65 protein-coding genes and 1 pseudogene are annotated in these 88,731 nt (G+C 67.1%); 29 read left to right on the forward strand and 37 right to left on the reverse strand.

Annotated features, from left to right (window positions below; all coding sequences use genetic code 11):
• Positions 1-33: 33 nt before the first annotated feature.
• Positions 34-120 (forward strand): annotated as a pseudogene (locus tag A5645_RS29475) (hypothetical protein); the annotation flags it as partial.
• On the opposite strand, the gene A5645_RS22865 reads toward A5645_RS29475, so the two are convergent.
• On the reverse strand, positions 106-921 hold the full coding sequence (locus tag A5645_RS22865; RefSeq protein ID WP_065131137.1) for an FAD-dependent oxidoreductase: 816 nt from the start codon (positions 919-921) through the stop codon (positions 106-108). The pseudogene A5645_RS29475 and the gene A5645_RS22865 sit on opposite strands and share 15 nt — an antisense overlap.
• A 106-nt stretch (positions 922-1,027) precedes the next feature.
• Between A5645_RS22865 and A5645_RS22870 the strand changes: the two genes are divergently transcribed.
• Together A5645_RS22870 and A5645_RS22875 are read left to right on the forward strand one after the other, a co-directional pair.
• Entirely contained in the window at positions 1,028-3,778 is a 2,751-nt protein-coding gene (locus A5645_RS22870) for a helix-turn-helix transcriptional regulator (protein ID WP_065131138.1), read from the forward strand.
• Positions 3,775-4,701: an antibiotic biosynthesis monooxygenase gene (locus tag A5645_RS22875; protein ID WP_081288513.1), complete on the forward strand. Its 927-nt coding sequence runs from the start codon at positions 3,775-3,777 to the stop codon at positions 4,699-4,701. The genes A5645_RS22870 and A5645_RS22875 overlap by 4 nt, the downstream gene beginning before the upstream one ends.
• On the opposite strand, the gene A5645_RS22880 is transcribed toward A5645_RS22875, so the two are convergent.
• Both A5645_RS22880 and A5645_RS22885 read right to left on the reverse strand, forming a co-directional pair.
• Complete coding sequence (locus A5645_RS22880; protein WP_065131139.1) at positions 4,702-5,577, reverse strand: SDR family NAD(P)-dependent oxidoreductase; 876 nt, start codon at positions 5,575-5,577, stop codon at positions 4,702-4,704.
• Positions 5,574-8,402 carry an MMPL/RND family transporter gene (locus A5645_RS22885; RefSeq protein WP_065131140.1) on the reverse strand — a complete coding sequence of 943 codons (2,829 nt, stop codon included), beginning with the start codon at positions 8,400-8,402 and terminating at the stop codon, positions 5,574-5,576. Before A5645_RS22885 ends, A5645_RS22880 begins: the two co-directional genes overlap by 4 nt.
• 258 nt (positions 8,403-8,660) lie before the next feature.
• Here A5645_RS22885 and A5645_RS22890 point away from each other — a divergent pair, with 258 nt between their 5' ends.
• From A5645_RS22890 to A5645_RS22920, 7 genes are all read left to right on the forward strand, one after another.
• Entirely contained in the window at positions 8,661-9,731 is a 1,071-nt protein-coding gene (locus tag A5645_RS22890; RefSeq protein ID WP_065131141.1) for a hypothetical protein, read from the forward strand.
• Positions 9,732-9,837: 106 nt separating this feature from the next.
• Positions 9,838-10,707: a DUF4344 domain-containing metallopeptidase gene (locus A5645_RS22895; RefSeq protein ID WP_065131142.1), complete on the forward strand. Its 870-nt coding sequence runs from the start codon at positions 9,838-9,840 to the stop codon at positions 10,705-10,707.
• Between the two features lie 78 nt (positions 10,708-10,785).
• A complete protein-coding gene (locus A5645_RS22900) occupies positions 10,786-11,892 on the forward strand; it encodes a glycosyltransferase (RefSeq protein WP_065035684.1) in 1,107 nt (368 codons plus the stop codon).
• Positions 11,893-12,301: 409 nt separating this feature from the next.
• Positions 12,302-12,964 (forward strand): TetR/AcrR family transcriptional regulator, encoded by a 663-nt coding sequence (locus tag A5645_RS22905; RefSeq protein ID WP_065131144.1) that lies wholly within the window; start codon positions 12,302-12,304, stop codon positions 12,962-12,964.
• Between the two features lie 21 nt (positions 12,965-12,985).
• A complete protein-coding gene (locus tag A5645_RS22910) occupies positions 12,986-14,209 on the forward strand; it encodes a cytochrome P450 (RefSeq protein WP_065131145.1) in 1,224 nt (407 codons plus the stop codon).
• Between the two features lie 78 nt (positions 14,210-14,287).
• Positions 14,288-15,457 carry a M24 family metallopeptidase gene (locus A5645_RS22915; RefSeq protein ID WP_436405518.1) on the forward strand — a complete coding sequence of 390 codons (1,170 nt, stop codon included), beginning with the start codon at positions 14,288-14,290 and terminating at the stop codon, positions 15,455-15,457.
• Positions 15,447-16,619, forward strand: coding sequence for a M24 family metallopeptidase (locus A5645_RS22920; RefSeq protein ID WP_065131148.1), 1,173 nt, complete (start codon positions 15,447-15,449; stop codon positions 16,617-16,619). Before A5645_RS22915 ends, A5645_RS22920 begins: the two co-directional genes overlap by 11 nt.
• Here A5645_RS22920 and A5645_RS22925 read toward each other — a convergent pair.
• The 10 genes from A5645_RS22925 to A5645_RS22970 form a co-directional block, all read right to left on the reverse strand.
• The gene (locus A5645_RS22925) at positions 16,562-17,869 is read right to left on the reverse strand and encodes a hypothetical protein (protein WP_065131150.1); all 1,308 of its coding nucleotides are present in this window, start codon (positions 17,867-17,869) and stop codon (positions 16,562-16,564) included. The two genes, A5645_RS22920 and A5645_RS22925, sit on opposite strands and share 58 nt — an antisense overlap.
• Positions 17,870-17,872: 3 nt before the next feature.
• Entirely contained in the window at positions 17,873-18,646 is a 774-nt protein-coding gene (locus A5645_RS22930; RefSeq protein ID WP_065035690.1) for an SDR family NAD(P)-dependent oxidoreductase, read from the reverse strand.
• The gene (locus A5645_RS22935; protein WP_065131151.1) at positions 18,643-20,997 is read right to left on the reverse strand and encodes a CaiB/BaiF CoA transferase family protein; all 2,355 of its coding nucleotides are present in this window, start codon (positions 20,995-20,997) and stop codon (positions 18,643-18,645) included. Before A5645_RS22935 ends, A5645_RS22930 begins: the two co-directional genes overlap by 4 nt.
• A gap of 13 nt (positions 20,998-21,010) precedes the next feature.
• Positions 21,011-21,982: an enoyl-CoA hydratase/isomerase family protein gene (locus A5645_RS22940; protein ID WP_065035731.1), complete on the reverse strand. Its 972-nt coding sequence runs from the start codon at positions 21,980-21,982 to the stop codon at positions 21,011-21,013.
• Positions 21,983-22,015: 33 nt separating this feature from the next.
• Complete coding sequence (locus A5645_RS22945; protein WP_065035692.1) at positions 22,016-22,870, reverse strand: mycofactocin-coupled SDR family oxidoreductase; 855 nt, start codon at positions 22,868-22,870, stop codon at positions 22,016-22,018.
• A complete protein-coding gene (locus tag A5645_RS22950; RefSeq protein WP_065131153.1) occupies positions 22,867-24,072 on the reverse strand; it encodes a cytochrome P450 in 1,206 nt (401 codons plus the stop codon). The genes A5645_RS22945 and A5645_RS22950 overlap by 4 nt, the downstream gene beginning before the upstream one ends.
• Before the next feature lie 182 nt (positions 24,073-24,254).
• Positions 24,255-24,932: a TetR/AcrR family transcriptional regulator gene (locus A5645_RS22955; protein WP_065131154.1), complete on the reverse strand. Its 678-nt coding sequence runs from the start codon at positions 24,930-24,932 to the stop codon at positions 24,255-24,257.
• Between the two features lie 142 nt (positions 24,933-25,074).
• Positions 25,075-25,335, reverse strand: a complete 261-nt coding sequence (locus tag A5645_RS22960; protein WP_065035695.1) for a hypothetical protein — start codon at positions 25,333-25,335, stop codon at positions 25,075-25,077.
• A 242-nt stretch (positions 25,336-25,577) separates the two neighbouring features.
• Positions 25,578-26,555, reverse strand: a complete 978-nt coding sequence (locus tag A5645_RS22965; RefSeq protein ID WP_065131156.1) for a Gfo/Idh/MocA family protein — start codon at positions 26,553-26,555, stop codon at positions 25,578-25,580.
• A 35-nt stretch (positions 26,556-26,590) separates the two neighbouring features.
• Positions 26,591-27,805: an FAD-dependent oxidoreductase gene (locus A5645_RS22970; RefSeq protein WP_081288514.1), complete on the reverse strand. Its 1,215-nt coding sequence runs from the start codon at positions 27,803-27,805 to the stop codon at positions 26,591-26,593.
• Positions 27,806-27,951: 146 nt separating this feature from the next.
• On the opposite strand from A5645_RS22970, the gene A5645_RS22975 reads away from it, so the two are divergent.
• From A5645_RS22975 to A5645_RS22985, 3 genes are read left to right on the forward strand one after another with little or no spacing between them, the layout of a single operon-like run.
• Positions 27,952-28,596: a TetR/AcrR family transcriptional regulator gene (locus A5645_RS22975; RefSeq protein WP_065131180.1), complete on the forward strand. Its 645-nt coding sequence runs from the start codon at positions 27,952-27,954 to the stop codon at positions 28,594-28,596.
• On the forward strand, positions 28,593-30,179 hold the full coding sequence (fadD1, locus tag A5645_RS22980; protein ID WP_065131157.1) for a fatty-acid--CoA ligase FadD1: 1,587 nt from the start codon (positions 28,593-28,595) through the stop codon (positions 30,177-30,179). Before A5645_RS22975 ends, fadD1 begins: the two co-directional genes overlap by 4 nt.
• A gap of 4 nt (positions 30,180-30,183) precedes the next feature.
• Positions 30,184-31,053: an NYN domain-containing protein gene (locus A5645_RS22985; RefSeq protein ID WP_065035698.1), complete on the forward strand. Its 870-nt coding sequence runs from the start codon at positions 30,184-30,186 to the stop codon at positions 31,051-31,053.
• Here the strand turns inward: A5645_RS22985 and A5645_RS22990 are convergent.
• From A5645_RS22990 to A5645_RS23005, 4 genes are read right to left on the reverse strand one after another with little or no spacing between them, the layout of a single operon-like run.
• Positions 31,050-31,727, reverse strand: coding sequence for a hypothetical protein (locus A5645_RS22990; RefSeq protein WP_065035699.1), 678 nt, complete (start codon positions 31,725-31,727; stop codon positions 31,050-31,052). The two genes, A5645_RS22985 and A5645_RS22990, sit on opposite strands and share 4 nt — an antisense overlap.
• A gap of 23 nt (positions 31,728-31,750) precedes the next feature.
• On the reverse strand, positions 31,751-32,548 hold the full coding sequence (locus tag A5645_RS22995) for an SDR family NAD(P)-dependent oxidoreductase (RefSeq protein ID WP_065131159.1): 798 nt from the start codon (positions 32,546-32,548) through the stop codon (positions 31,751-31,753).
• 10 nt (positions 32,549-32,558) lie between these two features.
• Entirely contained in the window at positions 32,559-33,416 is an 858-nt protein-coding gene (locus tag A5645_RS23000) for a class I SAM-dependent methyltransferase (RefSeq protein ID WP_065131160.1), read from the reverse strand.
• Positions 33,417-33,439: 23 nt separating this feature from the next.
• A complete protein-coding gene (locus tag A5645_RS23005) occupies positions 33,440-34,381 on the reverse strand; it encodes an alpha/beta fold hydrolase (RefSeq protein ID WP_253867117.1) in 942 nt (313 codons plus the stop codon).
• A gap of 191 nt (positions 34,382-34,572) precedes the next feature.
• Here A5645_RS23005 and A5645_RS23010 point away from each other — a divergent pair, with 191 nt between their 5' ends.
• Positions 34,573-35,355, forward strand: coding sequence for an SDR family oxidoreductase (locus A5645_RS23010; RefSeq protein ID WP_065035703.1), 783 nt, complete (start codon positions 34,573-34,575; stop codon positions 35,353-35,355).
• A gap of 3 nt (positions 35,356-35,358) precedes the next feature.
• Here A5645_RS23010 and A5645_RS23015 read toward each other — a convergent pair whose 3' ends face one another.
• The 3 genes from A5645_RS23015 to A5645_RS23025 form a co-directional block, all read right to left on the reverse strand.
• Positions 35,359-36,627 carry an amidohydrolase family protein gene (locus A5645_RS23015; RefSeq protein WP_065035704.1) on the reverse strand — a complete coding sequence of 423 codons (1,269 nt, stop codon included), beginning with the start codon at positions 36,625-36,627 and terminating at the stop codon, positions 35,359-35,361.
• An 84-nt stretch (positions 36,628-36,711) separates the two neighbouring features.
• The gene (locus A5645_RS23020) at positions 36,712-37,485 is read right to left on the reverse strand and encodes a class II aldolase/adducin family protein (protein WP_065131163.1); all 774 of its coding nucleotides are present in this window, start codon (positions 37,483-37,485) and stop codon (positions 36,712-36,714) included.
• The gene (locus A5645_RS23025; protein WP_065131181.1) at positions 37,472-39,112 is read right to left on the reverse strand and encodes a class I adenylate-forming enzyme family protein; all 1,641 of its coding nucleotides are present in this window, start codon (positions 39,110-39,112) and stop codon (positions 37,472-37,474) included. The genes A5645_RS23020 and A5645_RS23025 overlap by 14 nt, the downstream gene beginning before the upstream one ends.
• Before the next feature lie 273 nt (positions 39,113-39,385).
• Here A5645_RS23025 and A5645_RS23030 point away from each other — a divergent pair, with 273 nt between their 5' ends.
• Both A5645_RS23030 and A5645_RS23035 read left to right on the forward strand, forming a co-directional pair.
• Positions 39,386-40,255: a M48 family metallopeptidase gene (locus A5645_RS23030; protein WP_065131164.1), complete on the forward strand. Its 870-nt coding sequence runs from the start codon at positions 39,386-39,388 to the stop codon at positions 40,253-40,255.
• Positions 40,256-40,368: 113 nt separating this feature from the next.
• A complete protein-coding gene (locus A5645_RS23035) occupies positions 40,369-41,058 on the forward strand; it encodes a GAF and ANTAR domain-containing protein (protein WP_065131165.1) in 690 nt (229 codons plus the stop codon).
• 13 nt (positions 41,059-41,071) lie between these two features.
• Here A5645_RS23035 and A5645_RS23040 read toward each other — a convergent pair whose 3' ends face one another.
• On the reverse strand, positions 41,072-43,678 hold the full coding sequence (locus A5645_RS23040; RefSeq protein ID WP_414467403.1) for an FHA domain-containing protein: 2,607 nt from the start codon (positions 43,676-43,678) through the stop codon (positions 41,072-41,074).
• Between the two features lie 79 nt (positions 43,679-43,757).
• Entirely contained in the window at positions 43,758-45,155 is a 1,398-nt protein-coding gene (locus A5645_RS23045) for a protein kinase domain-containing protein (protein ID WP_065131182.1), read from the reverse strand.
• Between the two features lie 79 nt (positions 45,156-45,234).
• Here A5645_RS23045 and A5645_RS23050 point away from each other — a divergent pair, with 79 nt between their 5' ends.
• Entirely contained in the window at positions 45,235-45,465 is a 231-nt protein-coding gene (locus A5645_RS23050) for a hypothetical protein (protein WP_231123122.1), read from the forward strand.
• Positions 45,466-45,645: 180 nt separating this feature from the next.
• Positions 45,646-45,810, forward strand: a complete 165-nt coding sequence (locus tag A5645_RS28245; protein ID WP_172830595.1) for a hypothetical protein — start codon at positions 45,646-45,648, stop codon at positions 45,808-45,810.
• A gap of 10 nt (positions 45,811-45,820) precedes the next feature.
• On the opposite strand, the gene A5645_RS23055 is transcribed toward A5645_RS28245, so the two are convergent.
• From A5645_RS23055 to A5645_RS23065, 3 genes are read right to left on the reverse strand one after another with little or no spacing between them, the layout of a single operon-like run.
• Positions 45,821-48,037, reverse strand: a complete 2,217-nt coding sequence (locus A5645_RS23055) for a molybdopterin-dependent oxidoreductase (protein ID WP_081288516.1) — start codon at positions 48,035-48,037, stop codon at positions 45,821-45,823.
• A 38-nt stretch (positions 48,038-48,075) separates the two neighbouring features.
• Positions 48,076-48,579, reverse strand: coding sequence for an isoprenylcysteine carboxyl methyltransferase family protein (locus tag A5645_RS23060; RefSeq protein ID WP_065131167.1), 504 nt, complete (start codon positions 48,577-48,579; stop codon positions 48,076-48,078).
• Between the two features lie 11 nt (positions 48,580-48,590).
• Positions 48,591-49,697 (reverse strand): type III polyketide synthase, encoded by a 1,107-nt coding sequence (locus A5645_RS23065; protein WP_081288517.1) that lies wholly within the window; start codon positions 49,695-49,697, stop codon positions 48,591-48,593.
• Between the two features lie 545 nt (positions 49,698-50,242).
• Here A5645_RS23065 and A5645_RS23070 point away from each other — a divergent pair.
• Both A5645_RS23070 and A5645_RS23075 read left to right on the forward strand, forming a co-directional pair.
• Positions 50,243-51,340, forward strand: a complete 1,098-nt coding sequence (locus A5645_RS23070) for a ferredoxin reductase (protein ID WP_065035711.1) — start codon at positions 50,243-50,245, stop codon at positions 51,338-51,340.
• A gap of 16 nt (positions 51,341-51,356) precedes the next feature.
• Positions 51,357-52,757, forward strand: coding sequence for a fatty acid desaturase family protein (locus A5645_RS23075; protein WP_065035712.1), 1,401 nt, complete (start codon positions 51,357-51,359; stop codon positions 52,755-52,757).
• 22 nt (positions 52,758-52,779) lie between these two features.
• On the opposite strand, the gene A5645_RS23080 is transcribed toward A5645_RS23075, so the two are convergent.
• Positions 52,780-54,381, reverse strand: a complete 1,602-nt coding sequence (locus A5645_RS23080; protein WP_065035738.1) for an arylsulfatase — start codon at positions 54,379-54,381, stop codon at positions 52,780-52,782.
• A gap of 49 nt (positions 54,382-54,430) precedes the next feature.
• Here A5645_RS23080 and A5645_RS23085 point away from each other — a divergent pair, with 49 nt between their 5' ends.
• Positions 54,431-55,255 carry an SDR family NAD(P)-dependent oxidoreductase gene (locus A5645_RS23085; protein WP_065131168.1) on the forward strand — a complete coding sequence of 275 codons (825 nt, stop codon included), beginning with the start codon at positions 54,431-54,433 and terminating at the stop codon, positions 55,253-55,255.
• An 18-nt stretch (positions 55,256-55,273) separates the two neighbouring features.
• Here the strand turns inward: A5645_RS23085 and A5645_RS23090 are convergent, their stop codons facing one another.
• A complete protein-coding gene (locus tag A5645_RS23090; protein WP_065131169.1) occupies positions 55,274-56,773 on the reverse strand; it encodes a glycoside hydrolase family 183 protein in 1,500 nt (499 codons plus the stop codon).
• A 375-nt stretch (positions 56,774-57,148) separates the two neighbouring features.
• Between A5645_RS23090 and glgX the strand changes: the two genes are divergently transcribed.
• The 5 genes from glgX (at position 57,149) to A5645_RS23115 (ending at position 62,221) form a co-directional block, all read left to right on the forward strand.
• Entirely contained in the window at positions 57,149-59,317 is a 2,169-nt protein-coding gene (gene glgX, locus A5645_RS23095; protein WP_065131170.1) for a glycogen debranching protein GlgX, read from the forward strand.
• A gap of 22 nt (positions 59,318-59,339) precedes the next feature.
• Complete coding sequence (locus A5645_RS23100) at positions 59,340-59,615, forward strand: DUF4235 domain-containing protein (protein WP_065035716.1); 276 nt, start codon at positions 59,340-59,342, stop codon at positions 59,613-59,615.
• 141 nt (positions 59,616-59,756) lie between these two features.
• Entirely contained in the window at positions 59,757-60,650 is an 894-nt protein-coding gene (locus A5645_RS23105; protein ID WP_081288519.1) for a DUF1295 domain-containing protein, read from the forward strand.
• Positions 60,647-61,771 (forward strand): FAD-dependent oxidoreductase, encoded by a 1,125-nt coding sequence (locus A5645_RS23110; RefSeq protein WP_065131171.1) that lies wholly within the window; start codon positions 60,647-60,649, stop codon positions 61,769-61,771. Before A5645_RS23105 ends, A5645_RS23110 begins: the two co-directional genes overlap by 4 nt.
• Positions 61,772-61,783: 12 nt before the next feature.
• The gene (locus A5645_RS23115) at positions 61,784-62,221 is read left to right on the forward strand and encodes a nuclear transport factor 2 family protein (RefSeq protein ID WP_065131172.1); all 438 of its coding nucleotides are present in this window, start codon (positions 61,784-61,786) and stop codon (positions 62,219-62,221) included.
• On the opposite strand, the gene A5645_RS23120 is transcribed toward A5645_RS23115, so the two are convergent.
• The 6 genes from A5645_RS23120 to A5645_RS23145 form a co-directional block, all read right to left on the reverse strand.
• Complete coding sequence (locus tag A5645_RS23120; protein WP_065131173.1) at positions 62,160-63,509, reverse strand: acyltransferase family protein; 1,350 nt, start codon at positions 63,507-63,509, stop codon at positions 62,160-62,162. The two genes, A5645_RS23115 and A5645_RS23120, sit on opposite strands and share 62 nt — an antisense overlap.
• A 101-nt stretch (positions 63,510-63,610) precedes the next feature.
• Positions 63,611-65,941: a Tex family protein gene (locus tag A5645_RS23125; RefSeq protein ID WP_065131174.1), complete on the reverse strand. Its 2,331-nt coding sequence runs from the start codon at positions 65,939-65,941 to the stop codon at positions 63,611-63,613.
• Between the two features lie 61 nt (positions 65,942-66,002).
• A complete protein-coding gene (locus A5645_RS23130; RefSeq protein WP_065131175.1) occupies positions 66,003-66,488 on the reverse strand; it encodes an SRPBCC family protein in 486 nt (161 codons plus the stop codon).
• 6 nt (positions 66,489-66,494) lie between these two features.
• On the reverse strand, positions 66,495-68,306 hold the full coding sequence (locus A5645_RS23135) for a serine/threonine protein kinase PknE (RefSeq protein WP_065131184.1): 1,812 nt from the start codon (positions 68,304-68,306) through the stop codon (positions 66,495-66,497).
• A 178-nt stretch (positions 68,307-68,484) separates the two neighbouring features.
• Positions 68,485-71,121, reverse strand: a complete 2,637-nt coding sequence (locus tag A5645_RS23140; protein WP_065131185.1) for a PE family protein — start codon at positions 71,119-71,121, stop codon at positions 68,485-68,487.
• Positions 71,122-71,319: 198 nt separating this feature from the next.
• Positions 71,320-73,497 carry a glutamine synthetase III family protein gene (locus A5645_RS23145; protein WP_065035723.1) on the reverse strand — a complete coding sequence of 726 codons (2,178 nt, stop codon included), beginning with the start codon at positions 73,495-73,497 and terminating at the stop codon, positions 71,320-71,322.
• Positions 73,498-73,666: 169 nt separating this feature from the next.
• Here A5645_RS23145 and A5645_RS23150 point away from each other — a divergent pair, with 169 nt between their 5' ends.
• The 3 genes from A5645_RS23150 to A5645_RS23160 all read left to right on the forward strand — a co-directional run bounded on the left by A5645_RS23150 (position 73,667) and on the right by A5645_RS23160 (position 77,180).
• A complete protein-coding gene (locus A5645_RS23150; RefSeq protein WP_065035724.1) occupies positions 73,667-75,103 on the forward strand; it encodes a WS/DGAT/MGAT family O-acyltransferase in 1,437 nt (478 codons plus the stop codon).
• A gap of 17 nt (positions 75,104-75,120) precedes the next feature.
• The gene (locus A5645_RS23155) at positions 75,121-76,386 is read left to right on the forward strand and encodes an APC family permease (protein WP_301337001.1); all 1,266 of its coding nucleotides are present in this window, start codon (positions 75,121-75,123) and stop codon (positions 76,384-76,386) included.
• A gap of 125 nt (positions 76,387-76,511) precedes the next feature.
• Positions 76,512-77,180 carry a VIT1/CCC1 transporter family protein gene (locus tag A5645_RS23160; RefSeq protein WP_081288524.1) on the forward strand — a complete coding sequence of 223 codons (669 nt, stop codon included), beginning with the start codon at positions 76,512-76,514 and terminating at the stop codon, positions 77,178-77,180.
• 2 nt (positions 77,181-77,182) lie between these two features.
• Here A5645_RS23160 and A5645_RS23165 read toward each other — a convergent pair whose 3' ends face one another.
• The 4 genes from A5645_RS23165 to A5645_RS23180 form a co-directional block, all read right to left on the reverse strand.
• Positions 77,183-79,117 carry a serine/threonine-protein kinase gene (locus tag A5645_RS23165; RefSeq protein WP_065035726.1) on the reverse strand — a complete coding sequence of 645 codons (1,935 nt, stop codon included), beginning with the start codon at positions 79,115-79,117 and terminating at the stop codon, positions 77,183-77,185.
• A 118-nt stretch (positions 79,118-79,235) separates the two neighbouring features.
• Complete coding sequence (locus tag A5645_RS23170; protein WP_065131176.1) at positions 79,236-81,455, reverse strand: MMPL family transporter; 2,220 nt, start codon at positions 81,453-81,455, stop codon at positions 79,236-79,238.
• A gap of 15 nt (positions 81,456-81,470) precedes the next feature.
• On the reverse strand, positions 81,471-83,180 hold the full coding sequence (locus A5645_RS23175; RefSeq protein WP_065131177.1) for an ABC transporter ATP-binding protein: 1,710 nt from the start codon (positions 83,178-83,180) through the stop codon (positions 81,471-81,473).
• Positions 83,180-88,731 (reverse strand): non-ribosomal peptide synthetase (locus A5645_RS23180; protein WP_155768136.1); only part of this gene is annotated, 5,552 nt, incomplete at its 5' end. The genes A5645_RS23175 and A5645_RS23180, both read right to left, overlap by 1 nt.

Genomic DNA, 88,731 nt, shown 5'->3' on the forward strand with positions numbered 1-88,731 from the left:
CGGGAGCAGGAGCCACTCAGCACACCGGTGAGCATGGCCGACATCAATGACGCCTTGGGCCGGATCGCCGGCGAGGACTTCGGTGTTGGCGAGATGCGTTGGAGCTCAAGATTTCTCAGTGAGCGTCGGCAAGCCAGGCGGTACCGGGTCGGACGGGTCTTCCTCGCCGGCGATCCGGCCCAAGGCGTCATTGATGTCGGCCATGCTCACCGGTGTGCTGAGTGGCTCCTGCTCCCGCAGCCGGTCCCAGACGATCGCGCGATACCAACCGTCGCCGAACGGCAGCACCAGCACCACGCCCTCGTTATTGGTCCGGGCGAACATCAGCTCCTCGGGCGGCCTGGTCAGTCGCACGTCGGCCAGCATGATGTGCGTCGCGTATTGCTTGCCGACGAAGTCGATGTTGAGCAGGCGCCGCACCGCGCTGTGCGCGCCGTCGCACCCGACGACGTAGCCGGCCCGAACTCGCTCGCCGTTGCCAAGGGTGATGTCGACGCCGCCGTTGCGCTGGTTGAGGTCCTGCTCGAGCCCGGCGACTTCGGCGCCGCGGATCACCCGGACGCCGAGCCGTTCGGCCCGGGCGGCCAACACGTGTTCGGTGCCGCTCTGCGGAACCATCAGAATGAACGGGTAGCGCACCCGCAGTTCCTCGGCCAGCGACACCGTCGCGCCCGGCACCGGCGCCACCGAGCCCACCGCGAAACCCCTCTTCAGAACGTCGTCGACCAGCCCGCGGCTGTCGAGCAGTTCGAGGGTGCGTGCGTGGATGGCGAATGCTCGGGTGATGTTCGTCGATTCCTGGCGCCGTTCCAGCACGGACACGCGAACTCCGCGCATCGCCAGCTCACACGCCAGCATCAGGCCGGTCGGCCCGGCGCCGATGACGGCGACATCAAGGTTTGCAAGCTTGCTCTCAGGCATCGGTGGCTCCTTCGTCGTTGGTGCCCTCAGCTTCGCGCCGGCGCGGTGCCGTTCGAATCAGTGAAGTCACCAGTCCTGTTCGCCGGTCACCCCTACGATCAGTGCTGTGCTGCACGGCCGTGAGCGGGAATGCGCCCAGGTAGATCGCCTGCTGGCCGCCGCACGGGCCGGGCACAGCGGCACGCTGGTGTTGCATGGCGAGGCCGGCATTGGCAAGTCGGCGCTGCTGGAGTTCGCCGCCGCCAATGCCGCCGGCATGCGACTCTTACGCACCTGCGGCGTCCCCACCGAAGGGCAGTTGCCGTTCGCCGCGCTGCACACCCTGCTGCTGCCCGTGCTGGACCACAACGACGCCATTCCCGATCGGCAGCGCGCCGCGCTGCTCGGCGCGTTCGGCCTGGGCCCGGCCACCGACGAGGGCCGCTTCCTCACCTCGCTTGCCGTGTTGAGCCTGCTGGCCGAGACGGCCGAATCGGGTCCGGTGCTGTGCCTGGTAGACGATGCCCAATACCTCGACGGCCCGTCGGCGGATGCGCTGACATTCGCCGCCAGACGGGTGCACGCCGAAGGCATTGTCATGCTCTTCGCCGCACGGGACGATCCCGCGCGCCATTTCGCCGCCCCGGACCTGCCGGAGGTGCGGCTCGACGGGCTGGGTCCCGACGCGGCCTCGGCCATGCTGGCCGAACACGCAGGCGCCCCGGTAGCCGCGCCGGTCCGGGACCGCTTGGTTGCCGACACCCTGGGCAATCCGTTGGCGCTGACCGAACTGGCGCGATCGCTGTCCGCGGACCACATCGCGGGCCGCACTCCCCTGCCCGACCCGCTGCCGGTCAGCACCGATCTGGAGCGCTTCTATCTCGATCGGGCCGGGGACCTGCCCCCGGAAACCCAAACCATGCTGCTGGTGGCGGCAGCCCACGACAGCGGGCAACTCGACGGGATGCTGCGCGCCGCGCAAGCGCTGGATATCGGGCCGGGCACGCTCGATGAAGCCGAAGCGGCCGGGTTGTTGCGGGTGAAATCCGGAGTCGTGGCGTTCGCCCAGCCGTTGATGCGGTCGGCGATCTACCGCGGCGCCAGCGCGCAGCGGCGGCGCCAGGTCGAGCGCGCCCTGGCGGCCTGTCTGGACGACGACGCCGATGCGGACCGCAAGGCATGGCATCTTGCCAAGGCAGCGGCCGGACCGGACGCCGACGCGGCCGAGGCACTGTATGAGGCGGGCTGCCGAGCCGGCCTGCGGGGCGGACATGATGCGGCCGCCGCCGCATTCGAGCGGTCGGCGGCGCTCAGCGGTGCTCCCGCGCTGCGGGCGGCCCGACTAACCGATGCCGCCGCGGCCGCCTGGTCGGCGGGACAACCGCAACGCGCCCGGGGCTTGCTGGATCAAGCCCTGCCGTTGGCCGATTCGCCACAACTGCGGGGGCGCATCGCGCACCTGCACGGGCAGATCGAAGCGCACTGCGGAAGCCCATCGGCCGCATACGCCATCCTGGTGGGCGGGGCGGAGCTGGTCGCCGCGCTGGAACCGGCGCAGGCAGCGCAGATGCTCGGCGAGGCGGGTCAGCTCGCCTGGGCGGGTGGCGACCTGATGCGTCTCAACGAGGTCGGCGGCCGGCTTGCCGCGCTGCCCGCGGTGCAAGACACGAATTTCGTCGCCGCACACGTGATCCAAGGTTTGGCCGGATTACTTCGCGGCGACACCACAGCCACCGCGGCGAAGCTGCGCGCGGCAGTCGACATGGCCACCGTGAGCCGGGAGCCCCGCGTGCTGATGGGCGCCGCCGCGGGCGCGATGTTCCTCGGCGAGGATTCGCGGGCCATCGATCTGTTCAGCACTGCCGTCGCCAAGACCCGCGCCGCCGCCGAGTTGGCTCTGTTGCCTCTGTTGCTGGGTCCGTTAGCCATGGTCGAGATGTTGACCAGCCGGTACGCGACCGCCCTGGCGGACGCCACCGAGGGGCTGCGGCTGGCCGAGGAGACCAGCCAGCACAATCCCGCCGCACACCTGCACAGCGTGCTGGCCTTGATCGCGGCGGTGCAGGGCCGTGCCCAGGATTGCCGCGATCACGCCGGCGCCGCGCTGGCGCAGGCGATCTCCTTCCGCCTCGGACCGCACGCGGCCATCGCCTCCTGGGCGCTCGCGATGCTCGATCTGGGCGCCGGGCGCCCGGCCGAAGCGTTTGACCGGCTCGAGGCGCTGGCCGGCGCGGCACCCGGCGAGGGCAACCAGATGGTCAGTCTGATGGCAACTTCGGACCTGGTTGAGGCGGCGGTGCGAACCCAACGATCGGCGGTCGCGGCCACTCACCTGGACAGGCTGCAGATGTGGGCGCACGACACCGGCGCGCAGTGGGCGCAAGCGCTCGTCGCCCGCTGTCATGGCCTGCTGGCAACCGATGACGAGCAGGACCGGCAGTTCGGCGTCGCACTGAATTTGCATGCGCAGGGGGGACGGCCGCTCGACACCGCCCGAACGCAGTTGCTGTACGCCGAGCGCCTGCGGCGGCGCCGGCGCCGCAGCGAGGCGCGCAAGTTACTGAGTTCAGCACTCGAAACGTTCGACCGGCTCGGGGCCGCGCCGTGGGCCGAACAGGCCCACGGCGAGCTCCTGGCAACCGGGGCCACGGCACGCAAACGCGACCCGGGCACCACAGAGGAGCTGACACCGCAGGAGTTGCAGATTGCCCGGTTCGTCAGCGCGGGCGAGACCAACCGCTCGATCGCGACGCTGATGTTCCTCAGCCCCCGCACCGTGGACTACCACCTGCGCAAAATCTTCGTGAAGTTGGGGCTGTCGTCGCGCGCCGAGTTGATCCGCATGTCGTTGAGCGACGATGCTGGACAACTGACATGACCGCCAGCGGCAGCGCAATCACCATCTTCCACACTCCGACCGACCCAGGCCGATTCGATGCCTGGGTCGGCCGGTATGTTGCCGCCGCCGGCCGAGCCGCCGGTTTCGTCGGTGCCCGCCGGTCGGTGCACAGCGGCGGGCATCTCGATTGGGCGGTGGAGGTGCGTTTCACCGACATCGCATCGCTCGACTCGTGGCTCGACGGCGCCGAACGCCGAGCCGTCCTCGAAGACGGTGCGGCACAGGGTTTCTGGCCCGCCACGGTGGATCTGATCCTTGCCGAGGGTGAGCTGCCACCGGTCGAGGCGGGCGTCTTCCTGCACCAGGTCACACCCGGGAAGGAAGCGGAATTCATTGTTGCACAGCGTGATTTGACGTCGGTCAGTTCGACGTTCCCGGGATACGAAGGTACGGTGCTGTTGCCGGCCGACGACTCCGGGCAGTGGATGTCGATACTGCGCTTCCGCACCCCGCGGCAGCTCGCGGGCTGGATTCAATCCAGTGCCCGCCGAGAGGCCCTACCTCGCCTACGCGAAGAATTGACCAGAGACTTCGCCGAACTGCCCCGCAGCGCGCCGTTCGGGTCGACGGTCCGTGTCGCCGACGGACAGACGAAGATCACGCCGGCCTGGAAGTCGGCGATGCTGGTGGTGCTCTGTCTCTACCCGACGGTGGTGTTGCTGTCCAACTGGCTGTCACCCGAACTCAGCCGGCTCGGCATCAATCCGGCCGGTGAGATCTTCATCGGCAACGTCATCAGCGTCGCGTTGCTGCAGTGGGTGCTCGTCCCGGCCGCGTCGCGCCCGTTCCGGCGCTGGCTGGACCCCATCGACGGGGCATCGGCTCGCGTCAGCGTGGCCGGGTCGGCGGTGATCGTCGTCGGTTATGCGCTGCTGCTGGTGTTCTTCTCGCTGGTCGGTTAGTCACGCGCCGATCATCGTGTGCAGTTCGTCCACCGACCACGGTGGGCTGTCCCGGTGGTCCCGGTAACCCAGCAGCCGCGGCGCGGGCCGATCGAATCGGCCGACGAAACCGCCTGCGGCAACCAGGATCTGACCGGTGACATCGCGTGCCAGATCGCTGGCGAGGTAGGCGTACACCGGCGCCACGTAATGCGGCGGCGGAGCGTCGAGCGCGGCGCGCATGGTCATCTCGTCCAGCAGTCCGCGGCGATGCAGGTCCTCGATCTGCTGCCGGTAGTCCGGGCCGGTGGAGATCCGGGTCCGGGCCCCAGGGCAGACCACATTGGCCCGCACCCCATGCCCTTTGAGCTCCGCGGCGATGGCCATTGTCAGGCCGTTGACCGCGCCCTTGCCCGCGGGATAGCCGGTGCCGGCGTAATCGCCGAGGAAGGCCACCGAACTGGTGTTGATGATCGCGCCGCGGCCCTGGGCGGCCATCACCGGAGCCGCGACCCGGCAGGTGTGGAACACGGTGCCCAGATGCGCGCCGATGAGCGTGTCGAACTCCGCCGGCGAGATCTGCAGAATCGACGAACCGGACGGCTCAGCGATTCCCGCACAGTTGATCAGGATGTCCAACCGTCCGAAGGTATTGGTGCACTCGTCGATCAGGGCCGCCGCGACGCGTTCGTCGTCCGCGGCACCGGGCACACCGGTGGCTCGGGCTCCCGCGGCATGCAGCACGTCCACGGTCTCCTGGACGGCGGCCTCGTCTCGGCCGTTGACCACGACGGCGGCCCCTAGATTGCCGAGCAGTTCGGCGACCGCCCGGCCGATGCCGCGGCTACCGCCCACCACCACCGCGCTGCGGTCGGCCAGCAGAGCGTGCTCGCTCATGCGCCGGCGGTCACCGGTTCGCGCTCCGGTTCGTCACTGACCACTTCGCGCGGCCACCACAACCAGCGGTCTAACACGACTATCACGGCCGGCAGCATAAAAGTGCGCACGACGAGGGCATTCATCAACAGGGCCACGCCCACCGTTACGCCGATCTGCGCCAGGCTGAGCACGCTGCTGGCGGCGAGCGCCAGTGTCGTCAGCCCGACAACAATGCCCCCTCCGGTCACCACCACCCCCGTCGCGGCGAAGGCTCGGATGACGCTGGTGCGAACACCCGCGGCGTGTCCTTCGCGAATTCGCAACGGGAACAACAGGTTGCCGCCGGAGGCCACTCCCACCAACGACAGCAACGCGATAGGTGGAACCGACCAATGCAATTCGTGGTGCATCAAGCGCTGCCAGATGAGCGCGCTCGCACCGAGAGCGGCGAGATAAGAAACGCCGATGGTACCCAACACGATCAGACCGGCGATCGGACTTCGCAACAGCACCGCGGCGATCAGAAGAATGACACCGAGACTGATCAGCGCCACGAGGGCCAGGTCCCTACCCACGATGTCCTGTAGATCGCGAATTGCCGGTCCCACGCCCGCCATGTCGACCGTGGCCGGCTGCAATGTGCTGTTCTTGACGGCATCGGCTACAGCTGCGCTTATCTCACGAGCGCGGACAGCGCCATCGTTGCCCCACTCTTGTCCATCGCCGTAGACGAACAGCCGGGTGGCATGACCGTCAGGTGAGAACAGTTCGCCGAGGACCGGTCGGAACTTGGGATCGGTCAGGATCGTCCGGGATGCGTAGAGGGCCGAGCCCGGACCGTTCGCAGCGGATGCGGCGAGACCTTGCAAATACCCGGCGAGGTCCTGCGCGGGGACGGGACGCGCGCTGCGCAGAATGTCCTTGAAATTCGCCGCGATCGTTCGCGTCTGGGCGAGCTGCTCCCACACACTCTTCGTCATCGTGGGTAGGCCAGGACCCGCGGACGTGGCACCGTCAACCGTTGCCGCGATCAGTTGCTGCGCCGCACCGATCACCTTGTTAGCGCTGTCCACCACCGCATTGGCCCATTGCACCGCCTCCTGTGCGGCCGCGCACACCGGAGTAGTGGGACAGTCCGGGATCGCGCTGACGAAGCTGCGCAGCGAATCGAAAACTCCCGAAACATCCGCGGACCTGGCTTGAACCTTGTCCGTGGCTTCCTGGGTCAGATGCACTGCCAGGCTCACGCCGCCAATAGCAAAGGGTCCCGCTGACATGCCCGATTGGATGAGATCCACTTGGGAAAGCAGCTCATCTACCGCTGCGGCGAGATCGTTGAGCACGGGTCTGGAGCTGATCTGATCGGCGAACTCATCGAGGCGATCCCCGAAATTTCCGGCTGTGGCGGTCAGGGCAGCCTGCTTTGAGACCATCCCAGCCGGATGGCTCGCGGACTGCACCATACGCACGCCGGAAATCCCCATGATGGCGGCAGTGACCTGCTCGATGGCTCTGAGCCCAGCCGGGTTGCGTAGATCGTGACCGGTTTCGATCGTTACGACGTCCGGGTGCAGTTGGTTGGGGCCGAAATGCGCGTTGACCGCGCGATAACCACGGTTTGCTTCCGTCTCGGGCGAGGTGGCCGAGGTTTCGTCCCACCCGATCGGGATGCCGGGCAGGCCGATCGTCAAGACGAGCACGAAAACGCCGCTGGCTACCAATATCGGGGCCGGCCAGCGCGCCACGTTGATGCCCATGCGCCGCCAGCGCCGACTCTGGCTTCTGCCCGGGGGTGGCTCGAGCAGGCCGGCGCGGCTCGCGAGCGCCATCAACGCCGGTGTCAAGGTCAATGCGGACAAGCCGACCGCGAATGCACCGAGCGCGCACAGCACGCCGGTGGTGGCGAACATGCTTATCCGAGCGATGCTCAGCCACCCGACTGCGCCCAGGGGCGCCACGACAATGAGGGTCGACCCGATGATCACGGGTGCGACGGCTCGGTAGGCGTCAGCTAACGCGAGCGGCGGGGCCACGTCGTGGCTGCGCTGCTCGTGGTAACGCCCGATCAGGAATATGACGAAACCCGTCCCAGCGCCGACGATCACTGCGACGCTGACCGACAGCGAAAACAGCGATACATCCATCAGGTCGTGGGCGGCGAGTTCTGAGACCACCGGTCTGCAGACTGCGAGCGCCATCAGTACCGAGACCAGCGGCACCAGCGCGGTGATAAGCGAGCGGTAGAAGATCAACAACAGAAGCACCAGCACCGCAATGGCGAATACGGTGAATATCTGCACCTGCCGGTCCACCGCGCCGAACTCATCCATGATGGTCGCGCCGGCGCCGGTGATGTAGACGTGTAAGCCGTCCGGGGGTGCTATGTGTGCCGCGATGTTGCGGGCGGCAACGATCGAATCGGCCGCGTCGGAGGTGCCGACCATGCCGTTGAGTCGCATAGTCGCGGTGACAACGTGGTGATCACTACTCACGGCGGTGGAAGCAGGCGTCTGCCACCAGTCCATCAAGCCGAGGACATGCCGCGAGTCCGCCCTCAAGGCCGCGACCAATTGGGCGTAGAACTCTCGATCCTGGTTGTTCAGGCCTCCGTCGCCGGCACGTTCGAGCACCAGGTACGCGATGTTGTCGGTGGCCGGTTGGGAGAAGGCATCGGCCGACCGCTGCACGGCAAGCTCGGTCGAAGTTCCCGACAACAAGAACGGCTGGTCCTCGTTGGCGATCACCTGATCGACGGGCGGCGCAAAACTGTTGCCGACTATGGCCACAACCGCCCACGCAGCGACGATCAACAATGCGAACCGATAGATAAACCTACCAATCACTGCATGGGCCTCAGCTGCGCCGCGGGGGAGGTATCACGCGGTAGCCAGTCGCATCCAAGTGGCGTATCACCTTCTCAATCGACCTCAATCGACCTCAATTGACCTCAACCGACATATGTCGGGACCCCCGAACAAGTCGGCTAATTCAACCACCCCGACCGTGAGACCGACAGTGGTTTTCCCCGCGCCGGCGCACCGCCTCTGCCGTCAACGCCAAACGCTGGTCCCCGCATTCCTGAATCGCTGAGGTCTGCCGTCATGCGCCTGTTGCGGTTCCTTTGGGGCCGTGTGCTGGCATTCGACCGCATCGGCTCCCGCATCCCGCAGCTGATCCAGGTATGGCTGCTGGAATTGTTCTTCGCGATGCCGTTGACATTTTTCATCGCAAAAGTCATCGACATCCACGGCGCGTTCGGCGTGGCGGGCACCCGCGAGCGGCTCGACGGAGTGTTCTGGGGAGCTTTGGCGGTGGCGCTGTTCTTCGGGTTCCTATTCGTGCGGTCACTGCTGAAACCCCGCGTGGTCGAGGGGTCGTGGACTCCGGCCGTGCATGCCGACATCGGCTCGGTGTCGGTCTACGGCAGCAACAAGGCCTGGGCGGTGACCTATCCCTACCTGACCAGCCACCCGTCCTACGCATTGCTGTTGTTGCTGACGATGCCGATCCCGGCGGTGATGTTCGCGGCAACGCTCAACCAGGGCGACAGCACTTTCTATTTCCGCGTGTCCGGCATTGTCGGGTTGATCATCCTCGCGTGCATGGCATTGGCGCGCATCATCACCTGGTATGTCCTCGGGCGGCGCGCACTCCAGGCGCAGCTGCGCGGCTCGCCCACATCGCAACGACGGCTGGGCTGGGAGATGGCCTGGAAACCCGTGCTCGTCCTGGTCGTGCTGATCTATGCGATCGTCTGTCTCCCGTTCGGGCTGATGTGGCTGAAGGAGGAACGCACCATCGCCGCGCTGCCCGTCGTGACCGTCGCCGACGCCGAGCATCCCGGTGACTACCGCCGGGTGCAGGGGACGCTGGCGTCCGAAGCCGTCTACTGGGCGCCGCGCGGCACCGGCCGTGGGGGCAACAACTATGCCGGTGCCGGCGTACTGGTGTCGTTGCCCTCCGGCGGCGAAGCGCTGCTGCTCGCCGAAGCGCTGTCGGTCCCAGACTTCAAGGGCATGATGGCCGACGTCCATAACGGAGCGCTGAAAGCCAGCGGAAAGGTGATCGACGGCATCACCAGCGTGCAGCGCGAGTACTACGGCTTCGACGAAAAGGCCTTCGCGCAGCCCCCTTCTGGTGGCCGGGTGCTGCTGTTGCTGTCCAACCCGTAGGAACGCCGGGCCGGATTGCCGGATTCGGCCGTGCATGTGTCGTACCGTTCTCACCAGGTCCCGGGCAGACCTCGATGCGCCGCGCCGTCCTGAAGGGGGCTGACGAATGAGCAGGCCAGTCGTTGTGGTCATGGCATGCGCCGCGCTGCTGCTATCGGCCGGGTGTAGCAAGCCCAAGGCGCATGAGTCCGGGCACCGAACACCCGCGGCCGAGACATCGGCGGCGACCTCGCAATCCGAACCAAACGAACCGGCGGCGGTGGGCAAAATGACTTTCCGCTACGAGCCCGCGGACACGCCCGACGCGCAACGCGGTCGCCAGATGATGGTCGAAGCAAAGCTATTGGAGACCGTGGCCGGGCACGTCAACGACACGCTCAACTTGCCGCACGACGTGGCAGCTGTGGGCAAGCAGTGCGGCGAAGCCAATGACTACTGGGATCCCAACGTCAACGAGATTCAACTTTGCTACGAAGACATTCAGCAGAGTGAACAACGCTTCGCCAACAATGGAAATCAGGAGGCGGTGACGGCCGCCGTCAATGCGATGATCTCCGGCTTCTACCACGAACTCGGGCACGCCACGTTGAGCATCTACGAGCTGGCTTTCACCGGACGCGAGGAGGACGTGGCCGACCAGTTGTCCGCGTTCGAGCTGCTGGCCCCCGGCGCCGACGGGAAGCCCTATCCCAACGGTGTCCGGATCGCGATGGACACCGCCGCGGACTGGAAGTTGAGCGCCAAGGAGGCTGGTGACGCCAACGAACTTCCCTTCTGGGACGGGCATTCAATGGACATCACCCGGATGTACAACTGGGAGTGCTGGATCTACGGGTCGGACACCACGGCCAATGCCGGCATCGTCACATCCGGGGACCTGCCCGAAGACCGCGCCGGCAACTGCGAGGAGGAGTTCCAGAACATGTCCAGGGCGTGGCAGCAGATGCTCGGCCCGCACCTGAAGAAACCGAGCTGACCCGGAGTTCATGCAGTATTCAGGCATTCGTGGGACTGCGCTGGTGGATCGCACACACGTGCCGGATTTCCTCACGGTATGCGGGTGGTTCAGGTAGCCAACTTCTACGGGCCTCGTTCCGGAGGGCTGCGCACCGCGGTGGACCGACTCGGCGCCGAGTACCGTGCGGCCGGCCACGAGGTGTTTCTTGTGGTGCCGGGTCCCTGCGCCCAACGGGACCGACTGGACACCGGAGTCGTGCGAATCACCTTGCCCGCCAGGCTGCTTCCCTATACCGGGGGCTACCGGGCGATCATGCCGGGGCCGGTGCGGGCGCTGTTGGCCGTATTGCGGCCGGATGCCCTGGAGGTGTCCGACCGGCTCACCTTGCGGTCGCTGGGTCAGTGGGGCCGCGAGCACGGTGCCACGACGGTGATGATCTCTCATGAACGGCTGGATCGCCTTGCCGGACAGGTGCTTCCGGCTCGAAGCGCGCAGCGGCTCGCCGACTTCGCCAACCGCCGTACCGCTGCCGACTATGACACCGTTGTGTGTACCACCGAATTCGCCCGGCAGGAATTCGACCGGATCGGCGCGACCAATACCGTAACCGTGCCGCTGGGAGTCGACCTGCAGACCTTCCACCCGCGACGACGGTCCGCGGCGTTACGGCGCCGCTTCGCCGGCCCGGGGCAGGTGCTGCTGGTGCACTGTGGGCGGCTATCGGTGGAAAAGCGCGTTGACCGCAGCATTGACGCCCTGGCCGCGCTCTGCGCCGCGGGCGTCGATGCGCGGCTGGTCGTGGTGGGTGCGGGACCGTTGCGCACCAAGCTGGAGCGCCATGCCGCCGGCCTGCCGGTGGATTTCACCGGCTTCGTCGCGAATCGGCGGACCGTAGCCGGCCTGTTGGCCTCGGCGGATGTCGCGGTGGCGCCCGGGCCGCACGAGACATTCGGGTTGGCGGCCCTCGAGTCGCTGGCCTGCGGCACCCCCGCCGTGGTCTCGCGCACGTCGGCCATGACCGAGATCGTCACCACCGACAGCGGCGCGGTGGCCGACAACGATCCAGTGGCGATCGCCGACGCGGTCTGCGAGCTGGTGGGCCGACCCGAACAACACCGTCGCGGGTGTGCGCGACTGCGCGCGGAGATGTTCACCTGGCAGCGCTCGGCCACCGGCATGCTCAACATACTGGGTGCGGCTTGAGCCGGGCGCGTCGCTACGCACCAATCAGTTTGCCGCGGTGCAAGATTCGATCAACGCGGGCCCGTACGTGGCAGAGCCGCATTCACATTCCCAGCGGACATGTGGACCACAGGAACACGGGACGGTGACGACGATCATGTGTCCGGGCAGCAGCCAGTGACCACGCGAACAGCGCCGGGGTGGCCGGTCCATCCACTCGGCACGCAGCACGTGCGACAACTCGCCGACATCAGCACTCACGCCGCCCACCGTCGCATCCATCCCGCCGCGAAATCCAGCGCGCCAGCTGAATCGTTACTCTTCGTTGCCTCTCGTTGACCGTGTCGTTGTATCGCGGCCATTTCCCTCGCGGCGATGGCATCAAAATAAATGGCTTGATTTAAACCGGCGACGGTAGTTCACTGAAGCGATGGCCACGGCGCGAGCGGTACGGACCGACCGCTCGGCGGTCACTCGCGAAGCCATCCTTTCCGCCGCTGAATGGCTGCTCGCCGAGCGCGGCATGTACGCAGTCTCGAACCGGCAGATCAGTGAGGCCGCCGGACAGGGAAACAATGCCGCCGCCTGCTATCACTTCGGCAGCCGGATCGAGCTGTTGCGGGCGATCGACGGCAAACACCGGCTGGCCATCGAGGAGCTGCGCGCCCAAATGCTGGCCGGCATCGGTGAATCCACCGAACTGCGGGACTGGGTGGGCGCACTGGTGCGGCCGGTGACCGAGCACCTGGCGCAGCTCGGCAGCCCCAGCTGGTATGCGCGCTTCGCCGCACAAGCCATGGCCGACCCCACCTACCGGCAGGTTGTGACGAAGGACGCGCTTGCGTCGCCCACGCTGGTGCAGACCGTCGACGGGATCAACCGTTGTCTCCCCGACCTGCCGAAGCGGGTGCGTTCGGAACGAATTGTCATGGCCCGCAACCTGTTGATGCACACCTGCGCCGAACATGAAGGCGCACTGGCCGAGCATGGGCCGCACGCGCGGTCCGGCTGGCCGGTCGCGGGCGAAAACCTGATCGACGCCATCGTCGGGCTGTGGCGCGCACCGGTGCATCTGCGCGCGACCACCGGCTAGCCATCACGATCGAGGAGCAGGATGACCGAGGTAGCGATCACGACAGACCTCCCCGAGTTTCCGATGACCCGGGCCGTCGGCTGCCCCTTCGCGCCACCGCCGAAGGTGTTGGAGCTCAACGCCGACCGCCAGCTGAGCCGAGTGCGGATCTGGGACGGCAGCACGCCGTGGCTGATCACCGGCTACGAGGCGATCCGCTCGTTGTTCACCGATTCGCGAGTCAGCGTCGACGATCGCCTGCCGGGCTATCCGCACTGGAATGAAGGAATGCTGGCGACAGTGCACACCCGCCCGCGTTCGGTGTTCACCTCTGACGGTGAGGAGCACACCCGATACCGGCGAATGTTGTCGAAGCCGTTCACCTTCCGGCGGGTCGAAGCGCTGCGGCCGGCAGTGCAGCAGATCGCCGACGACCACATCGACGCGCTGCTGGCCGGACCCCAACCGGGCGACATCGTCGCCGGATTGGCCCTGCCGGTCCCCTCCCTGGTCATCAGCCAGCTGCTGGGAGTGCCCTACGAGGAGGCCGACTTCTTCCAGGAGCAAGCACAGCGCGGCATGGGCCGCTACGCAACCGAAGAAGACACCGCCCAGGGCGCCGCCTCCTTGGCCCGATATCTGGCCAAGCTGGTTCGGATCAAGATGGAAACCCCGTCCGAGGATTTGGTGTCCGATCTCGCCGAACGGGTGAACGCCGGGGAGCTCAGCGTGCGCGAGGCGGCGCAGCTGTCCACCGGCGTGCTCATCGCCGGTCACGAAACCACCGCGAACATGCTCAGTCTGAGCGTGGCGGCGCTGCTGGAACACCCCGATCAGCTGGCCCTGCTGCGCGACACCGAGGACCCAAAGGTCATCGCGACCGCCGTCGAGGAATTGATGCGGTACCTCAGCATCATCCAGACCGGCCAGCGGCGCATCGCCATTGCCGACATCGAGCTCGGCGGCGAGACGATCCGGGCCGGCGACGGCATCATTCTTGATGTGGCACCGGCGAATTGGGACAGCCGCCAGTTCCCGGCACCGGAACGGTTGGACCTGACCCGGGACGACGGCCCACACGTAGGTTTCGGCTATGGCCGCCACCAATGCGTCGGCCAGCAACTCGCCCGCATGGAGTTGCAGATCGTGCTGCCCACCCTCTTCCGGCGTATCCCGACGCTGCGGATGGCGGTACCGGTCGAGGAGTTGCCGTTCAAACACGATGCGCTGGCCTACGGCGTATACGAGCTGCCGGTGACCTGGTGAGGCGCTGAGATTGTGACGCCGCAACTCGCCGCCCGCGGTCCGGTGATCGAGATTCCCGACGAACCCGACCGGGCGCGGATGTATGCCGAGATCGGTGCACGGCTGCGCTCGGCGATGGTTGAGCACCATGTAGACGCGCTCATCCTGTTGCTGAACGGCTACGTCGGATACGCCAGCGGGGCGAGCTGGCCGCTGCTGGACGCGGGTCTGTCGCATGTTGAGCGCCCGGTGGCGGTGGTGCTGGCCGACGACGAGCACCCGCACCTGTTCATGCCGTTCCGCACCGGCGCTGCCGCGCACCATCAGGTGCCGCCGGATCACCTGCATGGCCCGGTCTATCTCGAATTCGACCAGGGCGTCCTGGATTTCGCGCGGGTGCTGGCCGAACTGATCCCGTCCGGCGCGCGGATCGCGGTGGATGAGCTGACCGGCGCCATGCGCCGTGCCGAACGGACGTTGTTTCCGTCGGGCCCGCCAACGGAAGCGGCGGTGGTGGTGGGCGCCGCGCAGCTGGTCAAGACGCGCGACGAGATCTCTTGTGTCCGGCGGGCGTCGCGCATCACCGAGCAATCGGTGGCCGAAGTCCAGCCGTTGTTGGCACCCGGAGTCCGCCAGATCGATCTGTCGGCAAAACTCGTGCGGCGCGCATTCGAACTGGGTGCCACCGCGAACATGCTGGAGGCCATCTGGCAGGTGATGCCGACGTCGCGGGCGACCGGGGTGTGGACCACGCACGGCGACCTGGCGTTACCGCTGCTGACCACCGATCGCCAATTGTCGGCCGGGGACGTGTTGTGGACCGACATCAGCATCAGTTATGCGGGCTACTGTTCGGATTTCGGCCGTACCTGGGTGGTTGGTGAACAACCCTCGGCGCGCCAGCAGGACCAATTCGCCCAGTGGCGGGCCATTCTCGATGCGGTGCTCGCGGTCACCAGGGCCGGCGCCACCTCCGGCGACCTGGCCCGCGCCGCGATTGCAGCCAACGGCGGGCGCAAGCCCTGGTTGCCGCACTTCTATCTCGGTCACGGCATCGGCACCTATCCCGCCGAAATGCCCATGATCGGAACGGATCTCGGGGAGGAGTTCGATGACAACTTCGTCTTTCCACCGGGCATGGTGCTGGTCTTGGAGCCAGTGGTCTGGGAGGACGGCACCGGCGGCTACCGCAGCGAGGAGATCGTGGTGATCACCGACAACGGCTACACGCCGATCACGGACTACCCGTACACGCCCTATGACGACTGACGTGTCGCCCGACCCGCGCCCGCTGCGGATCGCCCGGCGCGAGCGCGCGCTGGCTCAGATGGCGGCCGACCATCTCGATGTCCTGGTGCTGGGGCGCCAGGCCAATATCCGCTACGTGACCGGCGCCCCCCAACTGTGGATCGCGGGCACCCGGCCGTTCGGCCCGATGTGCGTCGTCGTGCGCGACACCGGCGAGATCTATCTCAACGCCACCGACGACGAGGGCGTCCCCGAGGAGATCGACCACGACCACCTCTACGGATTGGCCTGGAACCCGATGACCCTGATCGAGGTGATCAGAGGCATCGACGGGGCCGCCACGGCGCGGCGGGTTGGGACCGACGCGCTCACCCCCACTTTCGCCGCGCTGCTGCCACAGGCATTTCCTCTGGCAGAGATCGTGGACGGGGAGAACACCATGCGTGCGGCCCGCCGCATCAAGACGCCGGACGAGATCGGTGCGCTGGGCACCGCCTTGCGGGTGGCCGAGCGCGGCCTCGCCGCCGGTGTCGGCGAACTACGGCCGGGTGCGTCCGTACAGACGTTGACCGGCGCCGTGCTCGAGGCGATGGCGGCGGGCGGCGTCAGCACGCCGGCCACCCAGGACGCCGCGTGGGTGACCCCGCGGGATCGCCCCTCGGGTGCCGGCAGGCCGGTGGTCTGCGACGGCGACCTGGTCGCCTTTGCAGCGGGTGCATTGGCCGACGGGTATGTGGCCGAAGTTGGCCGCACCTGGCCCGCCGGAGAATCCGCGGGTGGCGCAGTTCGCCGGCTCTATGCCCGGCTGAACACGGTGTACGACAAGCTCATCGACGCATGCCGCCCCGGCGCCCCGGCCGAGCGGCTGCTTGCGGCATACGCCGCGGCCGGTGAACCGCTGCCACCCATGGCCGTCGCGCATGGCCTTGGCCTCGGTTTCGACCCACCGGTGATCTCCGGAACACTTCCGGCCGCCGGCGGCGAGTGCCTGGAGACCGGTATGGTGCTGGCCGTCACCGGGTATGTCTGGCAGCACGGGGTCGGCGGGGCACTCCGCCGGGACACCATCCATGTCGCCGAGCACGGTCCGGAGGTCTTGACCGCAAGTCCGTCCTGGGCGGCGGGTCAGGCGACCGCACCGGCCTCGCCCAGCGCCTCGTCGAGCAGGTCCCCTACTCGATGATGCGACCATAGCGACAGCACGTTGCACAGCATCTGCAGTGGCGCTCGCACGCTTTCGTCATCGCTGATCCGGTGATCGGTACGGTCGGCCGGCATGTCCGGCCCGAATCGCTTGTGCAGCAACGCCGGAACATCCATCAGCCAGGCGACCCCCATCGTCGCGGCGTAGAGCAGCGTGTGGCGGCGCAAGCGGTCGGGGTCGAGCGCAACACCGCCGTGCCGGTGAAATTCGGTCACGAAAAGGTCCAGCAGTTCACCGAAATGATCTCGCCAGAGCTGGGTTTCGGCCCCCGACATCGCACCCCAGAGCGCCATGCCCAGGTTCATTTGGCTGACACAGCCCCAGTCCAGCAGACCACAGTGCAGCGTTGCGGTGTCGTCTCGCCAGAACCAGGCGTTGTCCACGTTGGCATTCCAATGGCAGAGTGCCACGTAGCCGGTATCGGCGGCGAGTTGACTCAGGATGGTTTCCTCGTGCCGGGCCAATCGGGGCGCGTCGTGCCGTAACCGCGCGGCGAACCGCCGATCCGTCGCGAGCGCGGGCAACAGGCCCGGATGCTGTTCGGCGAACCCGGTCAGCTCGGCGATTCTGCGGCTGAGCTTCTCGGCGGTCCAAGGCGGGCGCTCCCCCACCGTCGCCGACCGCACGTCGAGCGGGAACCCGGCGGTCAGACCGGCCGGCAACAAGCCGGATCGATGCGCACCGGCCAGCCGGGCCAGGGCGGATACCAGTGCCCGGTAGTGCTCGACTGGTTGTGGCATCAGGAAATCCAGGCATTTGTGGTATTGCGGCTCGATTCCGTTGCAACCGAACGCGATTCGCTCGGTGATCAGCAGTCCCGTTCCGGTGTCCTGGTGATAGTCGGCAAAGAGAACGCGGGGTACCGCGATGGGGAATCCGGGCGTCCGGGACAGCCCCGCGAACCGCACCTCCGGCTCCATCTGCGTCTTGCCGCGATCCCGGACCGGGTTGTTCACATCCCGGGAGAACTTGACGAAAAGCTCCGTGGGCAAACCGTTTTCGCTGCGGCGATACCGCACGCTCAGGGCTGCCTTGCGTCCGGTGCTGCCGCCGGCGACCTCACCAAACGCATTGATGACGGCCACGAAGTCGTTCTCGGCCAAGGTGCCCGCTGCTCGGAAGGCAGCCGTCAAGAAGGTGGGGCCGCCGCGACGCAGCGCATCGGGATGCACCGGCATCTGTTGCCCTAGTGCGTCGCCGGTGACCCACTCGGCGTTGTCCTGGTGCATGATTCACCAAGTCTGTTCGGCCGCGCGCACCAGCATGTGGTTGACGGCGACCCGGCGGTCGCGGGTGACCATGTACAGCACGGCGTCGGCGATGTCCGCCGGGCGCAACTTCACCATGTCCGCGGTTTGCCGTTCGAAAGTCTCTCGTGCCGGTGCCGCCAGATGGCTGAAGATCTCGGTGTCGACGGTGCCGGGGCCGACGACGCCGACCCGGACCCGCTTGCCCAGCACCTCTTGCCGGATGCCTTCGCTGAATGCGTTCACTCCGAACTTGGTCAACGAGTACACCGCGGTGCCGGGTCGGGCCACCCACCCGGCCGTGGAGCTGATGGTGACCAGATCGGCCACCCCGCGCGGCGAGTCACCGGCCGCCTCGATCAGATGCGGCAGCGCGGCGCGGGTCACGTATAAGACACCCTTGATGTTGACCTCGATCAGGTCATCCCAATCCTGCAGGGCGGCTTCGCTGGCCGGCCCCATCCGCATCAGGCCGGCGTTGTTCACCACGACGTCCAGCCGGCCCAGCTCGCTGACCGCGTATTGCACCGCCGCGGCGACTTGTTCGGCGTCGGTGACATCTGCCGCCGTCACCACGGCCGTGCCACCCGCGGCGTCGATCTCGTCGCGCAGCTCGCGGAGCCGGTCCGTCCGCCGGGCCAGCAACGCCACCGCCGCACCGTGCGCGGCAAGAGCTTTGGCCGTGGCGGCGCCGATCCCGCTGCTGGCACCGCTGACCAGGGCGCCGGTGCCGGTCAGCGGCGGTGTCGCAGATGTCATGGTCGGGCTCCCGTGTTGCTCGCGTGCAGGACGTAGTCGTTGTGCTCACCCAGATCGGGGGCGCCCCGTGCGATTTCGGCCGGACAGTTCACCATTCGCCACGACGGCCCTACGATCGGGCGCTGGCCTTCGCGGTGATCGGTGACGAAGCGGTACAACTGGCGGTCCCACAACAGTGGGTCGCTGATCACGTCGAGAGACGTTGCGCTCTTGGCGGCCGGCACTCCGGCCAGCCGGAGGCGCTGGGCGAGTCCCTCCGCATCGTGGGGCCCGGTGAGCGCCGCCAGTGTGGAGTCCAGCGTGTCGCTGTGCCGGTGGCGCTCGCCGCCGGTCGCGTACCGCGGGTCGTAGGCCAGGTCGTCCGCTTCCAGCACGTCGCACAGCCGCCGCCACTGCTCGTCAGTACCGACGGCCAGGCTTATCCACGCGCCCTCGGCGCACGGGTAGCACCCGTGCGGGCATATGTCCGGATGACGGTTGCCCTCGGGCAGCAGTGCGCCGCCGGTGTAGCTCTGGTGCAGCAGGCAATCCCCGATCATCGAAGACAGGGTCTCGACGGCCGAGACGTCGACGAACTGACCCCCTCCGCCGGCTTCGCGATGCAGCAGCGCCACGACGGCAGCGTATGCGGCGGCGGCGCCCACGGTGGAATCTCCGTACCGCATGCTGGCGCCGAGCGGCGGGCCTCCGGGGTGACCGACCAGCGAGGCGAGCCCGGCCAGCGCGGCGAAACACGGCGCGTAGCCCGTCTGGTGCCCCAACGGTCCGTCATTGCCCCACATCTTGATCGACACCGAGATGATGTCGGGATTCAGGGCCTGCAGTTGCTCGTAGCCGAGTCCCTGCCGCTCCATCGCACCCGGTCGCAGATTGTTGATGACGATGTCGCTGTGCCGGATCAGCTCGTGCAGCCGGGCCATGCCCGCGGCCGATTTGATGTCGAGGTCGACGCTGAGGATCTCGGGGTTGATGCTCAGGAAGAACGGCGCGTGGTTGACGTCGGTGCCGCCGTAGGCCCGCATCTCCTCGGGAACCGCAGCGGATTCGACCTTGATCACCTCCGCGCCCAACAGCGCCAACAGTTTTCCGGCGTAGGGGCCGGCCCACACCTTGGTGAGTTCCACCACCCGCACGCCTGCCAGTGGGCCGCCGCGATGATTCATGGTCGTGCGCGTCGACCGTGCCCGGTGTCGAAGGCGTGCCCTGGCCGGCGCATTGAGTATCGACGCGGTGTGCTCCCCCAAACGAGGTGCGGCAGATGCCAATTCGGCCGGGGTGGCGCTGAGGGCGTAGGGCACGGTCGGATAGGCAGCGGTGCCCAGCACCGGGTGCCGTAGCTGGCGGAAGAACCGGCGGTGTAGGTATTGCGGGGAGCGGTGCAGGTCCTCGGCGCCGTTGACCGGGACCAGCGGTACCCCCAGTTGCTGAGCCCGGTCGGCGGCTGCTTCCCGCGGCAGGTCCTTGACCCACGCCGCGAAGCCGCGCTGGAAGGTGGCGACCTTCTGCGGGGTGACGGAGAACTCCAGCCAGTCGTCGTCGAATGCGTCCAGCCATTCCGGTTGTCCCAGCAGCTCCTTCACGCCGATCCAGTGCGCCCGGTTGGTCACATACAGGTAGACGAAACCGTCCGCGCAGGCGAAGAAGGACGCTGGACCCTGCTGGTCGTAGTCACTCCGCTCGCCGGTCGCGGGGGATTCTCCGGTGAGGAAGCGGCCGACGATGCAGTCACTGCGAGACACCAGCACGGCCTGCTGGGAGATGTCGATGGATTCACCCTGCCCGGTGCGTAATCGGCGCAGCAGCGCCGAGGTGACGCACAGAGCGGCCTCGAGTCCCGCCTCGTAGTCGGCCAGGAACCGGCCGGGACCCTGCAGTGGCGGCTCCGCCGGATCGGCGTGGCTGGGCGTGTGGTAACCCCAGCCGCTAGCGTGGAAAACGTTGATGCTCGCGGCGTTTTGATACTCGCGGGGCGCGCTTTGACCGAACGGGGTGATCGAGCAGAACACCACTTCCGGATGCCGTTCGGGCAGGCCGGGGATCTCCGCGCCGAGCACCGCGTCGGCGTTGCTCAACAGCTGATGCAGACGCTCCTGGCCGGCGTTGTCGGTGATGTCGAGCGCCACCGAGCGCTTGTTGGTGTTGAGGTACGCGAACAGCACGCTGCCTTCCGGTGCCGGGGCATACCCAGGTCGGCGGGCGAGTACCGGCGCCATCGCCCGGGTGCGGCTGCCGCACCCGGGCTTCTCGATCTTGACGACTTCGGCGCCGAAGTCCGACAACAACTTTCCGCAGTATTCGCCGGCCACCGAGTCGGCCAGCTCGACAACGCGGATCCCCGTCAGCGCCGACATCACGGCATCGTGGTCAGGGCTTTTGCCGACCCGAGCGGCTCAGCCGCCACTCCGGCGGGAAGTTCAGGTCGTTGTCCTTTACCACGTTGTTGAGGCCTTTGCTGAAGGTGCCTTCGGTCAGGTCGACGTCGTTGTCCTTGTCGTTGGCGATCATCGGCAGCATTCCCTCGACCATGCCGGTGAGCAGGCTGCCGAAGTACTCCCCCTTGTGCTGCTTGTACAGCTCCAGGAAGGTCTTCTGCACCGCGACGGTGTCCGTCGGACGGGATCGCGAGCAGGCCAGCGCGTACTTCGCAGTCTCCTCCTCAAGCTTGTCGCGGGGTACCACGCTGTTGACGAAGCCGCAGTCGTACATTTCTTTTGCGCTGAAGGGCCGCCCGGTGAACAGCATCTCCGAGAACTTGCGCAGGCCCATCGTCTCGGCCCACCACCACAGCCGCGGACCCCAGCCGACGTAGCGGAACGCCGGGTGCCCGAACAGGGCGTCGTCGGAGGAGATCACCAGGTCGGCGTCGCCGGCCTGATAGAAGTGCCAGCCGTAGCAGTAGCCTTTGGCCTCGATGATGCTGATCTTCCGAAGTTCCTGCAGCGGGCGGTTTCCCGCGCGCGCCTTGGCGTAGAAGTCGGTCACCGTGGACAGGTAGCGATACGAACCGCCCGGTGGGTATTTGACGTCGTCGTCGTTGATGGCGAGCTCGTGCAGCAGCGGCATGCCGGGGTTCTCCAGCATGCCCCGCTGTTCGGGCAGGTCACCGCCGCTGCCGAAGTCCTCGCCCTCGCCGCGGATCACGACGACCTTCACGTCGTCGTCCACGTTGCACTTGTGGATCAGGTCGGCGTAATTCTGCCGCATCCCGAGGGTGGTGGAATTCTGTGCGTCGGGGCGGTCGAAGGTGATGTAGGCGATTCTGTTCTTGACGTCCTTTTCGAACTTGATGTACTGCTCGGCTTCCTTCTTCATCTCTTCGTAGTCGTATTCGGGCATGTCTTTCTCCACTTCTGTTGCCTGGTTGAGTGTCTACTTGAGCAAAGCGCCCGCGTCGACGGGTAAGGAAACGCCTGTGACATAACGTGATTCGTCGGAGGCGAGGAACAGGACGGCATTGCTGATGTCGACGGCTTCCACCCACGGCACCGGCAAAGTGTGTGTCATCTGTGAGAACGGCGCGAAATCCTCCGGACCCGGATTCTCCAGGTCCGGCCGGAACAGGCGGAATGTCACCTCGTTCATGGTCATCGGCGTGTTGACCTGGCTGGGATGCACCGAGTTCACCCGGATGCTGTGCTGGCCCAGTTCGACGGCGAAGCTGCGCATCAGCCCCATCACGCCGTGCTTGGCGGCGATGTAGTGACCCGTGTAGGCCAGCGCTTTGTGTGAACCGACCGAACCGGTCAGCACGATTGAGCCCCCTCGCCCACCCTTGATGACATGCGGCACACCGGCTTTCACGGTTTTCCACACGCCGGACAGGTTGACGTCGATCATGTCCTGCCAGATGTCTTCGGGCAACTTGTGCAGCTTGTTGCCGAACGTCCCGATGCCGGCGTTGGCGACGATGATGTCGAGGCGACCGAGTTGCTGCACGCCGTCGTCCACCGCGGCCCGCAGCGCGTCGAAATCGCGTACGTCAACCTCGGCGGTGACGATGCGCCGACCCACGGCCTCAACCAGGTCGGCGGTCTCGGCGAGATCGGCCGGCGTCGAGGAGTCGTAAGCCAGGTTTTCGATGGGCCCGCAGATGTCGACCGCAATGATGTCGGCGCCTTCCTCGGCCAGGCGGACCGCGTGGCTGCGGCCCTGCCCGCGCGCAGCGCCGCTGATGAATGCGACCTTGCCTGCAACCCGTCCGGACCGTCCCGCGCGTCCGTTCATTGGGGCACTACAGCCGGCATGGATTCCCAACCGCGCACCGTAGACGTCGGGCTCAGTTTGGCGTTGCTCAGGTCGACCTCCCACTCGGGGAACCGTTTGAGGATTTCCTCCATGGCGACTCGTCCTTCCAGGCGGGCCAGCGCGGAGCCCAGGCAGAAATGCGTTCCGACGCTGAACGTCAGGTGCGGACGGGCGACACGGTGGATGTTGAACTCGTCTGCGTCGGGACCGAATTGGCGGGGGTCACGGCATGCCGCCCCGATCAGCATCATCAGCACGCTGCCTTCGGGCACCGTCCGGCCGTGCAGGGTGACGTCGCGGGTCACATACCGGGACACATGCGGTGCCGGCGGTTCATAGCGCAACAGTTCCTCGATGGCCTGCGGGATCAGCGCTGGGTTGGCGACGATTTCGCGACGCTGGTCGGGGTGTTCGGCGAGCACCTTGCCCGCCCACCCGATCAGCCGGGTGGTGGTCTCATTGCCGGCCCCGGCGACGACGTTCAGGTACACAAGTATTTCGTCCCGGGTCAGCCGACGCGTGGTGCCCGTCTCGTCGACGAACTCGACATTGAGCAACTCGGTCATGATGTCGTCGGAAGGATTGTCGGCGCGCCAGTCGATGTAGGCGGCGAACTGCTCGCCCACCGACAGGCCCTGTTCGGCGGCGCGCATCGGCTTGCCCGCCTCGGTGCGGAGCTGGGCGTTACCCCGGTCACGGATGTACACCTGGTCGTCCTCGGGAATACCGAGCAATGCGCTGATGACCTTCATCGGCATCAGCGCGCCGAGATCGGTGACGAAGTCGAACCGGCCCGATCCGACCAGCGGATCGAGCAATTGCGCGCAGAACTCGCGAATCATCGGTTCGAGCGCGCCGATCTTGCGCGGGGTGAACATCCGCGACAGCAGTTTTCGGTGCACGTCGTGGATAGGCGGGTCTTCGAAAATCAGCATTCCGGACGGGATGTCGAGGTTGGCCTTGATCAGCTCCAGGATCGCGCCGCGGGCCGAACTGAAGGTGACGTGGTCGACCAGCGCCTTGTTCACATCGGCGAAGCGACTCAGCGCGAAGAAATCGTATTGGGCGTTGTAGTAGAGCGGCGCCTCGTCACGCAGTCGCCCGAACATCGGGTAGGGGTCGACGATGAGCTCCGCGTCGTAGGGATCGAAACGGAGCTGGCTGTCGGTGCTTGTGGTCACGGAGAACTCCTACCGCCGGCCTCCCCGTGCACCCAGCCATGCCGACCAAATCGGCGGTGGGACGGGGGTTTTGGCCAATTTCTACACTTCGCTTAATTGGGCTGTCCGATGGAGCACGAGGACGTCGGCTTTTCTCTATTCTCGTAGAGAACCATACAGCGGGTGTTGTGACAAGGCTCCACTCAACGCCGCCTACTCCCGCGCGCCGGACGCCGCCCGTCGGTGCGGGTCAGCTCTCCCTGGTCCGGACTCTTGAGCACACCGGTGGCGATTGCCGCCAGGATCCCGTCGAGTTGCGCTGCACTGTCGACGATTCGGTCACCGTGCGCGAACCGCAGTAACAGGCCGTTGATGAACGTCAGCGTGATGTTGCTCAGGTCCTCGACCACCGCCGATTCCAGTTCGGCACCGCGCGGCATCAGCTGGACCAGAATCTCGCGGTGCAACTTGGTGAAAGCATCGGTCCCCTGCTGCAGCGTGGAGGCCAGCGCCGGGTCGCGCGCGGCCTGCATGGTCAACTCGTAGCGCGCCCTGGTGCGAGAGAGTTCCGGCTCGCGGCCGGACTGGATGACCACCTGTGACAGCAGGGACGGCGACCCCGCGTTCTGGGAGTTGCCCGAGTTGTCCGCCACCGCTTGCAGATTCGCCATGTCGAGCTCGGCCAGGCGCTCGGCGACAGCCAGCAGCAACGCGGAACGCGTGCGAAAGTAGAACGAAGTGGTGCCGTCGGGCACCCCGGCTTTCCGGTCGACCTTCAGGTGGCTCAGTCCCTTGGCGCCGTCGTCGGCCAGCAGTTGGATCGCCGCATCGCACAGATCGCGGCGGCGTTCGGCGGGGTTTGGCTTGCGTCGCTTGTCCATCGGCACCTTCGTCGGCTTGGCTGCAGAGCGTACTCTACATTTGTAGTGTCAGCCAAGCGCTGTCAGATACCAACAGACAAAACCCCCGCCCGGCGGGATGCCGAAGCGGGGGGTCTTGTTTCAGCTATCGATCAGATGGCGATCAGGTGCACGGTATGCCGTGCGGGCCACCGACCCACTGGCCAGGCGGGGACTGCCACGGGCAGAACTTCTTGATCTGGCCGGGTGCCGGACCAGGGCCCCACCAATTGATCGGGTTGTCGATACCCGGTCCCGGCGGGTTGGGCGGGCCCGGGATGTGCGGGCCGGGTCTAGCGTCGGCCATACCTGCGCCGAGACCCAGCGCGGCTGCACCCAACGCACCCAACACGGTCGTTTTTCCAGCGAATTTCTTGATGTTCATTCTCGACCTCCTCGCGGGTCCGCTCGCCCGGCGCGTCTTGCGGCACCGCGTTGACCTGCGACGACGGCGGACCGTCGATTTTCGGTTGGATCTTGATTACCCGCGCGCCATCCCTGTCAAACGCCACTGGGACCGTGGCACCGGGGTAGCCGCACAAGCGCCCAACGTGGGCCCTATGGCGGCGTCGAGCGCGATTCGCCTACCCAAGACCCACGCTCGACGGCTGGTGGAACTCGCCCAGCTCAGGCTGGCTCGCGCAGCGGCAACCCGGCAGCGCCATAAATCGCGTCGATGACGGTCATGTTCTCGACGGCATCTTCCGGCGTGGTCTTGACCGGCTGACCGTGCAGCACCGCGGCCGCGAATGCGTCGAGCTGATACGCGTAGGAGGCACGCCGCGACAAGCGCTCCACCCGCCTGCCGTTCGACGATTTCACTGTAAGTCGATGAAACAACTGCGGCACAACAGGATTGAGCACCCGCAACTCGCCGTCATCGCCGATCACTTTAACGCTCATATCCAGTAGGCGCGTCGACCACATCGAGGTACGGACCCGACCGGTGTGCCCTCCGGCGAATCGGAGTTCGGCCGTCATGGCCCGGTCGACCCGCGGGTCGCGCAGCTTCGCCTGTGCGGAAACGACTTCCGGAGTGGAGCCGCCGAACGTGCGAACCATGTGGACGGCGTAACAACCGGCGTCCATTGTGGCGCCACCGGCAAGGGAATAGTCGTAGCGGATGTCGGAGAACTTGGGCAGCGGAAAGCACATGGCGGCCTCAACCCGGCGCAGGGTGCCCAGCTCGCCCGACGCGATGATCTCCTCGGTCCGCAACGTCAGTGGGCGGTAGCGGTAGTGGAATGCCTCCATCACCACCTTGCCCGATTCTGCTGCCGCGGCTGCGATCTCGCGGGCCTCGGCAGCGTTGGCGGTGAACGGCTTCTCGCACAGCACATGCTTGCCCGCGGCCAGCGCGGCGCGGGTCCACCGGCCGTGCATGCCGTTCGGCAACGGGTTGTAGATGGCGTCGATGTCCGGGTCGGCAATCAGTGCGTCGTAACTGTCATGGACGCGGTCGATGCCGTGCTTGGTCGCGAATGACTGTGCGCGCGATACTTCGCGGGCCGCCACGGCGGCCACGACCACCTCGGCGTTTGCTTTCGCCGGATTCACCAGCGCCAGCGGCGCTATGCGCGCTGCGCCGAGAATGCCGATGCGCATGGACACCGGTTCACGCTAGCACCGCACTGCGCCACTCAGCGGCGCGCGAATGCGGGAGCGCGCTCGGGCAGGACTCCGACTCCGATGAAGTACGCCGGCAGAAACGAGACCCACGGGAAGCGCTCGATAATGCGCAGCACCGAATCCGGCGGCGCGGGGTCCGCGCCGCGCAGCAACGGTCCGAGCAACCGCCGATGTAGCACAAGTTGCACGAATTGCGTTATGGCGGTGGGGATTGCCCGGCGGCGGCGGATCCTGGCCAGATCACGGTCGGTGACCCGGTGCCGCTGCAGCGGTTCGGCGAGGATGGTCGCGGCCGCTACGGCGTCCTGAACCGCCAGGTTGATGCCGACGCCTCCCATCGGGGACATGGCGTGAGCCGCATCGCCGATGCACAGCAAGCCTGCGCAATGCCAGCGTCGCAGGCGATTCACCCGGACATCGAGGTGCTTGACGTCGTCCATGGACTCCAGCGCGTCCATCGATCCGGCCGCTTCCGGCACCAGCGCGGCGACCTCGCGACGGAATGCCTCGATGCCCTGCGCGCGCAGCTGCGCGTCGCTGCCCTTGCGTCCCAGGTAGGCGATTTGGAAGTAACCCTCCCGCGGGATCACAGCCAGCGCCTTGCCTGGGCCGGTGCGGGGCAGGAACGAGAATTCGGTGTTGTCGTTGCGGGGCAGCTGGAACCACCACACGTCGAAGTTCACCGGAAATTCGCGGGTCGGCAGGCCGGCCTCCTGTCGCGCGATGGACCACCGTCCGTCGCAGGCGACGGTGAGCTCGGCCCGCAGTTCGCCTTCGCCGTCGGGACCCCGATACCGGACCCCGGTCACCCGGTCACCCTCCCGCAGCAATCCGGTGACCTCGGTGTTCATCCGCAGGTTGAACGTCGGCTCCGCGGTCGCGGCCTCGGCGAGCAGATTGAGCAGGTCCCACTGCGGCACCATCGCGATGAACGGATGCGGTTGGTGTAGCCGGCCGAAGTCGACGTAGGTCACCGAGCGGCCATTCGACTCGAATGCCGCATTGCGGACTTCGGTGTACGACAGCTTGGAAAAGGGTTCCCACAGACCCAATTCGTCGAGCAGCCGCATGGTTGTGCAATGCACGGTGTCGCCGCGGAAGTCGCGCAGGAAGTCACCGTGCTTCTCCAACAGGGTGACGTCCACGCCTGCCCGGGCCAGCAGCAGCCCAAGGACCATGCCCGCCGGGCCGCCTCCGATGATCGCGCACGTCGTCTTCTCGGCCATGACGGCTCAAGCATAGGTCTCGCCCGGACGCGGATTGAGTCCGTGCCAGGTTGACGCCATCGCGAAGCGTGGCTTGTCATAACCTGACAACTGCAATTTTCAACTATCGGCGGTGCCACGCCGGCCGGCAGGAAGGTGCGCTGGTGGTGACGACGCGACGAGTCGCTCCGACGCGACCGGCTCACGGCAATCAGGTCCGGGCCGAGCGCACCCGTGCCATGGTGATCGACGTGACGGTGCAGATCGTGCTCAGCGAGGGCATCGCGGCGGCCAGCGGCCGCCACATCGCCGACAGCGCGGGCGTCACCTGGGGAGTGATCCAGTACCACTTCGGCGACCGGGACGGCCTGCTGATGGCGGTGGTGGACCAGGGTTTCGACGAGTTGCTGGACGCGCTGCGATCCGTGCCGGCGGCGACCGAGGGCACACCGACCCGCGATCGGGTGGAGGCGGTGGTCACCTCGGCGTGGCGGGCCATGTCCAGCCCGACCGCACGTGCGGCAACCGAGATTCTGATCGGCACCCGCGCCACCCGCGGCACCGTAGCCACCGGGCACATCAAACGTCTGGCCAAGACGTTCAATACGCTGGGCGCCGCGATCGATCGCAACCTCAGCCCGAACCAGCGTGCGGCCATCGGCGAGCATCTGCTGACGGCCTTGCGTGGCATGATCACCAACCAACTGGTCATGCACCGGCCCGTCGACACGACCAAGGACCGGCGGCTGCTCGTCGACATCCTCAGCTGTTACATCGACACGAACCAGCAACGGGCGGAGCCGGATTCATGACCGAGACCATGCAAGCGCTACTCGGCCAGCGGATGTCCGGCGCCGGCATCGCCGTGAAATTCGGTGACCTGCGCTGGACCTGGCGTGACTATCTCGCCGAGTCGGTGGCACAGGCCGCAGCGCTGCTGGCCGCTGCGGACCGGGATCGGCCGATGCACATCGGTTCTTTGCTGGGCAACACGCCGGACATGCTGACGCAGATGGCTGCGGCCGGCCTCGGTGGTTACGTCCTGTGTGGGCTGAACACCACGCGCCGCGGCGAGGCGCTGGCCGCCGACATCCGGCGCGCGGACTGTCAGATTGTGGTGACCGATGCCGAGCACCGCCCGCTGCTGGACGGCTTGGACCTTGACGAAACGCGGGTCCTCGACACCTCCAGCGAACAGTGGAAAGAGCTGATCGCCGGCGCCGGTCCGCTGGTTCCGTACCGTCAGGTCGAGATGATGGACCCGTTCATGATGATCTTCACGTCCGGCACCAGCGGTAACCCGAAGGCCGTCCAGGTCTCGCATTTGATGCCGACCTTCGCCGGGCGCAACCTGGCCGAGCGCTTCGGGTTGACCGAGCGGGACACTTGCTATGTGTCCATGCCGCTGTTCCACTCCAACGCGGTCGTCGCCGGCTGGGCCCCCGCGGTGGTCTCCGGTGCCGCAATCGTGCCCGCGAAGTTCTCGGCAAGCAACTTCCTGCGCGATGTCCGCCGGTACAACGCGACGTACATGAACTACGTCGGCAAGCCCCTGGCCTACATCCTTGCCACACCCGAACGCGAGGACGACGCCGACAATCCGCTGCGGGTGGCCTTCGGAAACGAGGCCAACGAGAAGGACATCGGGGAGTTCGCCCGCCGTTTCGACGTGCAAGTCGAGGACGGGTTCGGATCGACCGAAAACGCGGTGATGGTGATTCGCGAACCGGGCACGCCGTCCGGATCGATCGGTAAAGGCGCCGTCGGGGTGGCCATATATAACAGCGACACCAACACCGAATGCGCCATCGCGCGGCTCGACGAGAACGGTGCCCTGCTCAACGCTGACGAGGCCGTCGGCGAATTGGTGAACACCACGGGATCGGGCCTGTTCACCGGTTACTACAACGACCCGCAAGCCAACGCGGAACGGCTGCGGGGCGGGATGTACTGGTCGGGCGACCTGGCCTACAAGGACGCACAGGGCTGGATCTACCTGGCCGGCCGCACCGCCGATTGGATGCGGGTGGATGGGGAGAATCTCGCGGCAGCGCCGGTTGAGCGAATCCTGCTCCGGCACAAGGCCATCAACCGGGTTGCGGTGTATGCGGTCCCGGACGGCCGGGTCGGGGACCAGGTGATGGCGGCGGTCGTGCTGCACGAGGGAAGCGCCTTCGACCCCGAATCCTTTGAGGCCTTTCTCGACTTACAGCCCGACCTGTCTCCCAAGGCGTGGCCGCGCTACGTCCGCATCGCTGCCGACCTGCCCAGCACCGCCACCCACAAGGTGCTCAAGCGTCAGCTGATCGCGGAGGGCACCTCGGTCGGCGCGGGAGAAACCCTGTGGGAGCGTGCGGAACGCGGTACCGCTTACCGGACGGTTACCGGACGGTGATGTCATGACCGAGAACGGCGGGACGCGGGTGGCGGTTTATTTCGACTTCGACAACATCGTCATCTCCCGTTATGACCAAGTGCACGGCCGCAATTCGTTCCAGCGGGATAAGGCCAAGGGGCTCGACCAGGAGCGGTTGCGGGTCGCCACGGTCGATCTGGGCGCCATCATGGACTTCGCGTCGTCGTTCGGCACGCTGGTGCTCACCCGCGCGTACGCCGACTGGTCTGCCGAGGTGAACGCCGCGTACCACGGCCAGTTGGTGGGCCGCGCCGTCGACCTCGTGCAGCTGTTTCCGGCGGCCGCCTACGGCAAGAACGGCGCCGACATCCGGCTGGCCGTCGACGCCGTCGAAGACATGTTCCGGTTACCTGACCTGACCCACGTGGTCATCGTCGGTGGTGACTCCGACTACATCGCCTTGGCGCAGCGCTGCAAGCGGCTGGGGCGCTATGTCGTCGGAATCGGGGTGGCCGGAGCCAGCAGCCAGTCGCTGGCCGCGGCGTGTGACGACTTCCTCACCTACGACGCGCTGCCCGGCATCTCACCCCCCGTCGCGGCGACCCAGCCGAAAAAGCGCGGCCGCCACGCCAGCGTCGCCGAGCCCGACGACGAGCCGGCACCTCCGGATTCGCAAGCCGCGGCAACCGCATTGCTCGAACGCGCCCTGCGCATCAGCCAGGAAAAGGATGACGCGGACTGGCTGCACAATTCGCAAGTCAAGGCGCAAATGAAGCGCATGAACCCGTCGTTCAGCGAAAAGGCCCTAGGATTCAAGTCTTTCAGCGATTTCCTGCGTTCCCGCGCCGATCTGGTCGAACTGGACGAGAGCACCACGACGCGGATGGTGCGCCTGAAATCTGACGCGTCTTAACGGTCGATCTCACCGGCGATGCCGCGCTCAATGGTGCTTCGGGTGACGTCGGGCAGCACGATGAGGCCCTCGAGTTCGGTACGCGCCAAGCCGTAGGCGTGCTGGCGTTCGGCGGCCGTGGCGCCGGAGTCCGCGGCGATCCGGAGCAGGTTCTGGGCGCGCGACACGCGCTGCTTCTCCTCTTTGGAGAAGTCGTTGGTCCGCCTGCGCATCGCCTCGGCTTCGGCGGCGTTGAACGCCGTCACGTAGTCCTCGACGGCATCGAGGTATTGCCGCGCGGCGTCCCGGTCGTCGGAAAGATCCTCGGCACGCAGTGGCTTGAGCAGGTCGGCCCGCAGTTTGGCCTTGTGGAAACGGGTGGTCAGCGGGTCCCGCATGTCGGTCATCACCGGAAAGTCCAGCAACCGTGACGGGTCGAGTTCGTAGGCCAGCCAGCGCGCGTCGGTGTCCTCATGCGCCTCGAGCGCGCGTCTGATAGCGCGCCAGTGCGCCGCTGGATTGCCGGCTGAGCCCGTGCCGCCCGGGGCGTCGGAGATCGCGTCCGGGCCCGAACTCCTACCCGACTCCCCCGCCCGCTTGTTGAAGGAAGAGATTGCCTTGATGCCGGCCGCGATCAAACCGACCAGCGGCAGCAACAGCAGTAGCAACTCGAGCAAGCGGAACAGCACACCCACGAAGCCAGGATGCCATCAGATTTTCAGCGCTTGTCGAGCTGCCCGGCGGCGACCTGGTCGGCCGCCTTGGCGGTCACATTTCCGGCCAGACGGGAGGCCACTTCGGGAGCATTCGCCGCGAACCGTGCCAGCGCCCGCTGACGCAGCGGTGCCACGGTCACCTCACCGCGATTGCGCTCGATCGCGCTGACCACGGCGGCGCCCACCTGCTCCGGCTTCCCGGTGCCGATCAGCGGCGGCGCGTCAGCTCCTGAGTCCGCGAACATGCCGGCGCCACTGATCGCCCCGGGACTGACCACCGAGACGCCGATCCCATCCGGGCGCAGGTCGTCACGCAGGCACAGGGCGAAACCGCGCAGGCCGAACTTGGTCGCCGCGTACAGCGAGGCCCGGGCCGTCGCCGTCTTACCCGAGATCGACGAGATGTAGACGAAGTGACCCGACCCGCGGGCAATGAAGGCCGGGATCAGCTCGCGAGTCATCTGTACGGGCACCTCGAGATTGACCCGTAGCGCGCGGTCGACCTGCTCGGCGGTGTAGCTGTCCAGCTTGCCCGAGGCCGGCAGTGCCGCGTTGGATACCAGCACGTCGATCGGGCCGGCTTCGGCAAGCAAGGCCGGGCCCGCACCCGGTTCGGCGAGGTCGCTGACGATCGTCCGGTGGCCGGCGCCCGGCAGCGAGGCTACCAGCTCGGCCAGCTCCTGAGGCTTGCGTGAACTCACGATCAGGTGCGCTTCGCGCTCGGCGAGCGCCTTGGCGATCGCGCGGCCGAGGCCACCGGTCGCGCCGGTCAGCAGAACAGATTTTCCGGTCAGCTCCATGCCGCTGACGCTAGCCGATCTCGCTGAGAGCCCGGTACTCGAAGCGGTTGAGCACGTCGTAGGACCCCCCGACGGTTACCGAGAACACTCGGTAGAGCAATCGCACGGCGGTGACGGGAATCCTGTCGTACCCGGCCAGCACGGGTCGCCGCTCCACCAGGTGCAGGCTGGGGTTCCAGTCCTGCAGCTCGCGGGCGTCGCGGATCCCCCACTTGACGATGCCCTTGGTGAACGCCTTCGACGCCAGCGGTCCCAGCGGCGAAACGGTGTCGAAAAGCATTTCACCGCTGTTGAATTGAGCTGTGAGGCGGGCGAGCAACTGCCGGACCTCGGTTGGTGGCAGGTACATCAGCAGGCCTTCGGCGATGACCAGGGTGGGCCGCCCGACCGGGATGTCCGAGAGCCACCCCGGGTCGGTCACCGACGAGCCGATCATTCGGTAATTCGCGGTGTCGGTGTACAGCCGGCGGCGCAACTCGATCACTTCCGGCTGGTCCAGGTCGAACCACTGCACGGACTCCGGCACCGACAGCCGGAAGACGCGGCCGTCCAGCCCGCAACCCAGGTGCAGCACAACGGCTTCGGGATGCCGACGCAGGAAGTGCGCACACCAGTCGTCGAGCTGCTTGGCACGCAACGCGACGAGATACTGGTTCAACACCGGCAACGACATGCGGTGTATCCGCTTGAAGTCGTAATCGATGCGCTCGACCGCTTCGGCCGCCGCGCGATCGCCCAGAATCGGCTGCTGCGCCCGGCTTACCCGGCTTACCCGGCTTTCATAGGCCCGCAGGTAAAGGGTGACCAGGTTGGTCCACTCCACCGAGCCCCACCGGACCGCACTGAAATCGACCTTGTCCCGCGTCACAGCTCCACCCTACGGAGGCTGGGTCAGCAGGCCGCCGCCGCCGTCGGCGCGGCCCGGCAGTGTGGCTGCACCGCACGGTTGATCGCGGTGGCGACGCAATGCGGCGCGTCCAGCAGCAACATGTGCCCGGTGGCCGGTTGCCGCACATGCCACGCGCCGGGTATGGCCGCGACCAGGTCGCGGGCGTGCGCATCCGGGGTGGTCATGTCCGCCCCGCCGCTGACCACCACGGTCCTTGCGGTGATCGAGGAAAGGCAGTCGTACACATCGTAATCCCGGAGATTGAGCAGGAATCCCGCGGCGGCGGCCGGTGATACCGCACGCGTCGATTCCACTGCCACAGCGGCGAAGCCGCGTCGTGCCGCGCACTCCCGGCCGGTCAGGGCGGCGCGAAGAGGGCGGATGACGCCCCTGATGGTCTGTTCCGTGCCGTGCCGCGGCATCCGGTTGACCAGATCGAACAGCACCCGGGGTGCGGGGGTAGCCAGCAGCCGGCCCAGTCCGCGCTCGGACAGCCGTCCGGCCGCGGACGCGATCAGCACCAGCCCATCGGGCTGCACCGGCCGGTGCGGCCGGTTCAGGTACGCGAGCGCCGTCATCCCGCCGAGGGAATGACCGGCCAGGGTGAGTGGACCGCTGACGCGCAAAGTGGTGAGGACGTCGGCGAGATCGTCGGCCAGCCGCTCGACTCGGTAAGTCTCCATCGGGGCGCCCGTCGAGCGGCCGTGACCCCGGTGGTCGTAGCTGATGATCCGCACGGCGTTACCCCAGCGATGGGTCAGCAGGCGGACCTGTAGCGCCCAGCTGTCTTGCGTCAGGCACAGCCCGTGCAGCAGCACCACGGTATGCAGGCCGCCCGATCCCGCGTTGTAGTCGCGGACCGCCAGGCGCACCCCGTCGCCGGCGATCACCGTCCGCTCGGCATAATTGATCTGTGGCACAGCCACTTTCGATTTGGTAGGCACGGTTGACTCCTCGTTGTTGCGGTTGAAGTTACGCAACGGCTGCACCCGGCGCGCGCTTGTGCGCAATAGCCACGCAACGAGCGATTTTCAAATTCTGCGCATTGTGATCGCACGGGAGGGGCGGCCTTGGTCGGCCGATATGCCACGATGACAATTCGTCCACTCAAGGCCCGACCCAGTCAGGAGATTCAATGCCGAACCGATTGACCGACAAAGTCGCACTGATCAGCGGCGGGGCCCGCGGCATGGGCGCATCCCATGTCCGGGCGCTGGTGGCCGAGGGCGCCAAAGTGGTGTTCGGCGACATCCTCGACGACGAAGGCAAGGCGGTCGCGGCAGAGGTCGGCGACGCCGCGCGCTACGTGCACCTCGATGTCACCGAGCCAGATCAGTGGGACGCTGCGGTCGAGACGACCCTGAGCGAGTTCGGTGGTCTGGACATATTGGTCAACAACGCCGGCATCATCAACATCGGCACGTTCGAGGATTACGCGCTCTCGGAATGGCAACGCATTCTGGACATCAACCTTACCGGCGTGTTCCTGGGCATCCGCTCGGTCGTCAAGCCCATGAAGGACGCCGGCCGGGGTTCCATCATCAACATCTCCTCGATCGAGGGACTTGCCGGCACCATCGCCTGCCATGGCTACACGGCGACCAAGTTCGCCGTTCGCGGCCTGACCAAGTCGGCGGCGCTGGAGCTGGGGCCCAGCGGGATTCGGGTGAACTCGATCCACCCCGGCCTGATCAGGACACCGATGACGGAATGGGTACCCGAAGACATCTTCCAAACCGCGCTGGGGCGCATCGCGGAACCGCAGGAAGTCTCCAACCTGGTCGTCTACCTGGCCAGCGACGAGTCCAGCTACTCAACCGGCTCGGAATTCGTGGTGGACGGCGGCTGCGTTGCGGGCCTGGGCCACAAGGACTTCTCCGCGGTGGACACTGCCGAACAGCCGGAGTGGGTCACGTAACGGTCAGTACGCGTCGGGATCCCGCTGAACCTCGACCGGCACCGGATGCTGGTACAGCAGTGACGCGTTCTCCCAGGTGATTTTGCGGATCACGTGGTCGGGCAGCCCGCCGATCTCCTCGTGGATGGTGTGCTGGGTGTGCGGCCACGTGGAGTCGCAGTGCGGATAGTCGGCTTCCAACATGATGTTGTCCACGCCGATACGCTCGTACTGCACGAACGACGACTTGTCCTCCACCGCGCAGAACCAGAAGTTGCGCGCGAAAACCTCTGCGGGCGTGAGCTTCTCACCCAGCGCTTGCCAGGTGCCGTACATCTCGTGGTAGCTGAGCATGTGGTCGAGGCGGTCCAGCAGTCCCGCGACCCAGCCGATTCCCCCCTCGGACAGGCAGATCTTCAGGTCGGGGTATCGGCTGGGCAGGCCCGAATAGAGCCAGTCCACCGCCGCGGAGATGGCGTAGGCGAAGAACAGCACGCCCTGCACATCCGGTGGCGCGTCCGCCGTCGTCGACGGTGACGAGCCCGAGGAGCCGATGTGCAGATTGACGACCGTGCCGGTCTCGGCGCACGCCGCCATCATCGGCTCCCAGTAACCCGAGTGGATGCTGGGGAAGCCGAGCATCGCCGGGTTCTCGGTGAAGGTGACGGCGTGGAAACCCCGCTCGGCGTTCTCCCGGATCATCTCCGCGCCCAGCTCGGGATCCAGCAGCCAGGGCAACTGGCACGGGATGATCCGACCCGGATACGACCCGGCCCACACCTCCAGGTGCCAGTCGTTCCAGGCCCGCACCGACGCCAGGGCGAGCTCGCGATCCTTGGTCACCTGCTGCAGGCGTTGCCCGGCGAATCCCGGCAGGAACGACGGGAAGTTCAGCGAAGCGTAGATGCCGTTGAGGTCCATGTCCTTGACTCGTGCATGGATATCCCAAGCACCCCTGCGCATTTCGTCGAAACGGACGGGTTCGAAACCGTACTCGGACACCGGCCGCCCGACCACGGCGTTGAAGCCGACATTGGGCAGCACCTGTCCGTCGTACACCCAGGTCTGCCCGCCCTCCGGGGTGTCCACCACCCTGGGCGCCCGGTCGGCGAACTTGCGCGGCAGCCGCCCGGTGAAGGTGTCCGGCGGTTCGACGATGTGATCGTCCACCGAAATCACGGTGTAGCGGCGGGCCGCCCTGGGCGGGTCGGGCAAGAGCGTGACCGTGCGGTCCGCGCCGGTCTTGGCGGTGGTGAAGTTCAGGTCGGTGGCCAGGTCGTCGATCGACTTCATGCGGGGCGGTCTCCTTGGGTGGCCGAGCGGTGGGACGCCCGGGGGCCCACTGGGGCCCACGGCGACACATGGGGGCACACGGGGCTAGTTGAGGACATCAGGGTCGGCCTTGATCGTCATGCGCGCCGCGCCGGCCCAGTAGACATCGGCGGCGCGCTCGATCAGCGAGGCCTGCATACCGACCATGTCAGACCAATTCATCTGCGTCGGTTGCCGGCCGGTCAGCATGACGTCGTAGGCCAATTTGCAGACACGCTCGATGGACGCCGCCCGGTAGACCGCCTCGGGCAGCGTGCGGCCGGTGGCGATCACACCGTGATTGGCCAGGATCGTCAGGTTGGCACCGCCGATGCGGGCCGCGAGATCTGCCGCGCGAGAGGGGCTGTCGACCTCGCCGTCGTACGCCTCGACGAGGCACATGTCGTCCAGGAACAGCGACCCGGTTTGGTGGATCAACTCAGGCAGCGTCCCCAGCGCGGCCAGCACGCACACGTAGTACGGGTGATTGTGGATGACCACTCGGGCATCTTCGCGGGCCCGGTGCAACTCGGTGTGAATATGGATGGCCGGGGTGACGTCCCAGCGGCCGCGGACCACGCGGGCATCGGCATCGACCACGCAGATGTCCGATGCGGTGAGTTCCTGCCACCAGAGCCCCCACGGGTTGACCAGCATGTTGGTCTGGCCGTCGAGTTGCCAGGTGATATGGCCGGCCATGTTCTCGGCGAAACCCGTTGAGGCGAGGTGGCGGAACGCCACCGCGAGCGCCTGCTCGTCGGACAGATCCACTCCGATCGGCGGGACGACCGACGGCGCCCACACCTCCAGACCGCCTCGGCGTGCGTTAGGAGAGTTCACTGCCGGCCTCCATCCTGGATCGGACATCTTCGCGCAGTTGGCCTTTGGCGATTTTGCCGCCGGAGGACCGAGGCAGTTCGTCCACCACGACGAGTTCCTCGGGCAGCAATTCCTTGGACACCCCGAGTGACAGCAGATGGGCGACCAGGTCGTCGAGGTCGAGGGTGTGGGAATCGACGAGTTCGGCATACAGGCAGACTTTTTCACCGAACACCGGGTCGGGCATCGCGACCGCCGCCGCCACCCCAACCGCTGGATGCGTCATCACCGCATCTTCCACCTGGCCGGCGCTGATGTTCTTGCCGCCCCGCAGGATGAAGTCGGAGGTCCGCCCCGTCACGCGCAGGTACCCGTCCGCGTCGATCTCGCAGATGTCGCCCATCCGCATCCACCCGTCGCGGGTGAACAACTTGTCATGGTCGGTCCCGTTCAGGTAGCCGAGGCTGGTCGCCGGGCCACGGCAGGCCGGCTGCCCGTGTCCGGTCTGCGTGACGTCTTGCTCACCGTCGAAGAGGCGCACCGACATCTCCGGCACGATGCGGCCGGCGGTGCGCAGTCGACGGTCCGGCGGGTCGTCCAACGTGGTCCCGCTGAGCAACCCGGTCTCGTTGGAGCCGTAGAATTGCAGGATCTTGGCCCCAGTCAGTTCCTCGAATTCCAGCGCCGGCCGGTACGGCAGCGCCTCTCCGCCGGTAAACACCACCCGCAGCGAACTCAGGTCGTACTCCCGGCAGCCGGTATCGGCCATAATCATGGTCAATTGTGTACTGACGCAACACAATACGCTGGCCCGGTAGCGGGCTATGGCCGCGCAGGCCGCCCTCGCGCTGAACCGGTGCAGGAGCAGCGCGGTGGCACCGAGCTGGATCGGGGTGGTGTGGCTGGTCCAGATCCCAAACCCGAACGGCATCGGTATGACCGGCAAGAAGATGTCGTCGGGCGTCAGCAGCCCGTTGGCAATCGCCTTCTGATGGAAATAGTGCCAACGGTTCTGGGTGTGCACCACGCATTTGGGGAGCCCAGTGGTGCCCGAGGTGGAGTTGATCAGGAAGACGTCATCCGGACCGAGCTGGGACCCGGCCGGCCTGGGCAGCACGTCGACATCCAGGCATAGTGCGCCGCTCTCCCCCCACAACAGCAGGACCGGCGTGGACTGGTCGGCCGCCACCTCGGCCGCCGCGGCGCTGCGGGGTTGGTCGCTGATCAGCACTTTCGGTCCGGTGGTCCGCAGCAGGTGACGAACCTCGCGGGTCCCGGCGCGCGCACCGATCCCGACCACCACCGCCCCGCAGCGTTCTATGGCGACGAACAGCACGTGAATGGCGGCCGAGTCGCCATGCCACACCGCCACCCGATCACCCCAGACCACGCCGCAGCCGGCCAGCTGCTCGGCCAGAGCCGTTGCGGCAGCATCGAATCCGGCCCAGGTCAGGATTCCGTCGTCGGGATCGTCCTGGTCGTGTTGCGGTACATCGATGTATGCCGCGCGGTCCGGAGACGTTGCGGCGTTGACGCGCACCGCGTCGGACAGCGTCGATGAGGACCACCAACCCTCGGTGCGATACCGCGCCACGTCATCGGCGGTGAACGCCGGGGACCGCACGATGTTCGGCGCGCCGGCGGTCATATGCAAATGATAGGTAAGCGTTCGGTGATCCAGATCACCGCTGTCGCGCACGCCGAACGTGGGCGCCAGGCAGCCGATCGCTGGAATCGCTCGCGATTTTGCTACCCAGGGCCCACGCTCGGCACAATGGCGCAGGGTACTGCAGCGAGTGCCCCTGACCTGGACTCCAAGAATTCGCCAAGAAGGCTCCAAGGTCGAGCCTGGACTCTGATCCGGGCCGATCTGGGCCCCGACCACCGCCCGAGAAGACCGCACAGGAGTACAAGGACCCCCATGGCGATCGTCGATCAACCGACACACCAGCACCCGCACTTCCCCGGTCCCCACCCGGCTGGAGCGCACGGCGTTCCTCCGCACCGCCACCCGTGGGAGATCGGGCTTCTCGTCCTGGTCATCGTTTCCAGCGCCCTGCTCTACCTGATCGCGTTCGCGGTGGTGCTCTCCGGCAAGGTAAGCGTGTTGTGGCTTTCGGTGCTGGCCGCCCCGATCCTGCTGTACCTGGGACGTGGCCTGAACTACGGCCAGCAGCGGGCGAACGGGGTCAAGATGTCCCCCACCCAGTTCCCCGAGGGCTACTGGCTCGTCGTCGAAGCCGCACAGCGGTTCGGGCTCGCCGAGGTGCCGGACGCCTACGTCGTCCTGGGGAACGGTCAGATCAACGCGTTCGCCAGCGGTCACGGCTTCCGGCGTTACGTGGTGGTCTACAGCGACCTGTTCGAGATCGGCGGCCAGGCCCGCGACCCGCAGGCGCTGGCGTTCATCATCGGCCACGAGGTCGGCCACATCGCGGCCGGGCACGCCTCGTACTGGCGCCAGCTGAGCCAGCTGGCCATGAAGATCCCGTTCCTCGGCCAGGCGCTGTCCCGGTCGATGGAGTACACCGCCGACAACTACGGCTATGCGTTCCGCCCGGATGGGGCCCGGCGCGCCATCGGCGTCCTCAGTGCTGGCAAATACCTGCTGCGCTGGGTCGACTTCGACGGCATGGCCGACCGTGCCGGGTCCGAGACGGGCTTCTTCGTCTGGCTCGCCAACATGCTGGCATCACATCCGGTGAACACCTGGCGCGCCGCGGCGCTGCGCAATCGCGCGGTGGCGGGTTCCCTGTTCTTCCGGCCCCAGCTGCCGCCGCCGGCGCCGTAGGTGCCGAACCACCACGCGGGTTGGCCCCACTGACCCCGCGGCCGTCCGGGACCGCATAGTCGCGCTGTAACGTCGTCGCGGTGTGCGATCAGCTCCCGCGGGTAAACACTGAGATGACTTTGGATCAGCACCAGCTGGCGAAGAGAATGGCCACCCTGGCCCAGACCGTGGCCCTGCCGAACAAGGTCGACGACATTCTGGCCACCGTCACCGCGACCGCCGTCGAGCTGATACCCGGCGCCGACACCGCGGGAGTGTTGCTGATCCGGGCCAACGGCAAGTTCGAATCGGTCGGCGACGTCACCGAGCTGCCGGCCAAGCTCGACGCGCTGCAGCACGACCTGGAGGAGGGCCCCTGCGCGCAGGCCGCCCTGGCCGACACGATCGTCCGCACCGACGACTTCCGTTCTGAAACCCGATGGCCGAGCTACGCGCCGGCTGCCGTTGAGCTGGGTGTGCTCAGCGGCCTGTCGTTCAAGTTGTTCACCGCCGAGCGCACGGCAGGCGCGCTGAACCTGTTCGCATTTCAGCCCCACGCATTTGACGCCGAAGCTGAAACGGTCGGAGCCGTGCTCGCCGCGCACGCCGCGGCGGCGATCATGGCTGGCCGCCACGACGAGCAGATGCAGGCCGCCCTGGCCAGCAGGGACCGGATCGGTCAGGCGAAGGGCATCATCATGGAGCGCTACGGCGTCGACGAGGTCCGCGCCTTCGAGATGCTGCGGGTACTTTCCCAGGAAGGCAACGACAAACTCGTCGACATCGCGCACCGGGTCATCGAAACCCGCGGCGAGGGCGGCTAACTCAGCGGCTAACTCAGCCGCCGCCCTTCAGCCGGATCTTCCACCGCACGAAGCCCAGGTAGAAGATGCTCAGCACCACCAGCATCGCCATGTCGAAGCTCCAGGCACCGGCCGTGTGTTTCCAGTGCGAGTCCTTTGGCACCTGGGGCACCGGACACAACTTCGTCAGGTCGATGGTCGATGCCGAGGTGGCAAAGCCCCACCGCGCCGGGGTCAGCCAGGACATCTGATCGAGCCCCAGGCGGTTGGTGACCGGAATCATGCCGCCGGAGAACACCAGCTGCGACATGACGGCCACCACCAGCAGCGGCATGATCTGCTCGTTGGATTTCGCCACCGACGACAACACCAGCCCCAGCATCGCCGAGGCGACAGTGGTTGCCGCGATGTCGACGTACAACTCGATCGCCGAGCTGCCGAGCAAAACGGCGCTCTCCTTCGGACCCGGCTTGCCGAGCAGCGCGATCACCGTGACGATCGCCGACTGGATGAGCGCCAGCACGGTGTACACGCACACCTTGGCCAGCAGATAGGCCGTGGTCGACAACCCGACCGCTTGCTCACGCAGGAAGATGGCGCGCTCACCGATGAGGTCGCGGATCGTCAGCGCCGTTCCCATGAAGACCGCGCCGACGTTGAGCAGCACCAGGATCTGGGCCGGCTCGGTGGGCGCTTCACTCGTCAATGGCGGGGCGTTGAAGCCGACGTCGCCGGGCACTGACATCGACAGTGCACCCATGATGAACGGCAATATCGCCAGGAAGATGAAGTAGCCGCGGTCGGAAATGATCAGCCGCAACTGCCGTCTGGCGATCGTCGAGAACTGCCGGAACAGGCTGGTGTGCGCGGCCTCGCCGAGCTCGGCGGGTTGTTCCGTCGGCGGTGCCGGCGGCGGGGGACCCGTCTGCGCGAGATAACGGGCCTTGGCGCCGTCCGGGTCTTCGGCCACCGAGCTGAAGATGTCCGCCCAGTTGGTCGTCCCCATCGCCGGCCCGATCTGGCTGGGCGGCCCGCAGAACGCGGTCTTGCCCCCGGGGGCCAGCAGCAGCACCTGGTCGCACACATCCAGGTAGGTCAGCGAGTGGGTGACCACCAGCACCACACGACCGGCGTCGGCCAACTGGCGCAGCATCGTCATGACCTGCCGGTCGAGCGCGGGGTCCAGGCCGGAGGTGGGCTCGTCGAGGATCAGCAGCGACGGGCCGGTCAGCAGCTCCAGCGCCACCGAAGCGCGCTTGCGCTGACCGCCCGACAGCTTGTCCACCCGGGTCTCGAGGTGCTTGGTCATCTCGAGTTCCTCGAGGACCCGGGCCACCACCTGCTCGCGGTCTTCCTTGGTGGTGTCCGGCGGCAGCCGCAGTTCGGCGGCGTACATCAGGGCCTGCTTGACGGTCAGCTGTCCGTGCACCACGTCGTCCTGGGGCACCATGCCGATCCTGCTGCGCAGCGAGGCGTATTCGGCGTGCACGTTGTGCCCCTCGAACGCCACTGTGCCGCTGGTCGGGTGGGTGTATCCGGCGACCAGCTTGGCGAAGGTCGACTTGCCCGCGCCCGACGGCCCGATGACCGCGGTGAGCATTCCGGGCCGAGCGGTCAGCGAGATGTTGTCCAGCAGCGTCTTGTTGCCCTCGATCGTCCAGGTCACGCCCCGTACATCGAGGCCGCCGGTGCGCGTCTCGAGCAGGCTTTCCTCGCGCCGGGACAGCGCGCCGTTGGCGAAGACGAGGTCGATGTTGCCGATCGTCACCACGTCGCCGTCGCGCAGTTGCGCGGAATCGACGCGGGCCCCGTTGACGAACGTTCCGTTGATGCTGCGGTTGTCACGGATCTCGGTGCCGTGGGGTCCCGGGATCAGAGTGGCGTGGTGGCGCGAGGCCAGCACCTCGGGAATGACGATGTCGTTGTCGTCGGCGCGACCGATCTTCACCGCACCTGGCGGCAGGTCACCCGCGCTCCGCCCGGGCCGCAGGATCTTCATCATCGAGGTCCTGCTGCCCGCCTCGGCCGTGCGACCGATCACGGGAGGCGGCTGCTGCTGCGCTGAGGAACGGTAGATCTGCGGTGCCGGCTGGGGCCCGCTGGGGTATTGACCGCCCGGTGAGTGCATCTGTTGCGGACCGGACGGGTACCGGGGCTGACTGGGATGCGCGCCGGTGGGCGGCGGCGACGGCATCCGGCTGGTGGACGGTTGCTGCGGCGGCCCGCCCCAGTTAGCACCGCTCGGGGGGCCGGACGGGACGGGCCCGCTCGGCCTGGCCGGGATCGCCATGGCGGTCGTTGGTGGCGGCCGGCCGACCGACCCCTGGTCACGGCGGCCGACCTCGAAGTCCAGCGCCGGCCCATCCGGGTTACCGATATTGATGCGCTGACCGTCCTGGATGTCGACCGCCGGAACACGTCGCCCGTTGACGTACAGCCCGTTGAGGCTGCCATTGTCGATGGCAACCCATCGGCCCTGGTCAAAGCGCAGCAGTAGGTGTACCCGGGATATCAGCGGATGCGCGACACGCACGTCGGCGCGCAGGTCGCGGCCAATGACTACGTCGTTGCCTGCGGCGAAGGTGCGTTCAGCTCCGTCATACCGCACGGTCAGCACAGGCGGGGCGGCTGTTTGGGTCATCGCAGGCAACTCTATCGGCAGGAATGCCAACTGCAGAAGCAGAACGTGAAATATGGGTTACCGGCGCGACTTTGCCGCGTCACGGCAGTCCGTTGCTGCGCAAAATCTCCTCGCGGCACTGACGCCGGGTTTGGCCGGTCTGTTGCATGCAGATGCGGATCGGCCCCTCCTGCTCCGTCGGCACCGGCGACTCGCTCGGCTCGGGCGCTGAGCTGACGGTCGCGCTGGCGACGGTGTTCTCGGTCAACGACCAGATAGTCGCATCGGAGTCCTGCAGCTTCGAGCAGTATGCGGTGGCCCCGGTCTTGGTTATGCCGGTGCTGCCCAGAGGTGCACACACGGCACCGATCGCGACGACGGGCACGGGAACCGCCGGGCCCGTCGTGGCGGACCCCGTCGGGGCCGGCGTTTGCTGCGCGGGCACGGACGCGGGGGCGGAGGTTGTGGCCGACGAGGTCCGCGCCCCGGGCGCGGCGTGCTCTTCTTCGTCGGCCCTCTCGTACTCGCGGATCGCCAGCGCAACGGCGATGACCAGCAGAATCGCCAGCACCGCAGGGATCAGTACGGCGGGACGCAGCGAACCCTTGGGCGGTGCGGTGACGGGCATGGAGGCGCTGGTGGCCTCGGCGTCGCCGACATCGCCGAGATGATGGCCGAGGGCCCGCGCGAAATCGACGCACCGCAGATACCGGTCCTTGGGATCCTTCGCCAACGCCTTGGCGAATACCGGATCGAGATTGGCCAGCGCCGGCCGGCGGTCGCCGATGGCTGGCGGCGACGCGCTGAGGTGCTGACTGATCACCACGGCGGGGTTCGAATGCTGAAACGGTGGCGCCCCGGTCAACAACTGGAACGCCGAAGCCGCCAGCGCGTATTGATCGGCGCGCCCGTCCAGATCGTTGCCCATCAGCTGTTCGGGGGCGGCGTAGGCCACGGTGCCGACGGTCATGTTGGTGGCGGTCAATCCGGTGGACTCACCGACCAGCCCGGCGATCCCGAAATCCGCCAACATAATTCGTCGATCCGGCGAGTCGGGTCGTGCGATGAGGATGTTTGCCGGCTTGACGTCGCGGTGCAGCAGCTTGTGCTCGTGCGCGTAGTCGAGCGCTTCGGCCACCGCGGTGATGATGTCGACGACCTCCGGGCCGGGCATGCCGCCGGTGTACCGCTCCTCCAGCAACTGACCGGCGTCGGTGCCGTCCACGTAGTCCATGTCGATCCAGAGCTGGCCGTCGGTCTCACCCCGGTCGTGCACGGCAACGATGTGCTGGTGCCACAGGGCCGCCGCGGTGTCGGCTTCGCGGTGGAACCGCTCCCGGTATTCGCGGTCGGCGGAGACGTCGGTCCGCAGCACCTTGAGCGCGTCCTGCCGGGGCAGTCGCGGGTGCCGGGCCAGGTAAACCTCGCCCATTCCGCCGGATCCCAGCCGCCTGATGATGGTGTATCCGGCAAACGTCGAACCTTCGTCGAGCGCCATGGCGGCATAGTAGCCCGCAGTCTCGGCCGGGAAACCGAGGATTCCCGCGCCGCCGCAGGGCTGGAGTTTTGTCCATGGGGTGTCGGGTAATCCGGCGTCCATGTACGACCGCGCAGAATTCCCCGACGATGTGCCCATCCCCGACGCGGCCGAGCAGCAGCGGCCCACCGTCGATTCGCTGTTCGAGGAGGAGTCCGAGGTGCAGGAGTCCGGTGACGTGCCGCTGGAGGCCGACGCGGCGGACTGGCAGGAACAGCAGCGGACGGTGCCGGTAGATCCTGAGCTGGAAGAGCCCGATCGGCGCGAATGAGGACCGGATCGCCGACTCAGTTGTTCGGCGGCGGCGGACTGTAAATGTGCCGTCAAACTCTCGTAAAAAGGGCCTGAAAAGGGCCCGGCCGCGTCGCGCCCGGGACCCGGTCGGCATACGTTTGGATCGGCCGTCGATCGGGGGGCGCCTTGGCCAGTCCCCCTTCGTAAGGAGGTAGTCATGCCGAAGGTTGAGGCGCGACTCCGCCAGCAGTTGCGCAATTACGCCGTCGAGTTGCGCCAGGTGGCCTACACCCTGCCCAACGGGGTGGGCGAGCATGATCTGCTCCGGTTGTCCGACCAGATGCGTGCCGCTGCCGATGAGGTCGGGTCCGTCAGCGCCTGACGGCCGGTGCTCAGCTGACCGTCACCGGGATCCCGTTCAGGACCCCGTTGCCGGACGGTTCGTCGACGAACGTCGGCGGCGACAGCACATTGGTGTTGACCCCGGGTGAGGCGCTGGCCACCGACAGCCGGGTCCCTGGTTTGTCGTGTCCCCACCCGTGCGGCATCGACACCACACCCGGCCTGATCGCATCGGTGATCTCGACCGGCACCTTGATCTCGCCGGACTCGGACTTGACCGTGACGATGTCCTCGTCGGAGATGCGGCGGCGGGCCGCGTCCTGCGGATGCATCAGCAGGGTGCAGCGGTCCTTGCCCTTCATCAGCGACGGCACGTTGTGCAGCCAGGAGTTGTTGGAGCGCAGGTGCCGACGGTTGACCAGCACGAGCGGGTCGGCCGGCCGGTCCAACCGGGCGGCGAGCCGGGGTAGGTCGTCAAGCAGGTACTGCGGCGCGAGCCGGATCTTCTTGTCGGGAGTGCCGAGGATCTCGGGCAGCTGCGGCACCATCGGCCCGAAATCGATTCCGTTCGGATTGGCCTTGAGGAGCTCCAGCGTCAAGCCACCCGGGTTCTCGCCGTAGCGATCACCGAAGGGCCCGGTACGCAGGGTGAGGTCCAGCATTCGTTCGGGTCCGCCGTTGTTTTTGAGTCCGCCCTGGTCGTAGTGCCGGCGGATGGTGGCACCGTCGAGGCCCCTGGTGAATGCCAGATAGTCGAAAAAGCCGTCGTCGATGGCGACGACGTCGACCTCCTCGGCGGGGGTGCCGGTGCACAGACCGGTAAGCCGGATCAGGATCTCCCACTCGTGCGGGCGGTCACCGGGGTCGAACACCGGCGCGGAGTAGTTGGCAAAGCTTCCGATGGCGAACTGCAGCACCAGGTCGTCGTGGTGCGGCTGCTCGAGCGGCGACAGCCCGGGCAGGATCACATTGGCGTGCCGGGTGGTCTCGTTGACCCAATTGTCAACGGAGATCATGGCTTCCAGCATCGGCAGGGCTTCGTCCAGCTTGTCGCCGGCCGGCGAGGACAGCACCGGGTTGCCCGCGACGGTGATCAGCGCCTTGAGTTGCCCCTCCCCCGGTGTGGCTATCTCCTCGACCAGGCACGACACCGGAACCTGGCCCAGGACTTCCTTCGCCCCGCGCACCCGCGTTTGCCAGCGGCCGAATTCCGGTGCGCCGCCTTCGAGTCCCGGCAACGGCTGGGTGGTGATGGACCAGGCCGCAGGCCGCGGGAACATGGCGCCGCCCGGCACGTCGAAATGCCCGGTGAGAATGTTGATGACGTCGACCAGCCAGCTGGCCAGGCTGCCGAATTCCTGATTGCACAGTCCGATCCGGCCGTATACCACCGATTTCTCGGTGCCGGCCAGTTCCCGGGCCAACTTTTTGATGCGCTCCTCGTCGATACCGGTGACCGCACTCACCCGACTCGGCGGCCACTGGGCGGCGACCTCGCGCATCGCGTCCAGGCCCTCGACGTATGGCGCTGCGTGCACCAGCCCTTCGGCGAACAGCGTGTGCGCGACCGCCAGCAGCAGCGCCGCGTCGGTGCCCGGCACGATGGGCAGCCACTCGCTGGCGTGGGCGGCGGTGACGGTGCGCACCGGGTCGACCACAATCACCTTGCCGCGCTTGACAATCGCATCGATGAGACCCATGACATTCGGCGCGGCAAGTAGTGAGCCCTGCGATGCCGCCGGGTTGGCGCCCATGATCACCAGCAGGTTGGTTCGTTCGATGTCGGGTACCGGGAAGTTCCACCAGCCGCCATACATCAGATGTGATGACAGATTCTTGGGCCACTGGTCCACGGTGCCCGGCGAGTAGGTGACCGGCATCCCGGACATGCCCAGCAGCACACCCGTGTACCGGGCCAGCGAGAACGAATGGGCCAGCGGGTTGCCCGTGTAGGCGGTGACCGCGCCAATGCCGTATTTGTTGATCACCGGTGTGAGCAGCTCGGTGCAGCGACGAAACGCCGCGTCCCAAGTCACTTCCTGAAACTGTCCGTCGACCTTGATCAGCGGCTGCCGGATTCGGTCGGGGTCATCGTGCAGACCGGCCAGGGAGGCGCCCTTGGGACAGATGTGACCGCGGCTCCATACGTCGTCCCGGTTGCCGCGGATGCCGGCAACCTTTCCCTCTTGCACTCGAATCTCCAAGCCGCACATGGCTTCACACAGTGGGCAGGTGTGCAGATACCTGCCGTCTCGGGGGCTGCTCACCCACCCACTGTATTCCGCTACTACGGGTATCGGAAGCCCTAGACGTAGCCCAGCGCCACGTTCTCGGCGCGGATCCGGACGTTGAGTACCGCGGCGTTGGCGGCGCTGAACACGAGCGCCGTGACCCAGGCCGAATGCACCAGCGGCAGGGCCGCCACCTCCGCCGCGACGGCGGTGTAGTTGGGGTGCCGAATCCACTTGTAGATCCCGCCGGTGACCAGCGGCGCACCTGGAATCACGATCAGTCGCGGATTCCAGCGCTTGCCCAGGGTCGCGACACAGCGCCACCGAACGACGGTGCTCAGCGCGACGATCGCGACCATGGGCCAGCCCAGCCAGGGGATGAACGGGCGGTGCAGTGCCCAGACCTCACCGACGCACGAGACGAGGAGCAGTCCGTGCATGCTGACCATCACCGGATAGTGACCGCGGCCGAACTCCCGGCCGCCCCGCGCAATCGACCATGCCGCGTTGCGCCTGGCGACCACGAGCTCGACGAGTCGTTCGACGCCGATGGCCAGGATGAACAGGAAGTAGAACATGTCCTGTCCCCTCACCAGCGCAGCAGCAGCAGTTCGAAGCAGAAGCCGGGGCCCATCGCCATCATGACTCCGAACGAACCGTCCGACGGCGGATCAGCAACCGTCCGGCGCAGCACGTCAAGCACCGACGCCGAAGAAACGTTCCCGTTCTCCCGCATGGAGTTTCGGCTGTGTACCACGGCTTCGGGTGGCAGCCCGAGGGCGTTCTCGATGGAGTCGAGGACCTTCGGCCCGCCGGGATGGCAGATCCATGCCGAGATGTCGGCGATCGACAATCCGTTCTCGGCCAGGAAGTCGTCGACCTCGCCACGTAGGTAGTCGTCGGCCATCTGCGGGACCTCACGGCCCATCACCAGCCCGAATCCGTTGGAGCTGATGTCCCAGCCCATCACGCTGATGGTGTCCGGAATGACCCGACTGCGGGTGGCGACGACCTGAGGCTGACGGAACTCGGTGCGTCGCTGCGGAACCCGATCGGCGCCGGTCGCGACTACCGCAGCGGCACCGTCGCCGAACAGGCACACGCCGATCAGCGCGGGAATGGAGACATCGTCACGCTGCAGCGTCAGCGAGCACAGCTCCACCGACAACAGCACTACCACGTCGCCGGGAAAGCCCCGCAGGTAGTCGTGCACCCGAGCCATCCCCGCAGCACCCGCCACGCAGCCCAGCCCGAGCAGCGGAATGCGCTTCACGTCGGGCCGCAGTCCGACCCGCGAGATCAGTCGCGCATCGATGGTCGGTACCGCCATCCCTGTGCTGGAGACGACCACGATCGCGTCCACTTCGCGTGGTTCGATGCCGGCCGCGTCCAGGGCCGAAAGTACCGCTCGCTCACCAAGTTCCGTCGCGACTTCGATGTAGGCGTTATTGGCCTCGGTGAAGCCGCTCAGTTCCGGGTAGCGCGTGAGAGGAAGGGCCAGATTGCGTTCGTCGACACCGGCGGTGCTCGCGAAGCGCATGAAATCCGGGCCCGTCACCCGAGTCAGCACGCGTGCGACCTCGTCTTGATTGTGCCGGTGCGGCGGAAAGGCCACCGCGGTGCCGGCGATCCGGGGTGCGCCGTGGTCGTGGCGGCCGGCTTGGTCGGCTGATCGGGAATACGTTGTAACAGTCATAGTTGGGCCACGAGGACCGATGGCTCGTTAGTTCATCAAAAGACGGTTACCTGGAACACATTTCGCCTTTTCCGCTCCGCACAACAGATTGGCAGCCGCCTCTGAGGTGCTTTTCAGCCATCGCGCGTATGGTGCCATCGCCTGCCGAAGCCCTTGTCACGCTTAATCTTTGGTGACCGCACCGAACTAGGCCGCGTGTTCGCCGGCGCACGGGGTGGCGGTGCGGCCGTCGGCAACGCCGCCCGCCGAGCCTGGGTGGCCCTGCCGCGCGGGTCGCCACTCACCTCGTGCCGGGCGCGACGGTCGAGCGTCGTCTCGAGCCGGCATCGGCGCAACTATTTGTTTTCGCAGGTGTGAACATCGGCATGGTGGGGAACCCGTTAGCTGACGTCTCGTCCGGCGCCACCTCTGATCGTGAATCTATCGCCACTCGGTGAACGAGTGTATTCTGTGCTGTAAACGCTCCGGCACTAGATACGCGCTGTTTATTTGATATTTCTATGCCGCCGGGTTTGTTTCAGTAAACATCTGTGTACTCTTGGCATATGGCGGAACGCGGAGCCCAGCCCCAAGTACCTCGTGGCCGTAGATGGTTTCTGAAAGCGGTGCGGAATTTATTCAAGCCGCTTCAGCCCGACGACTACATCGAAATGATCAACCCGCTGTGGACCACCAAGGAGCTGCGCGGGAAGGTCGAGCGTGTCGAGCCGCAAGGCTCGGAGGCCGCGAGCGTGCTGATCCGGCCGGGCTACGAATGGCCGGGCCATAAGCCGGGCCAGTACATCCGGCTCGGCCTGGTCATCGACGGTGTCTACCACTGGCGCGCGTACTCGCTGACCTCAGATCCGGAACCGGCCGATGGCCTGATCAGCGTGACGCCCAAGAAGGTGGACAGCGGCGTCGTCTCGCCGTATCTGGTCGAACGGATCCAGCCCGGCGAGTTGGTGCGCCTGGGCGAGATCGAGGGCGTATTCACGCTGCCCGAGCCGTTGCCGGCCAAGATGCTGTTCATCAGCGCCGGAAGCGGCATCACGCCGATCATGAGCATGCTGCGCAGCCTCGACCACCGCAACGAGATGAACGACGTGCTGGTGATTCATTCCGCGCGCACCCGCGAGCAGATCATGTTCCTGTCCGATCTCGAGGAACTCGAGAGACGGCACGAGGGGATGCGACTGGACCTGCGTCTGACGTCGGATCGCGGCCGGCTCAAACCCGGCGACCTGGACGAGGTGTGTCCGGACTGGCGCGAGCGGGAAGCGTTCTGCTCGGGGCCGGAGGAAATGCTTGATGCGCTGATCGAGCACTGGGAGAACAACGGCGATCCCGATCGCCTGCACTTCGAACGGTTCCAGCCGAAGATCGGCGGGGGCGCCGGCGACGGTGAGGGTGGCGAAGTCAGCTTCCTGAAGAGCGACAAGACCGCCGAGTGCGACGGCGGTACGTCGATCTTGGAAGCCGGTGAGAACGCCGGGCTAGAGCTCAACTTCGGTTGCCGCATCGGCATCTGCCACACCTGTGTGGGAACGCTCAAGTCGGGCAAGGTGCGGGATCTGCGCTCCGGTGACGTCAGCGAGCCCACCGGACAGGACATCAGGATCTGCATCAACAGCGCCGAGGGCGACGTCGAACTCGAACTCTGATCGAAAGGTATAGGCAGTGACTTCAACTCTGGAACGTCCGAAAAGCCCGTTCGCCCACCTCGGGGAACAGGAGCGGGAGAAAATCGGTAAGGAATTCGACGCGATCCACGACGAGGTGTTCGCCGACCTCGGTGAGCGGGACCGTCGCTACATCAAGACAGTCATCTCCGTGCAACGCCAGATCGTGGTGCTCGGCCGCGTGCTGCTGCTGGGTTCGCGCTCGAAGACCGCCTGGGTGCTGGGGACCGCGTGTCTGGGCATGGCCAAGATCCTGGAAAACATGGAGATCGGCCACAACGTCATGCACGGGCAATGGGACTGGATGAACGATCCCGATATCCACTCATCGAAGTGGGACTGGGACACCGCGTCCACCGCCGAGTCGTGGAAGCATTCACACAACTACATCCACCACACCTACACCAACATCCTGGGCAAGGATAAGGATCTCGGCTACGAGATCATGCGGATCGACCCGCAGCAGAAATGGCGTCCGTACTACTTGGGGCAACCGCTCTACAACCTGTTGCTCACCATTTTGTTCGAGTGGGGCGTGGCGGTGCACGACATGGACATCGAAGCCATTCGGGCCCGCGAGAAGCCGTGGTCCGAGGTACGCAAGGACCTCAAAGGCATTGGCGTCAAGGCACGTTCGCAGGTCATCAAGGACTACATCGGGTGGCCGTTGATCAGCGCCGGGGCGTTCACGCTGGTGCAACTGGCCCTGGGCGGACGCCTCGAGCAGCCTGCCACATCACGGATCGGCCGGCGACTGCGGCGCATCTCGGCCAAGGGCCGAGTCGGCAAGACCGCAAGCTTCCTCGACAAGGTGTCCGGCGCGGAGAGCACCTACCTGCGCACGCTGGCCGCAGATGCGCTGGCCAATGTCATCCGCAACGTCTGGGCCCACGCCATCATCTTCTGCGGCCACTTCCCCGACCAGACCTACACATTCACCGAGGAAGAGGTGGAGGACGAGACGCGCGGCGAGTGGTATCTACGTCAGTTGGTGGGCGCGGCCAACATTGAGGGCAGTCCGCTGTTCCACGTCATCAGCGGCAATCTGGGCTATCAAGTCGAGCATCATCTGTATCCCGACATGCCCAGCAGTCGGTACTCCGAAATCGCACCGAAAGTCAAGGAGATCTGCGAGCGCTACGAGCTGCCGTACAACTCCGGCCGGTTCGGCAAGCAGTGGTACACCGTGCACCGCACCATCTTTCGGCTAGCGTTCCCCGGCGGCAAGCCGCGTGCCAAGCCCGGGCCGTACCGGGGTAGCGAGCGGTCGCCAGAGACTCAGGAGCCCGGTGAGGCAAGCCGGTTCCGGGACCGGGTGCCTGCCGAGCACCCAGTGGCCGGTCCCGAGCACGAGTCCAGCGGCGTGGAGGTGCAGCCTCCCCCGCGCGGTAAGGACTGAGGTCGCGCGGACCCGAAGCGCCTCAGTCGAACATCTCGAACACCGACACCGGCTCGAGCACCACGCCGTTCTCCTCGACGTATCGGTCCCAGAGCGCCAGCAGCTCGGCCAGCTTCTCGGGATGCGCGTCGGACTGGTCGTGAATCTCGCCCGGGTCGCTGGACAAGTCGAAGAGTTCCCACCTGCCGGGGCCGTACGGGGCGGGCAGGTAGAGCGCTTTCCAGTCACCTTGACGAATCGCGCGGCGGCCGAACAACTCCCAGCCGGTGCCTGTCCGGCCGTCGTGCACCTCGTCGGCGGCGCCGGACAGGTACGGCAGCAATGAGCGACCGCGCATGGGCACCACATCGCGGCCGGCGTAGTGGGTGCCGGGATGTTCGACGCCGGCAAGCTCCAGCACGGTGGGCGCAATGTCCATGACGGTGGTGAAGGCGGTGCCGATCTGTCCCCGGCGGTCGAAGCCGGGCCACCGCACGAACCCCACCACCCGGATTCCGCCCTCGGTGGTGAACGCCTTGTGCAGGCGCGACGGTGCCGTTGCGGCTTGCGCCCAGCGCGGTCCGTACCAAATGTAGGAAGTGGGGCGGCCCAAATTGTCCAGGCTGTTGTCGCAATGCTTTTCGATCTGGGCGGCGATCTGGGCGCCGCGCAATGGCATCGCTTCGACGATCGCTCCTTCGGCGCCGTTGTCCGACAGGAAGACCACCACGGTGTCGTCGAGTTCGCCGGTTTCGGTCAGATAGTCGATCACCCGCCCGATGTTCCAGTCCATCCGGTCGACCATGCCGGCGTAGACCTCCATGCTGCGAGCCGAGCGGGCCCGCTCGTCCTCGCTCATGTCGTCCCACTCGGGGGCGCCGTCGGCAACCACGGGGTGGGCCTCGACGTCCGGCGGGCACAGGCCCAGCCGCCCCAACGCCACCAACCGCTCGTCGCGCAGCGCGTCCGGACCGGCGTCGTAGCGGCCGCGGTACTTGGCCACCGATTCGTCCGGTGCTTGCAGCGGCCAGTGCGGCGCCTGAAAGGGCAGGTATGCGAAGAACGGCCGGTCGTCGTCGGCGGGCCGCTCGCGGAGGTAACGCAGCAGGGTGTCGGTGTAGGAATCCGATGAGTAGAAGTCGTCGCCAACGGTGACGAACCGATCGTCCTCGGTGTATTGCGTCGGTATCGGCGAGAATCCGGCCCCGCCCGCGCCACCGTAGTGGCTGGCGCCGGCGGGCAGCAGGGCGAAGGAGCGGTCGAATCCGCGTGCCCACGGGGAGGTTTCGATCGTCGCGCCCAGATGCCACTTGCCCGACATGAGCGTCAGGTAGCCGGCGTCGCGGAGCAACTCGGGCAACGCAACGACGCGGTCGTTCAGGTAACCCTCGTAGCCGGGAGCGCCCTGAAAACCCGGGATCGCGACCTCGAGCATGGTGCCGATGCCCGCGACGTGATGATCGGTGCCGGTCAGCAGCATCGCGCGGGTGGGCGAGCAGGCCGGCGCCGAATGGAAGTCGGTGAGCCGGACGCCGTCGTATGCCAGGCGGTCCAAGTTGGGCGTGTCGATCTCGCCGCCGAATGCACCGATGTCGGAGAAGCCGAGATCGTCGGCCACTATCACCAGAAAGTTGGGTCGCTTCACCTGGAGCATCCTGTCAGCATCGGTGACCGTGACCGAAGATAGACGCGTGATGACGTCGGCTGAGTTGTTGACCGGGCGGGTGGCGGTGGTAACCGGCGGTGGGGGTGGCATCGGCGCGGCCACCGCGCGGTTGTTTGTCGAACACGGCGCCCGCGTGGTCATCGCCGACATCGACGCCGGTCGGGCGGAGCAGGTGTCCACCGAGATCGGCGACCCGGCAGTCGCGGTGCCCACCGACGTACGGGATGCCGAACAGGTCGCCTCGTTGGCACACACCGTGCTGCGGCGCTACGGGCGCGTCGACGTGCTGGTTAACAATGTGGGTGACTGGGTGCGGCACCCCGGCGCTTTCGCTGGCACCGACCCGCAACTCTGGGACGAGCTCTACCGGGTGAACCTGCATCACGTCTTCCTCGTCACCCGCGCGTTCCTGCCCGCGATGGTCGAGCGGCATGCGGGTGCGATCGTGAACGTGTCGTCGGTGGAGGGGTTACGCGGATATCCGGAGGATCCGGTCTACGCGGCCTTCAAAGCGGCCGTCATCCAGTTCACCCGCAGCCTCGCGGTGCAGGTCGGTCGCGACGGCGTGCGGGTGAACGCGATCGGCCCGGACGTCACCGAGTCGATACAGGTGCCGTACACGCAGTGGCTCTCCCCCGACGAGCAGCAACGGTGGCCGGACTGGGTGCCCGTCGGGCGGATGGGTCGGCCGGAGGACCAGGCCCGGGTGATCCTGTTTCTGGCCTCCGAGCTGTCGGCCTTCGTCACCGGCCACACCATCCCGACCGATGGCGGCACCGGCGCGGCGGGTGGCTGGTTCCGTTCATCGCGGCGCGAAGGCCGGGAATGGACGAATCGGCCTTTTCAGGCATGACCGGCACGGCGCCGGGGGTCAGCCCAAGCTGGTGTGCATCAACATCACGTCGTAGGCAGACCACAGCGACAGGTTGAAGTACACGTCCTTGCCCGTGGTCCAGGGATGCATCATCGGGGCGTAAATGCCGCCGGGCATTGAGAAGCTCGACACGAGAAGATGCTCCGGACTGTATGGTCCTTGGGGCGCCGGCGCGGTCCTGGCCACGACGTCGTTGGCGCCGTTGGTGTACATCACCAGGTACTGCTTGAGGTAGGTGTTGTACTGCGCCGACATTTCGGCGACCGGACCCGGGATCACCGGAGTGGCCGCCGAGGGCCTGTTCGGCACCCAGGAGTTCGAATCACCGTTCCAGTACTCGTATTTGGTGAGGTCCGGAATGAAGCGCGGCTGCACCCTGGACAGATGGGCAGCGCCGCCGCGACCGTTCGGTGTGCCGAACGAGTACAGGTAGCCGTCGCTGCCCTTGACGTAGGCGCCCATCTGGAAGTTCTCGTTGCCCTCGACGTACGGGACCCGCGCGGCGTCGGGCCCGTTCGCGCGGATCGTTCCCGGATAGACCGCCCAGGTCTGGCCGTTGTCGGTGGACATCGCGATTCCGGAGTAGTTCGTCCACCACTCTCCGTCCCGGCCCCAGTCCTTGATCGACATGAAGTTGATGTATTGGGTCTTGCCGATGGAGATGGCGGCGGTCGGAATGATGCCGGTCTCTTCCTTGGCGTACTTGATGCTGTTGATGACTTGTCTGGAGAACCCTGGCTGCTGGGTCGGCGAGCCGGCGTAGCGATTGTTCGGATCGCCCTCGGCCACGTGCAAGCCGTGCGACAGATCATGGTCGTTACTGCGAAACAGCACGTTGTAGCGCCACTGGTCACCCTTGACAGCGCAGTAGCCGAAGGTGTCACCGAACGCCATCAGCACTTGATGGTTCGCCGGATCGCCGTTGTCCCAGAGAATTCCGAGGTCGGTTCCGGAGATGCCGAACCGCTCCAGGGTCTTGTTGGGGCCCTCCGGACCGGTCACCCACTCGACCAGCGACGTGTTGGAACCTCCCAGTGCGCCAAGCGCATCGGGCGCACCCTCCGGCGGAGCCGCTTCCGGCACCGGCGCCGGGTTCGGCGGCGGAGCCGCGTCTGCCGGCGGAGCGAGCTGGGCGGCCGGCGGTTGCGCTCCCGCGGCCGGTGGAGCTGGAACCGGTGGAGCCGGGTTGGCGCCGGGGACAAGCGCTTGTTGTTGCAGCGGCGCGGAGTACCTCTGACCCTGTTGGGGTACCCGCTGCAGCGGGCCCAGCCTGGGCAGCGGCGCACGGTCGTTCGCACCGCGCGGCCGTTTGTTCAACGGGCCGAGCACCTTGCCCCCGGGATTCGTCACCACCGCGTTCGCCGGTGGCGGGACATTGGCTGCGGGGGCGCTACACGGCAAGGCGTTCGCCGACGGAGCGAGGCCGAACGGGAGGATGAGTCCGATTGCGGCCGTCGCTGCCAGCGATACCGAAACAAAGCGGGGAACCGCCGACATGTCACACCTCTCAGGGGTCGGACGCCAGATTGACGTCCGCAGTGGTTGATGTGACGATAGTGAGCGGTGAGGTTGTTGTGACCAGTGATCAGTCAATAGGTATGGGTCCGTGACCGTGTCGCAACCCTAGCGATCACACGCCGGCCCGACCCGCTGTCACGAACAGTTGTCATATTTTGAGTTCAATTTGAAATCGACAGGCGCGCAGGCATTTCGGCGGGTTCCGGAAGGCCGCCGCGACGACCGCGTTTGTCGTCTGCAACGGGTCGAAACTTTGAGAGCAATCTCATGCTTAGCCCGGCACATCAGCGGATATACAGTCCCCCGACCGCCGATGTTCACAGTCCGGTCCAATCCAGGAAAACAGGAGGCACGGTGGTTACCAGCGGACAGCAGCATCCCGGCTCTCGTGACGAGGAGCGACCGGAGGTCTGGCCCGGCAAGGCCTACCCGCTGGGCGCAACCTACGACGGGTCGGGGACCAACTTCGCCGTCTTCAGCGAGGTGGCCGAGCGGGTGGAACTGTGCCTGTTCGACGACGACGGCGCAGAGACGAAGATCCCCCTGCCCGAGGTCGACGGCTTCGTCTGGCACGGCTTTTTGCCCAGCGTCGAACCGGGGCAACGGTACGGGTTCCGCGTACACGGGCCTTACGACCCCGGCAACGGCCAGCGCTGCAACCCCAACAAGCTGCTCGTCGACCCGTACTCGAAAGCGATCGACGGGAGCTTCCAGTGGGACCAGTCGCTGTTCAGCTACAACTTCGGCGACCCCGACAGCCGTAACGACGAAGATTCCGCGGCGAACATGCCCAAGTCGGTGGTGATCAACCCGTACTTCGACTGGGGCGTCGACCGGCCGCCGGGCCACGAATACGCCGACTCGGTCATCTACGAGGCCCACGTCAAGGGCCTGACTCAGACGCACCCCGACATCCCCGAGCGCATTCGAGGCACCTACTCGGCGATCGCTCACCCGGCGATTATCGAGCACCTCACCAATCTGGGCGTCAACGCGATCGAGTTGATGCCGGTGCACCACTTCGCCAACGACTCGACGCTGATCGACAAGGGCCTCTCCAACTACTGGGGCTACAACACGATCGGCTTCTTCGCCCCCGACTTCAAGTACACCGCCAGCAACAATCCCGGCGGGCAGGTGCAGGAATTCAAGGCCATGGTCCGCACCCTGCACGAGGCCAACATCGAGGTCATCCTCGACGTGGTCTACAACCACACCGCCGAGGGCAACCACATGGGGCCCACGTTGTCGATGCGGGGCATCGACAACGCCGCCTACTACCGTCTGGTCGATGACGACAAGCGGTACTACATGGACTACACCGGCACCGGAAACAGCCTCAACGTCGGGCACCCGCACACCCTGCAGCTGATCATGGATTCGCTGCGCTACTGGGTGACCGAGATGCACGTCGACGGATTCCGCTTCGATCTCGCCTCGACCCTGGCCCGCGAGTTCTATGACGTGGACCGACTGTCGGCGTTCTTCGAACTCGTCCAACAGGATCCGATCGTCAGCCAGGTGAAGCTCATCGCCGAGCCCTGGGACGTCGGGCCCGGCGGGTATCAGGTGGGCAACTTCCCGCCCCAATGGACCGAATGGAACGGCAAGTTCCGCGACACCATCCGTGACTTCTGGCGTGGCGAGGACGCAATCCTGAGTGAATTCGCTTCCCGGATAAGCGGTTCGGCGGATCTCTACGAACACACCGCGCGCCGGCCGGTGGCCTCGATCAACTTCGTGACCGCGCACGACGGATTCACGCTGCGAGATCTGGTCTCTTACAACGAAAAACACAACGAGGCCAACAAAGAGGACAACAACGACGGCGAGTCACACAATCGGTCGTGGAACTGCGGCGCGGAAGGCCCGACCGACGACCCGGAGATCAACGCCCTGCGCGCCAGGCAGCAGCGCAACTTTCTCGCGACGACCATCCTGTCCCAGGGTGTTCCGATGATCTGCCACGGTGACGAGCTCGGACGCACCCAGAACGGCAACAACAACGGGTTCTGCCAGGACTCGGAGCTGACCTGGATCGACTGGGACAACGCCGACACCGACCTGATGGAGTTCACTCGGTCGGTGACCGCGCTGCGGGCCGCCCATCCGGTGTTCCGCAGGCGGCGCTTCTTCACCGGTGCTCCGGTGCGCCGGCGGGGTTCGCAGGGCATCCCCGACATCTCGTGGTTCCGGCCGGACGGTTCGGAGATGAGCGACGAGGACTGGGACTCCGGCTTCGGCAAATCGGTCGCGGTGTACCTCAACGGGCTGGGCATCCCCGGCATGGATGCGCGCGGCCAACGCATCACCGACGACTCGTTCGTGCTGTGCTTCAACGCCCACCACGAGCCGATCGAATTCACGCTTCCGCCGGACGAATTCGGCGCCAACTGGCGAGCGGTGCTGGACACGTCGACCGCCACCGGGCAGGTCGAGCACGAAGACGCCATTGGACCCAAGGGCAACATCACGGTTGCCGGCCGGGCGATGATCCTGCTGCAGCAGGTCCACGACGAATAGACCCAGAGAACGAAGGATCGTCATGAGTGCAAAGTCCAAAGCCCTGTACATGCCGCTCTCGATTGTCACCAGCGTGACGGGCGGCCTGCTGGCCGGGGCCGTGTTCAGCCAGGTGTGGAAGCGGTTCAGCGATGACGACCAGGCGCCGCCGGATCCGAAAGACCTCAGCAACTCGACCCGTTCCGCCCTGATCGGCGCGGGTTTGCAGGGCCTGATCTTCGGCGTGGTGCGGGCCGCGGTCGACCGGGTGGGCGCACGCGGCTACCAGGCCGTCACGCACGAGTCTCCCGCTCCGTAACTCCCGGCCCGGGCGGTCGATAGAACGTGTTACAGTTTTGCCGACCGCGCCGGTTTCCTGGGATGACCGGGCAGTGTGGCAAGGAGACCCGGATGTTAGCTGCTGGCCCAAAAGCGCAGTCGCAGAAGTGAACCGGGTGCCATGACCGCAACGATGGGCAAGGCCCGATCGCTGACGCTGGTCACCGTCGCATATGTGATAGCCATTGGCGTAGCCGCCGCCTGGTTGGCGTGGGGCCCGCGCACCGGGCGGCTTTGGCTGGACACTTTCGTCGCCGATGTGCTGGCCACGGTGGTGGTGTTCGCATTCAGCCGCGCTTACCGCAACTCGAGCTTCTACGACGCCTATTGGAGCGTCATCCCGCCGTTGCTCAGCTTCTACTGGTGGAGTCAGACCGGGCCGGGTGTCGACCAACTGCGGTGCTGGCTGGTGGCCACGCTGGTGACCTTGTGGGCGGTGCGCTTGACCGCAAACTGGGTTTACGGCTTCCCGGGACTTCATCACGAGGACTGGCGCTACCCGATGTTTCGCGAGCGGGCCGGGCGATGGGAGTTCCTCGTCGACCTGGTCGCGATCCACCTCATTCCGACGACCCAGGTGTTCGCCGGCATGCTGCCGGTGTACGTCTGCCTCACCCATGCCGGCTCCGGCATCCGGTGGCTCACCATCGTCGCGTTCGTCGTTGGTGTCGCCGCGGTGGCGCTCGAACTCATCGCCGACGTCCAGCTGCACCGATTCGTGCGGGACCGGCGCGCCGGCGAGGCCATGACGCGCGGGGTGTGGAGCTGGTCTCGGCATCCGAACTACTTCGGAGAGTTCAGTTTCTGGTTCGCGCTGGCCCTGTTCGGGGTCGCGGCATCGCCCTCGGACGCATGGTGGTTGTTCGTCGGTGCGGCGGCGATGTTGGCCATGTTCCTGGGTGCCAGCATCCCGATGATGGAGACGCGGAGTCTGCAGCGCCGCCCGGAGTATCAGCAGGTGATTGATCGGGTGCCGCGCTTCGTGCCCCGGCCGCCGCGCCGAGTCGCTGCGTGAGCCGCAAACGCGTCGTGGTCGCGGGCCTGGGCGACGTCGGCCTGCTGACCGCCATCCGGTTGGCCCCGCACGCCGACGTGGTGGGGATCTCGGTCAAGCCCGGGCTGGTCAGCGGCCAGGAACTCGGTGTCCGACTCGCCCGGCCCGACGACTGGGCGCGGGACTACTGGATCCCGTTCGACAGGTTTCGCCGACTCGACCGGGTGCGGACCGTGCAGGGCGAACTGACCGGCGTCGACCTGGCGGCCCACACGGTCGCCGGCCGCCGTCCCGACGGCACCACCTTCACCGAGGGCTACGACGCGCTGGTGATCTCCACCGGTGTGAGCAATGGGTTCTGGCGCCAGCCGACGCTGCAGTCGCCCGCCGATGTAGGCGCGAATCTGTATGCGGCACATGAGCAATTGGCGACCGCGAAATCGGTCATCGTGGTCGGCGGCGGAGCGGCTGCGGTGAGCTCGGCGGTCAACCTGGCCACCACTTGGCCGGACAAGCGAATCGACCTGTACTTTCCCGGTGAACGCCCGCTCAGTGAGTACCACCCGCGGATCTGGAAGCGTGTCCAGGCCCGGCTGGAGCGACTCGGGGTGGGGCTGCACCCGGGCCACCGTGCTCTGATCGCAGATCATTTCACCGGCGACGCGATCACCACCGAACCGATCCGCTGGAGTTCCGGACAGACCCCGTCCGTCGCCGATGCCGTGCTGTGGGCGATCGGTCGGGTCCGGCCGAACACCGGCTGGCTACCGCCGGAATTGCTGGACGAGCGGGCATTCGTCCGGGTGACACCGGAACTGTCGGTACCGGGTTATCGCGATGTCTTCGCGGTCGGTGATGTGGCGGCCACCGACCCACTGCGCAGCTCCGCCCGCAACCGGGGAGATGCGTTGCTGGCCCGCAACATTCGTGCCACGTTCGCCGACCGCCCGCTGCGTGCGTTCCGGGCGCCGGCCCGGCGGTGGGGCTCGCTGATCGGGATCCAACCCGACGGGCTGGAGGTGTTCCTGCCCACCGGCCACGCATTTCGGTTCCCGTTGTGGTCGGTACAACGGGTGGTCATGCCGCTGATCGTGCGTTGGGGCATGTACCGCGGGGTACGGGCGAACCGCCCGTTCGGGTAAGGAGAAGCGGTAGTGGAGATCTGGGAACTTGTTGCGCGGGAACAGATTCGCGACACGTTGGCACGCTACAACTGGTCGGGCGACGCCGGCTTGGTGGACGACCTTGCCGCGACATTCTGTTCCGACGGTGTGCTGGAAATCCGCGGGCGGCAATCACTGCACGGCCGCTCCGAGATCGCGAAGTTCCTCGGCGGCCTCACCGGCGGCATCGCCACGGGCACCGATGTCAAACCCATCGTCCGGCACAACGTGGTCAACGTGTTGTTCACCGGGCTGACACCGGAGCGGGCCTTCGTCTCGTCGTACTTCACCGTGACGACACACGTCGGGCTCGACCATTTCGGGCGGTACCGCGACGTCCTGGTACCCGACGCCGACACGTGGCTGATCAAGCACCGGAAGGTGTCGACCGACTGGGCCGCACCGAATTCCGCGATGGCCCGGGGCTGATCGCGGCGCGGGCCGATGCCGCCACGGCCACAAAGCAGGCCAATGCCGTCCACCCGGCGACACCGGTCATCCCGTGCTTGGCGAGCAGCACCACCAGAACCCCTGCGACACATACCAGCACCCCGGCAACCGCCGTCCGGGGCCCGGCGGAGCGGATCGGGCCGTCCCACCACGGCAGCCGTCGGTGCTCCAGCGGTGAGAGCAGCCGGAACAACACTGCCATGACGACGGCGAACACCACCGCCCGCAACGCGAGCAGGCCCCAGAACCCGGGGGCGTGCACGTCGTAGGCGTCCAGGCCGATCGCGTGCAGGCCGACGGCGGCCAGGGCGATCGCCGGGATGTGCCACAGGTACAGCGTCATCGCTCCCCCGTTGCCCACCGCGACGGCATACCAGACCCGCGGCCGCGCCGCCCAGCGCCGGATCGGGGCCGCGGCGGCCACGAACGCACACGACATCCAGGTGCAGTGCAGGGCCAGCAACAGCGTCGGCGGGGCGACATTCGACATGCGCTCCGCGCCGGTCACCACCAGCGAGACCTCGTACCTGCCGGCAACCGCCAGCAGCACCTGGCCCGCGAACGCACCGACGGCCGCGATGACAGCGGCACGCACACCGACCAGTCCGCGCGCATACGCGACACCGATCACCACCGGGATCAGCCACACGATCAGGAAGTTCGCCACCCCGGATTCGGCTGTGCCCACGGCGAATCGGATCCCGTCGACCGCGGCGGCCAGGCCGAGCAGGCCGCCCAGGGTCAGGGCGAGCGAACGGCCGGTACGCAACCGGGTCAGCGCCGGCACGAACGCCAGCACCACCAGGTACACGCCGAGAAACCACAGCAGCGCCACACATTCGCGGCCGAGGTCCGCCGCCGATTCCTCCCCAACGGTTTCGCGTACCACCAGCAGCGCGACCGTCCACGCCGCGAGGTACCAGAACACCGGGCGGCACAACCGCTGCGCGCGACTGAACAGCCACGAACCCCAGGCCGCGCCCGGGTGCCAGCCGTAGGCACCGGCGGCGCCGCCGGCCAGGAAGAACAGCGGCATCACCTGCACGATCCAGGTCACCGGCGCGATCGCGGGCATCGCGCCGAGCAGATTGCCGATCCGCACGCCGCCGGCGTCAATGGTGCCGAGCAGCAGCGCACAGTGGCCGAACATCACGACGACCAGGGCGGTAAGCCGCGCGACGTCGACGGCCCGGTCGCGCGGGCTGGCGGCCGCCTCATTTGAGGCGGGACCGGGCACGCCGGTGGGAGTGGAGGTAGCGAGGGGCATTCGACCAGCATGCCGATCGGTGGGCCGCGGCGAATGAGTAGTACTACCCGACCCGCTAACCAGCGAGTTCTGTGCGTCTATCTCCCTGGCTAGCTGCCCTCCTACCTGCCAAAGCCCGCGTCGCGCAGCGCCTGAGCCATCGAATTGCCCGCCGGGGCAGCCTCGCGGCGACCGGTGTGGTTGCCGCGGGCCCGCGGTGCGGGCGACCGGTCCTTGCGCTGCTCGCGCGGCGCCCGGTCCTGTAGACGCAGGGTCAATCCGATGCGCTGGCGTTCCACGTCGACATCGGTGACGCGCACCCGCACCACTTGCCCGGACCGCACGACATCATGCGGATCCGCCACGTAGCGGTCGGACATCGCCGAGACGTGAACCAGGCCGTCCTGGTGCACCCCGATGTCGACGAAGGCACCGAATGCGGCCACATTGGTCACCACGCCTTCCAGCACCATGCCGGGCTTGAGGTCGGTGATCTTCTGCACCCCGGCCGCGAACGTCGCCGAGGTGAACGCGGGCCGGGGGTCGCGGCCAGGCTTTTCCAGCTCGGCGAGGATGTCGGTCACCGTCGGTACACCGAACGTGTCGTCGGCGAAGTCGGCGGCCCGCAACTTCCGAAGCGCGCGCTGATCACCGATGATCTCGGCCAGCGACAGACCGCTGCGGTCCAGGATGCGCCGGACCACCGGATAAGCCTCGGGGTGCACACCGGAGGCATCCAGCGGGTCGTCGCCGTCGCGGATCCGCAAGAAGCCTGCGCACTGCTCAAAAGCCTTGGGCCCCAACCGAGGAACGTTGAGCAGGGCACCGCGGTTGGCGAACGGCCCGGTGCCGTCGCGGTGGGCCACGATGGCCTCGGCCAAGGAATCCGAGATGCCCGATACCCGCGCCAACAGCGGGACGGACGCGGTATTGACGTCGACGCCCACCGCGTTCACCGCGTCCTCGACGACGGCGTCCAGGCTTCGGGCGAGGATGCCCGGCGTCACGTCGTGTTGGTATTGACCCACGCCGATCGATTTGGGCTCGATCTTGACCAGTTCGGCCAGCGGGTCCTGGAGGCGCCTGGCGATGGAGACCGCTCCACGCAGGGTGACGTCGAGGCACGGTAGCTCGTGCGCCGCATACGCCGAAGCGGAATAGACCGATGCGCCGGCTTCGCTCACCATCACTTTGACAGGCGCGCTCGCCGGTCCCCCGGCCGCCCGGATATCAGAGATCAATTCGCTTACCAGAGCGTCGGTTTCGCGCGACGCGGTGCCGTTGCCGATGGCCACCAGCTCGATATCGTGCCGGGCGATGAGCGCGGCAAGGGTCCCCTTGGCCGCATCCCATTGCCGCTGCGGCTGATGTGGGTAGATCGCGCAGGTGTCGACCACCTTGCCGGTGCCGTCGACCACGGCGACCTTGACACCGGTCCGGAAGCCCGGGTCGAGGCCGAGCGTCGGGCGGGCGCCGGCGGGTGCGGCCAGCAACAGGTCCTTGAGGTTCTGCGCGAATACCGCAACGGCTTCCTCTTCGGCCCGCTGCCGCAACCGGACCCGGGCATCGACGGTCGCGGAGAACATCAGCCTGGTGCGCCAGGCGAAGCTGACCGTGGTGGCCAGCCAGCGCTGGGCGGGGTGGCGATCGGCGGGCCGGGCCAGGTCGATGCCGAGGGCACGCGCGATCATTACCTCGTACTCATCGTCGGGACCGCCGTCGAAATTGCAGGCCAGCACCTTCTCCTTCTCGCCACGCAGGATCGCCAGCACCCGGTGCGAGGGCATGTCCCGCACCGATTCGGTGTGCTCGAAATAATCCCGGAACTTCTGCGCAGCAGGGCTTTTCGCCATTTCCTCGGAGGCTGGGCCGGTGCGCAGGCTAGCCCTGCCCCAGAACGTCTCGCGAACCGAGCCGACCAACTCCGCGTCCTCGGCGGCGCGCTCGATGAGGATGTGCCGGGCGCCCTCCAGTGCGGCGGCGGTGTCGGCGACGGCGGCGCCGACGAATTCCCCGGCAGCGGTTTCCGGCGTCAGGGTCGAGTCGGCGATCAGTCGATCGGCCAGTGGCTCCAGGCCCGCTTCCCGGGCGATCTGTGCCTTGGTCCGCCGCTTGGGCTTGTAGGGCAGGTAGATGTCTTCGACGCGTGCCTTGGTGTCGGCGGCGATCAAGGCGCCGCGCAGCTCGTCGGTGAGCTTGCCCTGTTCCTTGATCGAGGCCAGCACCGCAGCGCGCCGCTCGTCGAGTTCCCGCAAATACCGCAACCGCTCCTCGAGGTGACGAAGTTGCCCGTCGTCGAGGCTGCCGGTCGCCTCTTTGCGGTACCGGGCAATGAACGGGACGGTGGCGCCGTCGTCGAGCAGCTTGACGGCCGCGTCCACCTGGGCCTCGGTAATCGCGAGTTCCTCAGCGAGACGGGCATTTACGGGTTTGATGCTGGCTGTGGGAGTCACCCGAGGGACCCTACCGAACGCCTCTGACAGCCCCCCGCAACCCTGGCCCCGGCGAGCCGGTTTACCGGCGCGGGTACCCGCGTCGGACGGTGCGGTCCAGGATGCCGAGCGTGGCCCGCAGCGCGCCTTCGGAGATGACCGGGAAGATCCCGGCTTCACGCCACGTGGAGTCGATGTTGGACCAGTCGTAGAACGACGTGACCACGGTGGCCGCGCCGTCCTGAGTCGGCTGTAGCCGGTAACCGTAGATGTGACCGATTTGCGGCCGGATCTGACCGAGAATGGTCCAAGCGATCAACCGATCGCGTTCGAACTCCGAGATCTCGACCGTGACGTCGTACTTGCCCAGTTGCGGGTAATCGTTCAGCGCTTCCCGATCCATGTGGACTACGAAGGTGTCACCGACGGCGGCCACCGGGCCGCCTTCGGCGTCCTGCAACATTCCTGATGAGTCGATCGCCACATGGCCCTGCGGGTCGCATAGCACCGCGAAGATGTCCGCTGCCGGCGCGGCGATGGTGCGATCAATCTCGATGCGTTCGGTCATTTGCAGTCAGCCGATCAGCTTGGTGAGCCAGTTCGGATTCTGTAGGTCCACCCCGCCGGTGCCGTCCCATACGAACGGCGTGCCCTGGGCATTGAACCCGGCCAGGGTCGCGCTGGAATTGTTCGCTTTGATCTGCGCGGTGCCAAGGTCCATTCTCGATTTGATGCAGTTGGTCGCGTTGGTGTTCGCCCCGACGGACTGCGCCAGCCGAGCCAGCTCGGCGTCGGTCCTATCCGATGCGGCACCCTCCTGCGGCTGGAAGTCGCTGCCGAACAGAGCGGAGTAGAAATTGGTGTAAACCTTCGGGTCGTTTTGGCCCGCAACGCAATAGGAGGCCGCCACGGCCCGGGTCGAGTAGTTCTTGGTGTGCGACTGGTCGTCGAGGAAGTTCAGCAGGTGGTAGCGCACCGCGAGCTTCTTGTTCGCCACCGCGGCATCGATGTCGCCGGCGTAGGACCTGATGAAGGCGCCGCACGGCGGGCAGATCGGTTCGTTGAAGACGTCGATCGTCGCGACCGCAGCGGAACCGCCAACGAACACACCGTCGTTGAGGACGTTCAACGTGACCGCGTCCGCGGCCGGCACCGCCGTGGAGGATTTGGGCGGCTGCGGTGACTCCCGACGCGGCGAGAAGCCGATGATCACCCCACCCACCACCGCCACGATCACGGCGATCGTCAGCCCCGCCCAGAACCAGGGTTTGCGCAGCAGCTTGGTGGGACGGGCTTGCTGCTGGCCCCACGGCGGCGTGCCGACGGTGCCCGCGGGTGCACCGCCCCAGCCCTGGGTGCCCGGCCACTGCGCCGGCAGTGGGCCACTCGAGGGCGGCCCGGGCGGCATGGCCGCGAACGACGACGGGGTGGACCAGCCGTGCGACGGCGCCGGCGACGGCACAAACCCGCTAGGTGCCTGCCCCGCGAAGGACGGCGGCACCTGCGCCACCTGACTGCGCTGCAGGATGTCGCTGGCGCGGTCCTTGTCCGGAGTGGCCAGGGCGGCGTAGGCCGCCGCGGACAGGTCGCTGCAGGTGGGATAGCGGTCTACCGGGTCCTTGGCCATGCCGCGGGCGATCACCTCGTCGAAGGCGGCGGGGATGCCCGGGCGCGCGACACTGGGCCGCGGCGGCGGCTGGTTGAGATGCGCACCCATGACGGCAAGCTGGTCGCCACGGAACGGCGGGGTCCCGACCAGGCACTCGTACAAGACGCAGGCCAGCGCGTAGATGTCGGCCCGGTAGGTGACTTCGGTCTCGCCGAAGCGCTCCGGAGCCATGTAGTAGAGCGTGCCCACCGTGCTGCCGAGTTGGGTGAGCTTCTCGTCGGTGCCGGCGCTGGCGATCCCGAAGTCCACGAGGTAGGCGAAATCGTCGGCGCTGACCAGGATGTTTTCCGGCTTGACGTCGCGGTGGGTCACTCCGGCGGCGTGCGCCGCGTCCAGCGCCGAACCGATCTGGCGCACCACGGCGACCGCGCGCGGCGGGGGAAGCGGGCCGTAACGCTTCAGCAGGGCGGCCAGGTCCTTGCCGTCGATCAGGCGCATGTCCACATACAGCTGGCCATCGATCTCGCCGTAGTCGTGAATCGGCACGACGTGCGGTTCCTGTAATCGGCCCGCGGTGCGCGCCTCGCGCTGCATGCGCGTGCGGAAGACCGGATCCTGGGAGAGCGTCTGCGACATGAGCTTCAGTGCGACGACCCGCTCCCGCACCGTGTCCTCGGCTTCGTAGACGTCGCCCATGCCGCCGCGACCCACCAAGCGTCGCAACAGATATGGTCCGAATTGCGTGCCTTCCCGCGAACCCTCGGTCGTGTCACCCATCGCCGACTCCTTCACCCGCCTTTCGCGCGGCTAACCGACCCGAAGCACCTGCACGCGCCCGACCGTGGAGGCGTCGGACCCGAGTACGCGGTGGCGTGCCAGGCATAAGGCTAATGGTTGGGGTGCTCCAAGCGTGCAAATGAGCAGTGCTTCGGCTTGGCGAAGTGTTCCAGCAGAGCTACGGCAACCCGTCCGACCCGTTCCGTCCCAGCAGTACGCCGCCGATGCCGCCGCTACCGCCGAGGTAGAGCGGGGTCCCGCTGTTGCCGCCGTTGCCGCCCACGCCGATCAGCACGGCATTGCCGCCGTTGCCGCTGAGCACGGTGTTGCCGCCCCCGCCGCCGACCGCAGGGCTCTGGCCACCGGCGCCGCCCGCCCCGCCGATTCCTATCAGCGCGCCGGCCCTGCCGCCGTTGCCGCCGTTGCCTGCCGTGCCGGAGTTACCAGGAAGCGACGCACCGCTCGAGCCACCGGTTCCTCCGGCGCCGCCGCAGCCGAGCAGGGTCGCGTTGCCGCCCGCGCCGCCGTTGCCGCCGAACAATCCCTGGCCGCCGGTGCCGCCATCGCCGCCGGACATCAGCAGCCCGGACATGCCGCCGGTTCCGCCGGTGCCGCCCGTGCCGAGCTGGCTGAAGCCGCCGCTTCCGCCGGCGCCGCCGTTGCCGAACAGCGTTCCGCCGTTGCCCCCGGCCCCGCCCACGCCACCGTTGCCGGGTGTCGCGGCATTGAACCCGCCGACACCTCCGGCGCCGCCGGCGCCGCCCGGCCCGCCCAGCAGGCCCGCGTTGCCTCCGGCGCCCCCGGCACCGCCGTTGAACAAGCCGTTCCCGCCGGTTCCACCGTCCCCGCCACCGGCGCTGACGAGCCCGGCCAGCAGACCGCCATTGCCACCCCGACCGCCGGTTCCCGCGGTGCCGTCCTCGCTGAATCCGCCGACGCCACCGCCGCCGCCGGCGCCGAATAGCCCACCGCCGCCGCCGATCCCGCCGACGCCGGCACGCCCGTCCACGACTCCCGTCCCGCCGGTGCCACCGACACCGCCGTTACCGAGCAACCAACCCCCGGCGCCCCCGGCCCCGCCGGCGCCGGCCTGACCGGCCACGCCTGGCGAGAACTGGCCCGGTCCGCCTGATCCTCCGGTGCCGAAAAGCCCAGCGTTGCCGCCGCTTCCGCCGCTCTGACCCAGCGCACCTGCTGAGCCACCCGCGCCGCCGTCGCCCAGCAACCATCCGCCGCCACCGCCACTGGCACCCGACCCGTAGGCGCCCGGTGCGCCGTTGCCGATCAGCGGGCGCCCGGTCAGCAGCCGGGCGGGCGCGTTGAGCGCATTGAGCGCGTTCTGCTGGAAGGTGTGCCATTGCGAGGTGCTGGCCGGGGCGTTGAAACCGTCCAGCCCCAGCAGCACTCCGCTGGCACCGCCGACGCCCAGCACGTTCCCGACGCCGCCGTTGCCGCCGTTGCCGATCAGGAAGGCATTGCCGCCGGCGCCACCGGAGACGGGGAGGACGTTGCCGCCCAGGCCCGCGGTACCTCCTGCCCCGCCATTCCCCAGCAACAGACCGCCGTAGCCGCCGGCGCCACCACGGCCACCGGACAGGGTCTCGGCCATTCCGCCGGCGCCACCCACTCCGCCGTTGCCGATGAATCCGGCGTTGCCGCCGGCTCCGCCCTTGCCGCCGCCGTCGTCGCCAAAACCGCCGGTGCCGCCGGCTCCGCCGCTGGAGATGAACAACCCCGCGTTCCCCCCGCGGCCGCCGCTGCCGCCGATGCCTCCGACCGGGCTGTATCCGCCGTCGCCGCCCGCGCCGCCGGCGCCGAACAGCAGTCCGCCGTTGCCGCCGTTTCCGCCGCTGCCGCCATTACCGCCGGCCTGAAGGACGTGGGTGGCAGCCCCGCCGTCGCCGCCCGAACCGCCGAACCCAGCGATCAATCCGCCGCTGCCACCTGCCCCACCGTTGCCGCCAGAGACGAAGCCGGCGCCGCCCGCTCCGCCGTTGCCGCCGCCGGAACCGAGGAATCCGCCGAGCAATCCGCCGTTGCCGCCGGCTCCACCGGCACCGCCGGTCCCGTTCGCAGGTCCGGTACCTCCGACGGTGTTCGGGCTCAATCCGCCGTTACCGCCGTTTCCGCCCCCGCCGAGTAGACCGCCGGCCCCGCCGCTTCCCCCGGCTCCGCCGCTGCCTGAGATCACCCCGCCGGTCCCACCGGTGCCTCCGGCACCACCGTTACCGGCCAGCCAACCGCCCGCCCCGCCGTTGCCGCCGGCGCCGCCCGCGCTCGTCGTGGTGGCCGCGCTTCCCCCGGCTCCGCCGGCTCCGCCAGTGCCCAATAATCCTGCGGCACCCCCGTTTCCGCCCCTTTGGCCCGGAGCGCCTGATCCGCCCGCGCCGCCGTCACCCATCAGCCAGCCGCCGGGGGCTCCGTCGAGCCCGGACCCGGGTGCGGCATTGGCCCCGTTGCCGATGAGTGGACGTCCGGTCAGTGTCTGAAAGGGTACGTTCACCGCATCCAAGACGGCCTGCAAGGGCGCGGCGTTGGCGGCCTCGGCATTCGCGTAGGCGTTGGAGCCGGCGGCCAAGGCCCGGACGAACCGCTGGTGGAACGCCGCCGCCCGCGCACTGAGGGATTGGTAGTTCTGCCCGTGTTCAGAGAACAGGGCCGCGATGGCCGCCGACACCTCGTCCTGAGCCGCCGCCAATATCCCGGTGGTCGAGGCCGCTGCGGCCGAATGAACCTCCGCGACGGTCCAGCCGATCCTGGCCAAGTCCTCGGTCGCTGCACCCATCACATCCGGTAATGCAACCAACAACGACATCGAATAACCCCCAAAGCGGCTCAGCAGGAAACGCGCTTCCCATTGCGCGTCACCATATCCCGGGCACGCCGGCATTTCTGCCCGAATGATCACTCTGCGCCAATGAATTTCTGCGTTGTCGATCCGGGTCGCCGGACGTGAGGGCCGGGAATCACCAGGTCCGCGGTTGCGGCCGGCCCCCACGCCCGACGACGGTCCTCACAGGATGTAGAGCATCTCCTGATAGGTCGGCAACGGCCAGAGGTCGTCGGCGACAACGCCTTCCAAGGTGTCGGCCGCGGCCCGCACCGCCGCCATCGCGGGCAGCAGTTCGTTCTGGGCATGCGTCGCCTCTTCCAGCGCCGAGCTCGCGGAGTGCTGCGCCAAAGCCGACTTCAGGGTGGCCAGCGCGGCGGTGAGTTCGGCGAGCGGAGCCGAAACAGCTTTCAGTGCAGACATTTCCGGCTCGATACCGGCCGCATTCAACGTCGCGACGTTCTGGGCGAGCTCGGTCTGGTAGCGGATGGCGGCGGGCAGGATGATCGTGGTGCCCATCTCCAGCGCCAGTTTCGCCTCGACCGCGATCGTCAGCGCGTACTGCTCCAGTCGGACCTCGTAGCGGCTGTGCAGCTCGCGTTCGCTGAAGACACCGTATTTTTCGAAGACGGCGACCGCCTCGGGCTTGATCAGCTCGGGGATGGCGTGCAGCGTGGTCTTGAGGTTGGGCAGCCCCCGCTCGGCCGCCTCGATCTGCCAGTTTTCCGAATACCCGTCACCGTTGAACACCACCGCGCCGTGCTCGGTGATGACGTCGGTGAGCAATTTCTGCACGGCCGCATCGAAGTCTTCGCCGTCCGCGACGGCCTGCTCCAGGATCGTAGCCATGTGGTCGAAGGAATCGGCCATGATGGTGTTGAGGATGATCATCGGCACCGCAACCGTCTGTCCGGAACCCGGTGCGCGGAACTCGAATCGGTTGCCGGTGAACGCAAATGGGCTGGTGCGGTTGCGGTCCCCGGGATCCGTGGGTAGCGGCGGCAAGGTGTCCACCCCGATGATCATGGTGCCCTTGCCCTTTGACGAAGTGGCCGCGCCCTTGGCGATCTGCTCGAAGACGTCGGCGAGCTGCTCACCGAGGAAGATGGAGATGATCGCCGGCGGCGCCTCGTTGGCGCCGAGCCGGTGGTCGTTGGTGGCCGAGGCTACCGACACCCGGAGCAGGCCGGCGAACTTGTGCACGGCACGTATCACCGCGGCACAGAACACCAGGAACTGGGCGTTCTCGTGCGGGGTGTCGCCAGGCACCAGCAACGAGCCCAGCTCGGCGTTGCCGACCGAGAAGTTGACGTGCTTGCCCGAACCGTTGACCCCGGCGAACGGCTTCTCGTGGAACAGACATTCCATGCCGTGCTTCTTGGCCAGTGTCTTGAAGACCGTCATCAGCAGCTGCTGGTGGTCGGAGGCGAGGTTGGCGCGCTCGAACATCGGCGCAACCTCGAACTGGCCGGGAGCGACCTCGTTGTGCCGGGTCTTGGCCGGTATGCCGAGTTTGAACAGCTCACGCTCGGTGTCCATCATGAATCCCAGAACACGCTCGGGCACCGCGCCGAAGTAGTGGTCGTCGAATTCCTGGCCCTTGGGTGGCTTGGCGCCGAACACGGTGCGGCCGGCGTTGATCAGGTCCGGTCGCGCCAGGAAGAAGTGCCGATCGACCAGGAAGTACTCCTGCTCCGGGCCGCAGAACGACACCACCTTCTCGGGATCGCCGTGCCCGAACAGCTTGAGGATCCGTTCGGCGTGCACACCCATTGCCTGCTGGCTGCGCAGCAACGGTGTCTTGTAGTCCAGCGCTTCACCGGTCATCGAAACGAATACCGTTGGGATGCATAGCGTATTGCCGTTCGGGTTCTCCAGGATGTAGGCCGGGCTGGTGACGTCCCAACCGGTGTAACCGCGCGCCTCGAAGGTGCTGCGCAGTCCGCCGGAGGGGAAGCTGGATGCGTCGGGCTCGCCCTGGATGAGCGTCTTACCGGCGAATTCGGCCAGCGTCTGCCCGTCGGAGACGGGTTCGAGGAAGCTGTCGTGCTTTTCGGCGGTCAGACCGGTCATTGGATAGAACACGTGGGCGTAGTGCGTGGCGCCCCTTTCCAGCGCCCAGTCCTTCATGGCCGCCGCCACCGAGTCGGCGACCGCCGTGTCCAGCTTGGCGCCCTTCTCGATCGTCGCCAGCACCGACTTGTACACCGACTTGGGCAGCCGCACCTGCATCTCGGCCTTGGTGAAGACGTTGGAGCCGAAGATCTCTCCCGGAGTTTCGCCCGGCACGAAGCTGATGGCCGGGGGGACGTAGGCCTCTACATTGTTGATCGCCTGCAGGCGGACCGCGTTTCCGCTCAATTGAGCTCCTTCGTACGGGGTCCGCGGTGATCGGCGGACGCTGGACCGCCTCACCGTAGAGAGGTTCGATGGCAGAACTGTTACGACGGCGTCAACGATGGAGCAGTATTGGTTGCGACCGTGAGACACGCCTGTCGAAGCGGACTCGAACGTCAAAGGGGGACCCGCGGTGCAGCAGCTGAGCTGGAGCGACGACATGATGCTGCGTGCCGAGGGTCCGGCGACGCCGCTGCAGATCCAGATGCTGCTGATCTACGACCCGTCCACCGCTCCGGGCGGCAGGGTGACGTTCAAGGGGATCCTCGAGGAACTGGACACGCGGCTGCATCTGGCGGAGGTTTTTCGGCGCCGCCTGACCGAGCTGCCGGGCGGACTGCACATGCCCTACTGGGTCGACGACCCGAACTTCGATCTCGAATATCACGTCCGGCACATCGGGCTGCCCCAACCGGGCGATTGGCGGCAATTGTGTATTCAGGTGGCCCGACTGCACGCCCGGCAGATCGACCTGCGCCGTCCGCCGTGGGAGATCACCGTCATCGAGGGCCTCAACGCCGTTCCCGGTGTGCCGAAAGGTTCCTTCGCGATGGCGCTGAAATTGCATCACTGTGCGGTCGACGGGATGGCGAGTGTGCAGATGATCGCGGCGCTGCACGATCTTGCCGCGGACGGCCCACGCCCCGCGGGTCCGGACCGGCCGTGGCAGCCGGCACCGCTCCCCTCGACCTCGGATCTGCTGTCCCGCACCGCGGTCAACGCCGCGCTGTACCCGCTGCGGGCGGGCCGGGTCGTCCTTTCGAGTACGCCGAAGATCGTCCGCGGCCTGCTGGGTGTGCCGGGCAAGCTCGTCGGTGGCGTCGTGAGTAGCGTCGCCGAGGGCAGCAGGCCCTCGTTTCCGCCCAAGACCCGCTTCAATCAGACCGTGTCACCGCACCGGGTGTTCGAGGCCAGGTTTCACGATCTGGCTGATTTCAAGAAGATCAAGGCGCGGGTGCCGGGCGCCACAGTCAACGATGTGGCGCTGGCCTACGTCGGCGGCGCGCTACGCGAATATCTGGCCGGACACGATGAATTGCCCGACGAATCGCTGGTTGCCGCGTGCCCGATTTCGCTGCGCGAAGCCGGCGACGAAAGCGGCAAGGGGAACATGCTGTTCGGCCGTCTGCAAGCGCTCGGCACCGATATCGCCGATCCCCTGGAACGGCTCGCCACGATCGCCGCATCGACGGCCGAAAGTCGTTCGGAGACCGAGCATTCCAGCAGGGCGCAGCTGCTGGAACTGGTGGCGACGTTGCCGACGGCGCTGCTCGGGGTGACCGCGAAAGCCGCCAGCGTGCTTCCGTTCTCGGGCCCCACCGTCGCCAACACAACCGTTACGAATGTGCCGGGTCCGAGCGTCCCGATCTTCTTCCACGGCGCCCGGCTGCTGCGCGCCGCCGGCCTCGGACCGCTGATCGGCGGCCTGAACCTCTGCCACGTAGTCGCCAGCTACGACGGAACCCTGTCGATCAGCGCGACCGCCGACCGCGATGCCCTGCCCGACCCGGCCAGGTACGCCGAATGCATGGAGCACGCCTTCGATGATCTGCTCGCCGCCACGGGGTGACCCCGTACCGTGGTGAGGTGACCGCAGAGAAGGCGCCCGCCTCCGGTAATGGTGTCGGGTTGCGGCGCAGCCTGGGTGTCGCCGATGCCGTGGTGGTCGGGTTGAGTTCGATGCTGGGAGCAGGCATTTTCGCCGCGCTGGCCCCTGCGGCCCGCGCCGCCGGCGCCGGCTTGCTGATCGGCTTGGCGGTGGCGGGACTGTTGGCGTACTGCAACGCCACCTCCTCGGCCCGGTTGGCTGCGTTGTATCCCGCATCCGGTGGCACGTATGTGTACGGACGGCAACGGCTGGGCGAATTCTGGGGTTACCTGGCCGGGTGGGGTTTTGTCGTCGGCAAGATCGCCTCCTGTGCGGCGATGGCGCTCACGGTCGGGTGGTACGCCTGGCCCGCCCACGCCCACCTGGTCGCGGTCACCGCTCTGGTGGCGTTGACGGTGGTGAACTATCTGGGCGTGCGTAAGTCAATGTGGGTCTCGCGGATCATCGTCGCGGCGGTGCTGGTGGTGTTGGCGGGTGTGGTCGCAGCGGTGTTGGGCACGCGCACAGGCGATTTCGCTGCGCTTACCGATTTCGCAGGTGTGTCCGGTGGCGGGGTGCTGCAGTCGGCGGGATTGTTGTTCTTCGCGTTCGCCGGCTATGCCCGCATTGCCACCCTGGGTGAGGAAGTCCGGGATCCGGCCCGCACCATCCCCCGTGCGATCGGGATCGCGCTGACGATAACCGTGGCGGTCTATGCCGCGGTTGCCGTCGCCGTGCTGATCGCGTTGGGGCCCGGGCCCCTTGGCGCGACCGCGCGGCCACTGGTGGAGGCGGCGCGGGTAACCGGCCCGCCGTGGTTGCTGCCGTTCGTCGCCGGCGGCGCTGTGCTGGCCGCGCTGGGCTCGTTGCTGTCACTGATGTTGGGGGTTTCCCGCACCACCTTGGCGATGGCGCGCGACGGCCATCTCCCGCGTCGACTGGATGCGGTGCATCCGCGGTTCGAGGTTCCACACCGCGCCGAACTGGCCGTCGGAGCGGTATCCGCGGTGCTGGCGGCGACGGTCGATCTGCGCGGCGCGATTGGATTCTCGTCGTTCGCGGTGCTGGTGTACTACGCGGTGGCCAATGCCTCCGCGTTCACGCTGGGCCCCGACGAAGGCGCACCACCCAGAATCGTTCCGGTGTGCGGGCTGTTGGGTTGCGTGGTGGTGGCCGTCGCGCTGCCTCTGACGTCGACGATCGCGGGCGCCGGAGTGCTGGCCCTGGGCGCGGCGCTGTTCTGGGCCCGCTCCCGGCGGCGGTAGGTCTTTGGTGAGGCTCCGCTTGCTGGCGCGATCCGCGCCGGTGCGGTTGGCTCTACCCCGTGGTTGATGACCAGCTTGACGACGGGCGCGGTGCGCATCCGGCCGAGCCGCACGCCGACGGCGCGATGGACCGCCTCAATTGGTTGCGGGCGGCCGTGCTGGGCGCCAACGACGGCATCGTGTCGGTGGCCGGCATCGTGGTCGGTGTCGCCGGTGCCACCGCGCAGCGCGGAGCGATCTTCACCGCAGGGTTAGCGGGCCTGGTGGCGGGCGCGGTGTCGATGGCGTTGGGTGAATACGTTTCGGTGTCCAGTCAGCGCGACAGTGAACAGGCCCTGCTGACCAAGGAACGCCGCGAACTGCTGCAGGCTCCCGACACCGAATTGGCCGAATTGACCGCCATTTTCGAGGACAAAGGCCTTTCGCCCGAGACCGCCGCTGCGGCGGCGAAGGAGCTGACCGCCCACGATGCATTCGCCGTACACGCCGAAGTGGAATTGAAGCTCAATCCCGAGGATCTGGCCAACCCGTGGCATGCCGCGGCCGCATCGGCGGCGTCCTTCATCGCCGGGGCGCTGCTGCCGCTGGTCGCGATCCTGTTGCCGCCCGCCACCTTCCGAGTGCCGGTGACGTTCGTCGCGGTGCTGGTCGCGCTGGGTCTCGCCGGTGCGGTCAGCGCCCGCATCGGCGGGAGCGGCGTGCGCCGCGCGGTACTGCGGGTCGTGCTCGGCGGCGCCGCGGGTTTGGCGTTCACCTATGGTGTCGGCCATCTGTTCGGCACCGCGATCGGGTGAGGCTAGTCGCCGGTTCGCGAGAACTGCACGTCGACCGTGGTGCTGGGGCACGACGTGCCCGTGATCTCCTCATTGCCGTGACCGGTCAGCAATGAGATCGGATCCTCTGCTGGCTGCGGCAAGGCAAAGGGCACAGTGATTTTCACGTGCGCCATACCACCCTTCCAGCATTTGGCATCGAATTCCCGTTCGTACGTCCAGGTTCCGTCGCTGTAGAGCAGCACCATGGCGGTCGCCGGCGCGGTGTGGAACAGGGTCAGGCATCTGGCCCCGGTGCGAAGGCAGTCGGTCCGCGCCGCGAAATCCTGCTGCTCCTTGAACCCGTTGGGCTGGGTGCTGTTCTGTCGGTAATGACCGTGCACTCCGGCTGCCGGTGAGGGCACCCGCGCGGGCAGTGTGGCCGGGTCGGGCAGACTCTTGAGGTCGACATCACCGGTGCGGGTGAAGGTGACGGGGCGTTTGTTCGTGCAACCCTTGGCCATGGTCTGGATGGCTTCGCCGGAGAAGTTGCCGCCCGGAAGCGGTTGCAGGGTAAAGGTTTCCCAGACGTCGCCGACCAGGTTCCCGCAATTGGTGGAGCCGGTACTGACCGCGACCCAGTTGCCGCCGATCTGGTCCAGCACCATCGTCGGCGCTTGCATCGTCTCACCGCTGACCCTTGACGCGGTCGCGACGCAACCGGTGGAACCGCAGACCGACCGCACACCCCACAACTCGGTGGTCGGGGTGACGGCGGCTTCGGCGGGCTGGTCGTCGACGCCGGTGACGACCCCGTATTCGACCTGATAGACACCCGTGAACGGACCGGTGTTGGGCGGCGGTGCGGCGCTGGTCGGCGTCGGGTTGCCCGATGCCTGCGGGTGTGGCCGAGAGGTGAGCTTGATGCCGGTGAAGACGGCGCCGGCGATCAGCAGTGCCGCGCAGAGCACAGCACCGGCCAGCACACCGCGGCGCCTGCGCGGCTTCTTGTCGGAGTCGGGAGTGACCGCGGGCAGGGCCGGCATGGTGGCGCTGAGCGGCTCCGGTCGATACGTGATGCCGGTGTCACCGGGGATCTCGTCGGCGTAGGCGAATCCCGGGGCCAGTTGGCGGGCCAGGTGGTCGGTGAACTCGCGGCAGCTGGCGAAGCGGCGGGATGGGTCTTTGGCCATCGCCACGGCGAACACCCAGTCCAGGTCCGCCAGGTGTGGACGAAGTACGCCGATGGACGGCGGCGGCGCGCTGACGTGTTGCGCGATCACCACCGCCGAATTGGAATCGCCATAGGGCGGTGTTCCGGTAAGCAGATGAAAAGCGGTGCAGGCCAACGCGTATTGATCGGTGCGGCCATCCAGCGCCTCGCCCTTCAACTGTTCGGGTGCGGCGTAGTCCACGGTGCCGACCGTCATGTTGGTCGAAGTGAGCCGGGGGGTCGCATCGTCCATGCGGCGGGCGATACCGAAGTCGGCCAGGTAGACCTGTTGGGGCTGCGCGTCGTCTTCGGCCAGCAGGATGTTGGCCGGTTTGACGTCGCGGTGCAGCAGCCCCCGTTCGTGGGCGTAGTCGAGTGCGGAGGCGACGGCGGCGATGATGGGCAGCGCTTCGGTCAACGGCATGCCGCCGGGGAACCTGTCCTTCATCAACCGGGCGGCGTCGGTGCCCGCGACGTAGTCCATCGACAACCAGAACTGTCCCTCGTGTTCGCCGCGGTCGTGGATGCGCACGATGTGGGGGTGGTCCAGGCCGGCGGCCAACTCGGCTTCCCGCTCGAACCGGGCGCGATACATCGGATCGTCGCTGAACTGGCTGGGCAGGATTTTCAGCGCGTTCTCGCGTGCCAGCCGAGGATGTGCCGCGAGGTACACGGTGCCCATTCCCCCGGCACCCAGGACACGAATGATCGTGAAACCGGCGAACACCTGCCCGGTGGTCAGTATGTGGGGGTGGGTGGTGTCCACGTCGGTCCCTTTTCTGTGCGGTAAGCGTGCAAGCGGCGCCGGCCAAGGCGACCGACACCAGGTACCTTGCCGCCCGACGCTTGCCGCATCTAATAGAAATTCTTGCGAGATTCTTGCGTCAAGAGCTGCCTTCGCTGAATCCGAACCGCTGGTGGATGCGGGCCAGGGGCTTTGGAGCCCACCAGTTGAGGCGACCGAGCACATGCATGAAGGCCGGCACCAGCAGCATCCGAACCAGAGTGGCGTCGGCCAAAACCGCGACCGTCAACCCGAACCCGAACAGCCGCATGAACGACACCTGCGCAGCCATCAAGGCGGAGAAGGAGATCGCCATGATCAGGGCCGCGGCGGTGATCACCCGGGCGGTGTGAGCCACGCCCAGCGCGACGCTTTCATCGTTGGCTTGCGGGCCGAAGTCCGAGGCAAGCCAGTACTCCCGGATTCGCGATATCAGGAACACCTCGTAGTCCATCGAGAGCCCGAAGGCGATGCAGAACAACAAGACTGGCAGCTGTACGCCTAGGGTTCCGGTTGCGGCGGTGCCCAGTCCGCCCAGGTGTCCTTCCTGAAAGATCCACACCAGCGCACCGAACGCGGCGGTCAACGACAGCGTGTTCATCAGCACCGCCTTGACCGGCAGCACCACGCTGCCGGTCAGCAGGAAGATCAGCACCAACGCGATCACCGCGATCAGGGTGATCACCCAGGGCAGCCGAGAGGCGATCGCGTGCACACTGTCACGGTTGCTCTGTGCCACACCGGTCAACCACATTTGCGTGCCCTTGGGCGTGGGCACGGCGTGCAACCGGTCCAGCTGGGTGGTCGACGCGGCGGTGTACAACGGTGCGGTGGTGCGCACCGTCATGAACGCGCTCCCTTCCCGGAAACCGTAGGGGGCCGAGGGTGGTCCGAAGCGCCCGCCGTCGACGAAGGTGCCGCCCAGTGCGGACACCCAGGAAACATCCGGCACGCGGGACAGCGCGGCGGCGTATCCGTCGATCTCGGACGGACTCATGTTGTCGGCCCGAGGCAACACCACGGTGATGTCCGGAACGCCGCGATCCGGGAAGCCCTGTCGCAGTAGGTCGCCGACCTGGCGTGCCGACGCGGAAGTGGGCAGTATCCGGTCGTCGGCGAACCCCCACTTGGCCCGGTGGAAGGGCGAGCCGAGCAGCAACAGCACCGCGACGATGACGACGCCGACCGGCACCGAGTGGCGCATCACCGATTTCGTCCATTCGTACCAGGAGCGACCCTGCCACGGGCTGGTCTGTTGGCCAGTCCCCCACATGATGCGGCGCATCGGGGGGCGAACGTCCCAGGCGTCCAGGCGCCGGTCCAACAGCACGATCGCCGCCGGGGTCACCGTGATGGCCGCAGTCGCGGCGAACGCGACCACCGCCGTGCCCGCGTAGGCGAACGACTTCAGGAAATACGGCGGGAACAGCACCAGCGTGGCCATCGACAGCGCGACCGTCACCGCCGAGAACAAGACGGTACGGCCGGCGGTGGCCATCGTTCGCAGCAGTGCCGCCTCGCGCGACTGGCCGTCGTCCAATTCATCCCGGAAACGGCTCAGGATCAGCAGCGTGTAGTCGACGGCCAGCGCCATGCCCATGGCGACAGCGAGATTCAGCGCGAAAATCGACACGTCGGTGACCAGCGCGATCGCGCGCAGCGATGCCAGGGCGCCCAGAATCGCGGAGATCCCGACCGCTACCGGCAGCGCGGCCGCGATCAAGCCTCCGAAAACCCAGACCAGCACCAAAAAACTCATCGGCAGCGCCACCGACTCCATCAAGAACAGGTCCCGTTGGGTCTGCGCATTCACCTGCCAGTACACCGTCGCGTCTCCGCCTGCGCGCACCGTGACACCGTCGCGGTCATGCACGAGTTGTTCGGACAGGCGCATGGCGTTGCGTTGGGCGTCGCTCTCGCCACCGGAGATGGCGGCCACGATCAGGCCGGTTTTGCCGTCCTTGCTGATGAATGCCGACACCGCTTCCCGGGGTGCGGTCCACGCCGACTGCACTTCGGATACGTCTGGCGAATTCTTCAGTAGCGCAACCAGTTCCGTGCCCACCGTGCGGGCCTGCGGCCCTCGAGCACCGGCGTCGGAGGTGAGGGCGATCACCATGGTCAGATCGCCCTGGTCGAATTTCTGCGATAGCAGCGCGGACGCTCGTGACGATTCGGCGTTGGGGTCGGTTTGACCGCCCGCGGACAGGTGCCGGATCACCGGTACCCCGAAGATCGCGGCACCGATCATCACGAGTACCGCCACGGCGATGACGCGGCGTGGCGCGGTGATGGCGAGGTGGGCGATCCGGGACAGCACGACTATTCCTTCCGCTCAGTGCCGCACGAGTTCGTGTTCGATGAGGTCGCGGTAGACGGGGGTGTTCAGGAGTTCGGCGTGGGTACCGGTGGCCTGGATCCGCCCGTGCTGAAGAACCAGGATCTGATCGGCGTGGGTGACGGTGGACAGCCGGTGGGCGACGACGAGCAGGCTGCGCTGACCGCGGGCTTGCAGCAAGTTGCTCATCACGTCGTATTCATTGGCGCGGTCGAGGTGGGCGGTCGGTTCGTCCATCAGGATCAGCTCCGATCGGGACAGAAACGCCCGGGCCAGCGCCAGGCGCTGCCGTTGCCCGCCGGAGAGGCTGCGCCCGCGCTCGAGCACCGGGGTGTCGAGTTGGGCCGGCAGCCGGGCGATCTCATCGGCGATGTTTGCCTGTCGCAGCACCTGCCACAACTCGTCGTCGGCGGCGGTCGGATCAGCGATGAGCAGATTGTCGCGAATGGTGCCGTGCAGCACGGGCGCATCCTGCTCGAGCAGCCCCAGCCGGCCGCGCAGTTCCCGCAGGCCGATCGTCCGGTAGTCGCGCCCCGCCCAGCGCACGGTCCCGGTGGTTGGATCGTGGAAGCGGCACAGCAGCGCAAGGATCGTCGATTTGCCGGCGCCGGACGGGCCGATGAGCGCGGTGGTCTGGCCGCGTTGCAGGATGAAGGACACATCGTGCAAAACGGTGGCCGTCCCGGGTCCGTAGCCGAACGAGACGTGATCGAACTCGACCAGCGGCGCACCCGTCTCCTGCGTGGGCCGGACGGCCACCCGTTCGTCGTGCGGTGAATCGCCTTCCGGCAGTTCGGCCAAGGTGGCGGTCAGGTTCTGATAGGCACCGGCCGCGGTGCGCAGCGTGGCCAGCGCGGTGAAGCCGGCGGTGATCGGAAACACGGCGTACATGGCGAACGCGAAGAGGCTGACGAACTGCCCGGCGGACAATCCCCCGCCGGCGACGCGGCGCCCGTCGATGATCATGATCGCCAAAAATGAACCTGTGACGCCCAACCGGATGGCGAGCAGGTTGATCGCGGTCGAGGACGCGATGCGGACGCCCGACCGGTAAGCCGCTCGCGCGCTGTGGCCGATGAACGTCACCTCGCGGTCCTCGGCGCCGAACAGCTTCACCGTGCGTGCCGCACCGAGAGCTCGATCAAGTCCAGCCGAGTAAGTACCCAGCGCGACTTGACGATCCAGTGCGGCGCGCTGAATCCGGGACAGGAACGGATTCCCGGCGCCGAACGCCACGGCCATCACGACCACCACCACGACCACGGTGACCGGATCGATCACGATCATGAAGATTCCCGCGCCGAGCAGGGTCAGGATGCCGAACACCAAGTCACCGACACCACGCGGCATCTCACGCAGCAGGCTCGCGTCATTCGTCCCGCGGGCAAGCAATTCGCCGGTGCGGCCGCGGTCCAGGACGCCGATCGGCAGGCGCACCACATGATCGGTGAAGTCCTCCCGCAATCGCAGCACGATACGCTCACCGGTGCGGTCCAGGCGAAAGTGGCCCACCGCCTCCAACAGCAATTGTCCGGCGAGGGCGGCCAGTAACACCGCGGCCAGCGCGGCATCGGGCGAGCCCGCCGTGGCCCGGTCGACCAGGTGGCCGGCCAGGACAGGCTGCAGCAGAATGAGTCCGGTCGCCGCGGCGAGCAGCGCAACGCTCGCCAGCATCGAAAGCCGGTGTCCACGCAGCAAGGTGAGCATCAGTCGAGTAGCCCGAGCAACTGCAGATCGGTGATGTACTGCAGGATGTTCGACGCACCAATGCGCGGAATGTCTTTGTCGGGGCCGATTTTCGCTTTCCGTACGGCGGCGCGGAACCGGTCGGTCGAGGCGTAGGCCCCGCTGCCGGGCTGGAGTGGACGCGCGGTGACGGATTCACGCATCAGCAGCATCGGTAACACCGAATGCCGGCGCTGTTGCTCCGGCAGAGCCTGCAGCGCTTCCTCGAACTGGCGCACCCACTCGCCGAAGTCGTCAACGCGGCGGATACGGTAGCCGGCCTCGATCAGCCAGTCGACGTACTCGTCGAGGCCGATGCCGTCGTCGTGCGGGTTCATCACGTGATACGTCCGGAACGCGGACGCCTCGGGCGACGCGACCGGCAGTCCCAGCGTGGCGATGGCTTCGGCGACGAATCCTGCCGGCACGCCGTCGAAGTGCGCGCTCACCCGGTTGCCGGCGGCATCGAGCTGATAGAACGAGTGGGGCGCGATGCCGGTGGCCAGCACGCTCAACACCATCCGGCTGACGGTGTCCGACACGTTCAGCAGGCCCGAGTAGGCGGGGTCGGCCAGAATCATCCCGCAGCGGAATACCGCGACCGGCAGGTTGCACAGGTCGTTGGCCTCGCGCAGCAGGATTTCACTGGCCCACTTGCTGTTCCCGTAGCCGTTGGCGGGCAGGGCGTTGACGGAGCGGTGGGGGCTGATGGTGCGGATGTCGGCGTCCTCGGTGAACATCGCGGGTGCGATCTGGGTGCCGACGTCGGCGGTCGAAACGTAGACGTAGGGCTTCAGGGTGGTGGTGAGCGCAAGCCGCAGCAGTTCGGCGGTGCCTGCGACGTTGGGCCTGAACAACTCGGCGTAGGGCAGGGCGGCATTGACCACGGCCGCGGCATCCACGATCAGGTCGACGGTGTCAGCCAGTCGCCGCCAGTCCTGGTGGCCCAGCCCGAGGTTGGCTTCGGCTTTGTCGCCCGCGATCACTTCCAGATGACCGGCGGACAGTCGGCGGAAGTGCCGTAACAGGTTTGGATCACCGGTGTCGTAGATCCGCTCCAGGCGCCGGTGGGCATCTTCGTCGGAGTCGGCCCGCACCAGGCAGATCAGTGTGCCGCCGACGAGTTCGAGCCGCTGTAGCCACTGCAGAACCAGATAGCGCCCGACGAAGCCGGTCGCTCCGGTCAGCAGCACGGTGCGCACCTCGGCGCTGGGTCCCGGGAGCGCGGGCGCGCTGCTGCGCGTCGGTGCGTCGAGGAATTTGTCCAGCGTCAGATCGCTTGCGTAGACCGTGGTGGGGTCGCTGCCGTGTACGGCGCGGAACAGCGGATCCTCCGCTGACCCGGTGGCCGCCTTGCCGGCCAGGCCCCTTACCGATGGCGCGTCGAACAGGTCGCGCACCTGCAGCCGAACTTCCAGGGCCTGGTTGACCGCGGCGATGAGGCGCATCGCGGAGATGCTGTCGCCGCCGAGGTCGAAGAACGAATCCTGCGCCCCGACCCGCTCGAGCCCGAGGACCTGTGCGTAGACGTCGGCGACGATCCGTTCGGCCGGTCCCACCGGGGCGACGTAGCGTGCGGGGTCGCTGTAGTCGGGCGCGGGCAGCGCCCGGGTGTCGAGTTTGCCGTTGGTCGTCAACGGCAACTCGTCGACGACCACGACGGCGGAAGGAACCATGTAGGGCGGCAGCCGTTTTGCCGCCTGTGCCCGGACCGACGCGGGATCGGCCGTGCCGGTGACGTAACCAACCAGCCGTGTCTCGCCGGGCCGGTCCTCGCGCGCGAGCACCGCCGCCCGGTCTACGCCGTCGGCCGCGGTGAGCGCTGCCTGCACGTCCCCGAGTTCGATCCGGTAGCCGCGGATCTGCACCTGTTCGTCGGCGCGTCCGACGTACCGCAGGTGTCCGTCGGGTCCCCAGTAACCCAGGTCGCCGGTGCGGTACATGCGTGACCCCGCGGCGAAGGGACAGGCCACGAATCGCGCAGCCGTCAGTCCCGCCCGGCGCCAATAGCCGACGCCGACACCACTTCCGGCCACGTAGAGCTCCCCCACCACACCCGGGGGCACCCGACGCAAGGCGTGGTCGAGCACGAACACCGCCGCGCTCGAGATCGGTGCACCGATCGGCGGGCCACCGGATGACCCGGCGGTCAGCGGCGCGCTCCTGCAGGCGTCGACCGTCGTCTCCGTCGGGCCGTAGGCGTTGACCATCAGCCGGCCGTCGGCCCACTGGTCTACCACTGCGGCTGAACAGCTCTCGCCACCAACCACCAGCGCCATGTCGTCCAGGCCGTGCCGCGACAACGCAGCCACCGCGGACGGACTGTGATCAAGCACCGTGACCCGTTCTGCGACCAGCAAGTCGTGGAAGTCAGTCGGCGAGGCCGCCACCTGTTCACTGACCATCACCAACCGGCCACCGCGCAACAACGCGCCCCAGATCTCCCAGACCGAGACGTCGAAGGCGTAGGAATGACATTGCGCCCACACCCCGCCGCGTGGCAGGCAGGCGTCGAGGGACCTCACCAGCTCGACAACGTTGCGATGGGTGATCGCCACGCCTTTGGGCGTCCCGGTGGTGCCCGAGGTGTAGATCAGGTAGGCGAGGTCGTCCGCGACCGGGCCTGGCACGTCGGTGCCCGGGTAGGTGGCCAGTGCGGGGTCGCTGACATCGATGATCGGCAGGTCCTGCCCGTCGAGCCGATCGACCAGGGCCGCCTGGGTGAGCACGGCGATCGGTGCGGCATCGGCCAGCATCAGCCCGACCCGCGGCGTCGGTGTCCCGGGGTCGATCGGCAAGTACGCGGCGCCCGACTTCAGCACCGCGGCAATGGCCACCACGGCCTCGATGGACCGGGTCAAAAGCAAGGCGACACAACGTCCGGGACCCGCATGATAGTCAATTAGCAGGTGCGCCAACCGATTCGACGCCTCGTCGAGCTCCCGGTAGGTCATCGAGCGGTTCGCGCCGCGCACCGCGACCGCGTCCGGTGTCCTCGCCACTTGGGCATTGAGCGCTTCGGGAATCGAGACGTCAACGGGGACGGGCCGGGTCAGAGCTGCCCGATTGCCCCACTCGTCCAGTCGGGAACGCTCGTCGTCGCCGAGCAGGCTCACCGACGAGAGCCGGGTCCCGGGATCAGCCGTGATCGCCGACACCACGCGGTGCAACCGATCGACGAGTAGCTCGATGCCCGCGGCGTCGAAGACGTCGGTGCGGAACTCGACCGTCCCGCTGATGCCCGCGAGATCGCCTGCTGCCGTGAATCGTTCGGCGAGGGAGAACCCCAAATCCATCCGTGCGGTGCGGGCTTCCTGCGGTACCGGCGTCACCCGCAGCTCACCCAGCTTCAGGTCGGGCACGGTGTTGTTCTGCCACGCCAGCATGACCTGGACGAGCGGGTGGTGGCTTTGTGATCGTGGCGGGTTGATGCGCTCCACCAGAACTTCGAACGGCACGTCCTGGTGTTCGTATGCCTCGAGACTGCGCCGCCGCACCTGTTCCAATACCTCGGCGACGGTGGGGTCACCGGTCAGATCCACGCGCAGGATCAGCGTGTTGACGAAGCAACCGACCAGCTGGTCGAGGGCGGAATCGTTGCGACCTGCGATCGGGAACCCAACCGCGACATCCGAACTCGCGCTGAGCTTGGCGAGCAGAACCGCCAGCGCCGCCTGCATCACCATGAAACTGGTGGCGTTGTGCTCGCGGGCCGTCTCGCGCACCCGGCGTTGCAGGTGCGCCGGCCAGTCGATCCCCACGCTGGCCCCGCGATAATCGGCAACCGGCGGGTAGGGCCGGTCGGTGGGTAGCTGCACGCGCTCGGGCAGGCCGGCCAAATGCCGTTGCCAGTAAGCCAATTGGGTCGCAATCCGGCTGTCCTGGTCGTCGGGGTCGCCGAGGGTTTCCCGCTGCCACAGTGTGTAGTCGGCGTACTGCACCGGCAACGGATACCAGCCGGGTGCCCGGCCCGCGCACCGGCTGGCGTAGGCAACACCCAGGTCATGAGCCAACGGTGCCACCGACCATCCGTCCGCGGCGATGTGGTGTACCACGATCACCAGAACGTGTTCATCTTCGGTGATCCGATAAAGGGTTGCCCGGAAAGGGATTTCATTGGAAAGGTCAAACGGTTGCCGCACCCCGGCACTTATCGCCTGAGTCAGCCCGGCCGGCGGCCACCCGGTGGTGTCGACGATGGTCCAGCCGAACTCTGCGGTGTCGGCCGTTAGCACCACCTGCTGAGCCACACCCGCCGGTGCGCTGAAAACGGTCCGGAGGCTCTCGTGCCGGGCGACCACGTCGGCCAGCGCCGAACCCAAGGCGTTGCCGTCGACGCGTCCGTCGAGGCGCAGCGCCACTGCCATGTGGTAGACCGGCGAAGGTCCCATCAACTGGTCGAGGAACCACAGCCGGCGTTGCGCGAATGACAGCGGGATGGCCTCAGGCCGTTGCCGAGTGGTCAACGGCGCCACCGCGCCGCCCGCCCCGTTGAGGTGGTCGGCCAGCAGCGCGGGCGTCGGCGCGTCGAAGAGGACCCGCACCGGCAGGCGGACGTCGAAAGCCGCGGCGATCGCGGTGAGCACGCGCATCGCCGACAATGAGTCGCCGCCCAGGTCGAAGAATGAGTCGTCGATGCCCACCCGGTGCAGTCCGTGTATCCGGGCGAAGATGCCGGCCAGGATCTCCTGCGCTGGCGTGGTGGCGGCCCGGAAGCGTTCGCGGGGTTGATATTCCGGTGCCGGCAGGGCGCGGGTGTCGAGCTTGCCGTTGGTCGTCAGCGGCAGTTCGGTCAGGACCAGCACCGCCGCGGGAATCAGGTAGGCCGGTAACCGCTCGGCCAGTTGGGTACGCGCCGCTGCCGGGTCTACGCTCCCGGTGACGTAACCAACCAGGCGCCGGTTGCCGGGTTGATCCTCGCGGGCGATCACCACAGCCTGCTCCACGCCGTCCAGGGCGGCCAGTGCCGCGCGCACCTCGCCGAGTTCGATGCGGTAGCCGCGGATCTTGACCTGTTCGTCGGCGCGTCCGAGGTAGTGCAGTTGGCCGTCGGGGGTCCAGGACACAAGGTCGCCGGTACGGTACATGCGGGTTCCCGGTGCGCCGTACGGGCAGGCCAGGAATCGTGCGGCGGTCAGTCCCGCGCGGTGCAGGTAGCCGACGCCGACGCCGGCGCCGGCGACGTACAGTTCGCCGACAACGCCGGCCGGCACCGGTCGCAGCCACCCGTCCAGCACCAACAAGGCCGCGCCCGGCACCGGTGCCCCGATCGGCACCGCCCCGGTCCCGGCCCGCAGCGGAGCACTGGTCGCGGCGTAGATGGTGGTTTCGGTGGGGCCGTAGGCGTTGATCAGCACGCGCCCGGGCGCCCAGCGATCCACCAGTTCTTCCGGGCAGGCCTCACCGGCCACCACCACCGCGGTCGATCCCAGCCGTTGCGGGGACAGCATGTCGAGCGCCGAGGGGGTTTGGCTGAGGATGGTGACGTTTTCGGTGGCCAGCAGGGTGTGGAAGTCTTCGGGTGAGCGGGCCA

Origin of the sequence: Mycobacterium asiaticum (assembly GCF_001673635.1) — a bacterium.
GTDB lineage: Bacteria > Actinomycetota > Actinomycetes > Mycobacteriales > Mycobacteriaceae > Mycobacterium > Mycobacterium asiaticum_C.

Bases quoted from the DNA above. Each gene is read 5' to 3' on its own strand.
- A5645_RS23065 (WP_081288517.1), bottom strand. From the start codon at position 49,697: ATGACTGTTACAACGTATTCCCGATCAGCCGACCAAGCCGGCCGCCAC.
- A5645_RS22925 (WP_065131150.1), bottom strand. From the start codon at position 17,869: ATGCACCAGGACAACGCCGAGTGGGTCACCGGCGACGCACTAGGGCAA.
- A5645_RS23120 (WP_065131173.1), bottom strand. From the start codon at position 63,509: ATGCCCCTCGCTACCTCCACTCCCACCGGCGTGCCCGGTCCCGCCTCA.
- A5645_RS23090 (WP_065131169.1), bottom strand. From the start codon at position 56,773: ATGTCGGCGGTTCCCCGCTTTGTTTCGGTATCGCTGGCAGCGACGGCC.
- A5645_RS23140 (WP_065131185.1), bottom strand. From the start codon at position 71,121: ATGTCGTTGTTGGTTGCATTACCGGATGTGATGGGTGCAGCGACCGAG.
- A5645_RS23060 (WP_065131167.1), bottom strand. From the start codon at position 48,579: ATGTTCTACTTCCTGTTCATCCTGGCCATCGGCGTCGAACGACTCGTC.
- A5645_RS22945 (WP_065035692.1), bottom strand. From the start codon at position 22,870: ATGAACGGACGCGCGGGACGGTCCGGACGGGTTGCAGGCAAGGTCGCA.
- A5645_RS23035 (WP_065131165.1), top strand. From the start codon at position 40,369: ATGACTTTGGATCAGCACCAGCTGGCGAAGAGAATGGCCACCCTGGCC.
- A5645_RS22895 (WP_065131142.1), top strand. From the start codon at position 9,838: ATGAGCAGGCCAGTCGTTGTGGTCATGGCATGCGCCGCGCTGCTGCTA.
- A5645_RS23070 (WP_065035711.1), top strand. From the start codon at position 50,243: ATGGCGGAACGCGGAGCCCAGCCCCAAGTACCTCGTGGCCGTAGATGG.
- A5645_RS22915 (WP_436405518.1), top strand. From the start codon at position 14,288: ATGTATGCCGAGATCGGTGCACGGCTGCGCTCGGCGATGGTTGAGCAC.
- A5645_RS22920 (WP_065131148.1), top strand. From the start codon at position 15,447: ATGACGACTGACGTGTCGCCCGACCCGCGCCCGCTGCGGATCGCCCGG.
- A5645_RS23010 (WP_065035703.1), top strand. From the start codon at position 34,573: ATGCCGAACCGATTGACCGACAAAGTCGCACTGATCAGCGGCGGGGCC.
- A5645_RS23105 (WP_081288519.1), top strand. From the start codon at position 59,757: ATGACCGCAACGATGGGCAAGGCCCGATCGCTGACGCTGGTCACCGTC.
- A5645_RS22970 (WP_081288514.1), bottom strand. From the start codon at position 27,805: ATGGCCGAGAAGACGACGTGCGCGATCATCGGAGGCGGCCCGGCGGGC.
- A5645_RS23015 (WP_065035704.1), bottom strand. From the start codon at position 36,627: ATGAAGTCGATCGACGACCTGGCCACCGACCTGAACTTCACCACCGCC.
- A5645_RS22960 (WP_065035695.1), bottom strand. From the start codon at position 25,335: ATGAACATCAAGAAATTCGCTGGAAAAACGACCGTGTTGGGTGCGTTG.
- A5645_RS22940 (WP_065035731.1), bottom strand. From the start codon at position 21,982: ATGCCCGAATACGACTACGAAGAGATGAAGAAGGAAGCCGAGCAGTAC.
- A5645_RS23175 (WP_065131177.1), bottom strand. From the start codon at position 83,180: ATGCTCACCTTGCTGCGTGGACACCGGCTTTCGATGCTGGCGAGCGTT.
- A5645_RS22910 (WP_065131145.1), top strand. From the start codon at position 12,986: ATGACCGAGGTAGCGATCACGACAGACCTCCCCGAGTTTCCGATGACC.
- A5645_RS22995 (WP_065131159.1), bottom strand. From the start codon at position 32,548: ATGGAGCTGACCGGAAAATCTGTTCTGCTGACCGGCGCGACCGGTGGC.
- A5645_RS22880 (WP_065131139.1), bottom strand. From the start codon at position 5,577: ATGAGCGAGCACGCTCTGCTGGCCGACCGCAGCGCGGTGGTGGTGGGC.
- A5645_RS23045 (WP_065131182.1), bottom strand. From the start codon at position 45,155: ATGGCGCTCGACGAAGGTTCGACGTTTGCCGGATACACCATCATCAGG.
- A5645_RS22890 (WP_065131141.1), top strand. From the start codon at position 8,661: ATGCGCCTGTTGCGGTTCCTTTGGGGCCGTGTGCTGGCATTCGACCGC.
- A5645_RS22905 (WP_065131144.1), top strand. From the start codon at position 12,302: ATGGCCACGGCGCGAGCGGTACGGACCGACCGCTCGGCGGTCACTCGC.
- A5645_RS23085 (WP_065131168.1), top strand. From the start codon at position 54,431: ATGACGTCGGCTGAGTTGTTGACCGGGCGGGTGGCGGTGGTAACCGGC.
- A5645_RS22965 (WP_065131156.1), bottom strand. From the start codon at position 26,555: ATGCGCATCGGCATTCTCGGCGCAGCGCGCATAGCGCCGCTGGCGCTG.
- A5645_RS23100 (WP_065035716.1), top strand. From the start codon at position 59,340: ATGAGTGCAAAGTCCAAAGCCCTGTACATGCCGCTCTCGATTGTCACC.
- fadD1 (WP_065131157.1), top strand. From the start codon at position 28,593: ATGACCGAGACCATGCAAGCGCTACTCGGCCAGCGGATGTCCGGCGCC.
- A5645_RS22985 (WP_065035698.1), top strand. From the start codon at position 30,184: ATGACCGAGAACGGCGGGACGCGGGTGGCGGTTTATTTCGACTTCGAC.
- A5645_RS22875 (WP_081288513.1), top strand. From the start codon at position 3,775: ATGACCGCCAGCGGCAGCGCAATCACCATCTTCCACACTCCGACCGAC.
- A5645_RS22930 (WP_065035690.1), bottom strand. From the start codon at position 18,646: ATGACATCTGCGACACCGCCGCTGACCGGCACCGGCGCCCTGGTCAGC.
- A5645_RS23025 (WP_065131181.1), bottom strand. From the start codon at position 39,112: ATGACCGCCGGCGCGCCGAACATCGTGCGGTCCCCGGCGTTCACCGCC.
- A5645_RS28245 (WP_172830595.1), top strand. From the start codon at position 45,646: ATGCCGAAGGTTGAGGCGCGACTCCGCCAGCAGTTGCGCAATTACGCC.
- A5645_RS23135 (WP_065131184.1), bottom strand. From the start codon at position 68,306: ATGGGTGACACGACCGAGGGTTCGCGGGAAGGCACGCAATTCGGACCA.
- A5645_RS22900 (WP_065035684.1), top strand. From the start codon at position 10,786: ATGCGGGTGGTTCAGGTAGCCAACTTCTACGGGCCTCGTTCCGGAGGG.
- A5645_RS23130 (WP_065131175.1), bottom strand. From the start codon at position 66,488: ATGACCGAACGCATCGAGATTGATCGCACCATCGCCGCGCCGGCAGCG.
- A5645_RS23160 (WP_081288524.1), top strand. From the start codon at position 76,512: ATGGACCGCCTCAATTGGTTGCGGGCGGCCGTGCTGGGCGCCAACGAC.
- A5645_RS23030 (WP_065131164.1), top strand. From the start codon at position 39,386: ATGGCGATCGTCGATCAACCGACACACCAGCACCCGCACTTCCCCGGT.
- A5645_RS23040 (WP_414467403.1), bottom strand. From the start codon at position 43,678: ATGACCCAAACAGCCGCCCCGCCTGTGCTGACCGTGCGGTATGACGGA.
- A5645_RS22865 (WP_065131137.1), bottom strand. From the start codon at position 921: ATGCCTGAGAGCAAGCTTGCAAACCTTGATGTCGCCGTCATCGGCGCC.
- A5645_RS22935 (WP_065131151.1), bottom strand. From the start codon at position 20,997: ATGTCGGCGCTGACGGGGATCCGCGTTGTCGAGCTGGCCGACTCGGTG.
- A5645_RS22955 (WP_065131154.1), bottom strand. From the start codon at position 24,932: ATGGACAAGCGACGCAAGCCAAACCCCGCCGAACGCCGCCGCGATCTG.